Source organism: Bacillus fungorum, assembly GCF_002746455.1.
GTDB classification, from domain to species: domain Bacteria; phylum Bacillota; class Bacilli; order Bacillales; family Bacillaceae_G; genus Bacillus_A; species Bacillus_A fungorum.
In genome coordinates, this window is record NZ_NWUW01000010.1 from 1 (window position 1) to 114,192 (window position 114,192).

The window sequence follows — 114,192 nt, forward strand, 5'->3', positions numbered from 1 at the left end:
ATCAGCTTTAGGGATTGCCCGCAGTTAACCCTCACTACTAGCCAATCACTTGACTAGCAGGGCTTACTGATATATTTAATTAACTTTCGTTATAATTGGTTAAATAAATCGTAACAGTTAGTTACCCCTTCTTTTTTTCTAAATTTTAACTATATTGTTTATAAAACACAATATAGATTTTAAGAAAAAAGGTGACATCCTTATGAATATGAACGATTTTCTACATATATCTATCACAACTCACAATATATCAAAGATTCAATAGAAAAGAGAAGCTGCCCAAAAGGACAGCCTCTCTTTTCTTATATCAATTAAAATTTGAACTCTTGTCCAACTTCAAAGCTATCTTCTAATACAAGAATACCTTTTTCTTGTGGAGCATCTGGAAGCTCTAATTCACGTGCTGAGCAAATCATTCCAGCAGAAGGAACTCCGCGAAGCTCAGCTGGTTTAATTAACATACCGCTTGGCATTACAGCGCCGATTTTTGCAACGACAACTTTTTGTCCTGCATCAACATTCGGTGCGCCACATACAATTTGTAATGTTTCTGTACCGATTTCTACTTTACAAATGTTTAACTTATCAGCATTTGGATGTTTCTCTTTTTCAGCTACATAGCCTACAACAAATTTCGGAGAAAGATCTGCTTCTACTGTTTCTTCAAAGCCGTTCTTCGCTAAAATTTCGTTGATTTTTTCTACAAGTTCTTTCGTTAATGTAAGGTTACCTGTTTCTTTTACTTCTAAGTAAGAAGATGCATTAAAGATGTTGAATCCTGCCGTCACGTTGCTTTCGCGATCATATACGCGTGCAACATCTCCTTTGCGATCAAAAGTACGGTTCTCTAAAGTAATATCTTGTAAGGCAACAATTAGAGTGTCACCAATTCCTTCAAGGTTGTAAAAAACGTTCACTTCGTTCATCCTTTCTCTTTTCCATCTGTCTTCTTCCGATTTTTCGCCAAAATAAAGATTGGTTCAAAGTCCCCATCTTCATATACGAATGAAAGTGATGTAATCGGAACATGCCCTTCGGCAAAAAATTTCATTGTCATTTGTGCAATAATATCATAACCGATTTCGTTGACGATATCAGCAATAATTAATACATCTTGGTGAGGAACAGCAACAACCATGTCACCAGAAATCTTTTCACGCATCGATTGTAATAATGATTCGTTTAAAATACGCGTCGCATCATACCCATCGTTTGTGTTTAAAAAGTAGAATGTATTACCTGCTACTGTGTCTTGTTTAAATTCATAACCTAATGAACGAGCGTTGAATAATGCCATTTCACGCACTTGTTGCTCTGTAAGCTCTAACTTTTGTAATAAACGCTCATCAATGAGTCGATACGTTTTATTCGAATCTAACGCGTAGTAAATACGTGTTTCCGCCGTATGATCCGTCATAATAAACGGATTTCCTTCTTCTGCTTGTTTCGGGAAAGAAGTAGAGCGAATAACAGGTAAAATTTTCGCCGCGCTATTTTCTTCTTTATGCATCGCAATTAACGCTTCTTGTACGTAATAGGCAACCTCTTCAACTGCTTTTTCTTTATTCACTTCCCATTTTGCCACAACACCTGGAAGCGATACGTTAATACCTTTTTTCGAGTCTTTCTGTTCTATACGTAGAACTTCTTTCTCACTATCATACTGAAAGTCCCATTCCGGGCGAGATAATTTCTTCATTAACTCATCTTTCATCTTTTTACTTGTCATCTTCATCTCTTTTTCCTCCCTTCCAAAAAAATAACCTCCCCCGCGAAGGTAGAGGTTGTTTTACAATTCAATTGGCAAATTGCCTTATTTTAAACCTTCAATGAACTCTTCGATTTGTTCTTGTGTTTTACGATCTTTGTTTACATAGCGACCTGTTTCTTCACCTTTATTGTACGCTACAAAGCTCGGAATGCCAAATACGTCTAATTTTACGCATAGATCAATAAACTCATCACGATCTACATAGTAAAATGAGAAATCACTATATTTCTCTTCTACTTCTGGCATAAATGGATCTACAAAGCGGCAGTCTGGGCACCATTCTGCTGAGAACATAAAGACTACATTCTCTTCATTTTTTAATTGTTGGAATTGCTCCATGCTTTCTAATGATTTCATCTATATTTCCTCCTCTAACGAGTGCATTTTTTCATGTTATAATCTTTCTTTTATACTACCATACATCGCGCACGGTGCAAGGTTTATGCTTGCTTTTCGTCATACTTATATTGCCCAACAAGTAACTTAACAACGTGTACAAATAATTCCGTACGGTCGACATAATCATCCGTAAAAATACCGATTGCACCTTCGTGACTACGAATATCTTTTCTTTGTACAAACTCTTCCATCACTTCACTTAGCTCCTTGCCATCTTCAAGAGGTGCTAAAAAATCATCTGGTAACGTAATACGTGCTCCGCCGGCAACGAATGTTTTACCATCACTTGTTGCTAACGCGCCCCAGTTACACATAAATAAACCATGCTCCGTTTTCATTACGCCGCCTTCTAATCCAATACCAATTTGAGCTTCTCCTTCTTGCAGCGCTCGCTTCGCTCTATTGATCGCTCCTTGCATCGTCTCTTCATCTGAAAACGGCTGGTTTGCTACCCCTGAAGGAACAGAAAGAGACGTAATTTCAGCATCGCTCCAAACCTTCTCCACAGCTCCGACTTTCGTTTTATTCTTCGATCCAACTACTACTTTCATTTCATTCACCTCTATATACATTCATCATTTCGCCCTACTTAAATTAAGCACCAATCACTACCACACACCACCGAGGAATCCCTTCTACCTATAAAAGAAGGTGGTTTTCCACAATATTACTGATCCTAAACACAAAAACAGGCTTCTTCTTTCTTCCTACCCGCAGTCTTGATACATCATTCGAGCATCCATTAAGCACTACCGCCACCACACACCGCTGGGTTATCTATTCAATCTAAAAAAGAAAGGTTTTTCTTTCAACATTGCCTACCTCGACTCAAAAAGAGCCTTCCTCTCACTTCCTACTCGCGGTCTTCATACACCATTCGAACATCAATTAAGCACTGACCGCCACCACACACCGCTGGGTCATCTATTCTACCTAAAAAAAGAAGGGTTTTTGGCCCTTCTTCTCTACGCGTTATTCTTAATTGTTTCTAACGTCGTTTTATCCGTTGCTCTGACAAGCTTCGTAATTAGCTCTTTTGCTGCTGCATAGTCATCAACATGTAAAATAGAAGCATGTGTATGAATGTAGCGTGCACAAACACCAATTACTGCTGATGGGATACCTGAGTTACTTGTATGTACACGGCCCGCATCTGTACCACCTTGTGAAATAAAGTATTGGTACGGAATGTTGTGTGTTTCTGCTGTATCTAAAATAAATTCGCGCATTCCTCTATGTGTTACCATCGTACGGTCGTAAATACGAAGGAGAGCACCTTTTCCTAATTGACCGAACTGTGTTTTATCACCAGATGCATCGTTGGCTGGACTTGCATCAAGCGCATAGAAAATGTCTGGTTGAATCATATTTGCAGCAGTTTGCGCACCGCGAAGACCAACTTCTTCTTGTACAGTCGCGCCAGAGTATAATGTGTTTGGTAAAGTTTCGTCTTTTAATTCTTTTAGTAATTCGATTGCAAGGCCACATCCGTAACGGTTGTCCCAAGCTTTCGCCATAATTTTCTTCTCATTTGCCATCGGCGTGAACGGGCAAATTGGCACGATTTGTTGTCCTGGTTTTACACCAATTTCAATCGCATCTTCATAGCTATCTGCACCTATATCAATTAACATATTTTTTATATCCATCGGTTTTGCACGTTGCGCGTCACTTAGTAAGTGAGGAGGAATAGAACCAACAACCCCAATAACAGGACCATTCTTCGTCATAACTTGTACACGTTGCGCTAATAGTACTTGACTCCACCAGCCGCCTAACGTTTGAAAACGAAGCATTCCGTTTTTCGTAATTTGCGTAACCATGAAACCTACTTCATCCATATGACCTGCTACAAGAACACGTGGGCCAGTTTCGTCCCCTTTTTTCAGACCAAATACGCTACCTAAACCGTCTTGCACAATTTCATCCGCATATTTACTTAATTCTTGCTTCATAAAACGGCGTACATCATGTTCGAAACCTGATGCACCTTGTAATTCTGTTAACGTACGAAATAATTGTAATGTCTCTTTATTCACGAAGTCCCCTTCTTTCAAACCTTAGTAGAATACCTCTTTTATTGTAACGAAATTTTCGAAATGTTTCTAGTTTCTTCTTTTTTAGCTGTATTTGCTTTATAATTATTATCGGTACACTATTTTTATTTTATAGAATTGAGGTGAATATATGAGCTGGAAAGGTTTAGTAGCAGGTCTTGGCGTTGGGTTCGCAGCTGGTTATTTCGTTGCAAACAAAGTACAAGAACAATCCCATATTTCTTCAGAAAAAGCATTGAAAATGGTGAAACAAGCATTAAGTCATAAAGGTGAAATTACTGGCTCTTGGGTACATATGGTTCCAGAGACATTTGAAAAATATGATGTCGCATATGAAGTTTATCGCGGCGGTCTTACAACGATGTTAGATGATATACAAGAACGATTTGAATTTTTAGTTGATGCTAAAACAGGTACTGTTTTAGAGGTTATAGCAGCATAAAAAGGAGGGTTCCCATTAGGTGAACCTCTTATTTTTTTGAAATTGTGGGTATTGATTAAAATTATATGGGCGATTTTTCGAATATATCGAATTACCGGCAAAAGCCGACAATAATAAAGAGGCCGCTCCAACAAATATTCTGGAACAACCTCCTCTTTTTATGCTTCTATACTCGTTTTTCTCTCTACCTTTTCTACAATATACCCTTCCTCATTCCACTTTACTGCACGATAATACGCGTCATGATAAAACGTAAACCAAGCATCGTTTTCCGCGCCATACTTCATCCACTTTTGCTTATTTTCAATCGATGTCATCGGATAATCATCATAAGCCATTACCCATAATACATTTTGATGCGCGTGCGTCGGCAATAGATCTGCTAAATGAAGCATCGTTTCACCTTGGCTTTCCAAAGCAATAACTGCATGTCCGTCACTATGGCCGCCTGTATGCGCCATTTTTATTTCATCTGTAATTTCTATTTCCTGCTGAAACGTAATAACTTGGTCTACAATCGGCTCCCAATTTTCCTTCCAATATGTATTACGGGATCTAATATTTGGGTTCCTCATTTCATCCCACTCTGTTTCACTTACATAAACTTTCGCATTCGGAAACGCCGATATAAGTTGACCCTCTTCCCATTTCGTTAAACCAGATGCATGATCAAAATGAAGATGTGTCATTAAAACGTAGCGAATATCTTCAGGCTTTAATCCTAGTTTTTCTAATGATTCATACACCGATGATTCTTCTGTTACACCTTGATTTCGCTTCATCTTCTCATTCAATTTACCGTTTCCTATTCCGGAATCAATCAGCATATTACCGTCTTTTGTTTGCAAAAGTAACGGATCTGTTCGTAAATAAATATGATTTGTATCGTTATGTTTATATTTACGTGACCAAAGTACTTTCGGTACAACACCAAACATTGCTCCTCCATCTAAATGTGTATTCCCGCCCTTTAGCCACGTCACCTTTATATCTCCAATTTGTAACTGTTCCATTTTTCATCCCCCTTTTCTTTCAATACTAACATAAAATTCTGATTATTTTAGTTACAAAAAACCTATGCATTACTGCATAGGCTCTGTGCGATATTTTGCTTCCACACGGTAAATACGATGACCTTTACTAGAGAATTTCTCTTCGTATTCAGTCATGATGTTACCTTCAAAGTCGCTGTTATGAAGATCTAAGCTTAAGTAAGTTAGTAACATACCGTACTCAGCCATACTCATAATAGAATATTCAAATAAACCTTGGTTATCTGTTTTGAAATGAATTTCTCCACCTTCTACTAACACTTCTTCATAATTGCGTAAAAACGTTTTATACGTTAAACGACGCTTCGTATGACGTTTCTTTGGCCATGGATCTGAGAAATTTAAATAAACGCGATCAATTTCACCTTTTGCAAAGAAAACTGTTAAATCTTCAGCATCTTTATTAATTAACTTTAAGTTCGGTAATTCTTCTTCAATTAATTTATCCAGTGCATCTACAACAACACTTGTGAATTTTTCAATTCCAATATAATTAATATGTGGATTCGCTTTTGCCATATCATACATAAAGCGGCCACGACCTGTACCTACTTCAATGTGAATTGGTTGCTCATTTCCAAATACTTCTTTCCAGTTACCAGCGCGCTCTTCTGGGTTTCCGATTACGATATGTGAATACTCATTAATTCGATCCATTGCATATGGTTTATGTCTTAAACGCATAGATGTCTCCCTCTCTTTACAAAACTATTTTAAAGGAATAATTCCTTCTTTCTGTTTTAATCAATCTATCAAACAAAAAACCAAGTACGTACGAGCACTCGGTCCGTTTCTTTCAAGTATAAGATGTACCATTTTGATAAAAACTACATACAGCATTAAACATTCCATGACGAAGCAGCTTTTTCTCTTACATTCCGAGAAGAGAAAAACAATCGAAAGGATGATCCGTTCATGCCAATTAGTCAACAACATCAATTAGAAGTGCTGAAAGATATTTTAGTCAATCACCAAAGTGATTGTTGCGGGACAGTTTCTGAATGCGAGCAATTAGAGCGTCTCATTCAATCGTTACTCGCAAACGATAATATAAGTAGTGACGCTAAAGCAATGCTAAACGATGTATATTCTTATAGTCAATCGGGTAAATCTTCCTCTAATTTGGACAACCACATTTCCAATAATCAAGAACAACTTACTCAGTGGATTGCTGGAATGGACAATTTTTCTTAAGTATTACTCTGAAGCAAGTAGTTGCTGTAAATATTGATGCCAATATTCAGCTTCTGCTTGCTGCTTTTTTGTTGTATGCCATTGAATAGACAAAATCGTTTGTGCTATCACATACCATCTCATACGTCTAAGCAGCGATTCATCCATTTCAATATCATAATAACCGAGCCACTCACTCCATTCGTGGCGCGGAATGTACCAATATAATAACATACCAAGGTCTAGAGCTGGGTCAGCAATTACAGCTCCATCCCAATCAATTAAAAACAACTCATCTTCATCCGACAATAGCCAATTGTTATGGTTTACATCACAATGGCATACAACGAATTCATTGTATTCAATATCTTTTAATGAAGCCATTAAATATTGAAGGCCTTGCTGAATTGTTTTATCATCCCTTATATCTCCTCTTAAAACGAGTTGCAGTTGCTGTAATAATTCTTGTGCGTGAAGCGGCTGCTTCCCAAGTCTTTGAATCATCTGTACAAGTGCTTTAGATGAGTGTATTTTCTTCAAAAGTTTCGCAACACGTTCTAGTTTCATATCCTCTGGCTCTAGCTTCTGTCCCGGAAGCCATTTTTGAGCAGAAATTACATCACCGTTCGTTACCCTTCTTGTCCAAAGTAATTTTGGAACAATTCCTTCTGCTGACAATACCGCTAAAAAGGGCGATGTATTCCGCTTTAAAAATAACTTCTGTTGTCCATTTTGCGCAATATATGCATCGCCCGTTACTCCACCAGCCGGTACAAGACTCCACTCTTTTCCTAATAATTGTTCCAACCATTCCATATTCATTACCCGTTAACAAATCCTTATCTTTTATAGTTATGAAAAGAAAAACCGCAACATTTCTACACATGTTGTGGATTCATATATATTTTACTGTAAATGAAAAGAAAATTTGGCATAAGCCAAAAACTCTCTATTTTATTTTACAAAACCAGCCATAGAATGACAACTTATCAAAATCGTCACCTTTGTCAATTCTACATTTATTACATTCTCATCGTCAAGTAGCGATTTGTCACATTATCGTCAATATATACGTGCTAATTGGAGCGAGCCTAAGTTCCTTTCCTCTAAATGAAGAAATTGGCTCTATTTTCGCTTGCTTTTCGTTAACTAACACATGCCACGTTTCTTCTTTCGGAAGTTGCACCGTTTTAGCTTCTAAACCGCTATTAAATAAAACAACAATCTCTTTCCACGGTCCAAACGATTCTACATTTTGCAGGTGATATGCAAGTACTTCTGGAGATGTTTGCAAAAAAATCATATGCTTTTTTATAAGGTCTGCGTTTTGCAATCGGAATGCTCCGTGCTCTTTACGAATCGCAATTAAACCTTTTATATAGTTAACGGTCTCTATCTCTTTCTCTTTTTGATCCCAATCTAATTGATTAATTTCATCATTTGCATTATAACTATTTTCATTTCCTTGCTTCGTACGATAAAACTCTTGCCCAGCATGTAAAAAAGGGATACCTTGCGACAGAATCACCATTGCAGTTGCTAGAAGGTGACGTTTTTTCAAAATCTCTTCTGACTCTTCATTACTGCGCATTATTTTATCCCACATCGTCATATTGTCATGACATTCTACATAGTTAATGCTTTGCACAGGCTCTAGAAACAAACCTGTTTCTTTCATACTCAAAAGGCTTCCTGATGCTATATACTGCAAATGATTACAGTCTACATGCCCACCAAATGCAAAACCACGTTTATTTATATGAAAGGTACTCCCTTTTATCCCATCACGAAATTGATCATTAAATTGCGCAATATGCGGCATTTTCTTTGCATTATTTAACGTTGCTTTTTCCTCTAGAGGAAGTGGTGTTTGCAGATCCCATCCTTCTCCTAATAGCAATGCATCTCGCTTTATGTTTCGCACTTCTTTTTCTATTATATTTATTGTATCAACATCTAAAATCCCCATTAAGTCGAATCGGAATCCATCAACATTGTATTCCGTAAGCCAATATAGAATAGACTCTACAATGAATTTCCTCATCATTTTCCGTTCAGATGCTATATCATTTCCGACTCCCGTCCCATTAGAAGGCATACCATTTTCACCATGACGAAAATAATATCCTGGAACAAGCTTTTCAAATGACGATAGCTCTCTTTCATAGACATGATTATATACAACATCTATAATCACCCTAATGCCGTGCTCATGAAATGTTTCAATCAGCTGTTTACACTCTACGATCCTGTTATACGGGTCAGAGGGATTTGTAGCATAAAATCCCGTTGGTGCATTGTAATATAATGGATTGTAACCCCAATTATACGCAAAGGAAGGGTTCGCCTCATCTACACCACCGAAACAATATAAAGGTAATAGTTCAACATGTGTAACACCTAAATCTTTTATATGAGACAAACCTGTTAACGTCCCATTTTGTCCTGTTGTTCCTTCTTCCATTAACCCCTTATATGTTCCTTTTTTACTCACTCCACTGCCCTGATGAATAGTAGCATCACGAATATGCAGTTCATACAATATGGCATCTGTCATTGCTTGTAATGGTGGTAATTGCCCTCGCTTTGTTACATTTGTCTTTTCCAAATCAATAACAACGCCGTACTTCCCATTTACAGTCACTGATTTTGCGTAAGGATCCACAGCTTCGTTCCATATTAAATTAATACAAACAAGAAATGTATACTTTTCCCCGGCTAAATCACCTTGCAATGTGTGAACCCAAGCTCCATTTTCTTCTCTGTACATTTCGTGATCCGTATATTCTTTATCACTTTTATAAATTCTTACTTTCGCAAGCCTCGCAGTTGGAGCCCATACTTTAAATGTAGTTGCTTCTTTTTGATACACAGCCCCTAAATCTGTACCTTCGTAATAATACTTTTCATCGAAAATCGCTGTTCTTATGACAGCACCTATTTGTAAATCTGTTTCTTCATTCCGTTCATCTCGTACTGTATAATACTTCCCCACATCTAGCGGCTCTTCTATAAAGCACTCATACTTCGTTGCATCCGGAAGCGCAATTGTATGAGCAATCGGTAAATCTTTCACGTTACTTCCTTCTTGCAAACGAAATGTCCGACTTGTTCCATACGCATGTGGGAGCAAAATTGTAATTTTATTCATTTCATCTAAATAGGCATCAAATGGACGTTTTACTTTCAACATAAAAAAATCACCATCATTCTTAAAGTTAAAATGAAACGAGCTGCAAATGATAAGGCTTTTCTTATCAGCGAAGCCCTATACAGTAACACATTATTCTTTATAGTATATTCACCTGTATAAAAAACGTTTTCATACATTCTATTTTTGTAATTTTATTTCAGCAATCGCTTTATACTTCGGTGTCTCCTTCACGTGAGATTCGTATAAAGTAATCGTATCCGCTTGAAATAATATTTCAGGCACTTCCTTTATATGTTCTAAATCAAACTTTTCTTCTCCTACCCATTTACGGGCAACAGTAATATGCGGATGATACGGGCGCGTTTCTAAAGAAAATCCATTCCCTTCACAAATAGCATGTACTTGCTTTTGTAACTCGAACAAATCGTGATTCTCACTTACCTTCGCCCAAAAAATACGTGGCCTATCTTCCATACCGAACGTTGAAAATCCTTTTAATATAAACGATAGTTCCTTTGTTTCTGTGAGTGTTTGTAATCCATTCTTTATTCCTTTTAACTGTTCCTCTGTCGCACTCCCTAAAAATGAAAGGGTAATATGATAGTCTTCTTTATGTACCCATGAACGAAATGGTAAGTCCTCTTTCATTTCCTCTTTATAGTTAGACAGCACTTCTTTTATATGATTTGGTAACGTGATTGCGACAAAATAATGCGGCTCCATGTACATCTTCTCCTTCTTTCTATTGTTGCTTTTCTTTCTTATCTCATTCAGATAAAAAGAAGCCGCCCTCCAAAATAGAGAGCGGTCATTATTTATATATCCATTATTTCGCTAATTCATGAATCGCTTGTGCGTAAATTGCTGTCGCTTTTAATAAGTCTTCAATTTCAATATACTCATCTTTTTGATGCGCAAGTTCTTCTTTTCCAGGGAACAATGGGCCAAATGCAACACCAGCTCTTAATGAACGAGCGTAAGTACCACCGCCGATTGCTAATAGTTCTGCTTTTTCACCTGTTTGTTCTTCGTATACACGCTGCAACGTACGAATTAATACGTGGTCTTTATCAACGTGATGCGGGCGAGAGTTCGAATAGTCTGCTACTGCAAATCCATGAGTACCAACGTATTCTTTTAACTTTCCAATCATTTCTTCAAAGTTAGTCGTAACCGGATAACGTACATTTAATCCTAAATTACCACCATCCTCTTTCGTATAAGAAAGGCGACCAACATTCACTGTTAACGGTCCACTAACTTCATCTTTATAAGCGATAGTAGCCTTTTCGCCAAAAATATCACCAGTAAATGTTTCTGTTGCAAACGTTGCAAATGCATTCGCTTTTCCATCAAGAGCAACTGTAGTTAAGAAGTTTGCCAGTAATAAACCTGCATTTTCTCCTTTTTCAGGAGTAGATCCGTGAGCTGAAATCCCTTTAATTTGCAATGTCACCGTATTACCTTCTACAATTGCTTCACCTATTTTTTTAGCAGTTTGTAAATACTCTTCATATGCTACTGTAAGTGCATTTACATCTTCTCCTGTAATAATCGCTTCTGCAAAATCAGGAACCATATTTAAACGACGACCTGATTCAAATGAAACAAGTTCATATGTACCTTTCTTCTCTTCACTACCATTTTGCACAACTTGTATATCAGAAATTCCTTTTTCTGCATTAATAATCGGAAAGTCCGCGTCTGGCGCAAAACCGATTGTTGGCATTTCTTCGTTTTTAAAGTAGTGATCTACACATTTCCAATTGCTTTCCTCATCTGTTCCTAAAATCATACGAACGCGTTTTGAAAGAGGTAAACCTAATTCTTTCACAATTTTCATTGCATAATAAGCTGCCATCGTTGGGCCTTTATCGTCAATTGCACCACGTGCAAAAATCTTCCCATCACGAATATCTGCACTATATGCAGGAGTCGTCCAGCCATCTCCTTCTGGTACAACATCAACGTGACAAAGAATACCTACTAATTCTTCTCCTTGTCCCATTTCAAGATGACCCGCATACCCTTCTAAATTTTTAGAAGTAAAGCCTTCCGTTTCTCCTTTATGTAACATGAAAGATAAAGCTTTTTCTACACCTTCACCGAATGGTGCGCCCTCTTTCGCCGATTCTTCTTCCCATACACTTTTAATTTGTAAAAATTGTTGTGTATCACGAATTAAATCATCTTTTCTTTTTGCAACTTCTTCTGTCCAATTAATTGCTGACATCACGCATCCATCCTTCACTATATTGTTTCTTTCATCATAACAAACCGAAATCTCTTATGCCATACACGAAAACTAAATACCGAACAATTGTAATGTTTCAGATATTTCCCATTAGTTTTTCTTTTATTTTTTCAAAAAAATTTGCAGGAATTTGACGTTTTACGTAGAATTTTATGTGTTAGTTGACTGACCATATATACAATGTCAACTACCAATATTTTTCTATATGAATATTTGTTAAATTTCTGTAAAATTTAAGTAGATTAAAGCATGAATTTTATCATGTAGAGTACAATGGTAGTAACGACCTTCTTTCCTGAATGGGGTCAAAAAAACTAGTAGAGGAGTGGTTTTCTCTTGAAACCTACAACTACTCGTATGCTAACACGCATTAAATCAATTTATATGTACATCAATGAAAACGGAACGGTAACGACGAAAGACCTTGTAGATGAGTTCGGGATCACACCGCGAACGATACAACGTGATCTAAATGTGTTGCAGTTTAATGAACTCGTGTATAGCCCTTGCCGCGGTAAGTGGACAACAACAGGAAAGAAAGTGAGAATGACCTCATAACGAAAAATAATTGTATGTAAATAAATACATACCCCTTTCTAACTCATTAGAAAGGGGTCTTTTCTGCGCCTAAAAATAGCACTATTTCTCAGTATCTACTTGATATGTTTTTAACATCTCTACTTCTTCATCTGTTAGCTCTCGGTATTGTCCAAGTTCTAGCTCTTCATCTAATACTAACGGTCCCATTTCTGTTCTCTTTAGGTAGACTACTTTTTTCCCTACCGCTTCAAACATACGCTTTACTTGATGGAACTTTCCTTCTGTAATAACAAGCTCGATTTCAGAGATTTCATCGCTTTTTAATACTGTAAGTGCACCTGGCTTTGTTTCATAGCCATCATCTAAAATAACACCTTTAGCAAACTCTTTTACATCCTCTTCTGTTACTACTCCTGCAACGTGTGCATAATATTTTTTCGGCACATGCTTTTTTGGAGATAACAATTGATGTGATAACTTCCCGTCATTTGTTATCAATAAGAAACCTTCCGTATCAATATCAAGTCGTCCAACTGGGAACGGATCAAAGATTGCATCTTCTAACTCTAATAAATCTATTACCGTTTCATGGTTATCATCTTCTGTCGCTGAAATAACGCCTTGTGGTTTATGCATCATTAAGTAAACAAACTCTTTATATTCCACAACTTCTCCGTGAATCATAACTTCTTGTTCTTCTACATTTACATGAACCTTTGCATCTTTCACTGGCGTTCCATCAATTTTCACAACGCCGTCTTTCAATAATTTCTTTACTTCTTTTCTACTTCCATATCCCATATTTGCTAATAATTTATCTAATCTCACGTTTTTCACCTTCTTTGTTTATCATAGAAAAGGGGACGTAATTACGCCCCTTTTGATTTCAACTTTATTTTGAATCTATTACCAAGTTTACGTTGGATTTTCTCTAGCGCTTCTCCGCCAAATACTCTTTCAAGTACTCCTGTGCGAACCGCTAACAATCCATAAACAAGACCACCAATACCTGCACAAATCACAACTGTAATAAGAGCACCAATTCGGTCATCTGGCGAAATCATGAAGGATAGAATCCATTGCGATAATTTTACAGTAACAACCATTACAAGTGTTAGTACGGCAATTTGGAATGTTCTCTTATACACAACACCGAATGAATAGTTTGCGTATTTTTTAATTTGTTGATTTGTGTACCAAACAGAAGCTAAGAAACCAACTGCTGTTGCTAGAATTGCCCCTACTGTACCGAAATAACGAATAAAGATTACGTTACATACAAATTTCAAAATAACACCCATGATAAGCGCGATAATCGCATGCTTTTGTTGGTTAATGCCTTGCAGAATTGCCGCTGTTACTGTAAATAAAGCAAATAACAACGCAACCGGTGCATACCACATTAATACTTGTCCACCTAATGGATCTGAGTCGTAAAACGCAGTATAAATTGGATATGCAAGTGATGAAATACCGACAACTGCTGGCAATGTTAAGAACATATTTGCCTGGAATGTTTGTGTAATTTGTAACTTTAAATAACGGTATTGTTTTTCAGTAAATGACTTTGTAATCGCTGGTACAAGCGTTAAACTAAACGCTGTCGCAAGTGATACAGGAATCATAATTAATTTATGTGTCCACATTGTGAAAATACCGAGAGCTCGCTCTGCAATATCTCCTTGACCAATCGCTTGCATAATTGAGTTAAATGTCAATGTATCAATTTGTTGATATAAAGGAATTGTTAACCCAATTACAACGTAAGGAATCGCATATGCAAATAATTCTTTAAATAATTGAACGGTACTCACTGTCGATTCTGGTGCGGTTTGTTCAATTAAATATTGATCCAAATGTTTTTTACGTTTTAACCAGTACCAAATTAATACACCGAGCGCTCCAACTGCTGAAACGAACGCAGCAAATGTCGCTACCCCAACTGCTGTCGCAACTGTACCGCCAAGTACTTTAATAACGATAAAACTACCCGCTAATAAAAAGACGATACGAATAATTTGTTCAATAATTTGCGAAACAGTAGTCGGTCCCATCGATTGGTGACCTTGGAAATAACCACGAATTAAACTCGCTGCCGGTACAACAATAAGCGCAAAACTTACAAGACGAATAATCGTCGTAACTTCTCCTATATTACTGTGTACACTTTGTTTACCAAGCATTGCTTCTGCAAACAATGGCGCCGTCATGTACAGTACTAGGAACGAAAGAACTCCTGTTACTATCATCATAACCATTCCCGAGCGGAACATTCTCCGGCTCGTTTTATAATCACCAAGCGCATTATATTTGGAAACAAATTTCGAAACAGCAAGCGGCACCCCTGCCGTTGCAATACTTAAAAAGATCGTATATGGAATATATCCATATGTATAGAGCGTTCCGCCTTCTGTACCTACTAATGCATGAAACGGAAAGACGTAAATCATGCCTAAGAACTTTACTAAAAATGTCCCTAACGTAACAATAAGCGTTCCGCGCAGAAATTTCGAATCGGACATACAAAAATCCTCCTACATCTACATAAAGTGAAACTTTAATCAGTGGGGTGTTCTTCCCCCTGATTATTAGTTGAACCAATCGGGCATTTACGGGCAGTTAATCTCCCGCTGAACTTTAAGGTGAGAGTCTTACTGTCCGTTAATGCGGGGTAAAGTGAAACTATAATTAGCGGGGAGGGTGTTCATTCCCTACTCCTTATTAGTTGAACTATTCGAGTATTTACGGACTGCCAAACTCCCTTTTTATTTCTCTTACATCTTAAGGTTTTAGTTTTATTGCCCACAAATAGCAGGATAGTGCTGAACTCTAACTTTTGTATTGTACCACAATTCTCCCTTTAAGCAGTACTTCACTCTATTTTTCTTTTAAGGGAAAACATGCTATTCTTTTAGGCAGGAAATGTAGAAAATGAGGTCGATATATTATGCATTATGATGTTATTGTCATCGGCGGCGGGCCTTCTGGGCTAATGGCTGCAATCGGTGCTGCAGAAGAAGGCGCAAATGTCTTACTTCTTGATAAAGGAAACAAACTAGGGCGTAAACTTGCGATTTCTGGTGGCGGTCGCTGTAACGTAACGAACCGTCTACCACTTGATGAGATCGTTAAACATATACCAGGAAATGGCCGCTTTTTATACAGCGCTTTTTCTATTTTCAATAATGAAGATATTATTACATTCTTCGAAAATCTCGGTGTAAAACTGAAAGAAGAAGACCATGGCCGTATGTTCCCTGTATCAAATAAAGCACAATCGGTAGTAGACGCACTTTTAACACGATTAAAAGACTTAGGTGTAAAAATTCGTACGAATACACCTGTTGAAACGATTGAATATGAGAACGGTCAAACGAAAGCAGTTGTACTACAAACAGGCGAAGTATTAGAAACAAATCACGTCGTTATAGCTGTTGGCGGAAAATCTGTTCCTCAAACTGGTTCTACTGGAGACGGATATGCTTGGGCTGAAAAAGCTGGTCATACAATTACTGAGTTATTCCCAACAGAAGTACCAATCCTTTCAAACGAACCATTTATTCGTGACCGCTCCTTACAAGGTCTTGCTTTACGAGACGTAAACTTAAGTGTATTAAACCCGAAAGGAAAAGCTATCATTTCTCACAAAATGGACATGCTCTTCACTCATTTCGGCTTATCTGGTCCTGCTGCCCTTCGCTGTAGTCAATTCGTTGTGAAAGCATTGAAAAAGTTCAAAACGAATACAGTGCAAATGAGCATCGATGCATTGCCAGAAGAAAATAGTGAACAACTATTCCAGCGTATGCTAAAACAAATGAAGGAAGATCCGAAAAAAGGAATTAAAAACGTGTTAAAAGGTTATGTTCCTGAGCGTTACTTCCTATTCTTATTAGAAAAAAATGAAATTGACGGTAGTGAACAAGCTGGCCAAGTTTCTCATGAGAAGATTCGTGCACTTGTGAAAGACTTTAAAGAATTTACTGTGAATGTAAATGGTACGCAGTCAATTGAAAAAGCATTCGTTACTGGCGGCGGTGTATCTGTTAAAGAAATTAATCCGAAAGAAATGTCTTCTAAATTCACGAACGGCGTATATTTCTGCGGAGAAGTTCTTGATATTCACGGTTATACTGGCGGCTATAACATTACATCTGCCCTTGTTACTGGTAGAATTGCCGGAACAACAGCTGGAGAAAATGCAAAAATGCAGTATTAAAGAAGAAACAGGACTTCCTGTTTCTTTTTTTATAGGTACATGAAATTATATCGACGATTCCCCAAATATATCAGCGATTCTATAGGATATATCGCCTTACCAACGAAGAACACCAAATCCCCTCATGCTTTTTTGTTGCTTTATATACCTTAGTACCTTTATATTTTATATTGTTGAATAATTGAAAAAGGGTAAGGGGAAAACAAATGAGAAAAAAAGTCATGATGTCTTTAATGCTAATGACGTTTCTTTCTGCGGTAGAAGGAACGATTGTTAGTACAGCGATCCCTCGTATAACGAGTGATTTGTCAGGTGTCGAACTTGTTAGTTGGGTATATGCAATTTATATGCTTGCAACAGCTGTTTCGACTCCAATATACGGAAAATTGGCTGATTTATTCGGCCGTAAAAAAGTTTTGCTCATTGGAGCAGCAATCTTCTTAATCGGTTCTGCACTTTGCGGAGTCGTTACATCAATGGAACAATTAATCTTCTTCCGTGCTCTTCAAGGTATAGGCGCTGGTGCTGTTATGCCGATCACAATGACGATTATTGGAGACCTATATAGCGAAGCGAAAGACCGCGCGAAAGCACAAGGCTGGATGAGTGCCGTTTGGGGTGTATCTGGTGTTATCGGGCCGTTAGTAGGTGGATTTTTAGTTGATTCCCTATCTTGGCGTTATATTTTCTTCTTAAACGTTCCATTTGGAATTATCGCTTGCTTAATGATTGCCATTTACTACAAAGAATCTATTAAGCCTGCTAAGCACCATATCGACTATCTTGGTGCAACAGTATTCTCACTAAGTACAATCGCTCTACTATATGCATTATTAACAGGTAGCAGTAAGCAAAACTGGGGAGATATAACAATTATCGGTCTCTTAATCTTCGCTGTTATTTCATTCATTATCTTCTTATTCATCGAGAAAAAATCTCCGGAACCATTAATTCCGCTAGCGCTTTTCTCTAATCGTACATTATCTACAATAAACATATTAACGCTTATTGCTGGCGCAATGATCATTAGTATTACAATGTACCTTCCAATTTGGAGCCAAGGTGTATTAGGAAAAAATGCGACAGAAGCCGGACTTATTTTAATGCCAATTCCTGTTATGTGGACATTTGGCGCTATTTTCTCTGGTAACTTAGTAGGAAAATTAAAAACGAAACAAATTATTTTACTTGGAGCTAGCATTTTATCAGTCGCTACGTTCTTATTATTTACATTATCAACACATTCACCATCGTTCCTTATTTATGTAGCAGTCGGATTATTCGGTTTAGGAATGGGGCTTGTGACACCGATTTACATGGTAACAATTCAAGCAGCCGTACCAGCACATACACGCGGAACAGCCGTAGGTTTAAACACATTTATTAATACATTTAGTCAAACGTTAGGTGCTGCAATATTCGGTACAATTTTCAATACGATGATTCACGCACGCGGCATTAAAAACCTTGACCTTGTATCTAGCGGACACGGCGGAACTACAACAAATGTAGCAACCGAATCGCAATCCGCATTAGCAGCAAGTGTACACGTCATTTATATGAGTACTTTCGTATTAGCAGTATTTACATTAATTATCGCTTGGATTTTATTAAAGCCAGCTACACAAACAAGTGAGCAATAGTAAAGAGGATGACCATTTCGGTCATCCTCTTTTTACTCCTCATTCTCCACAATATGTTTCAGCATGGACAATTTATTATCCCAAAAACGTTCATAATACGAGAGCCACTGTTGTAATTCCTCTAATGGTTCTGGATGCAAACGATATATCTTCTCTCTTCCGCTTTTTCTTCCGCTTACTAAATTCGCTTCCGAAAGAATATGAAGATGCTTTACAACCGCAGTACGACTCATCGGAAAATGATCCGTTATTTTGGAAATCGGTAACTCTTTGTCACTTAATAACCGTATTACTTCTCGGCGGGTTGGATCAGCAATTGCTTGAAATACATCATATTTCGCTGCTGATGAGGACACTTAGCCTTCGACAACCTTTTTCAGTTTTTCATTTACAATCGCTACCCATCCACCGCTCATTCTATCGCGAATAATAGAGCTCTTCGCATTCGCTTTCGGAAGAATTTCATCAGGATGTTTCCAGCCGCCGTGAATTAACGTAAATTCTGTTTTATTATCTCCTAGGTCTTTCAGATTAAATGAAACAATCCAGCCATCTGTATCCCATGAAAAAGATAGATGGTTTGGTTCATCAATTTCTAACACTTTACATGGTGATGGACCAAATGGTGACTGTACATGAAATTCATGTCCTACCTCTAATACAAAATCATTTGGCATAAACCATGACGAAATCCCTTCTGCAGTTGATACTACATTCCATACTTTTTGAATAGACGCGTTAAAAACGATCGTTTGTTTAATATCATCTAATGTATTTTGTTGTTCCATTTTCATTCTCCTTTATTCGGCACTCAAATATAACACCTTTTGGTTGTATTTAGATGATATAACACCTTTTAGTTTCATGTCAATGCTGATTCTTTTTCACTGTTGAGAAATTCTCAACATTTTTTCAACAGGACAAACACCCTCGTAGCATTCCCTCATAATATACTCACAAAGGCAACAAAAAATAAAAACTTCTCTCAACATGAAACTCCATCATTCATCTTGAAAGAAGTGCCTTATTTATATCATGCGTATTTCGTCTCTCCTCCTTCCCTCAAGGGACACTACGCGGGATATGAAATATCAGAAGGAATATGCCCACCATTTGAGTAGGTAGTTATTTCTCTTCTCCTCAACATTTCCTTAGGACCGAAATGACTACCGACTCACTTTTTTCAAACAAAAATAAAAAGGGGATGAAAGCTATGTTCTATTGCATTAACTGTTCTGACATTCACCATGAAAAACATCCGAATGATAAAGTATTCAAAAACGGTTTTTATATCGATCCATTTTTAGGTGATCGTTATCACCTTGGTATGTGTACAGATGCCCAAAACCATGAAACAGGGGAGCCTCTTTTAACGACAAAGAAATTAGGTACACCCCAATCTATTATGAACGTATTACCGACACATGTTGTCCCAACATAAAGCATAAAAAAGAGCTGGCTCACCCAGCTCTTTTTTATGCTTTATAAACGATCATTGCTGAAAAACAATAAATTTGGTTTTCGTCATCGTTAATGGAAACACCAACTTGGTACTTAATATCTACAAAGTTACTATCATCAATCTTTTTCAAAAAAACATTTACAGCGTCTTCTAAGTCTTTTTCATGACTTTCATCAAACACTTTTACACGAATCATGTTAACACCATCCTAGATCGCAGCCCTCCGCCGCTTGATTATTGCCACGGTGCGTATCTATGATGCGATAAAATTTTCCGTTTTCATATATATACCCGTCTTCTAACACATATTGTTTACCTTCAGTATAGACATAAAACTTACCTATCATAAATTTACTCGTATATAATTCCAAATAATCTGATCTAAATTTAGCTACCACTTTATTTGTAATATCAATTTTTATTGTGCGCCCCACCTTCTCTCCCTCCTTTGCAAAGAACGGATTTAGGTATATTGTATTAGCGATTTTACATTTTATGCTTAAAAATAAGTGGATATGCCTTCTGTCCTCACCTGTACTATTTTTCTAAAAAATCATCAATAAGTAAGAGCAAAAAAATATATAAAAAAGAGTTTTTACTTATTGACTATAATATTAAAATTATGGTATTATATAAAATTTTACATTTTTATATATTTGTGCTATCATTAAAGGTGGTTACCACATATGGAGGTGGATGATTTGTTTCAAATTGGTGATAAAATCGTTTATCCAATGAACGGCGCAGGGGTCATCGAAGCCATTGAAGAGAAAGAAATATTAGGAACAACACGTCAATATTGTGTGATACGTATCATTAGTAAAGATATGCAAGTAATGCTTCCGATGGATCAATTACAAAAATCAGGTATTCGTTATATCGTAGATAAAGGTACGTTAGATGATATACTTCTTGAATTTCAAAACGGGGAATCAGATACATCACTTTCCTGGAAACAAAGATATACAATGAATATGGAAAAAATGAAAAACGGCAATCTGCAAGATAGTGCAGAAGTTGTTCGTGATTTACTTCGCCGTAATAAAGAAAGAGCATTAAATGCGAGCGAAAAACAAATGCTAGATAATGCCCGAAAAATGATGATTAGCGAAGTTGCACTCGTACAAAATGTTTCTGAGCATCAAGCAACAGAACTTCTTCAAGATACAATTAATCACTAAATTTAAAATAGCTGGTCGCTATTTTTTTGTAAAAAAGGACGAAGAGTTTTATCTCTTCGTCCTTTTATATTACCCACGCCCAGCTTGGAACGATGGATATAAAGTCATTCCACCATCTGCAAATAGCGTAATTCCAGTTACGTAACTTGCCTCTGCTGAAGCAAGCCACGTTGCGACTGCTGCAATTTCTTCCGATTTTCCAATATAGCCCATCGGTATCATACTTTCTACGTCCGCACGTTTTTTAGGATCAGCAAGCTTTTCGGCATTAATTGGCGTATTTATTGCACCTGGCCCAATATTATTTACTCGAATACCTTTCGGTGCATATTCTAACGCTAACGTCTCTGTCATAAGTTTAATACCGCCTTTACTTGCTGCATAGTGCACAAATAATGGCCACGGAATTTTCTCATGAACACTCGACATATTAATGACAGACCCTTTAATATCGTGTTCTACAAAATATTTAATCGCTTCACGGCTTCCTAAAAAAGCACCTGTTAAATTTGTATTGATTACTTTATTCCAATCTTCAAGCGGCATTTCATGCGATGGTACCGCATTCTCTATTCCTGCATTATTAATCATAACGTCGAGCGTACCAAATTCTTTCACAGCAGATTGAATGAGGTTCACAACATCAGACTCAACCGTCACATCACCTTTTACAGCAATCGCTTCTCCGCCTACTTTTTTAATTTCTTCTAATACATCATACGCTTCTGATTCTCGTGAGCGATAGTTAATAACCACTTTTGCTTTCTCTTTAGCAAACCTTACTCCCATCGCTCTTCCAAGACCAGTGGCCGATCCTGTAATAACGACAACTTTCCCTTCTAAATCGCTATACATTTCAATACCTCCTTTAACTTTTTGCAACACCTAACATAATTCCGGCTGCAATAATAAAAACGATACCGACAATAATTCCTGTTAATTGACGTTTCGTTTTCCTTTCACCTAATATAAGAATCCCGCCAAGCGTTGAAATAATAATTCCCATTTGTGATAGCGAGAAACTTGTTGCCACTCCAACACGCGGCTGCGAAATGAATAAAAACATATTTCCAGCTGCCCAAATTAATCCTGGAATAATATTTCGAATTGCATATTTATTAAATGGATGATGTTTAAAAGTAAGCAAGATTCCTCCTAACACCATACCAACTGCTTGTGGTAATAAAGCTGACCAACCATCTACATGAAATAGTCTAATCACTACTACGTAAACTAAATAACCGACTGTTGAAATCAATAAAATGATAATACCCCTTTTAAAATTCCCCGCTTGCTCTGCACTCTTTTCTTCTTTACTTTGAAGTGATGTTAAAATAACACCGATAATAATACAAACGAGTGCCAATACGCCAAGGACAACTGATATTGTCGTGGACCACTCATGAAATACGATGACTCCGAATAAAGTCGTCGCAACTAATTGAAGTCCTGTTGAAATGGGCATCGTTCTCGAAACGCCCATTAAATCAATACTTTTTAATTGATTCGCCTGACCAAGCGCCCAAAATAAACCTGACACAATTCCAACTCCAATAACAGTAGGAGTTAATACTGGCTTCATAAAAATATAAACAACAATCGAGAAAATAAGTGCACCAAACGTTGTACCGAGCGTTTGACTATACGGTCCCCCGCCAAGTTTCACGTTAAATAGCACAATACTTCCCCAAAATATAGCCGGTAAAATCGCTAACAGTATGTCCATCGCTCATTACCTTTCTTCACTAAATGTCATAGGTTATCACTCTGAATCATTAGAGTGCGCTTTTATTTTTTCTTTTTCCCGTTCACAAATCTTTTCTGCAATAGCACCAGAAACATTCTTTTCTCGCTCCACCTTCTTTATCTTTACGTGATCTAAATGATCTTCCAAAGTAAGTGTAACTTTATCATTCGGCGGATTATGTGCACCTTGGAACGTAAGAAATTGTAATGTAATTTCAAATCTAGGAACGAACTCATCTTTCTTGCCGAGACGCTTTATATTTATAACGGAGGCACATTCATATTGATCTTCTGTCACTTGTCTAATAACTGAATAGTACCTATTCGATAATGCACTCTCTAAAAGTTGTTCCCTTGATTCTTTCGCGAAAGAATCGCTTGGAGAAGAGAAAAAGGCCGAACATATCATTGTAATAACTATACATATTTTTTTCATAATACCCTCCTTGTTCTATACGTTAGTGTTCGCAAAACTTCCATAAAAAAACGACTTCCCCTATGTAGGAAAGTCGTTTTAATGAATCCAATATTAACCACCGCTCACCGGTGGGATTAGTGCAACAACATCACCAGATTGGATTTTGTCATCTTCATTTGCGTATTCTTCATTAATCGCAACCATAATTGGCGCTGTCACTGGTACATTATACTCTTTAACAACAACATCCTTTAACTCTGCAACCGTAATATTTTCTTTCTCTATTTGTAATTCACTTGTTCCTGCTTCTTCTTGCAAGTGCGCAAATAACAATACTCGAATCATACTTATAGCTCCTTCCCAGGCTCTCCCGCCGGATATGGCGTTTTTTCTAATTGATCACCAATCCAAGAATCTCCATCTTCCCAAAACTCTTTTTTCCAAATCGGAACAATTTGTTTTATGCGTTCCATAATATATTCGTTCGCTTCATAGGCTGCTTTACGATGCGGTGTTGAAACAGCAACCACAACCGCGATATCAGAAATTTGCAGTGTTCCGGTGCGATGTGTAATCGCAACGTGTGTACCTGGCCATTTCTCTTTCACTTCTGATCCGATTTTCTCTAGCATCTTTTCTGCCATCGTCTTATAAGCAACATATTCTAAGTATAGTGTACGACGCCCTTTCGTAAACTCTCTAACCGTTCCAATAAATGTTGTAACAGCACCACATTCGCGGCGAATAACCTTCTTCGCTACCTCTTCAATTGAAATTTCTGTATCAATTACTTCATAATACGTATTTGTCATTTCGTACCCCTTACCGTTTGTAAAAACCAGTCTATATACAACTCGTCTTCTGTTATATGAAATACTTTATATTCTTCTCGTAAGTTTGCGGAAGCATGATGCCACGTAATAACCGCTATTACATTTTCTACTTTATGTAAAAGTTCAGCGTCTTCTTCAGAACGAAGTAACACTACTTTCGGATAGCTCTCATTTTTATAGCCCTCAATTACAATTGTATCCACTTCAAAAAACTCATATAAGCGAATAATTTCTTGCAAGGACCATTCCTCTCTTAATGACGACAGTGAAAGTAATCCAGCGCCTTCTACGCTACTGACAACAGCACCGGCCTTTCGGTGCCTTTCACTATCTTTTTGCGCTACTTCTGGAAAACCTCCGTGCCCGTGATGTTTAATGGTAGCAACTTTCATTTTTCGTTCAGCTAATGTACACACAAATTTCTCGACAAATGTTGTTTTCCCGCTATTTTGATATCCTACTATTTGTAAGATTGAAGGGGCTTTGCCCATGGCCAATCACATCCCTCGGCGTGCTCTAACAATAATACAGACACTTTCATCCCTGCCTCAAACCCTCTCGTTCCTCCAGGCAACACAATAAAAGCATTCGCATCAGCGAGTGAAGATACCGCACTCGATTTATCTAAACCGACCGGCACCGCTTGTAATGCCCCGTCCACGATTGTCACCTTTGCTCTTACAAAACGAGTAAACGGATTTGGCTTCGGAAAATCTTTTTGTAAAATAGCATCTGCTCTATATACATGAGGCTCCTTCGCATACAAATATGTTTTTATAACCGGATGCACAAATAGCTCAAAACCTACGTAACAAGCTGACGGATTCCCTGATAAACCGAAAAGTAACTTTCCATCAACTTCAGCTACTGTCGTTACACTTCCTGGTCTCATTGCTATTTTATTAAAGAGTACATTTGCTTGTAATCTTTCATAAATAGCCGGCAAGTAGTCATAATCTCCTACCGACACACCGCCTGTCGTAATTAAAATATCAACCTCATTCATCGCTGATTGAACAGCTGTAAAACATGCATCTAACTCGTCCGCAAGTTGGCCATAATAACGGACTTTCCCCCCGGCTTTCATAATTTGAGCCGCAATCATATAAGAGTTGCTATTTCTGATTTTCCCCGGCTCTAACGACTCGTGTACTTCTAATAATTCACTTCCTGTCGTCACAATCCCAACAACAGGCTGTTTTACCACTTTCACAGTACTATATCCAAACGTCGCTAATAAGGCCGCAACACCTGGATTGATCGCAACACCTTTCTTAACGAGAACTTGATTTTCTTTTATATCTTCTCCTTTAAATGAAACATTGTCACCACTATTAAAAGGACGCTTTAACTTCATATATGTTTTTCCGTTCTTCTCAAAACCTTCCGTCAGCTCTAACATTACGACTGCATTACAATCCTCTGGAATAGCTGCTCCCGTCATAATACGAACCGCTTTAAAAGGCCCTACTTCATCTAAAAAAACAGAGCCCGCTCCAATTTCTCCTATTACTTCAAATTCAACTGAATTCTCTTGATTTGCTTCTTTCGTATCTTCTGCTCGAATTGCGAAACCATCGTAAGGAGAACGATCAAAATGAGGAACGTCATGATCAGAGACAACATCCTCTCCAAGAATTCTCCCGTAACTTTCCGCAATAGAAACTTCTTCTACTTCACCATTCTTCGCATATTCCATTACCCTCTCTACTGCCTCAGCAACTTGAATCGGAATTCGTTTTTCTACCATCATTTCTCACCTCATATTTGCAATTTTTTTTATCTCGATTAAACTTTATATATTAAATAGAAATTACTTCAAGGAGGAATTCCATGTCTTCATTCACACACTTTAATGACCAAGGACGCGCGAAGATGGTTGATATAAGCGAAAAAAAAGCAACCGTTCGAACAGCAATTGCGTGCTCTAGCATTGTCGTTACAAAAGAAATTTACGATAAAATCTCTCACCATGAAATCGGGAAAGGCGACGTATTAGCAGTTGCACAAATCGCAGGTATTATGGCTGCGAAACGCACTTCTGATATTATCCCAATGTGCCATCCTTTATTATTAAAAGGTGTTGACGTTTCTTTCGATTGGAAACAATCCGAAGAACAATATCGATTACTTATTGAAGTAAAAGTTAAAACAGAAGGTGGCACCGGTGTTGAAATGGAAGCTTTAACAGCTGCTTCCGCTACCGCTCTTACTGTGTACGATATGTGTAAAGCTGTTGATAAAGGTATGATTATTGGCGAAACATACTTACTTGAAAAAACAGGTGGAAAAAGTGGAGATTATACGAGAAAGTCTTAATCTTCTCCCTGTTGAACCTAAAGGGTTTCTCTTTAGGTTCAACCTATATATCTTGCATATAAACGTTTTGCTGCATTTATATCATTCGTCCCATGAATAAACGCCCTGCCATCTGTAAATAAAACAAAACGAAATTCCTCTACCGGAAATGATAATAAATACGGAGTAGCTTTTACATCCACACTTCTTTGTAAGCGCTTTTTAATTTCTTCTAAATTAAATTCATTCCGCACACCGGGACGGATTTGCACTGTATTTCGGCCACATAACACTTCTGTTTTCGTTTGTGCTTCAAATGTTAAACTCGGATATGTACGTAATCTTCCGCAAGATAAACACGTGTCTTTTTTCTGCCTATTCACTTTAAATGCCATCTGTTGATTATTCCAAAGATCAAACGATAACATCGTTTCGCGAAGCGCACCATAGTCTTCTACTAATATTTTCAGCGCTTCCGTTATTTGATGCGCAACTACTAATTGTACTGCCGGCTGTATAACACCAGCAGTATCACATGTTGCTCCGCTCGCCGGATGCTCCATTAAACAACGGAAACACGGTGTTTTTCCTGGTAAAATTGTATACGTTACTCCGTAGCTTCCGACACAACCACCATATATCCACGGAATATTATACTTTTGTGAAATATCATTAATAAGGAGACGCGTTTCAAAATTATCTGTTGCATCTAATATTAAATCTACATCCTTCACTAACTCTTCCATTTCTTGCACTGTTACATCAATCACAACCGGATTTATTTCCACCTCAGAATTAATCGCTTTTAAATGCTCTGCTGCCGCTACCGCCTTCGGTTTATACTGCTTTGCATCTTCTTCTGTATATAATTGTTGCCTTTGTAAATTACTCCATTCTACATAATCACGATCCACAATTGTTATTTTTCCAACACCTGCTCTAACAATCGCTTCTGCATTCGCTGCACCGAGAGCACCAGCACCGATAATGAGCACATGCTTCTCCCTAATTTTTCTCTGTCCTTCTTCTCCAACACCAGAAAATAATATTTGTCTTGAATATCGCTCCTGCATACGATAGCCCATTTCTTATCCTCCTATATAAGACATTTCAATTTTCGGACGATTTTTTGCACTTTCTTCTGTCCGTTCATCCGAATACCGATCTTTTCTATTCATCCATACATCTTGTATAACACTTAACAACTCATCATCCGAAAGATTTCCTCTAAGAAGTTCCCTTACATCCAATCCTTCTGTCGCAAATAAACAGGTATAAAACTTTCCATCTGCCGAAATTCTTGCTCTCGTACAAGAGGAACAAAATGACTCAGAAACAGAAGTAATAAAACCAACTTCGACATTTGTTCCAACGTAACGATATCTCTTCGCAACTTCACCAAAATAATGTGCTTCAGCTGGCTCAAGCGGATACACGCTATGAATCATCTCAATTAACTCTCGCTTTGTAACGACTTGATCAAAGTTCCATCCATTTGTACTACCAACATCCATAAACTCAATAAACCTAAGCGTGATTCCTTGCTCTTTAAAATACGCAGCCATCGGAAGTACTTGATGGTCGTTCATCCCTTTTTTCACAACCATGTTTACCTTTACATCAAGCCCGACCTCTTTTGCAGCCATAATTCCCTTTATAACAGGTTTCGTATTAATATTCCGGCCATTAATGCCCTTAAATACATCGTCATCTATTGCATCCAGACTAACATTTACTCTATGTAATCCAGCTTCTTTTAATGCTTTTGCTTGTTTCGTTAAATGAATCGCATTTGTCGTTAACCCTATATCTACTAACCCGTCAATTTTCACGAGACGTGCAATCAGTTTTGTTACATCTTTACGAAGCAGTGGTTCGCCGCCAGTAATTCTAATTTTTCGTACACCGATGCTAACAAATAATTTTGCCAAACGCTCAATTTCATCAAACGTTAGTAAAAACTCATCTTTCAAAAAAGCATAATCTGGCCCAAATACTTCCGCTGGCATACAATATGTACATCTAAAATTGCAACGATCAATGACAGATATGCGTAAATCTTGAAGTGGGCGTCCAAAAAAATCTGTAACCATCTCCTGCATCGCCACCCTCCCTTTCTGCCAAATTTCTCTCTGTTCATTCTATTATAATATATTTTCTAACTGCGATGTTTTTGCTCACGTGAATAAAGGGAAACTTTAAACAATAGGAGGATATCTATTCTCCTATTGTTAGCAAGTATACCTCTCAAATATGGGGATAAAAAAACCTTGAAACATAAAAGTTCCAAGGTTCTCTGCTTATTAACTTAATCTAATAATAGTTAGAGTAGCTCCTGGCGTTGTTGTAGATAATGTAACCCCAAGTAATCCGGATAATTGCAAGCTAACAGCAGCTCCAGCAGGTAAACTAGTAATAATTGTCGCATTCAATGAACTCACACCGACTAAAGAAGAATTTATCGTTCCAGCGAGCGGGCTTCCATTTACAGTTATACGAGAACCAACAGCTACAGCAGCTGTTAAATTGATTGTATAGGCTATATAATAATTCCCTGCATTCGCAACTGTAAATATAGTATTTGTACCATCAACTGTTATTCCTGGACCTATATTTTGGTTATTCGGTAAATTAACATTTGCACCAGCTCCTATACTACTTCCTGACGTATTATTCGCAAATGCATACGTTGCGGTTATACTTACTCCAGTGACTCCGGTCGATCCCGTACTTCCTGTTACTCCCGTGCTTCCCGTTGCTCCCGTGCTTCCTGTTGGACCGGTACTTCCTGTTGCTCCCGTGCTTCCCGTTGCTCCCGTACTTCCTGTCGATCCCGTATTTCCTGTTGGACCGGTACTTCCCGTCGTTCCGGTGTTCCCTGTTGGACCCGTGCTTCCCTTTGCTCCCGTACTTCCTGTTGCTCCCGTGCTTCCCGTTGCTCCCGTACTTCCTGTTGCTCCCGTGCTTCCTGTTGGACCCGTACTTCCCGTCGTTCCGGTGTTCCCTGTTGGACCCGTACTTCCCGTTGGACCCGTACTTCCTGTTGCTCCCGTGCTTCCCGTTGCTCCCGTACTTCCTGTTGCTCCCGTGCTTCCCGTTGCTCCCGTACTTCCTGTCGATCCCGTATTTCCTGTTGGACCAGTGTTTCCTGTCGCTCCCGTTTCTCCTGTTGGACCCGTACTTCCCGTTGCTCCCGTACTTCCTGTCGCTCCCGTGTTTCCTGTTACTCCGGTGCCTCCTGTCGCTCCCGTTTCTCCTGTCGGACCGGTACTTCCCGTTGCTCCTGTTTCTCCTGTCACTCCCGTACTCCCCGTTGGACCGGTACTTCCTGTTGCTCCCGTGCTTCCCGTTGCTCCCGTACTTCCCGTTGATCCCGTTTCTCCTGTCGCTCCCGTATTTCCTGTTGGACCGGTACTTCCCGTCGTTCCGGTGTTCCCTGTTGGACCCGTACTTCCTGTTGCTCCCGTTTCTCCTGTCGGACCCGTACTCCCCGTTGGACCCGTACTTCCCGTTGCTCCCGTGCTTCCCGTTGGACCCGTGTTTCCTGTTACTCCGGTGCTTCCTGTTGGACCCGTGTTTCCTGTTACTCCGGTGCTTCCTGTCGATCCCGTATCTCCTGTCGGACCGGTACTTCCCGTTGATCCTGTTGAACCAGTTACTCCCGTACTTCCCGTTGGACCCGTACTTCCTGTCGCTCCCGTATTTCCTGTTGGACCGGTTTCTCCTGTCACTCCCGTACTTCCCGTCGTTCCGGTGTTCCCTGTTGCTCCCGTACTTCCCGTTGGACCCGTATTTCCTGTTGCTCCCGTACTTCCCGTTGCTCCCGTACTTCCTGTCGCTCCCGTACTTCCTGTTGGACCCGTACTTCCCGTTGGACCCGTACTTCCTGTCGCTCCCGTATTTCCTGTTGGACCGGTTTCTCCTGTTACTCCGGTACTTCCCGTCGCTCCCGTGTTTCCTGTCGCTCCCGTTTCTCCTGTCGGACCCGTACTTCCCGTTGCTCCCGTACTTCCTGTCGCTCCCGTATTTCCTGTTGGACCGGTTTCTCCTGTCACTCCCGTACTCCCCGTTGGACCCGTACTTCCCGTCGCCCCCGTTTCTCCTGTTGGACCTGTACTTCCCGTTGGACCCATACTTCCTGTTGCTCCCGTGCTTCCCGTTGGACCTGTTTCTCCTGTCACTCCCGTACTCCCCGTCACTCCCGTTTCTCCTGTCGGACCGGTATTTCCCGTTGGACCGGTATTTCCCGTTGGACCGGCACTTCCCGTTGGACCCGTGTTTCCTGTTACTCCGGTGCTTCCCGTCACTCCCGTTTCTCCTATCGGACCGGTATTTCCCGTTGGACCCGTACTTCCCGTTGGACCCGTGTTTCCTGTCGCTCCCGTTTCTCCTGTCGCTCCCGTTTCTCCTGTCGGACCGGTACTTCCCGTCGCTCCCGTTTCTCCTGTTGGACCCGTGTTTCCTGTTACTCCGATGCTTCCCGTCGCTCCCGTTTCTCCTGTTGGACCCGTGTTTCCTGTTACTCCGGTGCTTCCCGTCGCCCCCGTTTCTCCTATCGGACCGGTATTTCCCGTTGGACCCGTACTTCCCGTTGGACCCGTGTTTCCTGTCGCTCCCGTTTCTCCTGTCGGACCGGTACTTCCCGTCGATCCCGTACTTCCCGTTGGACCCGTACTTCCTGTTGCTCCCGTGTTTCCTGTTGGACCGGTACTTCCTGTTGCTCCCATGTTTCCTGTTGGACCGGTACTTCCTGTTGCTCCCGTATTTCCTGTTGGACCGGTACTTCCTGTTGCTCCCGTGTTTCCTGTTGGACCTGTTTCTCCTGTCACTCCCGTACTCCCCGTTGGACCCGTGTTTCCTGTTACTCCGGTGCTTCCCGTCACTCCCGTTTCTCCTATCGGACCGGTATTTCCCGTTGGACCCGTGTTTCCTGTCGCTCCCGTTTCTCCTGTCGGACCGGTACTTCCCGTCGATCCCGTACTTCCTGTTGCTCCCGTGTTTCCTGTTGGACCGGTACTTCCTGTTGCTCCCGTGTTTCCTGTTGAACCGGTACTTCCCGTCGTTCCCGTATCTCCTGTTGGACCGGTACCTCCCGTTGCTCCTGTACTTCCTGTTGGACCAGTATTTCCCGTCGGGCCAGTTGTTCCCGTCGCTCCCGTACTTCCCGTTATCCCTGTCATTCCAGTTGGAACTGGAGGAAAAGTAGGGCCAACTAGATCTGACGATAGCTTAAAATTGGCATTTAATGAACTTTTTATTTTGGATTTACCACCATTTCCTTCCACTACTTTCACCACCTTTAAAGGAAAAGTACAACTATAAAATATATGTCATATGAAAATCCATCTTCTACTTGAATTGTATTTTCTAACAACGTCACCTATACTACTTTTAAACCGATTACTCCTGTTTTTATGTAGCATAATCTCTTCTTCCAAATAAAGACTCCCCTAATTTCTTAAGGGAGTCCAGCAACTGAATCCATATTATCTGTATTCGGGACAGATTGTGCTATACCCGATACATTTACACTTTGCCCCATATTTGTTCCTGTTACAGTACCCGCAGGAGTACCTCGTGTATAGGTTGTCGTCACAGAATCTCCTGGTTGTAAACAAAGCTTCGTCTCTGTCCCTATTACTGTAACAACATCAATCCAAGTGCACCCCATTGAACCACTATACGATTTCGTAGCAGTAAATGAAGTATCACTCAGATTATCACCAGTAAATATATTCCCAGTGTTATTCACAATAACAAACTCTTTTATATGAGCAGGCATAATCACACCCTACCTTTCCTCTATGAACCTAACGTACGTGTACTCGTTGCTAATGGCGGTAGAAAGACTGATGTTCGAATCACCACTTCTGGCTGCCGTTTCCCATTTAAAAAAACAGCCGCACTCGATCCTCCAGCACCCGCATAAGCCTTCGATACAGCAAAAGGTGCGATATTATAACAGTCGCCAACATTAACAGCTCCTGTATTGTTAATAATTTTTACTTTACGCATGTTAATCCCCATTTACCTATCCCCCTTTTTTATACTGTATGCAAAAGAAAAAAACTTGAAACAGACTCGTTTCAAGTTTTTAACTATTAACTATTTCGTTTCACCTTCATATTGAAGCATACCGCCAACCATGTTCATTGTTTTAAATCCTTGCTCATTTAAATAATGGCATACATTTTCACTGCGCATTCCCGAGCGACAAATAAAGATATATTCATTCTCTTTATCAAAGAAATCTACTTTATTTGGGATATCACCCATTTTAATATGTACAGCTTCTGGAATCTTCCCTGCTGCTACTTCTTCATCTTCCCTTACGTCTACTAAAAATAACGTTTCTCCACTTTCTAAACGCTCTTGCACTTCTTCTGTAGTAATTGTTTTCACTTCTGTCATATGTCGTTCCTCCTTATATACGATAAAACCTTTAGTTTCTTCTTTAAACAACCATTTCTAATCAATTTTAGCATGCGAAAGAAAGAACGCAAAGAATGCAAAATTTATTTCTCAAATTTCTCGCAAAACTTATTCTTTACAAACATAACTCGTGCATTGTATCCTCAATATACTTGTTTTATGAAAGGAGCCAATGAAAATGACACTTTTTCTTTTCATTACGGGCATCATTTTCTTAATCGCTGCAATTATTGCACTTAGTATGAAAAATAATAAAAAGATAAAATCACCACAAGAAATATCATTCTTATTTCTATTACTTAGTATAGCTTTCTTCGGTATAGCAATTGCCACATATATTTTCCGTCTACAAATCATGTAAAAAAAGGTGCCTATTACATACATTGCACCTTTTTCACATCATTTATTTTCTACACAAAACTAGATACTTTCCGATTCAAAAATTCATAAACTTTCTTTTCAAATAAATGAATATCAAATGCTCCTGCCATATGCCCATTTATACTTTCTATTTCATACACTTCCGCATATTTCCCTTGTTTTTGCAAAATGTCTACCATTTTATAATTATAACGTGACGGCTGAAGCAAATCTTGTTTACAAGGAATCATAAGTACATTTGCTTCTATGTTAGATAGGGCCTCTTCTAAAGATGAAAATCCATGCGCAATATCATGTAATAAAACTGCTTTCGCAGTGTACATCCATGAATTTGCATCTACTAACTCTATACTTCTATATGTCATTTTGTTTATCTCTTTCTCAAATGATGTTAATGCAGAAAATGTTTCATAAGATTCTACCTCTATACTATTACGAGGAAATGTCGTTTCATAAAAATGCTCATCAAATGCGTTCATAAACATCATTCTATTTGCTAAATGGAGCCCCTTCGTTGGCTGCTCTTCTCCGTATTTTCCACCCTTCCAACTTGGATCCAGTTGAATGGCCTCAATTGCATTTTGCGCTATATTTACCGACGTAATAATTGGATTTTGCGGGTTCGTAATAACACCAATCATCCGCTCTACCATATGAGGATAGCGAACAGCCCATTGCTGCGCAATCATCCCACCAGCCGACGGTCCTATTACAGCATGTAACCTTGAAATTCCCATATCTTTTATTAACTCATATTGCATACGAGCTACATCAAGAAATGTAAAAACCGGGAAATCCATCGCATATTCATCGCCAGTTTTCGGATTAATCGATTTCGGTCCCGTTGTAATCACATAAGGGTTCTTCACTTGCACATTACAAAGATTATCGGTGCATATAACGAAGTATTTATTTGTATCAATTGCTTTTCCCGGTCCAATTAAACCATCCCACCAACCAGACTCCTCATCATGCGCTGTATATTTTCCTGCCGCATGACTAGTTGCACTAAAATAATGACAAACCAAAATCACATTTGACCTTTCTCTATTTAAAGTACCATACGTCTCATAACCCATTTGAACAGGAATTTCCCTACCATTTTCAAACGTAAACTCTTTTAAAACAAACTTCTCTTTTTTTACAATTTGCACATACTCTCCCTCTCCCCGTTATAGTATGAACTGCTTACTACATGTTTTTTTCTATACAAACCAATCTCCTTCTTCTTTTCATAAATAAATGAATAATATACAAAATTAGCCACAAAATAGCACTATATTACACAATTAAAGAGGGCATACATATGATTTGGAATTGGCTACGTAAGAAGAAAAAATCAAATGCAACAGAAACAAAAGAAGCAGACAACCCGAAGCTGCAGCCTAGTAATCAAGATGATGAGAGCAAAGAACAGACTAGAAGTATGAAACATAATAAAGATAAAAATTGCGAGAAAAAAAAATCTGAACAAGACGACTCTTCTCAGGAGAAACTGCAAAGCTCTAGGCAGGACAACTCGTCCCAGGATAAACAGCAAAGTGCTAAACAAGATGACTCGTCTCAGGATAAACAACAAAGCTCTAAGCAAAATAACTCGTCTCAAGATAAACAACAAAGTGCTAAACAAGATGACTCTCCCCAAGACAAGCAGCAACAATCTAAACAAGACGATTCTTCTCAAGAGAAACAGCAACAATCTAAACAAGACAATTCTTCTCAAAACAAGCAACAACAATCTAAACAAGACAATTCTTCTCAAAACAAGCAACAACAATCTAAACAAGACAACACTTCTCAAAACAAGCAGCAAAGCTCTGGAAATAATAGTATTTATGATTTTACAAAACCAGAAACAGATCGTATTCATTCTCTACAAAATTTAATAGAGAAGCTGAAAAAGTCTAGTGATTTTGTTAATTACCATACATCTGACGATGAAACGATGCCTTACTGGATTTCTTACTATCGCCCTTCACTTGATGGTGAGAAATTGCAAAAGTACTTAATGCCTACTCTTTTGGAACGACCTAACGCTTCATTAGAAGAACTGAAAGAACATATTCCAATGAGCGGCATTACAATTACGAACGATTTACAAAAAATTGAGGACATGGTTTTAAAGGGGCATGCGATTGTTCAAGTAAATCAGCAAGATCAAAAGTGTATGCTTGCAAATATTGCAATTGATACTTACCGGGCACCAAGCCCTCCATTAAATGAATCAACAGTTATCGGTCCACAAGAAGGCTTTGTAGAAGCTATTGATACGAATATTAATTTAGTACGAAAACGTCTTCCTGTTTTAGATTTACAAACAAAAGAGATGATCATCGGCGAGTTTTCAAAAACAAAAGTTGTCATGATGTATTTAGACAACCTCGCTGAAAAAGATAATGTAGATTTTCTAGAGGAATCATTACGCGCTCTTGAATATGATCAAATTAATGATAGTGCTTATATACAAGAATTGATGGGGGAAAAATCGATTTTCCCTCTCTATATCAATACAGAACGCACTGATAGAGTTACAAAAGCTTTAATTGATGGAAAAATCGCTATTTTTGTTGATGGTTCTCCAAGTGTTTTACTAACACCCGTATCATATTTCGATTTTTTCATTTCACCAGAAGACTATAACGTCTCTTGGCTATACGCTACATTTTCAAGAATTTTACGCCTTATCGCCGTTCTATTTTCAATCTGTGCTACACCGTTATACGTTGCAGTTTTAAATTATCACTACGAGCTCATTCCAAGTGATTTACTTGAAACTTTGATTTTATCAAGGGCACAAGTACCGTTCCCACCTTTAATTGAAGCACTCTTTTTAGAACTTGCAATCGACTTATTGAGAGAAGCTGGCGCGAGGTTACCGATGAAAGTTGGTCAAACGCTCGGTATTGTAGGTGGTATCGTAATCGGGCAAGCATCTGTACAAGCTGGTTTAACGAGTAACATTTTATTAATTATCGTTGCCTTATCAGCACTTGCTTCCTTTATTACACCTATTTATAAAATGGGTAATGCTGTTCGATTACTACGCTTCCCGTTTCTCATATTTGCAGAAATAGGAGGACTTTTCGGGATATCTCTTGGATTTATCTTTTTATTTACTCATCTATTTAGACTTACTTCTTTACGCAAGCCGTATGCTTTGTTTTATCCGACAAGGCAACAATCCGTTAAAGATTCTTGGATTCGTTTTCCTTTAACAATGATTGATACAAGGGATGTACAAGCTAGACCACAACATGTAAAAAAAGCCGCAAAAGGGATTTCAACAAAACATAGATCGGACTTTGATGATTAAGAAATGAGGTGCATTGATGAGTAAAGTTCAAGAAAAATATCAAATATCTCCTGTCTTTGTTTTCTTCTTAATTCACGGTGCACAGTTTGGAGCTGGCGTTCTTGGCTTCGCTCGAATCATCGCAAAGGCCGCTGGATACGACGGCTGGATGGGTGTTGTAATCACAGGAGTCTGCATCCATATCCTTATATGGATGATGTATTTTTTATTAAAAGAAACAAACGGGAATTTAATTGACTTACATCGGCAAACATTTGGGAAATGGCTAGGAAATACGATAAATCTCATTTTTATGACTTATTTCTTAGCCGTCAGCATTTCCGTCATTCGAACATACGTTGAAATTATTCAAGTATGGATGTTCCCTACCGCTTCCACCTTTATGTTAACACTCTTTTTATGCTTAGTTAGCTATTACATCATTTCTTCTGGATTTCGTGTCATTACTGGTATTTGCGTCATCTCTGTTGGCGGTACATTAGGATATTTATTTCTTAGCCTATTCGTTTTGAAATACTCACATTGGGATAATTTACTCCCTATATTCACACATTCTTTTTCAGATATTTTAAAAGCAGCCCAGCTGTCAATCTACAGTATGACAGGGTTTGAAGTGTATCTCATGATTTATCCATTTGTGAAAAATCCGAAGCAATCTCATAAATTCGCTCAATATGGGGCACTATTTTCAAATCTTCTATATTTATTTAGTACAATTTTAGCCTTTTCATTTTTTAGTGAAAAACAATTATTAAAAATAATATGGTCACAACTTTCTATGACCCAAGTTATTCAATTACCATTCATAGAAAGGCTCGAATATATTGCAATTTCAGCTTATGCACTCGTTATTGTTACAAGTTTTATCATTCCTTTATGGGCGGCAACGAGAGGCACTCACGAAATATTTCGTGTAAAACAAAGAGGTATTCTAATCACTTTTATCTTTATCACTCTTATTGTTTCACAACTTTTAACAAACAGGCACGATATTAACAATTTTATTAGTAATGCATCAAAAGTTAGTTTTTGGCTCATTTATGTATACATGCCAATTTTATTTATCATTGTGTGGGTGAAAAGAAAATGGAAAAAATCAAAAGCACAAGCAAATTAGTACTTATTTCTTGTATAACGCTCTTCAGTCTAACTGGATGTTTACAAAAAAACATTATTGATGATGTACAGCTTATTCAAGGAACTGTATTTGACGTAGCAAAGGATAATAAAGTAAAAGTAACATTCGTTTGTCCAATTCAGAAAAAAGGTAATAAAGTTCAAGTTTTTGAAGGTAGCGCCAATGCGGTAAAACAAGTAAAAGCAGACACATCTTTAGAGTCTTCCCAACCATTTGCTAGCGGACAAATGCGTGTTGCTTTATTTACCACCAGAATTGCTAAGAAAGGAATGGTTGCTTCCTTCGATACATTAATTCGCGATGTAAACATTGGAAATGCCTTATATGTTGCTTTACTTGAAGGTAATGGTACTGAACTTTTAAAAGGAAAATACACGACTTCATCCAACGTTGCAATTTATATAAAAAAAATGCTAGAACATAATATGGAAACTGGTCCTCTACCAAAAGATAACCTGCATGTAGGAGCATTCCGTTATTATCAAGAAGGACAAGACTACCATATTCCAATTTTAAAGAAACATGGGGATAAAATAAAAATTACCGGAATTGGTCTTTTTAAAAAAGATAAATATGTTGGTAAAATTGATGAAAAAGATATGTTTATATTCAAAGGACTTTTAGAGAAACATAAGTTGGACTCACATGAATTTAAAGCAAACCCTGGGTACGTAATGATTAATAATATTCGTTCTGTTCCAACATACGATATAAAAATAAAAAATGGAAAGCCCTCTTTTTCCATTCACGTTACGCTTGATGCTCGTATTCAAGAAGTATCGAAACAAATTAACTTAGATAATGCTAAGAACACAAAAAAGATTGAAAAGACCGTCCAAAAACAATTGGATATACAAGGTAACAAATTAATTAAGCAATTCAAATCCTTAGGTGTCGATCCTCTCGGGCTAGGAGCTAAATATAAGCAACATTATCGCCCATTCAAATTAGAAGAGTGGAAACAGATGTACAAAGATGTCCCCGTTACTGTAAAATACACCGTGAATATTACAAATTCTGGTGTGATTGAATGAGAAATGATTGAACTCCTCTCTCCAGCATGATACAACGGAAAGAGGAGTTTTTATTTTAGATAGAGAGAGAAGATATTTATGGGGGAGCTTATGTCTAAAAAATTAGTAAAGCCTATTTTAAATGGTATTTTATTTCTCGGCGTCTTTTTATTTGCTCATACATATTTAAAAAATGTTTCCTTCACACGTTATTTACTTGTCGTTATCCCAATGTTACTCGTTGGTATGTTTGGCATCGATCTTATTTTATCCATTTTAATTAAGAAAGAAGAATAGTCTATAGTCATCTATGTTACAATAAACTTCGGCATAACGTAAGAAAGGATGAATCAACATGACAAACGAAAAAGGTTTAGATAAAGGATACGAACTTGTTGCAAAAATGCATGAAGTATTCGGGCATCCTGTAACAAATACACCAACAAAACTAGCAGAAGAGCGCGCAAAAATTCGTGCAAGTTTTATGCAAGAAGAGCTAGAAGAGTTTCTAGAAGCAACAACTGTTGAAGATCAATATGATGCACTGATTGACCTTATTTACTTTGCATTCGGAACGTTTGCCGAAATGGGCGTACGACCTGATAAAGGATTCGAAATTGTAAACAACGCAAACATGGCAAAACTATTCCCTGATGGAAAACCTCGTTTCCGTGAAGGGGACGGCAAAATTCTAAAACCAGAAGGCTGGCAAGCACCTGAGCCACAACTTCGTGCTGAGATTGAACGTCAGCGCCAAGAAGCTGAAAAAAACTGCTAGGATTTCCTAGCAGTTTTTTATTATGTCTTTTTTTCTGCAGTTCATTAATGACCCACGTGTCCCGCGTGTCCTGCTGCTCCACCAATGCTAGCCGCTCCTGCCGCTGCCCCTGCTCCTCCTGCGCCCATTCCACCTGTCCAAGGCGAAGATTGCTGTTGTTGATACTGTTGATGTTGTTGACCTTGATGGCTCTGTTGACCATGATGTCCTTGGTGTCCTTGATGGTGATGATGACCATGGTGACCGTGCTGTCCTTGATGCGTTTGATAAAGAACAGCTTGCGGATGAATGTGGTGTTGACCGTGGTGATGTACTTGTTGTTGATGATGACCATGGTGGCCGTGCTGTCCTTGATGCTGATGATGACCATGGTGGCCGTGCTGTCCTTGATGCTGATGATGACCATGGTGGCCGTGCTGTCCTTGATGCTGATGGTGTCCTTGGTGGCCGTGCTGTCCTTGATGCTGATGGTGTCCTTGGTGACCGTGCTGTCCTTGATGCGTTTGATAAAGAACAGCTTGCGGATGAATGTGGTGTTGACCGTGGTGATGTACTTGTTGTTGATGTCCATGATGGTGATGTTGCCCATGATGGCCGTGCTGTCCTTGGTGATGATGGTGTCCTTGGTGGTGATGGTGTCCTTGGTGGTGATGGTGTCCTTGGTGGTGATGGTGTCCTTGGTGGTGATGGTGTCCTTGGTGGTGATGGTGTCCTTGGTGATGATGTACATGATGACCGTGAACACCTTGCGGATAACCACCTACTCCGCCTGCCACAACCCCTACTCCCGATACAGGGAATCCTGTCTGCACTCCTCCAACAAAAGAAGGAAATGCAGTTGGTCCCCCTACTGGAATTCCTGTCTGTACGCCAGCTACTGATGTTGGAAAGCCTCCTGTTACTGTAGGCATGCCCGCCACTGTTGTCGAATATCCTCCCATTACTGTAGGTATTCCAGTTTGCATGCCAGCTACCGATGTTGGAAAGCCTCCTGCTGCTCCACCCATCCAGCTTGGAATACCACCGTATCCTTGCTGGCCAGATCCTCCCATTAACATCATTTGCGCATAACTATCCGATTGGCCTCCGAAGAAGCCATGTGGTGCATTATTGTCCATCCCTTTCATTCCTTTCACCTCTTCTACTCAATTTAGCCTACCTTTTTTATCATATTTTCTATAGAAGAATAGGTGTTTGTCTGTATTGGAATTCCGCTCCTTTTTCTTCATTCATGATAAAAGTATGCAAAACATTTTTAGTACGAATGGATTTGTACGTAGCGGAATAATTGAAAACTTAGATGAAGACGACTCAAAAATTATTTTCTACATAAAAAAGCTCAGAGCGTAAACACTCTGAGCTTTTCTTTCATTCATTAGTTTGCAACAACGTTAACAAGCTTTCCAGGAACTACAATTACTTTACGAACTGTTTTCCCTTCAATTTGGTCTTGAATTGCTTCAAGTGCAAGTTGTTCCATTTCTTCTTTTGATGCATCTTTACTCATTGTTAGTTTTGCGCGAACTTTACCCATAACTTGAACAACGATTTCAACTTCATCTTCTACAAGTTTAGACTCATCAAATGTTGGCCAGCTTGCATATGTGATTGTTTCATTGTATCCAAGTTTGTTCCATAGTTCTTCTCCGATGTGAGGTGCAACTGGTGCAATCATTTTTACGAAACCTTCTACATATTCTTTCGGAAGTGTTTCAGCTTTGTATGCATCGTTGATGAATACCATCATTTGAGAAATCGCTGTGTTGAAGCGAAGCTCTGCATAGTCTTCTGTTACTTTCTTCACTGTTTGGTGGTAAGCTTTTTCAAGCTCTTTATTTGATGCATCAGTAATTTTCTCACTTAATTCACCGTTATCTTGCACGAATAGACGCCATACGCGGTCTAGGAAACGACGAGCTCCGTCAAGACCATTTTCAGACCAAGCGATTGAAGCATCTAATGGGCCCATGAACATTTCATATAGACGAAGTGTATCTGCACCGTGGCTTGCTACGATATCATCTGGGTTTACAACGTTACCTTTTGATTTACTCATTTTCTCGTTGTTTTCACCTAGAATCATACCTTGGTTGAATAATTGTTGGAACGGTTCTTTCGTTGGAACTACACCGATATCGTATAATACTTTATGCCAGAAACGAGCATATAGTAAGTGAAGTACAGCATGTTCTGCACCACCGATATAAATATCAACTGGAAGCCATTGTTTTACTTTTTCAGGATCTACAAGTGCTTCGCTATTGTTTGGATCGATGTAACGTAGGTAATACCAGCAGCTACCAGCCCATTGTGGCATTGTGTTCGTTTCACGACGACCTTTTTTACCAGTTTCAGGATCAACAACATTTACCCACTCATCAATGTTAGCAAGTGGTGATTCACCTGTACCCGAAGGACGGATATTTTCTGTTTTCGGAAGAACTAATGGTAATTCTTCTTCTTTCACAGCTGTCATTGTGCCGTCTTCCCAGTGAATTACTGGAATTGGCTCACCCCAGTAACGTTGACGGCTGAATAACCAGTCACGTAGACGGTACGTTACTTTTTGATTTCCTGCGCTCGTTACTTCAAGCCATTCAATCATTTTTGCGATTGCTTCTTCTTTATTTAAGCCATCAAGGAATGCTGAGTTTACGTGTGCACCATCACCTGTGTATGCTTCTTTCGTAATGTCTCCGCCTTTTACAACTTCCTTCATCGGAAGATTGAACGTTGATGCGAATTCATAGTCACGCTCATCATGAGCTGGAACTGCCATTACAGCACCTGTTCCGTAAGTTGCAAGAACGTAATCAGCGATCCAAATTGGTAATTTCTCACCATTTACTGGGTTAACTGCGTAAGCACCAGTGAATACACCAGTTTTCTCTTTCGCAAGTTCTGTACGCTCTAAATCACTCTTCATTTTTACTGAATTAATGTAAGCTTCTACAGCTTCTTTTTGCTCAGCAGTTGTAATGTCAGCAACAAGTGCATGTTCTGGAGCAAGTACACAGTAGCTTGCACCGAATAATGTATCAGGACGCGTTGTGAAAACTGTGAACTTCTCGTCTGTACCGTCGATGTTAAAGTGTACTTCTGCACCTTCAGAACGACCGATCCAGTTACGTTGCATATCTTTTAAGCTTTCTGGCCAATCAAGCTCATCTAGATCTTCTAATAGACGATCTCCGTAAGCTGTAATTTTTAACATCCACTGTCTCATCGGACGACGCTCAACTGGATGTCCACCACGCTCACTCTTACCGTCAATGATTTCTTCGTTTGCAAGTACTGTACCAAGTGCTGGGCACCAGTTTACAGGTACTTCATCAACGTAAGCTAAGCCTTTTTCAAATAGTTTTAGGAAGATCCATTGTGTCCACTTGTAGTAGTTTGGATCTGTTGTATTTACTTCACGGTCCCAATCGTAAGAGAAACCTAATGATTTAATTTGGTTACGGAATGTATTAATATTATGCTCTGTAAATTCAGCTGGGCTGTTTCCAGTATCAAGTGCATATTGCTCTGCTGGAAGACCGAATGCATCCCATCCCATTGGATGAAGAACGTTATACCCTTGCATGCGCTTCATACGAGATAAAATATCTGTCGCTGTATAACCTTCTGGATGTCCTACGTGTAGGCCTGCACCTGATGGATATGGGAACATATCTAGTGCATAAAATTTTGGTTTTTCTGTCTCATCTGGCGTACGGAATGTTTTATTCTCTTCCCAGTACCCTTGCCACTTCTTCTCAATTTCTTGATGATTAAAGCTCATGAGATACCCTCCTTGAATTTCTATTTATTTTCACCGCCCAAAATACAAAAAACCTCTCATCCCTAGAAAGGGACGAGAGGTTATAGATTCCCGCGGTACCACCCTAAATTAATGTACAAATATACATTCGCTTAGATCCGTAACGTGGATTAACGGCAATTGCTACTATTAGTTTCACAACTGCAACTCAAAGGCGAGTTCATAACGAAACGTGGATTGACTTGCACCGACCGTCAACTCTCTAAACCAGCTTCTATTACTACTACTCCTTCTCACTGTTATTACAAATATGAGTTAAGTGAACTACCCTCCGCCTCGTATCTCTTAAGAGCTTTAAAGCGGGGCTTCTCGGTTAATCGTTACTCTGAATAACTAACGAATTCGTCTTAAGACAGCCGAGCTATCTCCCTTGTTCGAAAGGTTGTTTTATTTAAATATATTCTAAAACATGTTAACATGTTCCGTCAAACTAAACTGCAATTTTTTCTTCAACTGTTTCTTCTACTTTTACTCGTTTATCATAAATGCTCGTTGCAATAAGCGCTACTACAAGCATTACCATGATTGCTATAAACAATACTTCCATATTGTATAAATCAACAATCGCTCCGCCAACGACCGGTCCGAACATTTTCCCTACAGTCGCCGCACTATTTACAACGCCTTGATAAAACCCTAACTTATCTTTTGGCGCAAGTATATTTGCAATCGTTGGAACTGCTGGCCAAACGAATAACTCACCAATTGTTAATGTTACCATCGCAACGAGGAACATCGTAAATTGCTGCGCTTGACTTAATACAATGAATGACGCCGCAAAAATGATAATTCCAATCATAATTTGTTGTTTTAAAGAACGCTTCATCCAGCGAATTAGCATGCTAACTAGCGGCTGCGCACAAACAATCATCGCTCCGTTTATCGTCCATAATAAACTATAGTGACGAAGGCTAATGTTTAGCTCTTGCATATGTGTTGCAATCGCCCCTTGCCACTGTACGTATGTAACCCAGCATAAAGCATATGCTACACATACGATAAGAAGTGCTTTGAATCCAGGTGTAAGCGACCAACCTTTTTTCGTTTCAATTTCTTTTTGCACTCCTGGCTCTTTCTTGTCTTCCATACCACGGAATCCAATAAAAGCAATTAAGAAGAAAACAAAGTATAAAATAAAGTTCGCTAAGAAAATATAATCAAAACGATACGATGCAACTAATCCACCACATGCTGTTCCGATTGCAATACCAACGTTTTGTCCAACATACATCGCATTAAATGCTCGTCTTCCGCCCTCTGGCCAAACCGTACCAACCATCGCATACATCGATGGGAAGACCATTCCAGAACCAAAGCCGATTAACGCTAGCCACACAACGTATAAAGGCCAACCGTGGAAAAACACAAGACCTAAAATCGATACGAGTGTAATCACAATCCCTACTAAAGTTGATTTATAACCGCCCCATTTATCGAATAAAACACCGCCGAGCAAGTTTCCAATTACACCAGTAAGCGAGTTGATCATTAATACCATTCCGGCCACAGATAAAGATTTTCCTAGGTGATCATGCAAATAAATTGTATTAAAAGGCCATAAAAAAGAAGCACCCGTGACATTAATAATCATCCCAGCTACTAATAGCCATACTTTCCTTGGCATAGTCTCCCCTCCTATTCTATTTTTTTCGTTCATCTATATAACAGTAAAATTGTAGTCGTTTTTAAATGGGAAGGCAACTGATTAATAGTTAATGAAATTCAGATAATGGCACAAAGGCGACTAGAATTTCTTCTAATCGCCTTTGCAATATTTCGATCTATATATAATGAAATCGTTCCCTGATGAATTTACCCAATTTCCTTATTTTGTTTTTCACTTTCTTTAGCACTCCATTTAAAAATGTTATCTAGTAGAGAGTATATTCTCCCAGACTCTTTCGTTAATAACGGTCCTAACGATGTTAATATTGTTACGGCTCTTCCCTCTTTTACAAATCTACATCAATCTCCGTTTTAAACTTCTCATCTTTAGAAATCCCTAAATACTTGAGTGTTTCTGAAGGTGTCGCGTGATGGAAATGCTTTTGCAATAGTGCGATCGCTATTCCTCTTTTGTACGCGTGAAAACCAAATGTTTTTCGCATTGAGTTCGTTCCAATCTTTCCAACAATCCCAACCGCTTCAGCTGCATTATGGATTACGCGATACGCTTGTTGGCGTGAGATTGAGTTTGTCGTTTTATTGGATTGAAATACATAGTTTTCTCTTTGAGCATCAATAGATTGTACGTACTCTAAAAGGGCTTCTTTTACTTTTGTATTTAAATAAATATCTTGTTTAAATTTTTCATCTTTCACAGGAAGAGAATAAAACTCTTTAACAGTTCCATCTTCATTTAATACCTCTTCAAATTTCATACTAAGTAGCTCAGTAATTTTTAATCCAGTGTTAATTCCAATAACAAATAAAAGATAATCTCGCTGGGAATGCTCTTTTAAATATTTTTTCATAGCCTCAATTTGGCTTATATCTTTTAATGCCTCTACAACTTCCATACATGTATCTCCTCATCTTATGAACGGTAATTTCTCATTGTCCTGTTCATTTTACCTTATTACGCTCTGAGATTTCCATGTATTATCCATTATTTTCACAATATAAGACTTAGTTCCAGGTAATTTTTCGTTTGGAAATTTATGGTTGTACAAATGCGATGTGGGTAGAAAAAATAGGGGGATACAAGTTCAGCTTCTTTCTACAGATCGGATTCCTCCTTTCATTTTCCGGTTGCTGAAACTCACATATTATGTTACTTACTTGCATTATATTATGCATTTTAGTCACATCAAATCGTTTTTTTCTGAAAATATAAAAAACCGAGTGCTTTCACTCGGCTTTTTACCTATTAATCTTCTTTCGGAAGTACAATTCCTTTATACAATTGAACTGTAATGAAGTAATAAATCGCATAAATAACTACGAAAATTACGATTGGTAACCAAATACGGAAGTACGGATCAACTAAAATAAATCCGAAAATATTCATACCGACTAATACGTGAGCGATACCTACAATTGCCGGGAATAAGAATACTAAGAATAACTCTTTATAAATTGATTTTGTTAATAATTCACGGCGCACACCAATTTTACGAAGCATTTGATAACGCGTAATATCTTTTGATGCACCAGAAAGAATTTTAAACATGAGACAGCTTGCCATCATTGCTAAGAATGCAATTCCAAGGAAGAAGCCCATAAATACAGTTCCGCTCGCAACACCGTAGAACATGTCATATATTTGATATTTACTATTCATTTGCTCAGCTTTTACATTTTTATATTTAACTAGCTGCAACTCGTCAATTTTTTTCCATTCTTTTGTGTATGCTACGAAATCGTCTGTTTTTCCAGTAAATACGATTCCTTCTTTACCATTTACAGTATCGTACATTTTTTGATCTACAATTTTAATGGCACGATCTTGGTATATATAATATGGTTGGATTGTTCTAAATACCTCATCCCATTCTTCAGGCATTGCTTTTTCATTTTGATTTTGCTCTGATTTCACTCCTGCTACTGTCCCTACTGGAGCCTCTCCTGAAATTTCTTTATATTTACCGAAATTCTCTTTACCTACACCATCTCGAATCAGTGGCTTTTGTTTCTCTAAATCTTCTTTTACATAATAAATATATTTATCGTCTACTTTATAACGATACTCGGCTTTATTTTTAAATGATATGCCATCTAAAATTTTCTTTTCTTCAGCTGTTGGATTATGAATAATTGAATCATAAATTTCAAATCCATCAACCGTTTTTATAACGTTATTTTGAAACGCCATACCTCCTGAAATTGCACCCGCTCCAAGCGCAACTAACATCGCTACTGTCGCAAGTACTTTCGTTAAACTATTAATACGGAAGTTTAATTGTGCAAATGTAAAAGCGTTAAGTCCTTTTTCACTGCGCTTTTTATTACTTTTTAACCTTTTAATAATGACTGGAAGAAGTGATCCAAATAGCATGTAAGTACCAGCTGTTGTGGTAACTAATGCAATAAGGATTCCCATCTCTCTTAACGTTTCCATATTCACCATAGCTGCATATCCAATTCCTAATAAAATAACCGCAAGGAATGCAACTACACCTGTCATTTTTCCTTTTACTGCAACTCGCTCTGTTTGTGCATCTGCATGTACAAGTTGCAGTACAGAAATACGTGATAACTTAATACTATTCATAATTGCTGATAATACAAATAGTGCAAAGAAGAAAATGCAAGTAACAGTCATAGATGGAAGATAAAATGCTTTATAACCTTCACCAGCAAATTCGAGTTGATTCATTAATAACTGACCGATACCTTCTGCAAGTCCTACACCAACTGCAATTCCAATTGCAAGAGACGCCGCGCCTAATACAATTGTCTCAATAAACATAAGTAATGTAACTTTATGCTTTTTTGCTCCTAACATCATATACATACCAAACTCTTTTTGACGAAGAGATAATAAGAATGAGTTCGCATATAAAATATAGAAGAACGTTATAATAGCTAATAAAAATGAACCTGCTTGGAATACAAATCCAATAGACTTAATCACTGAATTAGATTCGAGAAATGCTTCATTTAGTGCTAATGTTTGAAACATATAAAAAATTGAGATAGACATGACAAGACCAACAAGTAAGACGACGTAATCTTTCAGCTTACTTTTTAGCCCCGACATGGAAAGTTTGAATAACATGCTTATACCTCCTTCCTTACGCTTTTTGTGTACCTAAATCTGCAAGTACATCTAAAATTTCTTTATAGAATTCTTCACGCGTACCACCGCGGTGAATTTCTTTATATAGCTCACCATCCTGAATGAATAAAATACGCTGACAGTAACTTGCACTGTAAGGATCATGTGTAACCATCATAATAGATACGCCTTGATCTTTATTTAAGTTTGTCATCGCATCAAGTAAACTCGTCGCATTTTTAGAATCAAGCGCTCCTGTTGGCTCGTCCCCTAAAATAATTGCTGGTTCATGTACCAACGCACGTGCTGCTGCTGAACGTTGCTTTTGTCCACCAGATACTTCAGATGGGTACTTTTGAAGTATTGCTGAAATCCCTAACATATCTGCTACTTTTTCTACTTTCGGTCCAATACTTCGTGATGGGACACCTTGAAGAGATAGTGGAAGTGCGATGTTTTCGTAAATAGATAAGTTCTCTAATAAGTTAAAGTCTTGGAAAATGAATCCTAATTTTTGTGAACGGAAATCAGAAAGCTCGCCTTGCTTCATTTTCGTAATATCCGTACCCGCAATTTCAACAACGCCGCCCGTTGCTTTATCAAGCGTTGAAATTACATTTAACAATGTCGTTTTACCAGAACCAGATGGTCCCATAATCCCTACAAACTCACCCTCTTGAATTGAGAATGAAACACCTTTTAACGCATGTGATTGGTTCTCACCTTTTTTACCGTACACTTTTTGGACGTTTTTCACGTCTACAACTGGTTTCGTCATATATATCCTCCTACGCTTGTTTTTCCATTACCTATTTTGCGCCTTTTGGAGATGAACTGCTATTTGTTAACATTACATTTACCTTACACTTTTGTAATAAAATAAAACCAGGTCATATTGCGACCTGGTTTACTCTGATTGCTTCGATTTTTGAGGTTGTCCCTTTTTACTGTTGCGCTGTTTCACTTGAACAACTGGATCAAGTTCATTTGAAAACTCAGCGTTATGCCCATTTTGCGTTTTTTGCTCTGGGTTATTTTGATCTGAACGTTTCGCCATGGTATTCACTCCTTATTAGTGCGGTGTAATAATCATTTGATGTTGCAATTGGCGAATTGCCATACGTGCTCTATTTAACTGCTCACGTTGCTCATCATTCGCATGTTGTTGCATCGTTTGTAAATCGTTATATGCTTGTTCTAATTGTAACTGCGCATCCGAATACTCCATCGTATTGTAATGCTCTTGTCTCATGCCTTGGTCTAATTGTTCTTTCGCATATTCCACTGCTTGTTCCGCTTGTGTAATATACGATTCAAGTGATTGACGCTCTGCCATAATTGTCCCTCCTTGCTTCAATTCCCCTTTAGTGTGTCCCTTCCATCTCTACCTTATGAGTATGTTATAATGGATTTTGTTTCATTTTGACTCGTCTTAGGAGGGAAAGCAATGAAGGTTCAAAACCCTTTTCCATATACAAACGACAATAAACGTTATCACACATGGAATTACCATTTACGAAATGAATTTGGTGAAAAAATTTTTAAAGTTTCATTAGATGCTGGCTTCGATTGCCCGAACCGTGACGGTACAGCTGCTTACGGCGGCTGTACATTTTGCAGTGCTGCCGGATCTGGTGACTTCGCTGGCAATCGCCGCGATGATGTTATAACGCAATATCATGAAATGAAAGAAAAAATGCGCTCAAAGTGGAAAGACGGAAAATGTATCGCTTATTTCCAAGCATACACAAATACACATGCACCACTTGAAGTGTTAAAAGAAAAATTCGAACCGCTTCTAGCAGAAAAAGACGTTGTCGGTCTTTCTATCGCAACTCGTCCAGATTGCTTACCAGACGATGTCGTTGCATATTTAGCGGACTTAAATAAACGCACATACCTTTGGGTTGAACTCGGACTACAAACTGTTCATGAACGTACTGCAAATCTTATTAATCGCGCTCACGATTATCCTTCTTATGTGGAAGGCGTAAATAAATTACGCAAACACGGCATTAGAGTTTGCTCTCATATTATTAACGGTCTTCCACTTGAAGATTACGACATGATGATGGAAACAGCTCGTGAAGTGGCTAAGCTTGACGTACAAGGAATTAAAATTCATTTACTTCATTTATTAAAAGGAACGCCAATGGTGAAGCAATATGAAAAAGGACAACTAGAGTTCCTTTCTCTTGAAGATTACGTAAGTCTTGTTGTTGACCAACTTGAAATTATTCCAGAAGACGTAATTGTGCACCGCATCACAGGTGACGGTCCACCTGATTTAATGATTGGTCCAATGTGGAGCTTAAATAAATGGGAAGTATTAAATTCCATCGATGCAGAATTTGTACGCCGCGGGAGCTGGCAAGGAAAATATGCAAATGAGGAGAAACAAAAATGAAATTAGAACGTGTATTACCGTTTGCTCGCTCGCTTCTGCAAACGGCAGTAAAAGAAGGCGATTACGCTGTAGATGCAACTCTAGGAAATGGTCATGACACTTGCTTCCTAGCTGAAATCGTTGGAGAAAACGGAAAAGTATTTGGATTTGATATTCAAAAAGAAGCAATTGAAAGTTCTACTATCCGTCTAAAAGAAAAAGAACTTTTCAAACGTACTGTTTTAGTTCACGATAGTCACGATACGCTGCTATCCGTATTACCAGAAGAAGCAAAAGGAAAAGTGACAGGCGCAATCTTCAACTTAGGTTACCTTCCAGGCGGTGATAAGCATATCGTCACAAAACCGAACTCAACAATCTCAGCAATCGAACAATTACTAGAAGTAATGGCACCTGAAGGTATCATCGTCCTTGTTATTTACCACGGACACCCAGAAGGACAAGTAGAACGCGACGCTGTTCTCAAATTTGCAGAAGAACTAGATCAAAAACAAGCTCACGTACTGCAATACGGCTTCATTAACCAGCAAAATAACCCGCCATTTATTGTGGCGATTGAGAAGCGATAATTATATCTATCATAACTCCAGATATATCAACGATTTTTTCGATATATCGACGATTCGACACAACTTATCGACTTATCGACAAAACATAACAAAAAAAGACGTGCACTCACTGCACGTCTTTTTGTTATTCTCCTATATAATGGATATATACACTATTTAAAGAAAGAAGGATAGAGCTTTGCTAGTAGAACTAAGGGGAATTCAAAAGAAGTATGGCAAATCACTTATACTAGATAACATCAATTTATCCATTCCAGAAGGAGAAGCACTCGCTATTATTGGTGGGAACGGGACTGGAAAAAGTACTTTACTCAAAATAATTGCAGGCTTTATTTCACCTACAGCAGGAACAATTCAAAGAAAAGAACATATACAAATCGGCTATGTACCTGAATATTTTCCTGAAGGGATTCGTTTTACATTAGAGGATTATTTATATCATCTCGGCTGCATTCACGGCTTATCAACAACATATGTAAGAAATAAAATCCCGATGCTCCTTGAATCTTTTCATTTACTTCATGCAAGGCATTCCGTTGTACGAAACTTTTCAAAAGGCATGAAACAAAAAACAGGCATTATGCAAGCATTACTTACAGACGTCCATTTATTAATTTTAGACGAACCGCTTTCTGGGCTCGATCCTAACTCTCAGCAAGAATTAGAACATATTTTACTCTCATTAAAACAACAAGGCATATCTATACTCTTCACATGTCACGAAAAACAACTATTAGAAAACTTCGCTGATAGAATTGTGATATTAGCAAATCATACAATCACAGCAGATACCTTTGTACAAAAAGGGGCAGAACTAGTCTATATTGAAGCAATCGTTCACGAAACATTTTCAGCGATAGAACTACGGAAACAATTAGGTTTTATACACGTTATACACAATTCAAATCAAAACCTTATTCAATTACAAATCGAAAAAGAATATACAAACGAAATGCTTCAATTTTTATTACATAAAAAAGCATCTATCACACTGCTACAACCTAATTTTTAAATCGAAAGAAGGTTCATTATGTTTGCGCTTATTCGTTACCATTTTCTCGACTATACAAAATCGTATAAGTACGTCCCTCCTATTGCGATGTACTTTGTGAGCTTACTTTTTGTATATACATATAAACCAACTCCTATTGTACCGACATACTTAGAAACAGCACTCGCACTTTATTTATTATCTGCCTGGATTACAGTCACAATTTTTCATACTGAAGACCCTGTACAAGAACAAATTACTATTTCTCACACAAATAATATTTCCGCACTATATGTTGGTAAATATATTACGGCTCTTCTCATTTGTACTGTGTTATCTTTTATATCCGTAATCTATCCCATTATTTTGCAAATGTTTAATGAAAAAATGACAGTTTCTTTATTTCTAGTCGGATTTCTCGCTCACATATCTTTCTCTATACTAGGAATTTCAATCGCAACATTATTTACTAGAAATATGATTCAAAAAGCAAGCACTGCTTGGCTTAGCCTTACATTCATATTGCTTATAACGATCGCATCTATCCGGTTTAAAAAAGAGTTACTATGGTTTTTACCACCTGTCGAAAGCTTTCTAATGCTTGGACAATACAAATATAATATACTTACTCACACACTATGGCTCACAGCTTGGGCTATCGTATATTCATTTTTATTATTTACCTTATTTCTTTTTATCGTTCGCAAAAAACGTTTTTGATTACATATTAAAGGAGACGAAACAATGATCGGAATACTAGCAGGAATGGGACCAAAATCAACTGGACCATTCGTCGATACAGTTATAGCAAGGTGCCAAACAATATACGGAGCAAAGCATGATATGGACTTTCCTCATATGATGATCTATTCGTGCCCAACACCGTTTTACATGGATCGCCCTATTGATCACGAGGCGATGAAAAAAGCGATTATTGAAGGAGCACAAAAACTCGAAAGTACTGGCGTAGACTTTATTGCTATGCCATGCAATACGGCGCATCTTTATTTCGAGGAATTACAGCATTCTCTTTCCATTCCGATTTTAAATATAGTCGACGAAACGTTACAAGCAATTCCTGAAAATACAAAAAGAGTCGCTCTTCTCGCAACAGAAGCGACAGTTCAAGCTCGTATTTACCAAGATGGGATTGTAAAACGTAATATAGAGTACATTCATTACGAACAATGGCAGGAAAGGATTAATCAAATTATTACTTATATTAAAAGCGGAGAGGTTGAAGAAGCTCGCAAATTATGGAGTGCGCTTGTTTTACAATTGAGAGATGAAGTTGATACCGCCATTATCGCATGTACCGATTTGAATGTTGTGGCGAATGAAGATTTTGTCGATTCCGCTCAATGTCTTGCTGAGGCGGTTGTTAGGATGTATCTATCAAATACATAGAGATCTTCATAAACAGAGAAAACATCCTTTTGAAATGTGTTTTTTGTTTGATAAAAATCCCCAAAACTTTTAACTTTCTTCACAATTCTTTCAAAGTAATCACACTTAATCTCGCTATATTAAATAAGTAGTTTATTCATATAGGGAAGGTTAGGGGAACTGAAAGTATGAAAGTAAATCGTTCGCTTCATTACATTTTTTGGCGTTGGCATTTTTATGCTGGGCTTTTTATTACGCCGCTTCTTATTACTTTGTCACTGAGTGGAATTGGGTATTTATTTCGGGAAGAGGTTGAAGATTTCATCTATAAAGATTTATATTTTTGGAAGAGCGCTCAAACAGAATCTATTTCGCTGACTGATTCTATTTCCTTAACAGAGAAAAAATATCCACATTATAGCGTGGCAAAAATTAGTGAGTTTAATGGGGATTATAATACGCGACTTACGATTGCAAATGAGTATACTGGGCAACAAAAATATGTGTATTTAGATAGTAATAATCAAATTGTTGGGGATCAAAACGCAAGTGAAACGTTTGCCAATATCATGCGGGAATTACATAGTTCTCTTTTAGTTGGTGGCACTGTCGTCAACTATACTGTAGAGCTCGCGGCATGCTGGACAATCTTTTTAATCATAACCGGATTGTACATGAGTATACGCCAGTTCAAAAACACACCGGCATCCAATAAGCGAGAAAAAGCAAAACGACGTCATTCTATTATCGGTATTATATTTACAATTCCTCTCGTTTTGTTAGTCGCATCTGGATTGCCATGGTCAGGTTTTATGGGTAACCAAATTTATAAAATCGCATCATCGAATGAATCGCTCGGATATCCCAAATTGTATATGGCCCCGCCTGAATCAAAGGTAAAAGAATTGCCATGGGCAACTAGAAAAGAAGCTCCTCCTGAATCGAGTTCAAATGAACCGAAAGCAATTTCTGTCGATGAATTACAAAAAGGAATTGAAATAAAGAAACCGTATGTTATTTCACTACCAGCTGATCCAAAAGGTGTGTTCACTGTTTCGAAATCAAGCGGTTCCGGTATTACAGGTATGCATGTTGCACCAAATGAAGAAATAACAGCTTACTTTGATCAATATAGCGGAGAACTCATTTCCAAAACGGACTATCGTGATTATGGATTACTTGCACAATGGTTCACTTACGGTATCCCGCTTCACGAAGGACATTTATTCGGATGGCCAAATAAAATATTATGCTTACTAACGACATTATCTTTATTACTTCTCATTTATTACGGAATAAAAATGTGGTTAGCAAGAAAGCCGAAAGGAAAATTAGCAGCACCGCCAAAGCAAAGAGATAAGAAAAGTATATTTGTTTTCTTTATCATGATGGTTATACTAGGCGCTGTCATGCCTTTATTCGGACTATCTGTTTTAGTTATTTTTGCGATTGAACTTCTTATATATGTATTTTCAAAAATACGATCCTAATAAAAAGCATTTGTACTACCGTGTACAAATGCTTTTTATTTACTATTTTCTTTTTTTCTACCACTTATTAAAAAGACAATATCTACTATAATAATTAATGCGATAATAACTTGCGCTACATAATCCATCGTTGTAGGACCACCAGTTTTATTCATCATCATATACATTCCAGTTACAAATGAAATGGAAAGTAGCACGAGTAATGTTACTTCAATATTGTCATATAACTTTTGAAACAATCGCTTCATTTCTGCCACCACCTTTACCATATTATAACAGAAAACCACTCTATATGAGTGGTTTTCTTCATCACTGCGCCATTTTCTTTCGGTACATCTTTCCGTTCCAGTAGAAGAATCGTGAAGTGAGGCCTCCGTATTTTACAATGCGCCGTGCCATTTTGTGCATATTCTTTTGTGCTGATACTTTTTGGTCTGATAAATAAATACCAAGTAATCCTCGGCTTATGAGACGATGAAACTTCGCATGAGGCAAATCACCAATGCTCTTCTCTGCTTCTTCTACAAAATGTTTCATACGATCTAATATAGCTTGCTCATTTTCATAATAACTACAGAAATTCAAATCCCCGCCTATACGGTCTTCCTCTTGATCAATGAAATAATCAAGTAAAATGTGAAGTCCTTGTACGTAAGGGAAATATCCTTGTCTAATTTTCGCAATATCTTCATCATGTAATTCATCATGAAAAGCATATGCTACAAGACAGAAAATTCCAAGCGTAGAACCGGCACATGCTGAAAATTCAAACCAACTCATCTCAGGTAAGTTTTCTTTATGTGCTTCAAACCATGTTTGTAAACGTGGTTCTCTTTCTTCTAACTTCACGTGTTTATGAATTTGCAAATCACAATAATAACAGGCAAGTTCATGAAGAACAGGAGCAATTTTGTCATAGTGCTTCGTTTTCTTTAAAACATCTTGGCATGTTTCAACAAGTTCATCTAAATAACCACCATCATCTTGATCATCACGGTAACGATAATAATTACCGCCTCCTTCTACTTCAGGTGATAATGCCATTAACATGGCCTCATGAAGTGCGGCAAAATCATTTGGATCAAGTGATGTACTGCGATCACATAAATTATCTAAATAGTCGCTGATCGTTTGATACGCTACGATAAAACGAATACATTCCTCTCGGTGTTCATTTGCTAATAGCGCTAAAATGCCACCGCCCTCGCAATGAAACGTTTTATGCTCAATACTTGCGATTGCCTGACTATGAAGCTCATCATTCGGAATATGGTAGGCACGCTCTTTCCACATCGCTAGCTCATGGTGTACAACCGGAAACACATCACGGTATACTTTCGCCATGAGCGTTATGGGATTACTCGGTACGTTCACTTCTTCCTTCATCTCCTCTATTAAATGTACAAATAATAATTTATTTATTTGTTTTTACTATATTATTGACATGCATTTCAGTAAATGACTGAATATAATTCAAAATTTCATCACGCTCATACTCGTTTAATAACTCGTGATAACAATTCGGCCATTCTTTAAAAGCCTTATCACTTATTTTAACATTATCAAACCAAGTGCGGACACGTATTTTATCTACAAGTTTATCCTCACATGCCTGCATTAGCAAGAGCGGAACATCTGGAAAATCATCTATTTTCTTATGAGCAATTTCGATAGACTTAATCAATTCACTATACCAACGTACTGATACTTTGCGCAAGAACAATGAATCATTCTCCATTGCATCTCTCACTTCATGATTACGCGTTGACATTTCCACTGTTAGATTCGTTGCAAATTGTAATTTTGGAGCAATAATATTTAATATTTTTGAGGCAGCTTGAAGCGGCGCAGAAGGTCCAGCTAATACACCTAAACATGGCGAACTTAAAATAATGCCGTCTACATCTTCTCTCTTCGTTTCTTGCATCATACGAATGACAATAAGACCACCCATACTATGACCAAATAGAAAAATAGGCAACCTATACTTTCTTGCATCTTTCACCCATAATTTAACTTCCTCTATGTATTCATCAAACGAATCAATATGTCCTCTATTTCTTGAAGTCGTTCCATGCGACGGAAGGTCCCCCATCACAACGTGGTAGCCAATATGATTCCACATTTCCGCAACGGCTTCATAACGTCCGTGATATTCCATTGCGCCGTGCACGATAACGATTACAGCCTTTGCTTCCTCCGCTTCATAATTCCACATACGGACCTCCTCCATTTCACTCTTTTTCATAATTTGATACACTTAAGCTAGTCTCTAGGAAAGGAAGGCTTTACATGATATATCCTTACAAAGAAAAAAATCCGCAAATTGCGAGTAGTGCTTTTATCGCTGATTATGTTACCATTACAGGCGATGTTTCCATTGGTGAGGAAGCAAGTATTTGGTTTAATACAGTCATACGCGGTGATGTTTCACCAACAATCATTGGAGATCGAGTAAATGTGCAAGACCAATGTACGCTCCACCAAAGCCCACAGTATCCTCTTATTTTAGAAGATGACGTTACAGTTGGGCATCAAGTTATTTTACATAGCTGTCATATTAAAAAAAACGCTTTAATTGGAATGGGCTCTATTATATTAGATGGTGCGGAAATTGGCGAAGGAGCCTTTATCGGTGCTGGAAGCCTTGTTTCACAAGGAAAGAAAATCCCGCCGAACACATTGGCTTTCGGTCGTCCAGCGAAAGTCGTTCGTGAATTAACAGAAGAAGACCGTAAAGACATGGAGCGAATTCGCATACAATATGTTGAAAAAGGTCAATATTATAAATCATTACAAAAATGATTTTACCGCTGCCATAATACTGGCAGCTTTTTTTATAAAATCTAACTTTTTCTTTACAAAACATTATTACTCCCTCAATAAAATCTTATTAAAATAAAAGCTAATATCTCCATATATATGTAAACGAGGGAGGAGAATTTTCATGAAGGTCAGTGGACTGTATAAAATAGAATGTTACATCTTTAAAGGAATTAACCGATACTTTGATCAAAAAACATTAAATATCTTTTTCAGCAATATTACTCATATCGGTGGTGCTACTTTCTCAATCACACTCACACTGTTCTTTTTAATTTTTGCAAAAGGTACTTTGCATCAAGCTGCAATCGCAACTGCTATTTCTTTAGCAATTAGCCATATTCCTGTGCAAATATTAAAAAGATGGTATCCACGAAAACGTCCTTATTTAACAATTCAGGATGCGAAATATCCAGTCCACCCATTAAAAGACCACTCTTTCCCGTCTGGTCATACAACAGCCGTTTTCTCTGTCTTCATTCCATTTATTTGCTATAATCCAAACTTACTTGTTTTTCTATTACCGTTAGCATTATGCGTTGGTATTTCTCGCATTTATTTAGGGCTTCACTATCCGTCTGATGTATTCGTCGGTATGTGCCTCGGCACTTGCTCTGGCACCATCTCTTTTTATCAATTCATCCCACTTTTCACATAAAGGAGTGATATGATGAGAGTCGCCATTTTTACCGATACTTTTACACCACAAGTCAACGGGGTTACGAAAACATTAGAACGATTAACACGTTACTTTCACAAAGAAAAGATCGCCTATTCTGTTTTCGCCCCTCAACATACAGCTGAAGATAATTTCGTGGCTAATGTGAACAAGATGAGAAGCATTCCGTTAACAATATTATATCCAGAATGTCGCTTTTCTTTTCCTACTCCGCGCATTAAACGGGAACTTCTTTCTTTTAAACCTGATATGATTCACATTGCCACACCTTTCAACATGGGACTTTGTGGACTGTATTATGCAAAAAAGTTAAACATCCCAGTTGTCGGTTCTTATCATACTGATTTCGATGCTTATTTACGTTATTACAAAATCGAATTTCTCTCTAATATGCTTTGGAATTATTTAAAGTGGTTTCATAGTCATATGCAAAAAAATTTTGTCCCCTCGCCTGAAACATTACATCAATTAAAAAATAAAGGCTTTCAAGCTCTCTCTATTTGGGGACGGGGGGTAGATTGCACACTCTTTCATCCATCTTACAATACAGACCTATTCCGAAAAAAATATAATATTACAGCAAAGTATGTCCTTTCCTATGTTGGACGAATTGCCCCTGAAAAAGATATTGATACGTTGCAAAATCTTATCGTTAAATCAGCGCATACTCGAAACGATATTCATTGGCTTATAGCAGGAGACGGTCCTCTAGCAACAAGTCTTCGTGAAGCTGTTCCAAAAACAAATGTCACGTTTACTGGCTATTTACAAGGTGCAGATTTAGCTGAAGCATATGCTTGTTCTAACATCATGGTATTTCCATCCGCTACTGAAACATTTGGAAATGTTGTACTTGAATCACTTGCATGCGGTACACCTGTCATTGGTGCAAATAGTGGCGGGGTTAAAAATATTATTACAGATGGAAAAACTGGAGTTCTTTGCCCGCCAAAAAATACGGATTCATTTCTATCATCCATCTATTCTTTATTGCAAAATGAAGAACAACTTATCCAAATGAGCATAGCAGCTTCGTCTTATGCCCAATCAAAAAGCTGGGATGAAATCTTTCGTGGCTTACTTGACCAATATGAAGAAGTCCTTCAGCACACCGCATCAGAATTACTCGCTTAAACAGAAAAACTCCCTTCCAAAAAGGAAGGGAGTTTATTACACAGTTATAAATTTTAGTTTAATAAATGATACATAAGGTGAATTATCGCCTTATTTCCGTATTCATTATAACAAAAAGATACATAACTAAATAGACTTGTAATAAAAAACCATAAAAATTAATATATGGTTATACAATATTTTTACTGTATGGTGATTTTAAGAAATTCCCCCTAAAATCAACTTACTCACATACCTTTATACAGTAATTGTTCCCCAATTGCTGTATATCAAAAAACCTTTCATTCATTTGAAAGGTTTTTTTGAGCTTGTACATATTCTTCTTTCGTATTCACATTTATAAACCAATCTGCATTCGCCTGTACATCTTCACCAGCAATATATTTCACATTACATTGTGATAAAAGCTGGCCCATACTTCTTTTTTCTTCCTGAAGCAAAGCATAAATCTTTTCTTTCACGCGGTTATGATACGCCGCAAGTAACGGTTGTTTCCTTCCATTAATAATAGGTACAACCGCATCGTATTCCTTGCTCGTTTGCTCGAGCAAAATGGTAAACCATTCTTGCGAAACATTTGGCGCATCGCAAGGCATAATAGCGTACCAATCTGCTTCTATATATTCCATTCCTGATACAATTCCAGCAAGTGGCCCGTCCCCTTTATAATGCGGAATATCTTCGATAACAGGAACTTGTACGAATTGCTCTACTCGCTCTTTTATATCAGAATGACTAATGACTACAACTTCTTGGAGCACACTTGTCATCACTTTCAAAATATGCTCAATAAAAGTACTCCCTTGCCAGCTCGCTAACACTTTTGGCTCACCGAATCTACTCGACATACCACCTGCCAATACAATTCCAGCATACTTACTCATTGGCGATGCAGCTCAAATGTAATATGACCTAATTCCGGTAAAATTAATTTATTCATCGCAAGACGAACTGCTCCGCTAGACCCTGGCATGGAAAAGACAACTTTGCGACCAATTGTACCGCCAATCGCTCTACTTAACATTGCGCTGCTTCCGATATCTTCTAAATAACTAATCATGCGGAACAACTCACCAAACCCGACAATTTCTTTATCTAATAACGCTGATACTGCTTCAATCGTTACATCACGTTTCGTAATACCAGTACCACCATTTGTTAACACGACATCAACATCTTCCTTATGATAACCAGCTAACACTGCTTGCTGAATACTTTCTTTATCATCTTTCACAATTTCATAAGAGGTCACTGTATGCCCTGCCTCTTTTAACAACTCATGTAATAGTTGTCCGCTCTTATCTGTCTCTTCCGTACGCGTATCAGAAATCGTCACGATCTTGCAGCGCACTTCTTTTGGAGCTTGTTTTTTATGTTCCTTGACACTCATTTTTCATCTTTCCTTTCTAGTATACCTATTTCAAATCTATCATTTGATTGATTTAAATATGCCATACTAATTTTTTATCTTTTAAAATGAGATTATACTACAAAACTATATTTATCTGTTTAGTTAAAGACATGGCAGTTAACTATTTTATTTCCCACTGCAACATTTATAACAAAGCCTCCTCATCTGCTTTTTTTACAGCTTCGCTTCTTCCAGAAACTTTAAGCTTCGTATATATAGAAGAAACATAATTTCTTACAGTCCCTTCGGATAAGAACAACTTTTTTGCAATTTCTTTATATCGAAGGCCCTCTTTAAGAGCACCTAAAACCTCAACTTCACGTTGTGTCAATTCATAAGGGTATTTTTTCGGTAAGGAACTATATTCGTTAAACAAGCGATTTGCAATACCTTGAGACAACATAGTCCCTCCTGAATTCACCAATCTAATTGCGGCTACTAATTCTTTGGGTGGAGCAGATTTAAGTACATATCCTTCAGCTCCTGCTTTAAGTGCTTCAGAGACACTAGAAGCTTCTTCAAAAGTCGTCACCATAATTACCTTAGTATCCGGCCATTTTTTTTTAATTTGCTCTGTTGCTATAATTCCATTCATTTCAGGCATTTGTACATCCATAAGAACAATATTTGGTTGCTTTACTTCACATTGTTCTAAAGCCTGTCGTCCGCTATTCGCGACTGCAATATTAAAACCAGTATATTCAGTCAATAACAGTTTTAAACTATCTAAAACCATAGATTGGTCATCTACTATTAGTATATTTATTTCATCTTGATTAGGCACTTGCTCTATATTTAGGGTTGGAATTAAACAAGTTAGAATGGTTCCAGCATTCTCTTTAGAATCTATGTACAAGCTTCCTTGATATTCATTTAAACGATTTCTCATTCCAGATAAGCCAAATCCCTCTTGAATATATTCTATTCCTTTACCATTATCTTGTACCTGAAGCATGACATGACTCTTATGATATTGTAAAAGAACTTGTATTGATTCTGCTTCTCCGTGCCTCGTTGCATTTGTCATTGCCTCTTGTAAACAACGACAAAAAGTCATTTTCACTTTTTTCGCTATGGTGTACTGCTCTCCAATTGTTCGAAAAACCACATCAACGTATGTATTACTTTTAAATTCTTCTATAATGTTAAGTAAAGATACGTCTAAATTTAGCTCTTCTTCTAATGGATCCATTTCATGAATTTGCATTCGAACACTCTCTAAACCAGATCGTGACATATCTAGTATATCCTGTAATTTTCTTTTTCCTTCTTGAGTAGTTAAATGAGGCTTTAAAGTTTCCATACTCAATATAACCGACGTAAATTTATACCCAACGGTATCATGTAATTCTCTCGCCATTCTACACCTTTCCTCGAGTAAGGTCATTCTTTCAACTTGTGAAGAATATTGTTCTAAAATTGCATTCTTTTCTTTAATTAATTCGAGTTTTTGTTTAATCGAATCCATAGAAAAAACAATTCTCTGTAACACATGTCCAACACTATAAATGAAAAGAACGTCAAACATACTTAGAAGCAAATGATTTAATTTATAATCAAAATTCAAGAAAACTCCGAATATATAGACAATAATTGTTAATGGCAATGTATAGAAGTTGGCTTTTCCACGACAAAAAAATGCCAATGTTAAAATTGCAGGAGAAAAAAACTGTGCTAAGTGGTAATTGTAAGCAACATAAAGCGAAAGCCCTCCCACTAACATTATCTCTGCCAATAAATATAATTCATATCGAAATTTATATAATATTACGGGTATGACATACAGTATTAAGGTCATGCCAAAAACACGCCCAAAAGGAAACGTCGGATTATCTTGGTACGTTAAGGTTGTAACTGCAGCAATCCAAAAGATACGAATTAGTATGATTAGCCAATGCTGCCAAAGTAATTTATTTTGTATGTCAGTCAACTCTATAAGCACCTCCCACTAAAAATCCCCTGGTTTTTGTATATATTTTACATCATTATATTTTTATCATAGCAAGGTTATTATATTTTGTCACTGTACTTTATTACATTAATTTTGATACGTTGATAACTAAGAACACAACTTTGTAAGGTTGCATTGAAAATTAAGATTAATAAGGAGATGAAAAAATGTGTGTCCTAAAAGTGACTAACTTAACCAAAAGAATCAGAAAAAAAACACTTGTCAATCAATTGTCATTTAACGTAGAAAAAGGAGAAATACTTGGACTTCTTGGTCCAAACGGTGCTGGAAAAACCACTACAATTAGAATGATAGTTGGACTAATCTCAAAATATAGTGGAACAGTTGAAATTAATGGAATAAATGTAGATAAAAATTTTAAAGGAGCTATGAGACATGTAGGAGTAATTGTTGAAAATCCAGACTTGTACAAATTTTTATCTGGTTATGATAATCTTCTTCATTTCTCTCGAATGACACCAAATGTTTCTAGCGAACGATTAAACGAGGTTGTCTCTTTAGTTGGATTGGAGAAAAGTATTCATAATAAAGTTTCGACTTATTCTTTAGGAATGAAGCAACGGCTCGCTCTTGCAATTGTTTTAGTACACAAGCCTTCACTTCTACTATTAGATGAGCCTACAAATGGGCTTGACCCTAAAGGTATTCGTGATTTAAGACTGCATCTAAAGAAACTAGCCAAAGTTGAAAATGTAGCAATTGTTGTATCAAGTCACCAAATGGCTGAAATGGAAATGATGTGTGACCGCATAGCAATTATTGATAAAGGCAATATGGTGGGTTTACATGATATTAAAGATATCACAAAAGAACAGGTAAGTTGTGTTCAATTTGAAGTAGATCGGACAGATTTAGCTATCCCAGTACTTCAAAAGTTATTAGTAGGAGAAGAAATTATAACAAACCAAAATATGATCAACATTAAAATTAGTAAGGAACGTATACCAGAAATTAGTGATACGTTAGCACGAAGTGGAGTAAATGTTTATGGTGTTCAAACAGTTAAAACCACTCTAGAAGACAGATTTATCGAAATGACAGGAGATGAACTACGTAATGCTTAATCTAATAAAGAATGAAAACATGAAAACTTTTAAGCGTAAAAGAACTTGGGTTATGATGGGCGTTATGGCTCTATTTATTCTAGTTCAATTTCTAAATGTAAAATTTTCTCACCAAGTTAACTATGGAGATGATTGGAAAACCTCCCTTATAGAAGAAAATTCATTACTTAAAATTGAAAAAGGAACTAAAACGTTACCTCTCGAAATACTCGAAAATGAAAAAAAGTTTTTACTAAATAATTATTACATTGAAAATAATATAAAGCCAGAAAACAATGCATGGTTCTTTACAATTGGACAAAGTACAAATTTTTTAGTAGCAATCTCCATTCTCACCTTAATAATAGCTGGTGAAATTGTGGCAAGTGAATTTCAGTCCGGAACGATTAAATTTCTATTAACTCGAACTGCTACTCGTACACAAATATATTTTTCTAAATATATTTCGACTTTATTATTTGGACTTTTTCTAGTCGGAATTACATTTATTCTTTCAATTATATTTAGTGGTATTCTTTTAGGATTTGATGGCATAACTGGTGACTACTTGTTTGTTAAAGATCAAGTCGTCCAAAAAACAAGTGTCCTTCAAGCACTAATTGGTAGCTTACTCTTTAAAATTCCTTTCTTAATTGTTGTTGCGACTTTAGCATTTATGATCTCAGCTGCGTTTAAAAGCTCAACATTCTCTATCGTTTTTTCCCTTTTAATAACAATTGCAGGTTTTGTTATGAGCATTTCATTAAAAGGTTTCAGTTGGACACAATATTTTATCTTCTCTAATACTGATCTATCGAATTTTATATACGAGAGTCCACCTGTAGAAGGAATGACCTTAGGTTTTTCTCTAATATTAATCTTAATTCATATATGTATCATGCATATAGTTGCTTATCCGATTTTTGTAAAAAGGGATGTTGTTTAATTTTTTTCATTACAGACTGGAGGGAAAAAAATAAAAAAAAAATTAACTATTTTTTGTATATGGATCACTTTAGTTCTTACTGGCTGTTCAGGTTCTGAAAGCGAAACAAAAGAACAAACATTAGAACTACCTGCTACTAATGTAAAAAAAATAACATTAGATAATCGTAATGGGAATATTGATATCTCAACAAACGCTACCTCAGATAAAATAGAAGCTTCTATCAATGCTAAAGCAAAAGGAATTAGCATTGACAAATTAAAACTAGATCTTTCAGAAAAAAACGGAGTTGCAAACTTAAATACTTCTTTTGACGGGCAATTCTTTAGTAATAGTGAAACTTGGGTTGATGTTAAACTCTCAGTACCTAAAAATATAAAAGTAGAATTTAAAGAAAATCATAGAGACGGAGATATTAAAGTTTCTAAACTAGATTCAGATATAAACATTCTTAATGTGAATGGGAATATAGACATTTCCAACGTTAAAGGAACTGTAAGTGTAACAAATAGGGATGGAAAAGTTAATATTTCCAGCGTGGCATCTGACATTAATGTTGACAATAATAATGGAGCTGTTGTTATTAAAGATATTGACGGATCCGTACGCGCTAAGATCGGCGATGGTTCTGCCGATATCAAGAGCATTGAAAAAAACGTTACGATTTTAGGTGCTAAAAACGATAAGATAAAAGTGGATGGTGTTAAAGGGAAAGTAACATTCAATAAATAACTTTTGACTTATTGCTATGAAAATTAATTAAATCAACCACACTTTTAATAAAATGTGGTTGATTTAATACATTATTAACTTTACACTATAATATCTTAATGTGAAGTTATCTTTTCGTGTTTTAATCCTATATCCTGTTCTAGCGTTTCCTTACTAAAGTAGCTTTTTACTTCTGCATTTCTATTTGCAAAAAATCCAACTATTAAAACAATGGCCCAGATGCGATTGGAATATAAAACCAATTGACATCCTCTAACAATATTCCATATAGCCACATGCCTATTGTTGTACAAATACTTGTAATAGAACTAACTACTCCCAAAAAACTAGCTCTAATATTTTCAGGTGTGTGAATTTGTATATGTGAAGTCATTGGTATATTCGCTAAAGCACTAAATGTCCCTGTTATAGAAATGATAACGCAATAAATTATAATAATAAATAACGTTATGTTTAAAAAATCTTGCGAAAAGAAGTTTGGAAAACACCACGTCATAAATAGTAGTGCTTGTATTTGAAACAAAATAAATATTTTATTAACCTTAGCCATAAGTAACGTCGCCTTTAGCGAATGAACACCAAGATCAAAAAAATCATCCTGTATACTTATCGATTCTGCTCCCAAGACTTCTTCCCAAATATGAACTAATTTATTCTCAGTGTTAGAGTTTAGACCAACATAATTAAGTTGTTGTAAATGATAACTTGGTTCAGGTAATGCTTTTCTATTTATTTTCCCATTTGATAGTAAAGGAAGTTCATCCAGAATAACAAAGAACATAGGCACCATATAATCTCTGTTCGATTTTCAAGGCTCAATTCAAAATAAAAAAAGCTTTGCGCTCACCGCGCAAAGCTTTTTTTCATATATTATAGACCAGCTTGCTCTTTTAAAGCTGCAGCTTTGTCTGTACGTTCCCATGATAGATCTACATCAGTACGTCCGAAGTGGCCGTAAGCTGCTGTTTGTTTGTAAATTGGGCGACGTAAGTCTAGCATTTTAATAATACCAGCTGGGCGAAGATCGAAGTTGTTACGAACTAGTTCTACTAATACGTCTTCAGATACTTTACCAGTGCCGAATGTATCAACTGAAATTGATACTGGTTGTGCTACACCGATTGCGTATGCAAGTTGTACTTCTGCTTTTTCAGCAAGACCAGCTGCTACGATGTTTTTCGCAACATAACGAGCTGCATATGCTGCAGAACGGTCAACTTTCGTTGCATCTTTACCAGAGAATGCACCGCCACCGTGACGAGCGTATCCACCATAAGTATCAACGATGATTTTACGTCCTGTTAAACCAGCATCACCTTGTGGTCCACCAATTACGAAGCGGCCAGTTGGGTTAATGAAGAATTTCGTTTCTCCATCCATTAATTCTGCTGGAACTACAGCTTTAATTACATGCTCTTTTAAATCGCGATCGATTTCTTCCCATGTAACATCTGGATGATGCTGTGTAGAAATTACGATTGTATCTACACGTACAGGTTTACCATTTTCATCATACTCAACTGTAACTTGCGTTTTTCCATCCGGACGTAAGTATGATAATGTATCATCTTTACGTACTTCAGTTAAACGGCGAGCTAATTTGTGAGCAAGCGAGATTGGAAGTGGCATTAATTCTTGTGTTTCATTACATGCGAAACCAAACATTAAACCTTGGTCTCCTGCACCAATTGCCTCAATCTCAGCGTCAGTCATTTGACCTTCGCGTGCTTCTAGCGCTTGGTCAACACCCATAGCGATGTCAGCAGATTGCTCATCGATAGATGTTAAAACTGCACAAGTTTCTGCATCGAATCCGTATTTTGCGCGTGTGTAACCAATGCCTTGAATTGTTTCACGAACGATTTTTGGAATATCTACATAAGTAGAAGTCGTAATTTCCCCCGCTACCAATACTAAACCAGTTGTTACAGTTGTTTCACAAGCTACACGTGCATTTGCGTCTTTTGATAAGATCGCATCTAAAATTGAATCAGAAATTTGGTCACAAATTTTATCTGGATGTCCTTCAGTTACAGACTCAGATGTGAACAGATGACGTTTTTTTGTCATGTGGTAAACCTCCCTACAGTAATTGTATATATTGTACGGAACTCATCCTTAATTTGCCACAAACTGCGACATACATTTATTCTCCCACACAAGCATACAGAAAAACCTTTCCTACTTTACATAGAGGAAAGGTTTAATTTGCTACTTGCATACTGCTTTTTGCCCTTCGCTCTTATCGTTCGAGACCTGTAGCCTCGCACAGGTTTTAGCACCTATTCACCTGTATTTACCACTACAAGTGAGGTTGCTGGGCTTCATCGGGCCTGTCCCTCCGCCAGCTCGGGATAAGAGAGTATCCGTCCCAACCTATACTAAAGAAATGATATTCATTTGTCAATTAATATTCACATTTTCCTGAAAGTTTTTCTCAATACGCCTAAAATGAAAAATTAATAAGGAAATAATGTATTCACACAAACAAAAAGAAAGAAATAGTATACATTATTTATATAATTGTGTTATACTCTTGTTGGGGATTACGAGAAATATTTCATTAAATGAAAAGGATGGTATATAAATATGAGTACTGTGAATGTCCAAATTGGTTTACACGAATTATTGAACGGAAGCAATGCACAGATTCAACTAAGTGTTCCGCAATTAGTGGAAAAAGTATTAATGCGAAATGAAGGGAAATTAACTTCGACTGGTGCCGTTTCTGCTTCAACAGGAAAATATACAGGACGTTCTCCTAAAGATAAATTTATTGTGAAAGAAGCATCGGTTGCTGACAAAATTGCTTGGGGAGCTGTGAATCAACCGATTTCTGAAGAACATTTTAATAAATTATATACTAAAGTTTTAGAATACTTAAAAGAAAAAGAAGAATTATTCGTCTTCAAAGGATTTGCGGGCGCTGACCACAATTACCGCCTACCAATTCAAGTTATTAACGAATATGCATGGCACAATTTATTTGTACATCAATTATTCATTCGTCCAACTGAAGAAGAATTAACAACTCATGAATCAGGGTTCACAATTGTTTCTGCACCGAATTTCAAAGCTGATCCAGCTATTGACGGTACAAACTCTGAAGCATTCATTATGATTTCATTCGAAAAACGTATCGTATTAATTGGTGGTACAGAATACGCTGGAGAAATGAAAAAATCAATCTTCTCTATTATGAACTTCTTATTACCTGAACAAGATATCCTTTCTATGCATTGCTCTGCAAACGTAGGTGAAGAAGGCGACGTAGCACTATTCTTCGGTTTATCTGGAACAGGTAAAACAACATTATCTGCTGATCCAAACCGTAAATTAATCGGTGATGATGAGCATGGTTGGTCTGATAACGGTGTATTCAATATTGAAGGCGGTTGCTACGCAAAATGTGTAAACCTTTCTCACGAGAAAGAACCACAAATTTTCGATGCAATAAAATTTGGATCTGTTTTAGAAAACGTTATCATTAATGACCAAACGCGTATCGCAGACTACAACGATACTACTTTAACAGAAAATACTCGTGCTGCATACCCTATGCATGCGATCGACAATATCGTACTGCCAAGTGTTGCTGGACACCCAAATACAATCATTTTCTTAACTGCTGATGCATCTGGCGTATTGCCTCCAATCAGTAAGTTATCAAAAGAACAAGCTATGTATCATTTCTTAAGTGGTTACACTAGTAAACTAGCAGGAACAGAGCGCGGCGTTACATCTCCGCAAGCAACATTCTCGACTTGCTTCGGTTCACCATTCTTACCACTTGATGCATCTCGCTATGCTGAAATGCTTGGTGAAAAAATCGAGAAACACGATGCGAAAGTATTCTTAGTAAACACTGGCTGGACTGGTGGCGAATACGGCGTTGGTAAACGTATGAACTTAGGTTACACTCGTGCAATGATTCAAGCAGCATTAAGCGGCGAACTTGCAAAAACTGAAACAGCTAAACATGACATCTTCGGTCTTGAAGTTCCACTTCACGTACCAGGTGTACCTGACGAAGTGTTAATGCCTGAACAAACTTGGGCTGATAAAGCTGCTTACAAAGTAAAAGCAATCGAGCTTGCAAATGAATTCAAAGCTAACTTCAAAAAGTTCGAAAGCGTTTCTGAAGATATTATTAACTTAGGCGGTCCAATCGCTTAAATTAAAACTTTCTGTTGGAATAACCCTTTTACTCATATGAATAAGTGTCGTGTAACCGTAAAGTTCCGCGTACTCACCGACAAAACCCAATGCGGCTTAACGGTTACACACACTTACATAAAAAAGAAGCTTACGTTTTTTACGTAAGCTTCTTTCTATATCTTATATAAAGTGAAACGTTAATCTCTTCATCTGTGACTTAGCTCATAAAATCACTTACCGTCGCCTATAAATTTACAGAAAATTCACTTTACAATCATTCGTTTTTAGTTTTTCATGCTATAATTTACATATACAGGAAAGGGTGAGGCCTATGAAAAATTTTTCTCGTACAAGAAAAATTTTATTAAGTTATGGAGCGATTCAAATGTTTTGGGGACTTGTGATGCTTAACGTTAATTTATTTGAGCATACAAGTGAAATGATAAAATACATTATTCTAATTACTGGACTAGTTTGTTGTATTATATCCAACTTTTTTAAAGAACCTAAGAGTCATACTAATAAGTGATTTCATGTTAACTTATTGGAAGCAAAAACCTGCATTTTATGCAAAGTTTCGCTTCCTGTTGTACTATCCATCGCCGGATCCCTAATTCCAGAGTAAACCTATTTTCATACAGACAAATCATGGCTTCGAACATTTAAATTACATCCCTACTCACTACATTCCTCTGGTTCCACATCGCATGGGGCGAAAAAAGGCTCTGACCGCTTCTATCCCTCGCTGGATCATCTATTCCATCCAAAAGAGGCTTTCTATCTTTTTATCTTTTTAGCTCTTCGTTAATTCTTTCTCATCTTTCATACTATAGTATCCTAAATTAACAACAATTAAGAAATAACCGCCCATAATCCCTACTGCAAACGCCCACATAACCATATGGTGCTCAATTTCGTACATAATAATAGCACCCAAAATAGCAGCTGCAAAACGATTAAACATACCGAGCGTCGGTGCTTTCGTTTTCTTTACGATACTATCTCCAAGCTTCTCAATTCGTCTCCCTAACAACCAAACACAATACATACTTACAATAAGTCCAATTCCAGCACCTAAAAAGTGGGCTGAAAACGGTGTTAACATCCAGCCTAGCAAAAGAATACCTAGTAGATAATACGATTGAATTTTGAACGATCTTAATGACATACTAATCATGCTGTTCTCCTCTTCATTAATTTTTATCTATCCAACAAAAAATTTATTTCAAGTTTATACTGCTTAAATCTATTTCGCTCAAATTAAAAACAACATAAACAGTATGTTTATGTTGTTTAAATGTTTTTAGAAAATAATATTATACAAGATTCCAAACATCATATTCTCATAATTTGTGACGTTTTTCCAAACATTTTTCGTCCATTTATGAAAAAATTGATATCAATCTATGAACATACGGATATGATGTAATAAGCACACAAATAAAGGGGGCGTCTAATGATTTATTTTTTAATGGCTCTCATTCACCTTATTATCCCTGCACTTATTGGACTTTCATTGTATTGGTACACGAAAAATCATAGTATTTTCTATGCTGTCCTCGGTGTCCTTCTTCCAGGTATTATTCTTATCACACTCTTCCGTATTCCATTTTTAAACTTAATTCCACTTATTACTGCTATCTTATTTCTCGTCTTCTTACCAAAAATAAAAAAATAGGAAAGCAGATCATAGGTGATCTGTTTTCCTATTTTGATACAGGTTCCCCCGCAGTAGAATGCACTTTTACTTTCTCCAATTTCACAAACCATAGGCCGAAAAAAATGATAATTCCACCGATTATTTGTTGAAACGATACATATTCATTTGCCCATACAGCTGCAAATAAAACAGCTACAAGTGGCGTTATATACATATATACCATCGTATGTGACGCGCCAATTTTTTGAACACCAACATACCACATCACTAAACCAAATACTGTTACAAAGAAAATCGAATATAGTAAAGCAAATAGTGTCATTCCATGTGTAATATGAAATGGCATAATAAATACATGTGGTCCACTTAACAATAAAAGCGGAATCGCGCCAACTAATGCTGACCATGCAGTAACACGTAGTGCTGAATATTTTTTAATTAATGGACCTGCTAAAATAGGATAAAGCCCCCAGCATATTGATGTAATGAGCCCAACTCCATTTCCATAAAAAGAACTAGCAAGTGACTGCCCTGCTACTAAAACTAACGCTGCACCACCAAAGGCAATGATAGAACCAATGAGCTTTCGAGAAGAAAACTTTTCTTGTTTCAAAAAAATCGCAAATACAGTTGTAAAAATAGGTGAAATAGAAATGATTAAAGAGGCATTTGTAGCGGATGTATATTTGACAGTTTCCATAAATAATGTTTGATACAGTACAATACCTACAACGCTAACGATGATTAATCTAGGTATATCCTTTCGCTCCATATAAACCGACTTTTCAATAAAAAATGTAAGAAGTAACATAAGCGGTGCCGCCGATATCATTCGAAGTGCAGTAAACTCAATTGCTGTAAATTCTAAAAGTCCATATCTCGCAATCGTATAGTTAATCCCCCAAATGATAACGACTGCTAAAATTAATAACTCAATCCCCCATCTTCTCATGCGTATCCCCTCCGCAAATAAAATTATACAGAAAATTCAATTACATGTACATTTCATTATGTGAAAAAATTTTCGCATTTGTATGGAGAGTTTTGTTTTGGTGCATGAAATTATATCGGTGATTTTTTAAATATATCGACTTATCAACAAAAAACAACAATAATGGAAAATCCAATCAGCCCTCACAAATTGAGTGTTTACAAACAGTTAATGCGGAATAAAAAAGGTGGTTCCAAAACACATTTTGGAACCACCTTTTCTTTCTTACACTCGAACGTGTAACTTCATATTTGGATTATAAAATTGGCTCGGGCTCTTTAGCTGAAAAGTTCCTCCACCTTCATGCCAATCAACTGTTAACTTATCATCCATAAATACAAGCTTTGTGCGATCTGCGATAAAATTCATTGCGCTAGATTCGATATCCACATCACGCTCATCTTTTTCTGCTACAGCTACTAAATCGATAATTCCGCTCATTACACAACCGCAACCTTCATTATCATAAAATAACTTTATATATTTTGCTTCATTTGGAATCGTATCCATAATCTTTTTATATGCTGCTTCTGTTACAGTAACGTACATATGTTAATCTTCATCCTCTCTCGTCTCATTCATATATTGTACCACTATTTTTCTAAAACATTGTATACTGAAGATTAAGACTAATATAGAATATGTACTGTACCAATAGTGTAAACACTATCAAATTTTTATTCAAAAAAAGGAAATCCCTCTCAAATAAGTGATCTCCCTTTTAAAAATAATTTTTTATGATATCGGCAATATAACCTTCACCGTCGTTCCAACCCCAACTTCACTTTCAAAACTCATTTTACCGTTGTGGTCTTTAATAATTTTTTCTGTCACTACTAAACCTAAACCTGTTCCCGTTTCTTTCGTTGTGTAAAAAGCTTCATTTAGCTTCGGAATTTTGTCTTTTGGAATGCCGCAACCTTCATCCTTAACTTGAACAATGATTGCATCTTCTACAGTCACTTTAATCGTAATCGTTCCGCCAACTGACATTGCTTCAATCGCATTTTTAATTAAATTAAAAAATACTTGTTTTAATCGTTTTTCATCACATGTAATTGGTGGTATGTCTTTACTATAAATACCTTGTATGTGCACTCCCTGCTTAAAAGCAGGCTTCCCCATAACTCGAATAACATAAGCGATAATTTCTTCTATATTATGAATTTCTGATTCTGGTGATTTAGATTTCTCAAATCCACTAAGTTCTGTAGCAATTGTATGAATTCGTTCTACTTCTTGTTTCATAATATCACTATATATTTTATCCTCTGGATATTTATTCGCTTGCTTATTCACAAATTTATTTAAATTCGCTAGCGGTCCTCTAATTTTGTCACCAATAACTGTTGCCATTTTCCCAACAGTTGCTAGTTTTTCTGTTTGTTTTATTTCTTTATCCATCATCTCAAGCGTACGAACGTAAGACTGAAATCTCAAAAACATAATCCAACATATGATAGTAAATACACTATATAATGCCATTGGAATTAAAACGAGTGACGATTGAATAATGATTCCTATAAGAGCGTACTTTCCAACAAGTATCCCCGTAACTAACCAAAAATACCTTTTGTTCACAAAGATTGGTGCAAATAAAATAAAAAATACTTCTACTATATTCCCACCATCAAACTCAGCATCAATACCGTAGTAAATCATAAAATTATGGATAAAATCTAATAGATTATATCCAATTAGAATAATATACTTTACTGCAAATGGATTTTTCCATTTCATAAAGTATATTCCAATGCAAAATAAGATCACCATCAGAAAATAGAGCCATAAACCTAAACCATCTTCAAATTCTCCTACTCCTTCTTGCTCTCCTCCTATTAAAGGTACAATAAATTCGTAGGCAAGATCATATACAAAAAATATAATAAAAAATAAACTTAAAAATATTTTCAGCGCCTTTATTTCTTCATTTTTAAATATATCGTCTTTATTCATATGGTAACTCCTAGCTTTTCTCCCACTTGGATTTCATTATTTCCACACTGCTTTGGGAGAATGATGTCTATTCTAGTTCCAATATCTCTTTCACTTGAAATATGTAATTCACCAAGATGCTGCTCGGTAACAATTCGATTCGCTACCGTAAGTCCCAGGCCAATTTTATCTTGTTTCGTTGTATAAAAGGCCTCTTTAACACGGGCCAAATTTTCCTTCTTAATACCGTAACCATTATCGATTACACTTAGCATTACATAATCTTGTCCTTTATTTTCTAATCGTAAATCTAATGTGCCACCTTGCTCCATTGCCTCCAGAGCATTTTTTATGACATATAGCAAGACCCCTCTTATTTTCCGCTCATCACATTCAACTTCTATCGCCTTTTCTTCTACACTAGAAATAAGCTGAACGTTGGATTCATTCATTTTTTCGCGAAGAATTGTTATTGCTTGTAATGCAATTTCTCCTATATTATGTTTCTTATAAATAGGGGGTTTACATGTAGCAACTTCCATCAATTCACTTATCATACTATTCATATTTTCTATTTCAAAAATCATCTGTTTGTAAATAGGGTCCTCTCCATGCTTCTCCCGTTGTAATTGCGTAAATCCTTTTAATGAAGCAAGTGGATTTTTAATTTCATGTCCTACTGTCGCTGCCATTTTTCCGATTACTGCTAATTTTTGTGATTCACTAGCAATCTTAATACTTTCCTTTACCGCTAAAAGGTATTGTATAAATCGATTTAAAATGATGTATGCTGCTATTAATACAAGTGTATACATAATGAGGAACATAAACGCTTTTACTTCCTCTAATACAAATAAATAAATCACATATTTCCCTACAATGGTCGAAAGTACAAATACAAAATACTTTTTATTTAAAAATATAGGTACAAAGAAAATGAAAATGATTTCTATTATATTTACCGCATCAAATAACGCCTTATTATAGAGAATATACGAAATTATATTAACGATTTCTATCCCTATGTATACGAATATATATGTATATTTAACAAGGTTTGCTTTCTCTCTTTTTACTAAGTATATATTCGCGCATAGTATTGCTATTCCACATAAAACTTGCCACATTCCTCTATGCCAGTTTTCTATTAATGCTTTATTTTCTAATACGATTGCATAAGAAACTTGGTATACACCAACAGCGACATACAACACCCATAAAAAAATTTTTGCATTCCTTTCTTCTTCTTTATATGATAGAAAACTTTCTTTCACTTCAACACCCCTTCAAAATAATGTCTCGAAGAATACCATTTATTATAATAAATGATTTTCATAGACAAACAAAGATAAATCGAACATTTGAGGAAAATCATCCCAATAGAGCAAAGTATCTTCAGACTATATAAGCATAAAAGCTATAAACAATAATACGTATATTATGGGCGCAAAAAAATAAAAAAGCATAACGACGCTTTTTGGATAGAGCATATAAATAGGATAGGGGGATAATTTATGTTTGTTACCGTTGAGAAAGATGTTCATATTTTTGTGCAAGACGTCAATCCCGGCCCCGGTAGTAAAACTGTTTTCTTCGTCCATGGCTGGCCTTTAAATCATCAAATGTACCAATATCAACTTAATGTATTACCACAGCACGGTTTCCGCTGCATCGCTATGGATATACGCGGAAACGGGCAATCTGATAAACCATGGACTGGTTACACATACGATCGTTTAGCAGACGATATTGCCATCGTTCTAGAAGCACTTCAAGTAGAAAATGCTACATTAGTCGGTTTCTCAGTAGGTGGTGCTCTTTCTATTCGGTATATGTCCCGCTATAATGGTCATCGTATTTCTAAACTTGTATTAGTTGATGCTGTTTCCCCCTCTTTCGTTAAAAATCAGGAATCTCCCTATGGTGTCCCAAAAGAACAAGCAGATACCCTCATTAATCAAATGTATGCCAATCTACCAAAATTTTTAAATGATGTATCTTTATCATTTTTCAATAGAAATTTAGGGTCTGCTACGTTAGAATGGTTTTCTTATCTCGGTATGCAGTCTGCTTCCTACGCTCTCATCAAAATATTGCAAGCAGCCGCAAATGAAGATGTAACGAAAGATTTAAGTAAAATTAACGTCCCAACAAAAATATTCCACGGTGTTCACGATCAACTTATCCCTTACAAAAGTGCTGAACTCACGCAAAAACGGATTAAAAATTCTCAGTTACATCCTCTTACAAATAGCGGTCACGGCTCTCCAATCGATCAAGCGGATGAATTAAATGAGGAACTTATAAAGTTTTTGCATTCATAAAAACTTATGCCAAATCGTGTCGATATGAACGCAGTTTTTGAAAAGATTAAAATTCACACATTTCTCACAAATCAATCAATAAAACGATTACATTTTTATTTATACTAAATGTACAGGTAATACTCCCTAAACCCAGCTTGTCTGGTTACCCCGTTAAATACTATAAAAAAGAACTTGTATCGTTATACAAGTTCTTTTTGTTTTTCTATTTAAAAAGTATATCTTTACTATACTGCTTTCCAGCAAGTAAATCATATTGAATCATTTTATATTGCTCTAACATTTCTTTTTGTTCTTTTGTTAAATCGGTTATCTCTTCTCCATCTTTATTAACCTTTAACTCATCTCTAAGAACCGGTATTTCTTTATGCATTTTCGATAAAAATTGATAAAATGGTGATTGATTTAATCCTGCATAATCAAACACAAGACTAGAGAAATAAATTGGGCTTACTAAACCTAAATTATCATTTGGTAAATCGAAATTCGCATACATTAACAAAGGTGTTTCTGACATAATTAATCTTTCTCTTACCGTCTCTTCATTTTCTATATATCCTGCTTCTTTATAAATGGATTTATTAGTACCTAACATAGGTAAATGGTCTCCAAAGAAGACTAATAAAGTAGGTCTGTCTAAATCGTTAAGCTGCTCAATTAAATATTGCAACGCTTCATCCGACAGTCTTACCCCTTCTGTATATGATTCTAATTCTGCCTTCGATTCCTCTTCTGTTAATCCACTAATTTCTACTTTATTTTCTCCAAACATATTTGGCGTATATGGAAAATGATTTTGCATCGTCACCGCATGAATAAACGTAGGTTGTTTTCTCTTTTTTAATTCATCTATTATTTCTTTACTCATAGATAAATCACCAATATTATCTCCAACCGCTTCTTTATTTTTCATCGTGTCTTCTGCATTAAAATTATCGAATCCCAATGTTTTATATACATCTTCTCGTTTATAAAACGATCGGTTAAAAGCATGAATTGCACTTGCATAATATCCTTGTTTTTTTAATTCACTTGCAATGGATGGAATCTCTTTTTGACTTGGAACGGCTTGTTGATATGGTATAGAACCAGGCATTAAGAGACTCATTGAGTAACTCGTTAATGCTTCAAATTCTGTATTCGCTGTATTCCCTCCAAATGTAGGAGCTATCGTTTGTCCGCCTGGGAAATTCTCTGTATAATGATGTAAATTCGGCACTGGATCTTCGCTAAATGAAAGATCCGTTAATTTTGTCGGATCCCAAAATGCCTCACTCATAATATATATAATGTTCGGCTTCTCTGCCTTTTTTTGCACTTTTACTTTTCCGCCATATTGCTTTTCTATATCCTTCGCAATTTGCTGCATATTTTCTTTTGAATATTCCTCTGGCTCTTTAATGACTGTCGTATCTAAGTTACTTAAAAATCCAATAACAAAACCATTCACCTTATAATTTGCAGCTTGATTCCACGGACGGATGTCTACCCCAGCTTTTGTAAATATATTATTCATAAAGGTAATAGGGTAGTTACTATATGCATACAACATAAACGCAGAGCCACATATTAAAAGAATCCTCATAATAATATGTGATTTTATAACTGGAATATACTTTCGTATATATATAACTACACACACAATCAAAATAATAGCTACTACTGCCAGGAACATATTCCAAAAACTAAAATAATCCATGACCATCGGTATAACGGAATCCATATGACCAATCTGTGTGAAATCAGACGGGTAGAATGGCTCTCCTCTAAAAATGAGCTTAAAATGGTTCACCATCACAAAAATAATCAAAACTAAGCTAGTTATCGTTGTACTTAAGAAAACTCTGCCAAGCAAATTATATGCAAAAACGTATACCATATAAATAAATAACAGGCTCAATATATACTGTCCATATTGTAAATACACCCATGTATTTACTACTATAAGATTCATATCCTCCTGTATCAGGATATACATCCAATTCATTGTATGAGCAATTAAAAATAATACGACATAAACTCGAATAGCCGGCCTAAGCTTATGACTGATACCTTTATTTAAATGAATGATGTATAGTAGTACACTCCACAAAACAATAATGAGTATACTTAGCTGGATTTTCCCATTAAAAAATTCTTTCGTTCTCTCGAATTCGAAAGACCTTAACATAACAAAAAACAGCGTTTCTAAACAAATCGCCCACATTCCACTAAGAATGATAGAAATTAATAGGTTCTTCCTCGGCTCCTGAGGAGAAAAACTAAGATAAAATTCATCTCTTCTTCGTTGTTGTGTTAAAACATTAAAAAGCAATTTATTCCCTCTTTCCTTTACCCTTCGTCTCGCATCAACAAACATATTGTCCTATACAAAATACCATATTTGTATGCAGTTAGTCTCCCTATGTGTTTGTATTATACACGTGTATCCTTAATTTCCCCTTAAAAAATACAACTTCTTCATCTCTATATTCTAGTAGTATAAATGAACTACGCTTCACTAAATTATTACCATAAGAAAAAGAACCTACCAACACGGATAGGTTCTCCTTCATTCTAACAGACATGAGCATATGTATTATATAAGAGAATACATCCATACTTTCCATATAATACATACAAGTACGATAACTACAAAATCAAAAAGATCTAATCTCGGACCCTTTTTCATATTCATCTCTAGCCACATATGAACCCATTTCACTTTTGTATATTTTTGAATGTTTTTCTTTGCAAATCGGTAAATGAGCAGTTGCATAATAAAAAATCCGACTACGAAAATAAACAATAGAATGAGAAAATCGACCACTACATTCCTCCCTATTTTTGCAGCGATTTTTCTACTAGCTGATTTCTCAAAACCCACTCTTCAAATTGAGCACTTCCAAATTCCCAACTAAGATCACGAGCATGTACAGAAAAAACGTAATAACCAGCATATTCGTCCATAAATCTACCTGTCTCGATTTCATCTTTCTGAAGACCATATGCTCCAAAATTAAAATACACATCCCACACGTCTTCATTCTTCCGCTTATAAGCAATCGATTCCATATCACATTCTGTTCCGAAATAATCAAGATGTAAATGTACGCTATCATCATATTCGTACTCCATTTTATCACCCCTTATATTTGTACTTCTTTATCACCAAAAAAATTCCTGCTATCTACACTCACATATGGGCACTTACCTACATATCATGCTTGTAGAGTAACTTCTAGGAGGTGTTATATAGTGAAAAAATTAATAGCTATTTTTTGCATCATGCTACTAGCTGTTTTCACATTTGCTGCTTGCAGTAGTAAAAAAGAAAGTACGAAAGAACAAACTCAAAATGTTCGCGTCGGTGAAGTTACCCATTCTCTCTTCTATGCCCCCTTATATGTCGGGATTGAAAAAGGATTTTTTAAAGATGAAAGATTAAATGTTGACCTCCAAACAACAGCTGGCGGAGATAAAACGATGACCGCCCTATTATCTGGCGGAATTGATATTGCTCTCGTCGGTTCTGAAACGTCCATTTACGTTCATCAACAAGGTGCAAAAGACCCTGTCATTAACTTCGCGCAACTTACACAAACAGATGGAACATTTTTAGTTTCGCGTAAAAAATTAGACTCTTTTAATTGGAATGACGTAAAAGGTGTTACGTTTTTAGGACAGCGTAAAGGCGGCATGCCGCAAATGGTTGGAGAATACGTTTTAAAGAAAAATGGCATTGATCCTCACAAAGATACAAACTTAATTCAAAACATCGAATTTGCTAACATTGCAAGTGCCTTTGCATCTGGTACTGGAGAATTTGTACAGCTCTTTGAACCGACTGCAAGTATATTCGAAAAAGAAGGAAAAGGTTATATCGTCGCCTCGTTCGGAGCTGAATCTGGTACTGTTCCTTATACAACGTTCATGGCAAAGGAAAGTTTCTTAAAAAAGGATAAAGCTGCTGCTGAAAAATTCACACGTGCGCTCTATAAAGCACAACAATGGGTTGATACACATAGCCCAGAAGAGATTGCTGATGCCGTTTCTCCGTTATTTAAAGACACTTCAAAAGACATTACAGTAAAAGTAATTGAACGGTATAAAAAGCAACATTCTTATGCGACAAATCCGCTATTAGATGCTGAAGAATGGAAACAGCTCCAAACGATTATGAAAGAAGCTGGCGAATTACAAAAAGAAGTTCCACATGAAGCGCTCGTCAATACAAAAATTGCCGAAAGCGTTATTAAGAAATAGAGGCGAAGTGTATGAGCTTTTTACAAATACGTAACGTTTCTCACTGCTTTTTCGCAAAAGAGAATGCCAAATTGATTCTCGAAGATATGAGCTTACAAGTGGAAGAAGGCGAATTTATTTCTATACTCGGTCCAAGTGGTTGCGGCAAAACGACACTCCTCTCCATTATTGCCGGGCTGCTCGATCCAATTGAAGGTATCGTCTTTTTAGATGGTGAGCCCATTACAACGAAAACTCCATCTATGGGGTATATGTTGCAGCAAGATTACTTGTTCCCATGGAAGACAATTGAAGAAAATATAATGCTTGGACTTCACACCCGAAAAATGTACGATGAACAAACGAAAAAACATACTTTACAGCTTTTAAAGCAAGTCGGTCTACATGGTGTAGAAGAACAATACCCTCGTGAACTATCCGGCGGTATGCGTCAACGTGCCGCTCTCGTTCGAACGTTAGCGACCGATCCGAAAATTTTATTGCTAGATGAGCCATTCTCTGCGCTCGATTATCAAACGAAATTGAAACTAGAAGATCTCGTTTTCAACTTACTACGCAAATATAAGAAAACTTCACTACTCGTGACACATGATATTGAAGAAGCAATTGCGATGAGTGATCGTATTTATTTACTACAAGCGAACCCTGGAAAAATTGCCAAAATATTTATCGTCCCAGAAAGTATCCGTTCCTTATCACCGTTAGAATCACGCCACCACCACGACTTCCCATCCCTCTTCCAAGATATATGGAAGGAGCTGGAGCGCCTTGGATAATATAAAGCAACTACATGAACAGTTTCGGAAGAAAGAACGCAGGAGCGCATGGTTAGCCAGGTCTTTACAACTTTTACTACTCATTCTTTTCTTTGCACTATGGGAAATAGCTAGCAAAAAAGAGTGGATTGATCCTTTACTCTTTAGCTCGCCTTCAAGCATTTGGAATCTCTTCCTTAGTAAATGGATTGACGGTTCGCTTTGGGTTCACATATGGACGACATTACTTGAAACGGGAGTAGGCTTCATTCTTGGAACAGTGCTCGGTGCTATTATCGCGACTTTCCTTTGGTGGATACCGCTTCTCGCCCGCGTACTTGATCCATATCTTGTCGTCCTAAACGCCATGCCAAAAGTGGCACTTGGTCCTATTATCATTGTCATCTTCGGTGCAAATATTTCTTCTTCGATTGCAATGGGGGTAATCATTTCCATCATCATTACCATTCTCGTTATTTACAGTGCATTTCAAGAAGTCGATTCTAACTATATAAAAGTGATGGACACATTTGGCGCAAATAAATGGCAATGTTATAAGCAAGTTATTCTTCCTGCATCCTTCCCAGCCATTATTTCAACGTTAAAAGTAAACGTCGGCTTATCATGGGTCGGTGTTATATTCGGCGAGCTTCTCGTCTCTAAACAAGGTCTTGGCTACTTAATTAGCTACGGGTTCCAAGTATTTAATTTCACTCTCGTCTTACTGAGCGTACTACTCACCTGTGTCCTCGCAACACTGATGTATGTGTTTGTCGAGGCATTTGAAAAACTTCTAATTGGAAAACGAAAAAAAAGCTGACTTAGAGCAATAGACTATAGTCAGCTTCTTTCTTTACCTTTTATCACACATCTTTGTTTCATTTGTAACGCTGCCATTCGCAACTGTAACTGTATGGAAACAATCTTTCACACGTACTGTAACGACATTTTCTTTTCGATCTATTACATGATAATCATCATACTTTTTATTTAATGCACTACGAATTTGCTCCCCTTCAAAAATCGGAAAACCATGAGACATTACCCAAATGAGACCAGCAACAGCAAGAATCGTTTTCATACGTTTCATTACCTCCTCGAGAGTAAACTTATAGTCCCTACAATATGCGCATTATAATTGTGTCTATTTTGTGACATTTTTATACTAATTCTATTTTATAGTGATAGTTCCTTCTTCTTTTTAATAAAAAAGACAGAATTTTCTATTTTATCGACATAAAAAGACTCAAAGAACTAGAATTCTTTACGTTTTCTTGGCTAACATATATGAAACATATAACTCACATTAGTGTCCACTATTATTCATATACTGTAAACTGCGGTTTACTCGGATGATCTTTAACTAGCGCATCTTCTGGAAACTTTGAAACCTTTCGATATAGAGCAATATCACCGATACAACCTGCTGTTAGTAGAATTCCTAAAAATGAAAGTGGCTCCAGATTCATAGCTAATCCCAACACAATTGGCAAAATTCCAGTCGGTAAAAACGGCAACATTAACACTTTCTTCATTTGCTTTACTGTAATTTCTTTTTTAGAATGAGCGTATGCAACACCTAACTTCCAATTGACGCCCCATTTTAGTTCACTCCACGGAACACCTCCGATATAGTGAAATCCTATTAAATGTATCGCTTCATGAATACAAACGAGAACAATCATTGCGATAATAAAAAGAAACATGGTTAATAGCGTAATTTCAAGTTGAAATCCGCCTAAAAGAAATATATGCAAATAACTAATTCCAATCGCCAAAGCAATTGTTATAAAAAATAAATAAAAGTTTAATTTAACCATCGAAATAGTAACAGTCGTTTCTTTTCCTTTATCCACCCTCTCCCTCCTAATATATAAATATACATATAAAAAAATTATAATATAGCCAAAATTATGTAAAGATATATTTACATTTGATCTTACACACAAAAAAAGAAACCGGCCACTTTACTTCGTAAAACAGCCGATTTCTTCTATATGTTTCATCGTACGCGCTAATACATCGTCGCGCATTATAAAGCTAAATTTTCTATCCGTTTTAATGTTGTCAGGAATGTGTTTTAATAAAACAGACCCCTTCGTTTCTTCGTAATGCGTATGTTCTTCTACTGCACTAATCGTTGCAAAATAAATGTTTTTAATAATTATTTTGTCTTTTCCAGATACTTTATATTGTCCTAAGTAAGTTAAATCAGAAACTATGCCGCCGGTTTCTTCATGAACCTCTCGAACTGCCGCTTCTTCCGGTGTTTCCCCTAATTCTACTTTACCACCTGGAAATTCAAGACCGCGACGTAAATGATGCGTTAATAACCATTGATCCCCGTACCGGCATACAACCCAAACATGCTTTGGCTCAGGAGAAAATGGATAACGTTCAAACGATAATTGTACAGTATTGTGGTAATAATCTTTAAATTTGTACATGCCATTACTCCCCTATTGATGGTTACAAGTTTTTCCTACCACAAATTGTAGCATATTCTCGCTTTTCTGCATAATATTATCCAATTATAATCCATTGATTATTCCCATTTGCGCGACTAATTCTTTCGTCTCATGATTTCCTAAATCATAAATCATTTTATATGCTTTTTGTAGTTGTTCATCATATCGGTCATTATTAGAATCGTGATGATACTCAACAAATGGAACGTGAGAACGTACAAATGAACCTAAATCCTCTACATATGCTTGATCGAAGTACTCTCTCAGCTCCGTAATTTCCTCATCACTTGCGGAAATCTCAAAATTATACGTATCCGCCGTCTTCACTTGTGAAATTTGACCGTTTCCTATTGATATATAATATGTTTTTTTCTGCTCCATGTAACACCCTTCTTTCATCCTTTTAATTTCTATTGTTTTCATCAATTACAAAATTATGTAAAATAAAGAAAAGGAGGGATTTTATGCTCAAAATATTAATTATCGGCATTATCATCGTCCTAGTCATACTAGTACTCTCCGTCATGACGATTAATAAAGGCTACGCTTATAAACATTCTATTGATAAACTAGAAGATAACCCTTATACAAAAAATAATAAGGAGGATTTATAATATACTTCGCGTACTTCGCATCGTAATCGCGCTCACTGTGATTATTATGTCGGCAATCGGATTATATACAGGTCAAAATAATTTTTTACCTCTTTCCCAGTTTCTATTAGGAGCTTTAATGTTCCTCATTGCAATAGAACAAATAAAAAAGAAGGATGCAGGAACAGGGTTTATTTGCATTATTACCGGTGCTTTCCTTTGGATTGTTCTCATCATTATCTATATAAAATAAAAGGAGGTACATGCATGCTAAAAGGATTACGGATTGCTTTTTCACTTATTGCGTTATCTATAGCAATCTATAGCTTTTTTACTGGTAATAGAGAAATGATGCCTTATATGTTCATCTTCTTAGGAGCTATGGCCCTCACCATAAGTTTAGAGGAAATATTAAAACAGCAAACAGGAGGTAGTGTGCTTGCTCTACTAGCTGGAGCCGCTGCTTTATTTATTGGTTTCACAGAAATATTCCGGTAAATAGTCTAAAGGAGGCTATACAATGCTAACTCTAACTAAATTACGGATTTTTTTAGCACTTTTCACGCTTCTCATACTCTCTCTTTGCACTTATATCCAGATTACCGATCATTTCTCACTTCTCCCATACGTACAATTTATTCTCAGTTGTTCCTTTATTCTTCTAGGAATGAATGAACTGAAATCTGGAAGAAAATCAATGAGTATTCCGTATTTTTTCGTTTCTAGCCTTATATTCTTCGTTTTAATATCGAACTACTTTTGCTATATGTAGAATGAAACTTTGAGCAATTTAGCATATGTTTAAGCATGTTTATACTTACTTTTGTTATTCCATCTATTCTTTTAAAGGGGGATTCCATGTTAAAAAACATTCAAATTATAATCGCCACTATCGCTCTTATTCTCGCCTTATTTAGCCTCTTTGCAAACTTCACTATTCTTTTACCTTACGTGTTTATCCTTTTAAGCATTATGTTTATCCTTTTCGGAATTGATGAAATAAAACAACAACAAAAAGCAAAAGCATTTGTTTATTTTCTTGGTTCTGCCTTTGTTTTATATGTTGGTATATCTAGTTTATTTTCATAAAAAGAAGAAGATGGTCACTCTTAATAAAATAAAAAAACTGCCCTTTCACAGGCAGTTTTTCCTTCTTATCCCGATTGGTTCAACTAATAATCAGTGGGTGATAGGGCCCATCCCCCATCACCCACTGATTAAAGTTTCACTTTATCCAAACACTTTCTCAAGTTCATTTTTATCTTGGCTTAACCAGAAGTTCATTAAGCGTTGTGCTCCTTCTAAGTCGTGAAGCTTCGCTTGGCCACATTGTGTTTCATTTGCAGCTGGAATTTCTGTAATTTGAACCGCATCTTTTAATGTTAATTCTAATAAATCAATAATTTCTCGAACTGTTGGTGTTCCGCTTACTACAAGATAGTATCCTGTTTGGCAGCCCATCGGTGAAATATCGATAATATCAAAATGCGGATAACGATCAATATATTTACGTAGATTAAATGCTAATAAATGTTCTAACGTATGAATAACATCTGGTTTCATTGCTTGTTTATTCGGTTGGCAGAAACGAATATCAAATTTATTTACAATACCGTCACTACCTACATTGTGAACTCCACAATGTCTTACATAAGGCGCCTTTACAATCGTATGATCTAATTCAAAGCTTTCTACTGATGGCATACAACATCTCTCCCGCTTTTAATTTAATTCCGTTATATCCAATATGATATAACGGAAATGCACATTAGTAAAGTATTATGTACAGTCGTGCTATAATACTTTAAGAATATGCTGAAAAGGAGACCGTTATGAAACAGATTTTTATTGGGATTATACGCTTTTATCAAAAATTTATTTCTCCGATGACACCACCAACGTGTCGCTTTTATCCGACTTGTTCTCATTACGGATTAGAGGCATTTCAAAAACATGGTGCACTCAAAGGCTTTTGGCTTACTTGTACGCGTATATTAAAATGTCACCCTTTCCACCCGGGAGGATTTGATCCTGTCCCAGATAAAAAGGATGACAAAGTAAATTCTTAATTGTCGTAACCATTCACAACTAAATCTAATTTTCCTGTATCAGGATCGATAACAAGACCGTGAACAGGCACTTCTTCTGGAAGTAATGGATGGTTGCGAAGTATTGATACGCTATGTTCTACACTTTCTTCTACACTAGAGAACCCTTGTAGGAATCTTTCTAAATCGATTCCAGAATAACGAAGTGTATCTAATTTCTCATTTGTTATACCGCGCTCTTTCATCTTCTCAATTGTACTGCTTGCTTGAATTTTTGCCATACCACAATCGTGGTGACCAACTACACAAACTTCATCAGCACCAAGTTCATATACAGCAACTAAAATACTACGCATAATACTTCCGAAAGGATGTGAAATAACAGCGCCTGCTACTTTAATAATTTTCACATCACCGTTACGCATATTCATCGCTTTTGGTAATAATTCAACAAGACGAGTATCCATACAAGAGATAATTACCATTTTTTTATTCGGGAATTTTCCTGTTTCATACTCTTCGTATCTTTTCTCTTCAACGAATTTTTCATTGTATTGTAAAATCTCTTCTAATGACTTCATAATAAAAAACCCTCTTTTCTCTCATTTACATTACTTATATAGTGTACCAAAATTAAAAAAACTCAAAAAGTATATTGCATTATAGTAAAAATAGGATGTTTTCAGATAATCGACATAATTCTTTCAAAATATACACACACCTTTGTAACAAGTCCCCTCTATTTTAAACGTATTTTCACTATAAACTGATTGTAGATAATGTAAAAAAGGAGTGAATATTCATTATGTCCGACGTTCTGTTACTGAGTCGTTTTCAATTTGCAATTACTATTTTTTATCACTTTTTATTTGTACCTTTGACAATCGGACTTGTCATTTTAGTAGCATGTATGGAAACTCAATACGCCCGCACATTGAATCCAACATACCGTAAACTGGCAAATTTCTGGGGTAAATTATTTACAATTAACTTCGTAATGGGGATTATAACCGGGATTACGATGGAATTCCAATTTGGAACAAACTGGTCTGAGTACTCCAAATATATGGGAGACATTTTTGGATCACCTCTTGCAATTGAAGCACTCGTTGCCTTCTTCTTAGAATCTACTTTCATGGGAATATGGTTATTCGGTAAAGACAAAATTTCACCAAAGTTCCGTGCCTTCTGTATGTGGATGGTTGCACTTGGAACAAATATTTCCGCACTTTGGATTATTACAGCAAATGGTTTTATGCAAAACCCTGTTGGCTATGTAGTACGTAATGGCCGCGCTGAATTAAATGATTTCTGGGCACTCGTTACAAATCCATATGCTTGGAACATGTTCTTCCATACTGTCATTGGTTGTTATATCGTAGGTGCTTTCTTCGTTATGGCAATTAGTGCCTATCACTTATTGCGTAAAAATGAAGTGGAATTCTTCAAAAAATCATTTAAGTTTGGTTTAATGTTAGGCTTATTCGCCGCAACAATTACACCGTTTATGGGACATCAATCTGGTGTATCAGCAGCTAAATATCAACCTGCAAAAGGAGCTGCGATGGAAGCAGTTTGGGAAACTGGAAAAGGACAAGGCTTCTCAATTGTTCAAATTCCTGATGTGAAAAATGAGAAAAACTTTGAATTCCTTACGATTCCAAAACTCGGAAGCTTCTTCTATACAAACTCATTTGATGGCGAAATTGTTGGTTTAAAAGATATTCCGAAAGATGAACGTCCAAATGTTAACCTCGTGTATTATAGCTTCCGCTTAATGGTTGCACTTGGTATGTTCTTTATGGCATTAACTTGGTATGGCTTCTATTTAAACCGAAAAGGAAAACTAGAAAACTCAAAACGTTATTTAAAAATTACAATATGGTCTGTCTTACTGCCATACATTGCGATTAATGCTGGCTGGATTGTCGCTGAAGTAGGTCGTCAACCTTGGACAGTATATAAACTAATGCGTACAGCAGAATCTGTATCGCCTATATCTGTCCCGCAAATTTGGTTCTCATTAATTAGTTTAATTTTGTTCTACACTTTACTTTTAATCGCAGACGTATACTTAATGCTGAAGTTCGCGAAAAAAGGACCTGCAGCATTAGAAGAACATGCTACTGAGGGAGGCGTGGCTCATGTCTCATGATATGCTTGCAATCATTTGGTTTGGTTTATGGGGCGTGATTTGGACAGTTTACTTCATTCTTGACGGGTATGCACTTGGTAACGGAATGATTTTTCCTTTCGTTACGAAAGATCGACAAGAACGAAATCAATTACAAGAAGCAATTGGCCCATTCTGGGGCGGTAATGAAGTATGGTTAATTACAGCTGGTGGTGCAACATTTGCTGCCTTCCCAGTCACATATGCCAATATGTTTAGTTATCTCTATACACCGTTATTCTTAGTATTACTTGCACTGTTTGCTCGTGCCGCTGGACTGGAATTCATGCATAAAGATGATTCACCAATTTGGCAAAAAACTTGTAAATGGGCATTTACAATTGGGAGTTTCTTAATCGCCTTTTTATTCGGTGTTACATTTGCTAACTTGTATTACGGACTACAAATCGGAAAAAATGGCTATGAAGGAAATTTACTTAGCTTACTAAACCATTACGGTATTTTAGGAGGGTTGTTCTTCACTGCTATATTCGTTGTCTCTGGTGCCCTTTGGGTCATGATTAAAACGACTGGTGAAGTATCCGACCGTGCTTATAAAATTGCAAGACCGTTTTCAATGGCAGCAGCTATTATTTTAGCTATCTTCTATGTAGCAACTGCTAATCGGACAAACTTATTCCAAAACTTTACGGAATATCCGGTACTATTCATTCTTCCAGTACTTGCAATGCTAATGAGTGTACTCGCACTTATTATGGTGTACAAACATAAAATTGGCCTTGCATTCACATTCGTTTGCTTAACAATCGCAATGTTTATGACAACTGGCTTTGCAGGTATGTTCCCAAGAATGTTACCATCTCGTATTAATGACGCTTATAGTACAACGCTATATAACGCAGCTGGTAGTCAATTAAACTTAAAAATTATGTTCTTCGTTGCAATGGTTATGGTACCAATTGTTATTGGATATCAACTTTGGAGCTACAGTATCTTTAAAAATAAGATCCATAAAGACTCTGCTAAAGGGTATCACTAAAATGAAAAGAGACACTTCGTTTTTGAAGTGTCTTTTTTTACGTATGATTTTTGATAAGATGTTATATTTCCAATCTAACAACTATAATACAGAAGAATCATTAACAACTCACAGTTAAATTGTATCACACAACAAACATATTACTTTATGCAACTTTGCATATAAAAATTATAACGTAGATTGGATTACTTGATCATACACATCGTTATCCCCTACATCCGCTGTACTAATACCACTAAACGTCCTCACATTAAATCCTGTATTCGATGATCCCGACCCATTATACGCTTTCGTCTTTTCAATAGGCTGTACGTTATATTTATCACCTAAATTAATCGTTCCATTGCAGTTTTCAATAATAACACCTTCCACAACTGACGGCATTTTGTCACCTACTTTCATTTCCTTACTTTCATTTTATGAAAAGCGCCTAAAAAAATAGCATGTTTCAATAAGAAAAAGCACTCAGAGTGAGTGCTTTTTCTTATTTACCTTTTTTCTTTCTCTCACAAGCGATTCCATCGCCATCACGATCTAAATGCTTACCGTAATAAGGACTATCTCTTGTAATATCATAATATCCCGCATCGTTTGCTTCTTTACAGTTAGCAAAGCGTTTCGGATCCGGCTTTACTTCTGGTTTCACTTCCGGTTTTACTTCTGGTTTCGGTTGTGGTTGTTTTGCTCCTGGTCTTTCTTCAAGTGGTAACGTTGCATTATATAAGAACTGAACGTATTGCTCACGACTTACATGCATTCTAGGTGCGAATGTGCCATCACCAGTTCCAGCTGTAATATAATTTGATTTAATTGCAGTAATCGCAGGATTCGCCCATCCATTTCTATCTACATCCGGGAAATTATGATCCCCTCTTATTTGCAATTGGAATCCCTTTGTTAAAATTTGTGCCATTTCATCACGAGTAAGTGAATCTTTCGGTCTAAATTTTCCTGTGCCATCACCAGCGAATACACCCATCTCTGTTAAAGCAAGAATCTCTTTTTTAAACCTAGTCGAACGATCCGTAACATCTTTATATGGATTATTATACTGTTCTTTTACGACTGGCTTTAATTGACGGAACATAAGAGCTGCAACTTGCTCACGCGTTACATCATCACCAAATCCAAAAATCCCATTTCCGTATCCAGCAACAACGTTTTTATTTGCTAAATCCATAATTGCCTTATAAGACCAATGATTGTTTGGAACATCTTTAAACTCTACACTTGCCTGTGCTGTTCCAATTGAAGTAAATGCTGTAGTTGCAACAATTGCACCTGTTAAAATTAATTTTTTAAATCCCATGCTTAAGTCTCCTTCTCTTTCCTATAATAACCACTTAACAATATAACAAATTATTCTAATATAATTTGTCGCATTATGTCGAAAACAAAAAAGAATCCAGCAGGATTCTTTTTTGCTAAGCACGAATAGCAAGTTTGGAGACAGTTGACTTCTTCAAAATTTTATTAGGGGTAATATTTTGAAAAAGAAAGCCTTTCATATGTAGGTTAACACTACTGGAATATATAGTAAATTGATAATGTTTATACGGAAGATTACCAATATTTAGTATAGATAGTTTCCACTATGAAAACAGTGAAAACCATCTATACTAAACAATAAAAGGTGCCTTCAAAGAAGACACCTTTTGCGCTTTTCATAAACAGACACTATAAAACAGAATTATTTATTGTTATACGATTGTTAGATACAAAAAGTAGAGGGAAATGTTTGTATTAAATTCTGCTTTATAAAGTCTGTCTACAGCTTATATTTTAATCCTCTTCCCTTGAAAATAAATACAATATGCATAATTGCATACCTAAAAAAAAGGCACTCTACTGAGTACCCCTTCAACCATTTTACTTTTAATATATCGCTTTGAATATATTGTAACATACGTATTCAAATATTTTATTGAGAAAATTCAAAATCCTTTTTTTTTCATTTTCAATTATAAAATCATGTAATATAGAAGGTATGTCAAATTCTTATATAAATTGAGGTGTACTATATTTATGTATTTTGGAATTATTCCTCTTATATTGCTTATTATTTTTCTTATCTCATATTTAAAAGATCCACGAAAAATAATAAATGGTTTTTTATTTAATACCTTTTTCTGTTTTTTCCTTCTTTTTTGTGTAATTGTATCTTTGAACTCAGATAGTGATGTCCTACGCTACATTATATTTTTACCTTTTTTAGCACTTATCATTATACTTCCTTTTGGTATTATTGCCTTAATGGTTGGGCTATTTCTGAATGCTAGAATTTTAATGAAGCGAGAAGGACGACGTTTCACTAACTGTTTAACACTCATTGCTGCTTTGGGGATGTTATTCTTTATGTTACTCCCTATTATAAATCCAGCAAGTTTGTTCTCATCACATTTCCAACCTATTTTTGCTGGTATTTCTCTTATAAGCGTATATTTCTTCATACACTTATCTAACTTCTTAAGCGCTTATTTTCTATATCAATTCAACAGACCAAGGCGTAATCAAGATTTCATCATCGTTCTTGGTAGCGGCTTAATTAATGATAAAGTACCACCTTTACTTGCAAGTCGTATTAATAAAGCGATCGACTTTTACTGGAAACAAGCAGCTGTGAATACACCACCAACAATCATTTTCTCTGGTGGACAAGGTCCAGATGAAGGTCTTCCAGAAGCCGAAGCGATGCAAAAGTACGCTGTTGAAAAAGGGATTCCTCTTGAACATACAGTGCAAGAAAATCGTTCTGTAAACACATATCAAAATATGTCGTTCTCTAAAGAAATTATGGATTCTTTAAAACCTGAAGGTAAGTATAGAAGTATTTTCACAACGAATAATTTCCATCTTTTCCGCGCTGGGATATATGCAAGACAAGCTGGTCTTAATAGCCAAGGAATCGGATCAAAAACTGCATTTTATTACTGGCCTAATGCAATGATTCGCGAATATGTCGCAATTGTCGTCATGGGACGTAAGCGCCATATGAAAGTATGTGGAACGATTTTAGGCTTCGCTTTATTCCTAACAGTCCTTAGTTTTATTGTTTCTTAACATTCTCCCATCCTTTCATAAGGATGGGATTTCCTATACCCATTTCAAAAATATTTTAAAGATAATATGGTGATAATATTCCCTGCATACATCCATTAAAGGAGAATTTTTTCATATTAAATGTTAAAATAAGATTTAGGTGTAAATTACGTAACAAATAAGAAACTAGTTTGAAACGAGGAAATTATATGGAGAAAATTATCACAAACAAGCGCAATAAGCTAAAAATTGCTTCAAAAGCTTTGATGATTATTATCGGGGCATTTATCACAGCGTACGGATTAGAAGCAGTATTAATTCCAAATAACGTATCAGACGGTGGTGTGACTGGTTTAAGTATTGTTAGTTCAAGATTATTTGGATTGCCATTAGGAGCTCTAATCGCAGTTATTAACATTCCTTTCGTTTGGTTAGGATATAAGCAAATCGGTAAAAGCTTTGCGATTTATTCTATTATCGGAATTGCTTCATTAGCGATAGGTACCGTTGTCATGCACGGAATACCAGCCATTATTGAAGGCGATACATTATTAGTTACAGTTGTTGGTGGTATTATCATCGGTTTTGGTATGGGACTCGCATTACGTAACGGCGGGGCATTAGATGGAATCGATATGCTAGCTGTATTGCTTTCTCGTAAATTACCATTTGGAACGAGTGACCTTATCTTATTCTTAAACATGTTCGTATTTATTTTCGTATCAACAGTATTCGGCCTTCAAGGAGCTATCCTTTCGGCCATTGCTTACTTTATCGCTTCGAAAGTGATTCATATCGTTGAAGTTGGTTTAAGTGGTTCAAAAGCATTTAAAATTATCACAAAAGAGCCTGAATTAATGGTAGAAACCATTCGCGATCGTTTAGGCCGAAGCGCGACGTATAACGAAGTGTACGGTGGTTATTCAAGAGAGAAATTCAAAGAAATTTCTTGTGTAATTAACCGTTTAGAAGAAAGTAAAATGAAAGAACTTATTAATGAAATCGATCCAAATGCCTTTATTACAGTTTATGACGTAGCAGAAGTAAAAGGCGGTAACTTTAAGAAACGTGATATTCATTAATCATTATGAATAAAGAGGGTGTGCCAACAATTTGGCACACCCTCTTCTTATTATAAAGTTTTTGTCGGTAAGTCAATATATTTTAATAATCGCTGATATATTTTTTACTCGCCCCATCTTCCCCCGCTTTTAATCCATGCTACGTATTTTTGAAAGGAGGGGCAGTGGAGCGGAGTATATAGAAATAGAGTACATGTACATAGTATCCATAGAATACCTACTACAAAGTGAAATTTCATCGTTGTGCTAATAAACAAACTGAGGAATAAGACGAGGAACAGAATCAAACTAAACTTTATATATATTCATAATAATCTCCTCCTTATAACTTAATTGCACCAGCTACAAGGAATTAAGTTCCATAATAAAAAAAGACCAAAAAGCAAATTCCACTCTTCGGTCTCTCTACTATCTTCTCTTCGTAATGTTTCCCGAACCACCGACCCTCGTTTTTGGGGGAGATGTATTCTTTGGCGGAGTTTTAATAGATGATTTCGGCTTCACATCTGATCCGCTCGAACCACCTGGATTTTTCGTTATTTTCCCTTTGCTTCCAGTAGAAGGCGGAGGGGTACTACTTCCTTTTTTCGTAATACTTCCTGTATCTCCTACAGAAGATTTCGAATCTACATTATCGCCACGCTTAATAATAGATCCTTTTCCTTCCTTCGTAATTGGAGGCGGGGTTTTCTTTTCTTCTTTCGTAGGTGGTCTCTCTGGAATAACCGGTTTATAATTTTGTCTGTCATTATATCCGCGATAATCACCTGGTGATGATTTTCGTGAACCGAATATATCGTTTATTATACTCCCCATAATATATCCTTGTAAGAAGGATGGTTGGTAATTTTGACGAACAAATTCTTCATTACTTACTTCAATTAACGTATCAGATGGTTTCTCTTTATCCTTTTGAAGACTATATATTTCACCCGAATAAACGAGAAACATTTGATTTTCGTCTTCTTTAGATGCTTGCTTCGGTTTCCTTTCAGCTATAAGTTCCTTCGCTACGTCAGGAACAGACCGATTGGCGGCCCTATACACGTAAGATTCTTGTTTACCTTCCTTTTTGACAGACTCAAGTGGATAACGGTCTTGAATTGACTTTGTCTGTCCGCCTTGATAATCTGATAAGGCATAACCAACAACAACAAGTAATGTAACAATAACAAGTATAGAGATCACAAGCGATTTAATCATGGTAAACAATCGTTTTGACATGATTACGCCCCCTTACGTTGCTCTTATGATTTGTACATCAGCAGGAATAATTGCTTCTCCCTCATACATCATTGTGCGACCATTTTGCCATTCAATACGTAATAATTTCCGGTTATCTGATTGGAATTCCCATACATACTGTTCCTCTGAAGCAGAGAATGGTGTTTTCCCCATCACAACAACACGTCCGTTATATTGCTCTTCCATATGGTACTCGGTATCATCCATTTCAATTGTCGTCGGAATTTCATCAATTGAATCTAAACGACCATCAATTGGTGTATATAATTTGTAATACGTATTTTCACGGTCTTCAATTTTTAAATAACGAATGTCTTTTCCGTCTTGCAGCGTCAAAACAATTTCCTTGCGCGAATGCATACTCGTTTTCCCAATTAATTCATACATGACTAATGAAACTTCAATCATATCGCCAGGAGCTAACGTTAAAAGACTTTTTTCTGGCTTCGGCTGCTCTGGGCTTTTCATTATATTTTTAATTCGTTTAAATAAACTCATGATCTACCCCTCCTTTTCTCTTTATAAACAAGCACCTAAAATAAGTGCACCAACAATATGTAATGATCCAGCTAACATGGCATGCGCAACGCTGCCTTCTTTCGTTCCTTCTTCTAAATCTAAACCAGACATTTTCTTTAATACGAATTCGATAAACATTTCTACAACTAATAAAATAACGAAAGAAACTGCGGAAGCAAGAAGCGCCTGCCATAAGTCATTTGCTTTCGTTATTGATTGGGATAAAATGTACCCTTGCGCAAATAATTTCATAACGAAACGAGTGGTTACAGCTGTATTCCCATTTTTTATTTCTTTTAAATCATTGTATTTTGTAAAAATTGAATCAACCCACATAATTGCAAATAAAAGTACTGCACTCGCTCCAGTCCATACAAGCATGGCTAATACATTTGTCCATGTCATTGCAAAACCTCCTCTAAAAAGTAATAGAAAACCGACATGAATTTATTTAGACATGTCGGTTCATTTGTCTCTATTTTATATTATTTCTCATACTGCTTCATAATACGAGCTAATTCATCGTCAACAGCAGAATTTTTATTTAAGCTTGCGAATTCATCATCTAATGATTTTTCTTTCTTATAAACTTCGCCGCTTGCTTCTGCTTCAGCCTCTAATTGAAGAGCTTTCTCTTCCATACGGCTTAAACCAGCTTTCGCTGAATTTGAATCAAATCCAGACATCGCCTGATTAATATTCTTTTGTGCTTTTGCTGCATTTACACGTGCTACAAGTGTTTCACGTTTATTTTTCAGCTCTGTTAATTGCTTACGCATTTCTTCTAACTTCGCACGAAGATTATCAGCAGCAGCTTTGTTTTGCTCGTAGCTTGCTTTATACTCATTCATCTTTTGCTCTGCATTTTGTTTTTCCTCTAAGGCACGGCGCGCAAGATCTAAATTACTAGCTTGAACAGCCATATGAGCTTGCTCTTCACGTTTTTTCACAAGTGCTTCTTGCTCTTCAAATAATAATTTAAATTTCTTCTCAAGTGCGATTTGAGCTGCTACACTTTTCTCAGCTTCTTGTACATCCGCTTGCATATCGCGTAAATATTGATCTGTCATCTTAACTGGATCTTCCGCTTTTTCAATTAATGAATACACATTTGACATTGTTAAATCTCGTAATCGTTTAAATACAGACATCCGAATTCCTCCTATGATATACCTCATATTTCAAATTCACTACTTGGAAAACTTAAAAATCTCCCTTTACAGTAAAGAATATTCATTTTTACAGCCTATGTGTTTATTATAACAAAACTAAGATGTCCTTACATGTTATTTCCAAAACACATCCAATATAATATGACATTCCAGTTAAAATATTACATTCATAATATATTATTATATTCAATTAATTACATATTATCAATAACTCTTTCTAAAATCAACTTACTTTGGTGCACTTTCACTACATTACATAAGTGTAATGGTACTGTAAGCTAACTCGATAGTTACGTTTCGATATTTCTTATACACTAATACCAGAAGCAACAAACACGCTTCCCATAATGTAAAGCCTAATACAAAAACTGTATTTACTATAAAACATATAAAAAGGAGAAATCATCATGAAAAAATTAGTAGGAATCGGATTAGCAGCAGCAATTTCACTTGGAGCCCTATCAGGTTGTTCTTTATTAGGAGATAAAGCGAACGGTTTTGTACTGTACGGATCAGAAGAGCAAGTTCAGCAAATTACAGATAAAAACAAAAAAGAAGTGAAAGAAAAAGACTTCTACAAAATGAAAATGACCACATTAGAGGGTAAAAAAGTTCTTGTCATGGATAAGAAAACTGGTGAAGAACTCGTAAAAAAAGAGTTACTTAGCAAAGTTGATAAAAACGATGATACAAAACCGCTTGATAAATTACCAGCTGTAACAACAGAACAAGGGGTATTATTCGCCAAAGAAAAAGTAGAAAATGCTACACTTGATGGGGCTAAATTAAAATACGAAGGCAACACAATTATCGGAAGTGGCCGTGCATATGCCGACATGTTCGCGATTGTAGATGATGCAACTTACGGAAATGTAAAAGGCGATGAAAAATCTGTTGGGATATTAAAATTCGATAAAGACCCTAGTAAAGAATTCCCTGGTTATAACGGCGTAGAAGCTTCTCAACTTGTAAAAATTAAAAAATAAAACAAAAAAGCTTTGCGAAATTCGCAAAGCTTTTTTCTATTTATGAGCAACTTGCTCCATATCTGGACTACAAGTTTTCGATTGACATGACTTATTTAAAGAACATGCTGCGCATTTTCCCTTTTTACTTCTCTTTACAAAATTAACTAACGTATATATTGCATAACCAAAAATGATAGCTCCAATTATAATATTGACCATCATTATACATCTCCTTCTAGAATCCGAGTAAAGATCCAACTTGGTATATAATAAGCGTTAATATATAAGCAACTACGAGCGGATAAACGACTGAGAAAATCGTCCACTTCGCTGACCCTGTTTCACGTTTAATAACGGCTACTGTCGCTAAGCACGGAACGTATAATAAAATAAAGAACATAAATGCATATGCTGATAGCGCCGTATAATGTGCTCCCATTACATTCCCTAGCACATCTTCTTTAACCGCATAAATAATTGCCATTGTAGAAACGACAACTTCTTTCGCTAAAAATCCTGTTAAAAGGGAGGCTGCAGCTTGCCACGTTCCAAAGCCGAGCGGTGCAAATAGTGGTGCGATAAATCCACCAATCATTGCTAAGAAACTGTCTCCCATATCAACACCAAATCCTGATGGACCTGCATAATTTAATAACCAAATAACAACAGAACCACCGAATATGAATGTACCTGCTTTACGAACAAATCCCTTACCTTTCTCCCACGTGCTTAGCCATAATGTTTTTGCTTGTGGCACACGGTAAGGCGGTAGTTCAATGACAAAAATAGATTTTTCCGCTTTTAAAATAGTAAGCGACATAATTTTGGTAACGAGTAATGCAAGAATAATACCTGCAACATATAAAGAAAACACAACAGTCGCCTGACTATGAGGGAAGAATACTCCCGCAAATAGTGCATATACAGGTAAACGTGCCGAACAAGACATAAACGGTGTTACAAGAACTGTAAGTAAACGTTCTTTTTCTTGTTCAATTGTTCTCGCTGCCATAATACCTGGAACATTACATCCAAAACCGATAATCATTGGAATGAACGCTTTTCCGTTTAAACCGAAGAATTCCATGATTCTATCCATAACAACTGCAATTCGCGCCATATACCCTGAGTCTTCTAATAATGAAATGAAAAAGAATAGTGCAAAGATTTGTGGCACAAATACTAATACAGCGCCAACACCGGCGATAATCCCTTCCGTAACAAGCGCTTGAATAAAATCAGAAGCACCAATACTTGTGAGTCCAGCTGTCACCCAATCCGTAAGCTGTCCACCAAAAAACTCATCTAACATATCCGATAAAGGTGTCCCAATCCACGTAAACGTAACCTGAAAAATAAAAAACATAACTGCTAAAAAGATTGGAAGTCCTAAAACTTTATGTGTAATTAACCTATCAATTTTTTCTGAAAAAGGAATTTTTCCTTCTTTCTCATGCTGTATAACATTTGTTTTTAACTTTTCAATATACGCTTCACGAGTTTTGTAAATATGCTCCTCCAACGTACAATCAAGTTTGCCTTCTAAGCGAGATCGAATGGCTATTAGTTCCTTATAAATTGGCAATACTTTCATTTCTTTTTCTACTACTTCGTTATTACTTAAAAATTGAAGAGCTAACCATCTTGGATGCTCGTAATTCACTTTTTCTAAAAGAGAAATTGTCTCCTCGATTCCTTCATCCATTTGTACACCATATGAAATAACGAATGGCTTTTTCTCTTTTTTGTCATTTTCTTTAAGCGTAGCAAGTAGTTCTTCACAGCCTTTTCCACTTCTTGCAACGACAGGAACGACTGTTACACCTAATAGTTCTGATAATCGTTTTACATCAATTACAATGCCTCGTTGCTTTGCCACATCGACCATATTTAATCCAATTGAAACCGGCTTTCCAAATTCAAGTAATTGCAACGTTAAATGCATATTTCTCTCGAATTGCGAAGAATCCACTATATTTAACATATGATGAAATTCGTCTGTTAGTAGAAAATTCGTAACAACACCTTCATCACGTGAAACTGGATTTAAATCATAAACGCCTGGTAAATCAATTAATGTTCCTTGTCTATCTTTTAATTTACCAACCTTTTTTTCTACTGTTACACCGCTCCAGTTTCCTACATATTCATAAGAACCAGTAAGTGCATTAAATAATGATGTCTTCCCTGTATTTGGATTCCCTAGCAAAGCTACCTTATTCACGCTAATTCCACCTTTATCATTTTCGCGTCACAATGACGAATACTAATTAACTGTCCACGACACTCTAATGTACAGGGACCTTTGAACATCGCTTTCTGCTTCATACGAAGTTCGCTTCCTTCAGAAAGACCGAAAGCAGCCAATCTTCTCTTTAATAAATGATCTAAAGACTGAACACTTTTCACTAACACTTTCTCACCAATTTTAATATCTACTAAACTCATAACCTTCCCCCTCAGAAGAGAATGATAATTATTTTCAAAAAAATTATAGCACACTCTATTTCTCTTGTACTATACCCTTTTGCTTCATATTTATTAACATTTCGCTACAATTCTATTTCAACCATTGTCATAACAGATTCATTTGCCATTCTCATCCATTTCGCTTACAATAAACAATAGCAAATAAAGAATCTCGTTATCACAGGGGGAGCCATGCCGCTGAGAGGGAACACTTCGTTCCGACCCTTCGAACCTGTTAGTTAATGCTAACGCAGGGATTGTGCAAACGTCCGAAATACATACCTCTTTTTTATTTACGTATTTCGTATCCTCCTATGATATCTATTCTTTTTTGTATAACTTGGATTTAGGGGGAGACAACATGCGTAACACCAATTTACAAGCGATGATCGAATCTGCAATTCTTGCAGCCTTCGCCCTGGTCATCGACATTTTACCATTATCAATCAAACTTCCAACAGGCGGTTCCATTTCATTTGCTATGATTCCTATTTTTATTATCGCATACCGCTGGGGCTTCAAAATGGCTTTCTTAGGGGGCTTAATTTGGGGATTATTACAAATTGTCGTAGGCGATGCCATTATATTAACACCAATTCAAGTACTCATTGAATACTTCGTTGCTTTTGCATTCATTGGATTTGCTGGACTCTTTTATAAAAAAATTCAACAAACTCTAATCAACGGTGAAGGAAAGAAAACCATTTTCTATATTATTCTTGCTACATTCGTTGGTAGCTTTGCTCGCTACTTCTGTCACTTTATTGCCGGTATTATTTTTTGGGGACAATATGCACCGAAAGGTCAATCAGCTGTGCTATATTCATTAATCGTAAATGGTAGTACAATGATTGGTTCCTATATTCTATGTACCATTTTACTTATATTTTTATTTATTACTTCACCACGTTTATTCAAAAGCATCAATGCTTATCAACTGAGTTCGAACAAAAAGAGCGCTTAATGTGGTATTATCCCCTACAGGTAGACAGTAAAAAAAAGAGTCCATCTGGTATGATGAACTCAATACAGTTTTATCTATAGGGGATTTTTTATGGCAAGAAAGGGACAAGCATTTCAAAAATATACAGAAGAACTAAAGCGAGAAGCAGTTCGTCTTCGAGTAGAAGAAGGAAAATCATTACGAGAAATTCGTGAACACCTTGGTATAAAGAGTGATGCACAAATTATAGAATGGGTAAAACGCCTCAACAAGGGCAGGCATTTGATGATCAACGTGGTGTTTGGAACCGTAAGAATTTTAATAGTCCTGAAGAAGAAAATGCCTATTTGATGATAACAATCCTTATTGAGAGACTCGTATAAAAAAACAATTTGTTCATTTGTGCTTTTTATAATATAACCTCCTGGAATACTAGAGGTCACCGTACATGCCCATCAAGTTAAGATTTTAAAGTACCCCCTAAATAGAAATTTTGTATTTTTATAGTACCGAAGTTTATTTTTATCGTTTTGGGGAACAACAGATTTTTTAATTTGATAGCAATTGGTGCTACCCCATCGCTATCAAGCTAAAATTTTGAAGTACCCTCAAAATGAAAATTTTCTTTCTCTACTGTAAATGATTATTCTTAAATGCACAGTTTCGCTTGTGTAAAGATGTACAGAAATGCTTTATATATCAACAGAAATTATTTGTTTCTAGATCCGTACTACCGCCTTTCGCTAACGCTTCAGTTGTTGACATGAATGCAGTTGAAGCGTTTTTGTTACACAAATCCCATTCAACTACATTCATGAAAAAGTAAAAAAACAATGTACAACAGACATCCCTGTACATATATTTTTAGTTAAAATGGCTTAATATCAATAGTTTCCTTAGACTTCCCCAATCATTTTTAAACGTTTTTATTCAATCAAAAATGTACATTTGGACCTATATTTTTATGAACACGAAGTTCTTTTTTCTCTATTTCTACAGAAAGGTGTTCACATATATCTTCAATTACTGTATCAATATAAAATAAATCCTTTTTCATTTTATATGTACCTGACTCAAATTTAGCTAACTCAAGCATATCAAAAATTAACGTATCCATTTTATCTACTTCTCGTTCCATCGCTTGAAAATAGTACTCTTTTTTATACTCAGCTACCCCGTCTTTTAAAATAGAAATACAGCTTTTCATAATACTCAGTGGTGTTTTTAATTCATGTGAAACACCAGAAATAAATTCTTTTCGCGTCTTTTCTAATTTTCTTTCCTTTTCAATATCTTGTTCTAGCTGTCCAATGTGCGAATGGAGCTTATTGGATAATACATTAATATTTTTCGATAAATCCCCTCCTGCTTTCAAAAACTACCACTTCATTTTGAATAACTAGCAGTTAACTTCGCCTCGATAATATATCTATCTGGCGCATCCCCTATATAATCAAATGGATAGCAAGTCGTCAGTGTTAGTATCGGCTCTTCTTTTTTTATAATAACAGTACGATCATCCGCATGAGTAATCCATATTTTTTGAATTTCATATGTGTAAGTTTTATTATCATACTCTAAAATAAGAGTGTCTTTTTCTTTTAACTCTCCTAAATCTGTAAAGACAGTATCCCTATGCCCACTTAGTACAGTATGTCCCCCTCCAGATGGCGTTGTCGTTACATCACTAACGAACATTCCAACCCCTTTTTTCAACGTTGCATCATTCGCTCCCCAATATATAGAAAACTTCTTTTTTATTTTCGGTATATTTAACATTGCTACCTTTTCTCCTTCTTTATGCTCTGTTTGAGAAGAAGGCACTTGAGAAGTTACGGGTGTTTCACGTGAAAGTTGAGCATGTTGTATATTGTTAAGGCTCTTTATTTCTTCTTTCGTTAGTTGTTGAGCAGAGCTTTTTCCTTTATACCACTCCATAGCATAATATGATCCCATAAATAGTCCTATAGCCATCAATATGATACCAATATAATTGAGTAACTTCATGTTTCATCCCTCCATGCCAAAAATGGTAGGAATAGCCTACCATTTTTAATATATGAAATTATCCCATTCTTTATAGGACAATATTTTATTTACGCCTTAACTTTATTGCGACGTTTCAAACCAAATAATGTCCCTATCCCTACAAGGCATGCACTTAGTGCCCTCATTGCTCCATTGTTTGATGCTGTATTTGGTAATTTTTCACCTTGTACAACTGGCTTTTCTACTTCTTTTTTTGCTTTATCTTGCTGCAGTTGCGTTGCTTCTTCCTTCGTTACTGTTCCAGTATCCGCGCTTGCTACTGAAGAATATCCTACTGTTAAAAGTGCCATTGCACAGATTGGTAATAGTTTCTTTTCATTTCTCTCCTTTTATACGTTTTACATCACTTCGCATCGGATGTATCACTAGAATAAACAAGAGATATAAATATAAGATGCAGATGAAATATATTTCATTTAAAGATTTCATTGTAGAAAAATAAAAAAACATCGCAATATATACGATGTTTTTTCGGGTGTGTGTCTCAATATTTACATGTTACTTTCGCGTGATTTAGAAGTAGAACGGGCCGGAGCGATAACTAATTGTCTCGGCTCAGTTTTCTTTAAGTGATTTTTGACGTTACACTTACGACGTTGAACAACCCACGCTTTAATAGGGTTTGTCAAAATAATCTTTTGCTCTTCGTTAGGGGCCTCTTCTTCAAACCTACAACTTTCGCTCCATTTATTCCATTTCATTGTAAAATTAGAAGAAGAATGATCGTCTTCTCGATCAAACAAGTGCAAAAAATCCATTTCGCCAGCTAGCATTACGGTGTTGCTAGTTGCTAAAAAAGAAAAGGTCGTCCAACGTTTCTCCATGCCCTCCTACTCCTTTTTCACATATAGAGTGCCTAAAACTTAATTTACCTAAAATATGCTTGCCTTTTACCTTACACCCATAGTTTATCCAAAACACTACTATGCAACTATCGATTTGCCTTACAACTACCTTACATTTTTGTAAGAAACGAAAAAACCTTCACTCTCTATACATGAAGGTTTCTCATTTTTCATCTATATGATCTTTCATACGATCGACCCCAGCTTCTTGTAGCTGTGACATCATACCGTGAGAAATTGCGCCTAATACTAAAGTCATTCCAATTAGTGAAATCCGAATCGCTGGTACATCAATTATGTAAGCCAACAGGCCAAGAACAATCGTTAAAAGTAATGCTTTTATAAATGTTGCACTTGTATACTCTTTCTTTTTCATCATAATCACCCTTTATGGAAGCGTTTTCTTAATGTAATCAGTATATCATATCATCCGACTATTTTGTGGGGATTTTTGTAAAAAACTTATATCTTCTTTGACTTTTTCCTTTCTATCCTTTACAGTCGAAATGTTCGTAAGTTTTACACTGTAGGAGGACTCCAATGAATATTGAAATAAAAGACACTTTAATTTCTGAAGAACAATTGCAAGAAAAAGTAAAAGAACTAGCGCTTCAAATCGAACGTGACTTTGAAGGAGAAGAAATCGTAGTAATCGCTGTACTAAAAGGATCTTTCGTATTCGCTGCTGATTTAATTCGTCACATTAAAAACGATGTAACAATTGACTTTATCTCTGCATCTAGCTACGGAAATCAAACAGAAACAACTGGAAAAGTAAAACTACTAAAAGATATAGATGTAAACATTACTGGAAAAAACGTAATTGTCGTAGAAGATATTATCGATTCTGGTTTAACGCTTCACTTCTTAAGAGATCACTTCTTTATGCATAAACCAAAGGCACTCAAGTTCTGTACGTTACTTGATAAGCCAGAGCGCCGTAAAGTGGACTTAAAAGCTGAATATGTTGGCTTCCAAATTCCAGATGAATTTATCGTTGGCTACGGTATCGACTGCGCAGAAAAATATCGTAACTTACCATTTATCGCTTCAGTTGTAACGAAATAATATAATAGAATAAACTTCCATCAATAGTTGATGGAAGTTTATTTTCTATCACGATTCGGAAAAAACAAAGGGAGAGAATAAAAATGACAAAGACAAAATTCGAAAAAGTACTCCTCATCGTAAATCCGAAAGCTGGACAAGGCGATTTACATACGAACTTAACGAAAATCGTACCACCTCTTGCGACAGCTTTTCCTGACTTACATATCCTTCATACGAAAAAACAAGGTGATGCAACAAAATATTGTCAGGAGTTTGCTAGTAAAGTAGATTTAATTATCGTCTTTGGTGGTGATGGAACAGTATTTGAATGCACAAATGGCTTAGCACCTCTTGAAACTAGACCTACACTTGCAATCATCCCAGGCGGAACTTGCAACGACTTCTCTCGCACACTCGGCGTTCCGCAAAACATCACAGAAGCAGCAAAACTTATTACAAAAGGGCATGTAAAACCAGTTGACGTCGCAAAAGCAAACGAGCAACATTTCTTAAACTTCTGGGGCATCGGACTTGTCTCTGAAGTATCAAACAATATTGATGCAGAAGAAAAAGCAAAGCTTGGTAAAATCGGTTACTACTTAAGCACCATTCGAACTGTCAAAAATGCTGAAACATTCCCAGTAAAAATTACGTACGACGGACAAGTATATGAAGACGAAGCTGTCCTTGTTATGGTTGGAAACGGTGAATATCTTGGCGGTATCCCGTCCTTTATTCCGAACGTAAAATGTGACGATGGAACACTTGATATTTTCGTCGTCAAATCAACAGGAATTCAAGCGTTTAAAGATTACATTGGAAAGAAATTATTTGAAGACTCAAATGAAAATGATATCTTCCACGTAAAGGCGAAATCTATTCATATTGAAACGGAAGAAGAAAAAGAAGTGGATACAGATGGAGAAAGCTCGCTTCATACACCTTGTCATATTGAACTATTACAAGGACACTTTACGATGATTTATAATCCTGCGGTTGTATAATCAATACTTCATTATACTTTAATAATTACTAAACTTCGCATTTTTACGAAAAATACAGTATAATTAATAAGCAAAAGGTTGTTAACAAAAAACGTTAACAACCTTTTTATTTTTTCAAAAAAACTTTTCACTTTAGAGGAGCGATCACATGTATTGGAGAAAAAATGATAAGCCTGTAGAAGATCCCGAAGCGATAGCTGTATGGGAATGCACGGCAGAAGACTGCCGTGGATGGATGCGTAAAAATTTTTCACTAGAAGAAGAACCAAAATGTCCATTATGCAAAAATGATATGAATAGTAGTGAGCGTTTATTACAAAAGCTCTAACTCCTGCTTTTCTCCACTTTAAATATTAAAATAAAGGATTATCTTTCTCCTTATCTACAAGATGCATTTCCTATATGTGAATCGAAAGAAAATAGATAATAGCGTAGAACATTGAAACAGAAAAGAGATGGTTTTGCCATCTCTTTTCTGTTTCAAATTCTCCTTATCAAACCCTAGTTATGCACACCGCATTTTAGCTAATAAAAAACGAAAGACTTTATCACAATCTGCATGTGCCTCTGTTAATTGTTTAAAGTAAATGATCGAACCTGTTGCAAGTAAAAATACTAATCCTAAGAAAATACCACTAAACATGATTAACCCAAACATTTCAATACCATCTCGGAAAATAGTAAAGAAAAATCCAAAACCATACAAAGTGGTTTTGGATTTAATATAGTTAAAATGTTACATTGCATTTCGAACAAAAAGGAGCAGCATTCCCTCTTCTAATTTTCTTATTACATTTTGGACAATATACATATCTCTCTTCTATCTTTTCCCGTTCTATCATATGTAAAGACACTACTCTCATACTACACATAATCCCAATTAAAATAAGGCTAACAATGAGTAACATACCTCTCACTCCTCCCCCTCTATTTTACCATAAAATAACAAACCCGATTCTTCCATCAAGAATCGGGTTTATACTTACAATCCTAACTTTACCTTTGCACCGTCAGGAATTATTTCTTCTTCTATTTGTACTTTATCGTGCACAGACTTTCCTCTCGTAATGACATGCCAGTACGAACCTTTTGGTAATGTATCCACTCCACCAATCGTTATCTCTTTTTCGTTCCCATCCTTATCATACGTGTTCACTGTATATGCTCGGCCTTTATTTCCACCTAAATCTTTTCCATCGTTATCAATTACCGCATAACGATATTCTAGTTTCAGAAACGGGTTCATGGAATCTACTTTAGCACTCCCATTTAATAAATATGCTGCTCCTGCTATGATGACGACTAATGATCCAAAAATGATTCTTTTCATCTATGTTCTACCTTTCATTATATTTTTCAATAAGACTTTTCTAAGTATAGAGAGCATTCCTTAATAAATACTCGTATGGTTTCTTAACTTTTTCTTAATGTTGAGTAATGTGGCATCACGATATATGAAATTATATCGACTGACCGTAGAAACAATAGAGGAGGCTGTCCAAAATGTATTTTGGAACAGCCTCCTCTATTTACTAACTACTGCACTTCTTTTTACATAAAACAAACTGACAACCAAAACGACAATCCCGCCAAAATACACACCATACTCTATTGCGATCGCTACAATCCTGTTAATGTGTTGTCCAAATAAAGAACCGAGCACAAAGTAAACGAGTGTCCAAACAAATCCCGTCGTATAGGAATACAAAGCATACATCCGAAATGACATGTTATTCATTCCAACTAAATACGGTACAATATGTCTTACAACTGGTATGAAGTAACTTGTGACTAAGGCATAATGACCATACTTCTCTACCATTTGTTGAGATTTCAAAAGATATTTCGCCTTTTTCTTTTTCATTAACTTACCAAGTACTTTTGTACCAAATATTTTCCCTAGTATATAACCTAAAGAAAGCCCGGATACAACGCCTAAATATGTTAACAAAAAAGCAGGAATGACACTTAATATCCCTAGTGAGGAGATAAAGCCACCACTCATTACAATCATTTCATCTGGAATTGGCATACCGATAATACCTAGCCATAAACAGAAAAATAACGCCCAATAACCGTATTGTTCAATATAAGATAATAATTCATGCAATTCCATTATGCATATGCTCTCCTTAGCTCTTTTTTACAACTAAAGACGTATGCTGGCGGGAAATTGAGCCATACTTTTTCGAGCGTAATTTCGGGAAAGAAATGCTGTATAAATCCTTTTTTCACAAGTGAATATTGAAATGTAATAAATTCACCTTTCTCATGTATTGCTTCCATTACATTGTTTAAAATGCACTTTGAAACTTCTTCTGGTAAAGATGTAAAAGGCAAGCCCGATAAGATGTAATCAACGCATTCTATATGGAACGCTTCCATATACTTTTTTATATTTTCAGCTGAACCGTGTACAACAATGACGTTCTGCTCATCTTTAAACTTTCTCTTTAACTCTTTGCAAAACACTTCATTAATTTCAATAAGAAGAAATGTTGTCTCCTTCTTCTTTCTCTTCATAATTTCTTTCGTAAAAACCCCTGTACCAGGCCCTAACTCTACGATGCACTTCGCTTTATCAAAATCAATTACATTTACCATTTTCTTTGCTAATATTTTTGAACTTGGCGCAATTGCACCAGTATGTTTCGGATGTTTAATAAATTCATGTAAGAATGTTATGAGCTGCATATAAACCTCTCCCTCTCTCCATTCGTTCAATAGTTTTTAACTTGTTTCTAAGTATAACTATCGTTTCTTAACAAAAATTGAGGAGATTTCTTAAGATTTTATGAAGAATAAAAAACAGCTACCGCTTATAGCGATAGCTGCTCCTTTATTACTTCGCACTCACAATCTTATAATAAGAACGAACTGTTAAGAAATAATATCCAATATAAATGACACCGTATACTCCAATACTAATGAGAAGCGGAATCATAATTTCAAATGGTAATATATTAGCTAAACCTTTTAGTGCAAATAAGCTGTGCAAAATACCGATTACTAATGGAATAGCGAAGATAAAGCTCACTTGTTTGGCGATAGCTTTCTTCATCTCTTGCTTCGTTACACCGACTTTATGAAGGACAATGTAACGATCACGGTCAGCACTTGCTTCTGTAAGCTGCTTAAAGTAAATGATTGAGCCTGTTGCTAATAGGAAAACTAATCCTAAAAACAGTCCGATGAACATCATTAAGCCTGTCGTTTCAAGCCCCATTTGGAATCCTGTATAGAAATCATTAAATGGTTTTAAAACTTCTGATTCACTAGCTGGCATAACGCTTGCTAATTTCGCTGTTAACTCTTTACTATTTCGCTCACCTTTTACATCAATATTTTTTACAATGCGCGTTTCGTTTACTTGTTTCGCTTTCTCATATGTTTGATCCGGAACGATTACAAATAGTTCATTTAAGTTTGTAACACTTCTACTATTTACACCTTTAATTATTAACTCTTTCGATTCATTTCCAACAGGGAATACAGCTGTATTTCCTGTGTAAAGAGGACCAAAATCAAGCTTTTCAATATATAAGCTATCGTATACAAAAGCTTCATTCGCACTTAAATTTACAGGTTCTACATCTAAATGTTTCGCAAGTGCATTAAAGTTTGATTGAGAAATAAGCTCGTACTGCTTCGTAACATTATAGTGTGTATTCAGAACTTGATCCGCTCTTTCACCTTTAAATGTTCCTTTCACAGGAATCATTTCAACTTCTGCTTCATATGTCACTGGATGATTCTTCTTCTCTCCAGCAAGTATTTCATTTACTTTTTTATCTAATGCTTCATCTTTTTTCTCATAAGAATAACTATACGGCGCAGCCACTTTTGATTGTGTGAATGTATTGTAATACATCGTAACTGACGTACCAACCGCCGTTAATGTTACTGCACTTAAAATAGCAATTGTCGCAAGTGATTTCGCGTTTCCTTTAATACGATATAGTAACTGTGATGTCGTTACCATATTCATACCGTTATAAAACGCTGCCTTATTATTTCTTGCACGTTTCAATACAAATACCGTGAAGAACATGAACAATAAATACGTTCCTGCTACTGTCGCTAATAAAATGTATAATGCAACGACCATAAAGTCTGCATACATAACTGCTTTCATGTACATTAACGCTAAGAAATAACCTGAACCGATTAAGAACACTGAAATTAATGCCATAATAACAGAACCTTTTGGCATTGCTTCTCCTTCACGTTCTGCACGGAAAAGTTCAATTAACTTAAAGCGATAAATTAAGCGATACCCTTGAAGTGATGTATATAAAATAATCACAAAGAAAATAATTGCTGTATCAATTATTGCAGCCATCGGTACTTCAAAATGAACATTTAAGTTTAATCCCATCATGCTTACTAGCAGTTCAAGGAATAGTTTTGAAAGGACGCTACCAATCGCAATCCCGATAATTAAAGACATTAATCCCATTAACATATTTTCATAAAAGAGCATTTTACCGATTTGTCTTTTTCGAATACCTAATAAGGAATATAGTCCAACCTCTTTTTTACGTTTACGTGTAAAGAATCCGTTCGAATATATAATGAACACTGCCACGAAAATAATTAGCATGACACTTGAAACTTGGAATGCTCCACTAATTTTTTTAGAAGCTTCCGCTGCTTTTTCCATTTGTGAATTATATTGCAGTGCTTTAAATGTAAAATAAATAACAATACTAAAAATCATAGATGCAAAATATACAAAGTAGTCTTTAAAGTTCCGCTGTATATTGCGGAGGGCAATACTAGATAAGGTCATCAGCCATACCTCCGGAAATAGAAGACATTACGTCAACGACTTGTTGGAAGAATTGTTTACGCGTTAATTCGCCGCGGTGTAATTCTTTATATAACTCACCATCTTTAATGAAAATAACTCGTTTACAGTAACTTGCCGCAAACGCATCGTGCGTTACCATTAAAATTGTAGAGTTATCATATTCATTTAATGACTTCATACTTTCAAGTAAATCTGTTGCAGATTTAGAATCAAGCGCTCCAGTTGGCTCGTCCCCGAAAATCATACTTGGATTCGTAACGATTGCACGTGATGCTGCGCAGCGCTGTTTCTGTCCGCCCGACACTTGATATGGGAACTGACTTAAAATATGATCAATACCGAACTTTTTCGAGATTTCAAGAACACGTCGATCAATCTCACTCGCTTTCACCTTTGATAACGCCAGAGGTAACGCAATATTCTCTTTCACCGTTAACGTATCTAATAAATTATAATCTTGGAAAATGAAACCTAAATGATCGCGGCGGAATAACGCTAACTTATCATCATTCATTTTCACGATATCTTTTCCATCAATTAAAATCTCACCGTTCGTCGCATTATCAATTGTAGAAAGAACGTTTAGTAAAGTCGTCTTACCCGAACCAGACGGTCCCATAATTCCAACAAACTCACCTTCTTTTACTTGTAAGTTAATACCTTTTAACGCCTCAAATTTATTTCCACCCGTGTCATATACTTTTTTAATATTTTTTGCTTCTAACACTGTTTTCATCTCGACATCCCTCATTTCTTCTATTCTCTATTTTCACTATATACATTCTCTACTCTTGCCACTATCGATGTTTCTTACACAAACATGACAGTTATGTAAGGCACATAAGTAAAGACCTCAAAAAGTTAACGTAATGAATTAAAGTACTTTGTTACTATAACATTGGGATATCATACCATCCATTCATTCTCCTTACAGGAACATTACAATTTTGTAAGGTTAAAAATGTATCCTACAAAGTTGTGCATGAAATGTCGGATGAGGCTATTTTTTCCTGCTATTCTATGTACAGAGGAGGTCATAATATGGATTCACTTAAAAATATGAATGCTGCAATGCAGTATATTGAAGATAACCTTACGAATGAAATTGATTTTAAAGAAGTTGCGAGGCTAGCCCTCTGTTCTGAGTATCATTTCAAAAGAATGTTTTCGTTTTTAGCAGGTATATCACTATCAGAATATATTCGCTGTAGACGTCTTACTCTCGCTGCTTTTGAAGAAGTGATAAAAAAACAAAGCTGCTTTTCCTTAAAAGGAAAAGCAGCTTTATTTACATTTTCAACTCTTCTTTATAAATGCTATATGACTTTATTGTTGATACGATAATGCATATTAATATGGTTCCAATCCCCATAAAAATATTAAATGGATCTGGAAGCAAAGCCCCGGCATATATACAAAGTGAACCTATTACAAATACCCTCGAAGCAAATCTATGTGTTTTTCTCCAAACTACAGGATTTTCTAATGTCCAGTCCACTCGAATGCCTACTAACCCGTTCGGCTTCGTTTGTTGCATGTAATTACCTAGTACAAGAAATAATGTTCCCAGTCCGAAATTAAATGCAATGGAGCCCGATGCAATATAATTAGACGCTGCTAATAACGCAAATAAGTTACAACCGAATCCTATCAAAAGAATTGCATAATGGATTGCAGAAAGGACTTTAGCATGCTGTTTATACTTATCTTTCGTTACGTCAATATATCCCATAGCTAGCCATATCAAATACAGCAACACCATACTACCTATTGAAAATGAACTTGCTTCTACTTTAGAAAAATAGCCATCTACTATTCCTGCCGCATTATAATGGCGTGGAATTTGTTCCGGTAAATATGGCCATACAATATACCATCCAATTGCAATCCCAATAATTAAACCCCATGGTAATACGTGTCTTTTCATCCTCTCTCCCCCATAATTTTTTATTAGGCCCCTATTTCTTTTTTATAAGCAATATATGAATATCCCATCGTTAGTCCTACTGCCCCAATAATAATTCCAACCATTACGAAAGATTTCCATGCTACAGGTACGAAAACGCTTAAAATCATAATAACTCCTAATACAACAAACACTTTTCCGCTAAAGCGGTGCGTCTTTCTCCACACTTCTTCGTTACTTAATGTCCACGGTGTTCTTATGCCTATAAAGTAATTTGGTTTACACTGTGGTAAGTAATTTCCGATGACTATAAATAAAACACCAACTAATAATTCTGGAACTCGATTAATAAATACGTTATATCCTAATCCACTTGTAATAATATCTATATTCCCTACAAATAGTAGCAGGAGTATCCCGTTATTCATTATCATAAAAGCTTTAGAAAATTTCTCGTAATTTGCTTTCTTTGGATCAATCTTTGGTATCACATTTAGAAATATATATAATGCAATCATAATTCCAACCATAGAAATCATTCCATGAAGTTTAGAAGAATAGCCATCTACCTTACCGCCACTCCAATGTGTCGCGATTGTATCTGGCAAATGTGGCCAAGCAAAGGCCCATGCCAAACAAGTTATAACAATTAATAAGATTGCAAAAAGATGTTTTTTCATTTCCCCTCGTCCCCCTTATTCGTAAACGTAAACACCCAAGTCAACAAATCTTGAAAGACCGTTGTGTTTAAAGAGTATACAACGAATTGCCCTTTCTTTTCATCTTGAATAAGTTCAGCATTTTTAAGTGCGCTTAAGTGGTGTGAAATACTTGGTTTTGTCATATTGAAATGTTCAGCAATTTCACCAGCGGTTAAATCGCCTTCTTTTAATAAGTCTAAAATTTTTCGCCTTG

General features: G+C 36.5%; 131 protein-coding genes, 4 pseudogenes, 2 riboswitches and 1 other annotated feature (1 of these 138 only partly in view). Of the genes and pseudogenes, 49 read left to right on the forward strand and 86 right to left on the reverse strand.

What is annotated here, in order from left to right; all coding sequences use genetic code 11:
• Positions 1-311: 311 nt before the first annotated feature.
• The 5 genes from ytpR to CO726_RS15535 form a co-directional block, all read right to left on the reverse strand.
• Positions 312-926, reverse strand: coding sequence for a YtpR family tRNA-binding protein (ytpR, locus tag CO726_RS15515; RefSeq protein ID WP_001006769.1), 615 nt, complete (start codon positions 924-926; stop codon positions 312-314).
• The gene (locus tag CO726_RS15520) at positions 923-1,735 is read right to left on the reverse strand and encodes a DUF1444 domain-containing protein (protein ID WP_099684864.1); all 813 of its coding nucleotides are present in this window, start codon (positions 1,733-1,735) and stop codon (positions 923-925) included. The genes ytpR and CO726_RS15520 overlap by 4 nt, the downstream gene beginning before the upstream one ends.
• A gap of 78 nt (positions 1,736-1,813) precedes the next feature.
• Positions 1,814-2,128 carry a thioredoxin family protein gene (locus CO726_RS15525; protein ID WP_000838193.1) on the reverse strand — a complete coding sequence of 105 codons (315 nt, stop codon included), beginning with the start codon at positions 2,126-2,128 and terminating at the stop codon, positions 1,814-1,816.
• Positions 2,129-2,211: 83 nt separating this feature from the next.
• Entirely contained in the window at positions 2,212-2,721 is a 510-nt protein-coding gene (locus CO726_RS15530) for a DUF84 family protein (RefSeq protein ID WP_099684865.1), read from the reverse strand.
• A 414-nt stretch (positions 2,722-3,135) separates the two neighbouring features.
• Positions 3,136-4,209 carry a M42 family metallopeptidase gene (locus tag CO726_RS15535; protein ID WP_001031515.1) on the reverse strand — a complete coding sequence of 358 codons (1,074 nt, stop codon included), beginning with the start codon at positions 4,207-4,209 and terminating at the stop codon, positions 3,136-3,138.
• 148 nt (positions 4,210-4,357) lie between these two features.
• Between CO726_RS15535 and CO726_RS15540 the strand changes: the two genes are divergently transcribed.
• A complete protein-coding gene (locus tag CO726_RS15540) occupies positions 4,358-4,669 on the forward strand; it encodes a PepSY domain-containing protein (RefSeq protein ID WP_000118537.1) in 312 nt (103 codons plus the stop codon).
• 158 nt (positions 4,670-4,827) lie between these two features.
• Here CO726_RS15540 and CO726_RS15545 read toward each other — a convergent pair whose 3' ends face one another.
• Together CO726_RS15545 and trmB are read right to left on the reverse strand one after the other, a co-directional pair.
• Positions 4,828-5,682 carry a YtnP family quorum-quenching lactonase gene (locus CO726_RS15545; protein ID WP_099684866.1) on the reverse strand — a complete coding sequence of 285 codons (855 nt, stop codon included), beginning with the start codon at positions 5,680-5,682 and terminating at the stop codon, positions 4,828-4,830.
• Between the two features lie 69 nt (positions 5,683-5,751).
• A complete protein-coding gene (gene trmB, locus CO726_RS15550; protein WP_099684867.1) occupies positions 5,752-6,405 on the reverse strand; it encodes a tRNA (guanosine(46)-N7)-methyltransferase TrmB in 654 nt (217 codons plus the stop codon).
• Between the two features lie 231 nt (positions 6,406-6,636).
• On the opposite strand from trmB, the gene CO726_RS15555 reads away from it, so the two are divergent.
• Complete coding sequence (locus tag CO726_RS15555) at positions 6,637-6,915, forward strand: YtzH-like family protein (protein ID WP_060632585.1); 279 nt, start codon at positions 6,637-6,639, stop codon at positions 6,913-6,915.
• 3 nt (positions 6,916-6,918) lie between these two features.
• On the opposite strand, the gene CO726_RS15560 is transcribed toward CO726_RS15555, so the two are convergent.
• From CO726_RS15560 to pepV, 4 genes are all read right to left on the reverse strand, one after another.
• The gene (locus tag CO726_RS15560; protein ID WP_099684868.1) at positions 6,919-7,716 is read right to left on the reverse strand and encodes a phosphotransferase family protein; all 798 of its coding nucleotides are present in this window, start codon (positions 7,714-7,716) and stop codon (positions 6,919-6,921) included.
• A gap of 229 nt (positions 7,717-7,945) precedes the next feature.
• Complete coding sequence (gene pulA, locus CO726_RS15565; RefSeq protein ID WP_099684869.1) at positions 7,946-10,087, reverse strand: type I pullulanase; 2,142 nt, start codon at positions 10,085-10,087, stop codon at positions 7,946-7,948.
• A gap of 138 nt (positions 10,088-10,225) precedes the next feature.
• A complete protein-coding gene (gene thpR / locus CO726_RS15575; RefSeq protein ID WP_099684870.1) occupies positions 10,226-10,771 on the reverse strand; it encodes an RNA 2',3'-cyclic phosphodiesterase in 546 nt (181 codons plus the stop codon).
• Between the two features lie 103 nt (positions 10,772-10,874).
• Positions 10,875-12,281, reverse strand: a complete 1,407-nt coding sequence (gene pepV, locus CO726_RS15580; RefSeq protein WP_099684871.1) for a dipeptidase PepV — start codon at positions 12,279-12,281, stop codon at positions 10,875-10,877.
• A 357-nt stretch (positions 12,282-12,638) separates the two neighbouring features.
• Between pepV and CO726_RS15585 the strand changes: the two genes are divergently transcribed.
• On the forward strand, positions 12,639-12,860 hold the full coding sequence (locus CO726_RS15585) for a DeoR family transcriptional regulator (protein ID WP_000805512.1): 222 nt from the start codon (positions 12,639-12,641) through the stop codon (positions 12,858-12,860).
• Positions 12,861-12,941: 81 nt separating this feature from the next.
• Here the strand turns inward: CO726_RS15585 and CO726_RS15590 are convergent, their stop codons facing one another.
• Positions 12,942-13,670 (reverse strand): pseudouridine synthase, encoded by a 729-nt coding sequence (locus CO726_RS15590; protein WP_099684872.1) that lies wholly within the window; start codon positions 13,668-13,670, stop codon positions 12,942-12,944.
• A gap of 41 nt (positions 13,671-13,711) precedes the next feature.
• Positions 13,712-15,364 (reverse strand): putative polysaccharide biosynthesis protein, encoded by a 1,653-nt coding sequence (locus tag CO726_RS15595; protein ID WP_099684873.1) that lies wholly within the window; start codon positions 15,362-15,364, stop codon positions 13,712-13,714.
• Positions 15,365-15,789: 425 nt separating this feature from the next.
• On the opposite strand from CO726_RS15595, the gene CO726_RS15600 reads away from it, so the two are divergent.
• Together CO726_RS15600 and CO726_RS15610 are read left to right on the forward strand one after the other, a co-directional pair.
• Entirely contained in the window at positions 15,790-17,061 is a 1,272-nt protein-coding gene (locus CO726_RS15600; protein WP_098760216.1) for a BaiN/RdsA family NAD(P)/FAD-dependent oxidoreductase, read from the forward strand.
• A 206-nt stretch (positions 17,062-17,267) separates the two neighbouring features.
• The gene (locus CO726_RS15610; RefSeq protein ID WP_098760217.1) at positions 17,268-18,704 is read left to right on the forward strand and encodes an MDR family MFS transporter; all 1,437 of its coding nucleotides are present in this window, start codon (positions 17,268-17,270) and stop codon (positions 18,702-18,704) included.
• A gap of 32 nt (positions 18,705-18,736) precedes the next feature.
• Here the strand turns inward: CO726_RS15610 and CO726_RS15615 are convergent, their stop codons facing one another.
• Positions 18,737-19,060, reverse strand: a complete 324-nt coding sequence (locus tag CO726_RS15615) for an ArsR/SmtB family transcription factor (RefSeq protein WP_000098837.1) — start codon at positions 19,058-19,060, stop codon at positions 18,737-18,739.
• Complete coding sequence (locus tag CO726_RS15620) at positions 19,061-19,492, reverse strand: SRPBCC family protein (protein ID WP_098760219.1); 432 nt, start codon at positions 19,490-19,492, stop codon at positions 19,061-19,063.
• Between the two features lie 425 nt (positions 19,493-19,917).
• Between CO726_RS15620 and CO726_RS15630 the strand changes: the two genes are divergently transcribed.
• Positions 19,918-20,145 (forward strand): DUF3973 domain-containing protein, encoded by a 228-nt coding sequence (locus CO726_RS15630; RefSeq protein ID WP_033659785.1) that lies wholly within the window; start codon positions 19,918-19,920, stop codon positions 20,143-20,145.
• A 34-nt stretch (positions 20,146-20,179) separates the two neighbouring features.
• On the opposite strand, the gene CO726_RS15635 is transcribed toward CO726_RS15630, so the two are convergent.
• Positions 20,180-20,362, reverse strand: coding sequence for a sporulation protein Cse60 (locus tag CO726_RS15635; RefSeq protein WP_000621751.1), 183 nt, complete (start codon positions 20,360-20,362; stop codon positions 20,180-20,182).
• Between the two features lies 1 nt (position 20,363).
• Positions 20,364-20,600 (reverse strand): DUF2553 family protein, encoded by a 237-nt coding sequence (locus CO726_RS15640; RefSeq protein ID WP_098760220.1) that lies wholly within the window; start codon positions 20,598-20,600, stop codon positions 20,364-20,366.
• Positions 20,601-20,852: 252 nt separating this feature from the next.
• Here CO726_RS15640 and CO726_RS15645 point away from each other — a divergent pair, with 252 nt between their 5' ends.
• Positions 20,853-21,347, forward strand: coding sequence for a CarD family transcriptional regulator (locus CO726_RS15645; protein ID WP_099684874.1), 495 nt, complete (start codon positions 20,853-20,855; stop codon positions 21,345-21,347).
• A gap of 69 nt (positions 21,348-21,416) precedes the next feature.
• On the opposite strand, the gene CO726_RS15650 is transcribed toward CO726_RS15645, so the two are convergent.
• The 7 genes from CO726_RS15650 to moeA form a co-directional block, all read right to left on the reverse strand.
• Positions 21,417-22,202, reverse strand: coding sequence for a glucose 1-dehydrogenase (locus CO726_RS15650; protein WP_099684875.1), 786 nt, complete (start codon positions 22,200-22,202; stop codon positions 21,417-21,419).
• A gap of 13 nt (positions 22,203-22,215) precedes the next feature.
• Positions 22,216-23,073, reverse strand: a complete 858-nt coding sequence (gene glcU / locus CO726_RS15655; protein ID WP_099684876.1) for a glucose uptake protein GlcU — start codon at positions 23,071-23,073, stop codon at positions 22,216-22,218.
• A 36-nt stretch (positions 23,074-23,109) separates the two neighbouring features.
• On the reverse strand, positions 23,110-23,529 hold the full coding sequence (locus CO726_RS15660; RefSeq protein ID WP_099684877.1) for a DUF3888 domain-containing protein: 420 nt from the start codon (positions 23,527-23,529) through the stop codon (positions 23,110-23,112).
• A 93-nt stretch (positions 23,530-23,622) separates the two neighbouring features.
• A complete protein-coding gene (gene moaD / locus CO726_RS15665) occupies positions 23,623-23,856 on the reverse strand; it encodes a molybdopterin converting factor subunit 1 (protein WP_098760225.1) in 234 nt (77 codons plus the stop codon).
• Positions 23,857-23,858: 2 nt separating this feature from the next.
• A complete protein-coding gene (gene moaE / locus CO726_RS15670) occupies positions 23,859-24,323 on the reverse strand; it encodes a molybdopterin synthase catalytic subunit MoaE (RefSeq protein WP_099684878.1) in 465 nt (154 codons plus the stop codon).
• Complete coding sequence (gene mobB, locus CO726_RS15675; RefSeq protein WP_136699663.1) at positions 24,320-24,841, reverse strand: molybdopterin-guanine dinucleotide biosynthesis protein B; 522 nt, start codon at positions 24,839-24,841, stop codon at positions 24,320-24,322. Before mobB ends, moaE begins: the two co-directional genes overlap by 4 nt.
• The gene (gene moeA, locus CO726_RS15680; protein ID WP_099684880.1) at positions 24,805-26,094 is read right to left on the reverse strand and encodes a molybdopterin molybdotransferase MoeA; all 1,290 of its coding nucleotides are present in this window, start codon (positions 26,092-26,094) and stop codon (positions 24,805-24,807) included. The genes mobB and moeA overlap by 37 nt, the downstream gene beginning before the upstream one ends.
• A gap of 83 nt (positions 26,095-26,177) precedes the next feature.
• On the opposite strand from moeA, the gene moaC reads away from it, so the two are divergent.
• Positions 26,178-26,663, forward strand: a complete 486-nt coding sequence (gene moaC / locus CO726_RS15685; protein WP_099684881.1) for a cyclic pyranopterin monophosphate synthase MoaC — start codon at positions 26,178-26,180, stop codon at positions 26,661-26,663.
• 38 nt (positions 26,664-26,701) lie between these two features.
• Here moaC and CO726_RS15690 read toward each other — a convergent pair whose 3' ends face one another.
• The 6 genes from CO726_RS15690 to CO726_RS15715 all read right to left on the reverse strand — a co-directional run bounded on the left by CO726_RS15690 (position 26,702) and on the right by CO726_RS15715 (position 33,053).
• A complete protein-coding gene (locus CO726_RS15690) occupies positions 26,702-27,715 on the reverse strand; it encodes a molybdopterin-synthase adenylyltransferase MoeB (RefSeq protein WP_099684974.1) in 1,014 nt (337 codons plus the stop codon).
• Between the two features lie 15 nt (positions 27,716-27,730).
• Positions 27,731-28,744: a GTP 3',8-cyclase MoaA gene (gene moaA / locus CO726_RS15695; RefSeq protein WP_099684882.1), complete on the reverse strand. Its 1,014-nt coding sequence runs from the start codon at positions 28,742-28,744 to the stop codon at positions 27,731-27,733.
• A gap of 201 nt (positions 28,745-28,945) precedes the next feature.
• Positions 28,946-31,927, reverse strand: coding sequence for a beta strand repeat-containing protein (locus CO726_RS15700; protein ID WP_136699665.1), 2,982 nt, complete (start codon positions 31,925-31,927; stop codon positions 28,946-28,948).
• 173 nt (positions 31,928-32,100) lie between these two features.
• A complete protein-coding gene (locus CO726_RS15705; protein ID WP_099684884.1) occupies positions 32,101-32,424 on the reverse strand; it encodes a hypothetical protein in 324 nt (107 codons plus the stop codon).
• Between the two features lie 20 nt (positions 32,425-32,444).
• Complete coding sequence (locus CO726_RS15710; protein ID WP_088098062.1) at positions 32,445-32,669, reverse strand: spore germination protein; 225 nt, start codon at positions 32,667-32,669, stop codon at positions 32,445-32,447.
• Positions 32,670-32,747: 78 nt separating this feature from the next.
• Positions 32,748-33,053: a rhodanese-like domain-containing protein gene (locus CO726_RS15715; protein WP_099684885.1), complete on the reverse strand. Its 306-nt coding sequence runs from the start codon at positions 33,051-33,053 to the stop codon at positions 32,748-32,750.
• Between the two features lie 199 nt (positions 33,054-33,252).
• On the opposite strand from CO726_RS15715, the gene CO726_RS15720 reads away from it, so the two are divergent.
• A complete protein-coding gene (locus tag CO726_RS15720) occupies positions 33,253-33,435 on the forward strand; it encodes a hypothetical protein (RefSeq protein WP_016085879.1) in 183 nt (60 codons plus the stop codon).
• A 49-nt stretch (positions 33,436-33,484) separates the two neighbouring features.
• Here CO726_RS15720 and CO726_RS15725 read toward each other — a convergent pair whose 3' ends face one another.
• The gene (locus CO726_RS15725; protein ID WP_099684886.1) at positions 33,485-34,609 is read right to left on the reverse strand and encodes a homoserine O-acetyltransferase family protein; all 1,125 of its coding nucleotides are present in this window, start codon (positions 34,607-34,609) and stop codon (positions 33,485-33,487) included.
• 152 nt (positions 34,610-34,761) lie between these two features.
• Between CO726_RS15725 and CO726_RS15730 the strand changes: the two genes are divergently transcribed.
• The 5 genes from CO726_RS15730 to CO726_RS15750 all read left to right on the forward strand — a co-directional run bounded on the left by CO726_RS15730 (position 34,762) and on the right by CO726_RS15750 (position 39,697).
• Entirely contained in the window at positions 34,762-36,768 is a 2,007-nt protein-coding gene (locus CO726_RS15730) for a spore germination protein (RefSeq protein ID WP_099684887.1), read from the forward strand.
• Positions 36,769-36,784: 16 nt separating this feature from the next.
• Positions 36,785-37,885: a spore germination protein gene (locus tag CO726_RS15735; protein WP_099684888.1), complete on the forward strand. Its 1,101-nt coding sequence runs from the start codon at positions 36,785-36,787 to the stop codon at positions 37,883-37,885.
• Positions 37,855-38,940 (forward strand): Ger(x)C family spore germination protein, encoded by a 1,086-nt coding sequence (locus CO726_RS15740; protein WP_099684889.1) that lies wholly within the window; start codon positions 37,855-37,857, stop codon positions 38,938-38,940. The genes CO726_RS15735 and CO726_RS15740 overlap by 31 nt, the downstream gene beginning before the upstream one ends.
• Before the next feature lie 90 nt (positions 38,941-39,030).
• Positions 39,031-39,216: a hypothetical protein gene (locus CO726_RS15745; protein WP_000038783.1), complete on the forward strand. Its 186-nt coding sequence runs from the start codon at positions 39,031-39,033 to the stop codon at positions 39,214-39,216.
• Between the two features lie 58 nt (positions 39,217-39,274).
• On the forward strand, positions 39,275-39,697 hold the full coding sequence (locus CO726_RS15750) for a pyrophosphohydrolase domain-containing protein (protein WP_000180552.1): 423 nt from the start codon (positions 39,275-39,277) through the stop codon (positions 39,695-39,697).
• A gap of 44 nt (positions 39,698-39,741) precedes the next feature.
• On the opposite strand, the gene CO726_RS15755 is transcribed toward CO726_RS15750, so the two are convergent.
• From CO726_RS15755 to CO726_RS15805, 9 genes and pseudogenes are all read right to left on the reverse strand, one after another.
• Positions 39,742-40,824: a hypothetical protein gene (locus tag CO726_RS15755; protein ID WP_099684890.1), complete on the reverse strand. Its 1,083-nt coding sequence runs from the start codon at positions 40,822-40,824 to the stop codon at positions 39,742-39,744.
• Between the two features lie 248 nt (positions 40,825-41,072).
• Positions 41,073-43,481 carry a leucine--tRNA ligase gene (leuS, locus tag CO726_RS15765; RefSeq protein ID WP_099684891.1) on the reverse strand — a complete coding sequence of 803 codons (2,409 nt, stop codon included), beginning with the start codon at positions 43,479-43,481 and terminating at the stop codon, positions 41,073-41,075.
• Positions 43,482-43,546: 65 nt separating this feature from the next.
• Positions 43,547-43,766, reverse strand: a binding site (T-box leader).
• A gap of 184 nt (positions 43,767-43,950) precedes the next feature.
• Positions 43,951-45,144 carry an MDR family MFS transporter gene (locus CO726_RS15770; protein ID WP_099684892.1) on the reverse strand — a complete coding sequence of 398 codons (1,194 nt, stop codon included), beginning with the start codon at positions 45,142-45,144 and terminating at the stop codon, positions 43,951-43,953.
• Positions 45,145-45,332: 188 nt separating this feature from the next.
• A pseudogene (locus CO726_RS15775) lies at positions 45,333-45,458 on the reverse strand (cation/H(+) antiporter); the annotation flags it as partial.
• A gap of 14 nt (positions 45,459-45,472) precedes the next feature.
• Entirely contained in the window at positions 45,473-46,039 is a 567-nt protein-coding gene (locus CO726_RS15780) for a tyrosine-type recombinase/integrase (RefSeq protein WP_099684893.1), read from the reverse strand.
• Positions 46,040-46,389: 350 nt separating this feature from the next.
• Positions 46,390-48,240, reverse strand: coding sequence for an FtsX-like permease family protein (locus tag CO726_RS15790; RefSeq protein WP_099684894.1), 1,851 nt, complete (start codon positions 48,238-48,240; stop codon positions 46,390-46,392).
• 16 nt (positions 48,241-48,256) lie between these two features.
• Entirely contained in the window at positions 48,257-49,018 is a 762-nt protein-coding gene (locus tag CO726_RS15795; RefSeq protein WP_098761017.1) for an ABC transporter ATP-binding protein, read from the reverse strand.
• Positions 49,019-49,147: 129 nt separating this feature from the next.
• Positions 49,148-49,297: a hypothetical protein gene (locus tag CO726_RS15800; RefSeq protein ID WP_001129344.1), complete on the reverse strand. Its 150-nt coding sequence runs from the start codon at positions 49,295-49,297 to the stop codon at positions 49,148-49,150.
• A 15-nt stretch (positions 49,298-49,312) separates the two neighbouring features.
• Entirely contained in the window at positions 49,313-49,576 is a 264-nt protein-coding gene (locus CO726_RS15805) for a YtzC family protein (RefSeq protein ID WP_000840869.1), read from the reverse strand.
• 111 nt (positions 49,577-49,687) lie between these two features.
• Between CO726_RS15805 and mnmL the strand changes: the two genes are divergently transcribed.
• From mnmL to CO726_RS15840, 6 genes are all read left to right on the forward strand, one after another.
• Positions 49,688-50,647, forward strand: coding sequence for a tRNA modification radical SAM protein MnmL/YtqA (mnmL, locus tag CO726_RS15810; RefSeq protein ID WP_099684895.1), 960 nt, complete (start codon positions 49,688-49,690; stop codon positions 50,645-50,647).
• Complete coding sequence (gene mnmM / locus CO726_RS15815) at positions 50,644-51,216, forward strand: tRNA 5-(aminomethyl)-2-thiouridylate-methyltransferase MnmM (protein WP_099684896.1); 573 nt, start codon at positions 50,644-50,646, stop codon at positions 51,214-51,216. Before mnmL ends, mnmM begins: the two co-directional genes overlap by 4 nt.
• Positions 51,217-51,394: 178 nt before the next feature.
• On the forward strand, positions 51,395-52,228 hold the full coding sequence (locus CO726_RS15820; RefSeq protein ID WP_099684897.1) for an ABC transporter ATP-binding protein: 834 nt from the start codon (positions 51,395-51,397) through the stop codon (positions 52,226-52,228).
• An 18-nt stretch (positions 52,229-52,246) separates the two neighbouring features.
• Positions 52,247-52,927, forward strand: a complete 681-nt coding sequence (locus tag CO726_RS15825; protein WP_099684898.1) for an ABC transporter permease — start codon at positions 52,247-52,249, stop codon at positions 52,925-52,927.
• Positions 52,928-52,951: 24 nt separating this feature from the next.
• Positions 52,952-53,614 (forward strand): aspartate/glutamate racemase family protein, encoded by a 663-nt coding sequence (locus CO726_RS15830; RefSeq protein ID WP_099684899.1) that lies wholly within the window; start codon positions 52,952-52,954, stop codon positions 53,612-53,614.
• Positions 53,615-53,781: 167 nt separating this feature from the next.
• Positions 53,782-55,083 (forward strand): PepSY-associated TM helix domain-containing protein, encoded by a 1,302-nt coding sequence (locus CO726_RS15840; protein WP_099684900.1) that lies wholly within the window; start codon positions 53,782-53,784, stop codon positions 55,081-55,083.
• 35 nt (positions 55,084-55,118) lie between these two features.
• Here CO726_RS15840 and CO726_RS15845 read toward each other — a convergent pair whose 3' ends face one another.
• From CO726_RS15845 to CO726_RS15855, 3 genes are read right to left on the reverse strand one after another with little or no spacing between them, the layout of a single operon-like run.
• Complete coding sequence (locus CO726_RS15845; protein ID WP_136699667.1) at positions 55,119-55,352, reverse strand: hypothetical protein; 234 nt, start codon at positions 55,350-55,352, stop codon at positions 55,119-55,121.
• Between the two features lie 40 nt (positions 55,353-55,392).
• Positions 55,393-56,457: a tetraprenyl-beta-curcumene synthase family protein gene (locus CO726_RS15850; protein ID WP_136699669.1), complete on the reverse strand. Its 1,065-nt coding sequence runs from the start codon at positions 56,455-56,457 to the stop codon at positions 55,393-55,395.
• Between the two features lie 40 nt (positions 56,458-56,497).
• Complete coding sequence (locus CO726_RS15855) at positions 56,498-57,301, reverse strand: alpha/beta hydrolase (protein WP_099684903.1); 804 nt, start codon at positions 57,299-57,301, stop codon at positions 56,498-56,500.
• Positions 57,302-57,375: 74 nt separating this feature from the next.
• Here CO726_RS15855 and CO726_RS15860 point away from each other — a divergent pair, with 74 nt between their 5' ends.
• The 3 genes from CO726_RS15860 to CO726_RS15870 all read left to right on the forward strand — a co-directional run bounded on the left by CO726_RS15860 (position 57,376) and on the right by CO726_RS15870 (position 59,719).
• Complete coding sequence (locus tag CO726_RS15860) at positions 57,376-57,888, forward strand: gamma carbonic anhydrase (protein WP_099684904.1); 513 nt, start codon at positions 57,376-57,378, stop codon at positions 57,886-57,888.
• A gap of 142 nt (positions 57,889-58,030) precedes the next feature.
• On the forward strand, positions 58,031-58,564 hold the full coding sequence (locus CO726_RS15865; RefSeq protein ID WP_099684905.1) for a phosphatase PAP2 family protein: 534 nt from the start codon (positions 58,031-58,033) through the stop codon (positions 58,562-58,564).
• A 12-nt stretch (positions 58,565-58,576) separates the two neighbouring features.
• The gene (locus CO726_RS15870; RefSeq protein ID WP_099684906.1) at positions 58,577-59,719 is read left to right on the forward strand and encodes a glycosyltransferase family 4 protein; all 1,143 of its coding nucleotides are present in this window, start codon (positions 58,577-58,579) and stop codon (positions 59,717-59,719) included.
• A gap of 281 nt (positions 59,720-60,000) precedes the next feature.
• Here the strand turns inward: CO726_RS15870 and CO726_RS15875 are convergent, their stop codons facing one another.
• The 3 genes from CO726_RS15875 to CO726_RS15885 form a co-directional block, all read right to left on the reverse strand.
• Entirely contained in the window at positions 60,001-60,603 is a 603-nt protein-coding gene (locus CO726_RS15875; RefSeq protein ID WP_099684907.1) for a molybdenum cofactor guanylyltransferase, read from the reverse strand.
• The gene (locus CO726_RS15880; protein ID WP_099684908.1) at positions 60,600-61,109 is read right to left on the reverse strand and encodes a MogA/MoaB family molybdenum cofactor biosynthesis protein; all 510 of its coding nucleotides are present in this window, start codon (positions 61,107-61,109) and stop codon (positions 60,600-60,602) included. Before CO726_RS15880 ends, CO726_RS15875 begins: the two co-directional genes overlap by 4 nt.
• 166 nt (positions 61,110-61,275) lie before the next feature.
• Positions 61,276-63,060, reverse strand: a complete 1,785-nt coding sequence (locus tag CO726_RS15885) for a helix-turn-helix transcriptional regulator (RefSeq protein ID WP_099684909.1) — start codon at positions 63,058-63,060, stop codon at positions 61,276-61,278.
• Between the two features lie 188 nt (positions 63,061-63,248).
• Between CO726_RS15885 and CO726_RS15890 the strand changes: the two genes are divergently transcribed.
• The 3 genes from CO726_RS15890 (at position 63,249) to CO726_RS33320 (ending at position 65,823) form a co-directional block, all read left to right on the forward strand.
• Positions 63,249-64,166 (forward strand): ABC transporter ATP-binding protein, encoded by a 918-nt coding sequence (locus tag CO726_RS15890; RefSeq protein ID WP_099684910.1) that lies wholly within the window; start codon positions 63,249-63,251, stop codon positions 64,164-64,166.
• Positions 64,159-65,091, forward strand: coding sequence for an ABC transporter permease (locus CO726_RS15895; RefSeq protein ID WP_099684911.1), 933 nt, complete (start codon positions 64,159-64,161; stop codon positions 65,089-65,091). The genes CO726_RS15890 and CO726_RS15895 overlap by 8 nt, the downstream gene beginning before the upstream one ends.
• A 249-nt stretch (positions 65,092-65,340) precedes the next feature.
• Positions 65,341-65,823, forward strand: coding sequence for a DUF4097 family beta strand repeat-containing protein (locus CO726_RS33320; RefSeq protein ID WP_342750621.1), 483 nt, complete (start codon positions 65,341-65,343; stop codon positions 65,821-65,823).
• 202 nt (positions 65,824-66,025) lie between these two features.
• On the opposite strand, the gene CO726_RS15905 is transcribed toward CO726_RS33320, so the two are convergent.
• Both CO726_RS15905 and metK read right to left on the reverse strand, forming a co-directional pair.
• Positions 66,026-66,604 (reverse strand): phosphopantetheine-binding protein, encoded by a 579-nt coding sequence (locus CO726_RS15905; protein WP_245916663.1) that lies wholly within the window; start codon positions 66,602-66,604, stop codon positions 66,026-66,028.
• A gap of 89 nt (positions 66,605-66,693) precedes the next feature.
• Entirely contained in the window at positions 66,694-67,893 is a 1,200-nt protein-coding gene (gene metK / locus CO726_RS15910) for a methionine adenosyltransferase (protein WP_000163123.1), read from the reverse strand.
• Positions 67,894-68,062: 169 nt separating this feature from the next.
• Positions 68,063-68,184, reverse strand: a riboswitch (SAM riboswitch).
• Positions 68,185-68,412: 228 nt separating this feature from the next.
• Here metK and pckA point away from each other — a divergent pair.
• Both pckA and CO726_RS15925 read left to right on the forward strand, forming a co-directional pair.
• Positions 68,413-69,999: a phosphoenolpyruvate carboxykinase (ATP) gene (pckA, locus tag CO726_RS15920; protein WP_099684914.1), complete on the forward strand. Its 1,587-nt coding sequence runs from the start codon at positions 68,413-68,415 to the stop codon at positions 69,997-69,999.
• A gap of 313 nt (positions 70,000-70,312) precedes the next feature.
• A complete protein-coding gene (locus CO726_RS15925; protein ID WP_099684915.1) occupies positions 70,313-70,510 on the forward strand; it encodes a hypothetical protein in 198 nt (65 codons plus the stop codon).
• A 264-nt stretch (positions 70,511-70,774) separates the two neighbouring features.
• Here the strand turns inward: CO726_RS15925 and CO726_RS15930 are convergent, their stop codons facing one another.
• On the reverse strand, positions 70,775-71,158 hold the full coding sequence (locus CO726_RS15930) for an ATP synthase subunit I (protein WP_098759981.1): 384 nt from the start codon (positions 71,156-71,158) through the stop codon (positions 70,775-70,777).
• Between the two features lie 279 nt (positions 71,159-71,437).
• Here CO726_RS15930 and CO726_RS15935 point away from each other — a divergent pair, with 279 nt between their 5' ends.
• Positions 71,438-71,659, forward strand: coding sequence for a hypothetical protein (locus CO726_RS15935; protein ID WP_000639043.1), 222 nt, complete (start codon positions 71,438-71,440; stop codon positions 71,657-71,659).
• Positions 71,660-71,687: 28 nt separating this feature from the next.
• Here CO726_RS15935 and CO726_RS15940 read toward each other — a convergent pair whose 3' ends face one another.
• From CO726_RS15940 to CO726_RS15955, 4 genes are all read right to left on the reverse strand, one after another.
• The gene (locus CO726_RS15940; protein ID WP_099684916.1) at positions 71,688-72,593 is read right to left on the reverse strand and encodes a DMT family transporter; all 906 of its coding nucleotides are present in this window, start codon (positions 72,591-72,593) and stop codon (positions 71,688-71,690) included.
• A 264-nt stretch (positions 72,594-72,857) separates the two neighbouring features.
• The gene (locus tag CO726_RS15945) at positions 72,858-73,181 is read right to left on the reverse strand and encodes an iron-sulfur cluster biosynthesis family protein (RefSeq protein ID WP_000289561.1); all 324 of its coding nucleotides are present in this window, start codon (positions 73,179-73,181) and stop codon (positions 72,858-72,860) included.
• 186 nt (positions 73,182-73,367) lie between these two features.
• Positions 73,368-74,588, reverse strand: coding sequence for an ATP-binding protein (locus CO726_RS15950; protein WP_099684917.1), 1,221 nt, complete (start codon positions 74,586-74,588; stop codon positions 73,368-73,370).
• On the reverse strand, positions 74,585-75,841 hold the full coding sequence (locus CO726_RS15955) for an ATP-binding protein (RefSeq protein WP_099684918.1): 1,257 nt from the start codon (positions 75,839-75,841) through the stop codon (positions 74,585-74,587). Before CO726_RS15955 ends, CO726_RS15950 begins: the two co-directional genes overlap by 4 nt.
• A 240-nt stretch (positions 75,842-76,081) precedes the next feature.
• Here CO726_RS15955 and CO726_RS15960 point away from each other — a divergent pair, with 240 nt between their 5' ends.
• The gene (locus CO726_RS15960; RefSeq protein WP_099684919.1) at positions 76,082-76,891 is read left to right on the forward strand and encodes an alpha/beta fold hydrolase; all 810 of its coding nucleotides are present in this window, start codon (positions 76,082-76,084) and stop codon (positions 76,889-76,891) included.
• Between the two features lie 205 nt (positions 76,892-77,096).
• Here the strand turns inward: CO726_RS15960 and CO726_RS15965 are convergent, their stop codons facing one another.
• The 3 genes from CO726_RS15965 to CO726_RS15980 form a co-directional block, all read right to left on the reverse strand.
• On the reverse strand, positions 77,097-79,205 hold the full coding sequence (locus CO726_RS15965) for an LTA synthase family protein (protein ID WP_136699672.1): 2,109 nt from the start codon (positions 79,203-79,205) through the stop codon (positions 77,097-77,099).
• Between the two features lie 264 nt (positions 79,206-79,469).
• Entirely contained in the window at positions 79,470-79,700 is a 231-nt protein-coding gene (locus CO726_RS15975; protein WP_098759807.1) for a hypothetical protein, read from the reverse strand.
• Between the two features lie 11 nt (positions 79,701-79,711).
• Positions 79,712-80,008 carry a DUF3986 family protein gene (locus CO726_RS15980; RefSeq protein WP_099684921.1) on the reverse strand — a complete coding sequence of 99 codons (297 nt, stop codon included), beginning with the start codon at positions 80,006-80,008 and terminating at the stop codon, positions 79,712-79,714.
• A gap of 120 nt (positions 80,009-80,128) precedes the next feature.
• Between CO726_RS15980 and CO726_RS15985 the strand changes: the two genes are divergently transcribed.
• From CO726_RS15985 to CO726_RS15995, 3 genes are read left to right on the forward strand one after another with little or no spacing between them, the layout of a single operon-like run.
• The gene (locus CO726_RS15985) at positions 80,129-81,136 is read left to right on the forward strand and encodes an ABC transporter substrate-binding protein (RefSeq protein ID WP_136699674.1); all 1,008 of its coding nucleotides are present in this window, start codon (positions 80,129-80,131) and stop codon (positions 81,134-81,136) included.
• A gap of 11 nt (positions 81,137-81,147) precedes the next feature.
• Positions 81,148-81,912: an ABC transporter ATP-binding protein gene (locus CO726_RS15990; protein WP_099684922.1), complete on the forward strand. Its 765-nt coding sequence runs from the start codon at positions 81,148-81,150 to the stop codon at positions 81,910-81,912.
• Positions 81,905-82,711: an ABC transporter permease gene (locus tag CO726_RS15995; protein ID WP_099684923.1), complete on the forward strand. Its 807-nt coding sequence runs from the start codon at positions 81,905-81,907 to the stop codon at positions 82,709-82,711. The genes CO726_RS15990 and CO726_RS15995 overlap by 8 nt, the downstream gene beginning before the upstream one ends.
• Before the next feature lie 33 nt (positions 82,712-82,744).
• On the opposite strand, the gene CO726_RS16000 is transcribed toward CO726_RS15995, so the two are convergent.
• The 4 genes from CO726_RS16000 to CO726_RS16015 form a co-directional block, all read right to left on the reverse strand.
• Positions 82,745-82,972, reverse strand: coding sequence for a hypothetical protein (locus CO726_RS16000; RefSeq protein WP_099684924.1), 228 nt, complete (start codon positions 82,970-82,972; stop codon positions 82,745-82,747).
• Positions 82,973-83,210: 238 nt separating this feature from the next.
• The gene (locus CO726_RS16005; protein ID WP_099684925.1) at positions 83,211-83,747 is read right to left on the reverse strand and encodes a DUF3267 domain-containing protein; all 537 of its coding nucleotides are present in this window, start codon (positions 83,745-83,747) and stop codon (positions 83,211-83,213) included.
• Positions 83,748-83,858: 111 nt separating this feature from the next.
• Entirely contained in the window at positions 83,859-84,338 is a 480-nt protein-coding gene (gene mutTA / locus CO726_RS16010) for an antimutator 8-oxo-(dGTP/GTP)ase (RefSeq protein ID WP_099684926.1), read from the reverse strand.
• Between the two features lie 84 nt (positions 84,339-84,422).
• A complete protein-coding gene (locus CO726_RS16015; RefSeq protein WP_000435821.1) occupies positions 84,423-84,740 on the reverse strand; it encodes a hypothetical protein in 318 nt (105 codons plus the stop codon).
• 83 nt (positions 84,741-84,823) lie between these two features.
• Here CO726_RS16015 and ytzI point away from each other — a divergent pair, with 83 nt between their 5' ends.
• From ytzI to CO726_RS16035, 4 genes are all read left to right on the forward strand, one after another.
• Entirely contained in the window at positions 84,824-84,973 is a 150-nt protein-coding gene (ytzI, locus tag CO726_RS16020) for a YtzI protein (protein WP_136699676.1), read from the forward strand.
• Position 84,974: 1 nt separating this feature from the next.
• Positions 84,975-85,205 carry a DUF3953 domain-containing protein gene (locus tag CO726_RS16025; protein WP_099684928.1) on the forward strand — a complete coding sequence of 77 codons (231 nt, stop codon included), beginning with the start codon at positions 84,975-84,977 and terminating at the stop codon, positions 85,203-85,205.
• A 14-nt stretch (positions 85,206-85,219) separates the two neighbouring features.
• Positions 85,220-85,450 (forward strand): DUF3953 domain-containing protein, encoded by a 231-nt coding sequence (locus CO726_RS16030; protein WP_099684929.1) that lies wholly within the window; start codon positions 85,220-85,222, stop codon positions 85,448-85,450.
• A gap of 360 nt (positions 85,451-85,810) precedes the next feature.
• Entirely contained in the window at positions 85,811-86,041 is a 231-nt protein-coding gene (locus tag CO726_RS16035) for a YczI family protein (protein ID WP_099684930.1), read from the forward strand.
• A 141-nt stretch (positions 86,042-86,182) separates the two neighbouring features.
• Here the strand turns inward: CO726_RS16035 and luxS are convergent, their stop codons facing one another.
• Complete coding sequence (gene luxS / locus CO726_RS16040) at positions 86,183-86,656, reverse strand: S-ribosylhomocysteine lyase LuxS (RefSeq protein WP_016102897.1); 474 nt, start codon at positions 86,654-86,656, stop codon at positions 86,183-86,185.
• Between the two features lie 128 nt (positions 86,657-86,784).
• Between luxS and yidD the strand changes: the two genes are divergently transcribed.
• Positions 86,785-87,021, forward strand: coding sequence for a membrane protein insertion efficiency factor YidD (gene yidD / locus CO726_RS16045; RefSeq protein ID WP_099684931.1), 237 nt, complete (start codon positions 86,785-86,787; stop codon positions 87,019-87,021).
• Here yidD and CO726_RS16050 read toward each other — a convergent pair.
• Positions 87,018-87,581, reverse strand: coding sequence for a beta-class carbonic anhydrase (locus CO726_RS16050; RefSeq protein ID WP_000838173.1), 564 nt, complete (start codon positions 87,579-87,581; stop codon positions 87,018-87,020). The two genes, yidD and CO726_RS16050, sit on opposite strands and share 4 nt — an antisense overlap.
• 224 nt (positions 87,582-87,805) lie before the next feature.
• Between CO726_RS16050 and cydA the strand changes: the two genes are divergently transcribed.
• Positions 87,806-89,155, forward strand: a complete 1,350-nt coding sequence (gene cydA, locus CO726_RS16055) for a cytochrome ubiquinol oxidase subunit I (protein WP_099684932.1) — start codon at positions 87,806-87,808, stop codon at positions 89,153-89,155.
• A complete protein-coding gene (gene cydB / locus CO726_RS16060; RefSeq protein WP_043935220.1) occupies positions 89,145-90,173 on the forward strand; it encodes a cytochrome d ubiquinol oxidase subunit II in 1,029 nt (342 codons plus the stop codon). The genes cydA and cydB overlap by 11 nt, the downstream gene beginning before the upstream one ends.
• A 168-nt stretch (positions 90,174-90,341) precedes the next feature.
• On the opposite strand, the gene CO726_RS16065 is transcribed toward cydB, so the two are convergent.
• Together CO726_RS16065 and CO726_RS16075 are read right to left on the reverse strand one after the other, a co-directional pair.
• On the reverse strand, positions 90,342-90,575 hold the full coding sequence (locus CO726_RS16065) for a spore germination protein (RefSeq protein WP_098759823.1): 234 nt from the start codon (positions 90,573-90,575) through the stop codon (positions 90,342-90,344).
• Positions 90,576-90,657: 82 nt separating this feature from the next.
• Positions 90,658-91,482 (reverse strand): S-layer homology domain-containing protein, encoded by an 825-nt coding sequence (locus tag CO726_RS16075; RefSeq protein WP_099684933.1) that lies wholly within the window; start codon positions 91,480-91,482, stop codon positions 90,658-90,660.
• Positions 91,483-92,198: 716 nt separating this feature from the next.
• On the opposite strand from CO726_RS16075, the gene CO726_RS16080 reads away from it, so the two are divergent.
• Both CO726_RS16080 and CO726_RS16085 read left to right on the forward strand, forming a co-directional pair.
• Entirely contained in the window at positions 92,199-93,233 is a 1,035-nt protein-coding gene (locus tag CO726_RS16080; protein ID WP_099684934.1) for a YdcF family protein, read from the forward strand.
• A gap of 188 nt (positions 93,234-93,421) precedes the next feature.
• Positions 93,422-94,294 carry a YitT family protein gene (locus tag CO726_RS16085; protein ID WP_099684935.1) on the forward strand — a complete coding sequence of 291 codons (873 nt, stop codon included), beginning with the start codon at positions 93,422-93,424 and terminating at the stop codon, positions 94,292-94,294.
• 408 nt (positions 94,295-94,702) lie between these two features.
• Here the strand turns inward: CO726_RS16085 and CO726_RS16095 are convergent, their stop codons facing one another.
• From CO726_RS16095 to CO726_RS16110, 4 genes are all read right to left on the reverse strand, one after another.
• Positions 94,703-95,518 (reverse strand): DUF4247 domain-containing protein, encoded by an 816-nt coding sequence (locus CO726_RS16095; protein WP_098759828.1) that lies wholly within the window; start codon positions 95,516-95,518, stop codon positions 94,703-94,705.
• A 12-nt stretch (positions 95,519-95,530) separates the two neighbouring features.
• The gene (locus CO726_RS16100) at positions 95,531-96,037 is read right to left on the reverse strand and encodes a DUF4178 domain-containing protein (RefSeq protein WP_098759829.1); all 507 of its coding nucleotides are present in this window, start codon (positions 96,035-96,037) and stop codon (positions 95,531-95,533) included.
• A 21-nt stretch (positions 96,038-96,058) separates the two neighbouring features.
• Positions 96,059-96,463, reverse strand: coding sequence for a DUF350 domain-containing protein (locus tag CO726_RS16105; RefSeq protein WP_000220323.1), 405 nt, complete (start codon positions 96,461-96,463; stop codon positions 96,059-96,061).
• Between the two features lie 80 nt (positions 96,464-96,543).
• Entirely contained in the window at positions 96,544-97,209 is a 666-nt protein-coding gene (locus tag CO726_RS16110; protein ID WP_071710946.1) for a PspA/IM30 family protein, read from the reverse strand.
• Positions 97,210-97,637: 428 nt separating this feature from the next.
• Between CO726_RS16110 and CO726_RS16115 the strand changes: the two genes are divergently transcribed.
• Entirely contained in the window at positions 97,638-98,216 is a 579-nt protein-coding gene (locus CO726_RS16115) for a lipoprotein BA_5634 family protein (protein ID WP_099684936.1), read from the forward strand.
• Between the two features lie 36 nt (positions 98,217-98,252).
• On the opposite strand, the gene CO726_RS16120 is transcribed toward CO726_RS16115, so the two are convergent.
• From CO726_RS16120 to CO726_RS16130, 3 genes are read right to left on the reverse strand one after another with little or no spacing between them, the layout of a single operon-like run.
• Positions 98,253-98,420, reverse strand: coding sequence for a FeoB-associated Cys-rich membrane protein (locus CO726_RS16120; RefSeq protein ID WP_099684937.1), 168 nt, complete (start codon positions 98,418-98,420; stop codon positions 98,253-98,255).
• A gap of 13 nt (positions 98,421-98,433) precedes the next feature.
• Positions 98,434-100,422: a ferrous iron transport protein B gene (gene feoB, locus CO726_RS16125; protein ID WP_099684938.1), complete on the reverse strand. Its 1,989-nt coding sequence runs from the start codon at positions 100,420-100,422 to the stop codon at positions 98,434-98,436.
• A complete protein-coding gene (locus tag CO726_RS16130; RefSeq protein WP_000060518.1) occupies positions 100,419-100,646 on the reverse strand; it encodes a FeoA family protein in 228 nt (75 codons plus the stop codon). Before CO726_RS16130 ends, feoB begins: the two co-directional genes overlap by 4 nt.
• A 194-nt stretch (positions 100,647-100,840) precedes the next feature.
• A riboswitch (TPP riboswitch) is annotated at positions 100,841-100,942 on the forward strand.
• Between the two features lie 65 nt (positions 100,943-101,007).
• On the opposite strand from CO726_RS16130, the gene thiT reads away from it, so the two are divergent.
• Together thiT and CO726_RS16140 are read left to right on the forward strand one after the other, a co-directional pair.
• Positions 101,008-101,631 carry an energy-coupled thiamine transporter ThiT gene (thiT, locus tag CO726_RS16135; RefSeq protein ID WP_136699678.1) on the forward strand — a complete coding sequence of 208 codons (624 nt, stop codon included), beginning with the start codon at positions 101,008-101,010 and terminating at the stop codon, positions 101,629-101,631.
• A 90-nt stretch (positions 101,632-101,721) separates the two neighbouring features.
• Positions 101,722-101,960, forward strand: a pseudogene (locus CO726_RS16140) (transposase); the annotation flags it as partial.
• 599 nt (positions 101,961-102,559) lie between these two features.
• On the opposite strand, the pseudogene CO726_RS16145 reads toward CO726_RS16140, so the two are convergent.
• From CO726_RS16145 to CO726_RS16165, 5 genes and pseudogenes are all read right to left on the reverse strand, one after another.
• Positions 102,560-102,973 (reverse strand): annotated as a pseudogene (locus CO726_RS16145) (sensor histidine kinase); the annotation flags it as partial.
• A 23-nt stretch (positions 102,974-102,996) separates the two neighbouring features.
• Entirely contained in the window at positions 102,997-103,617 is a 621-nt protein-coding gene (locus tag CO726_RS16150) for a class D sortase (RefSeq protein WP_099684940.1), read from the reverse strand.
• Positions 103,618-103,706: 89 nt separating this feature from the next.
• The gene (locus tag CO726_RS16155) at positions 103,707-103,949 is read right to left on the reverse strand and encodes an LPXTG cell wall anchor domain-containing protein (protein ID WP_099684941.1); all 243 of its coding nucleotides are present in this window, start codon (positions 103,947-103,949) and stop codon (positions 103,707-103,709) included.
• A 201-nt stretch (positions 103,950-104,150) separates the two neighbouring features.
• On the reverse strand, positions 104,151-104,483 hold the full coding sequence (locus tag CO726_RS16160) for a hypothetical protein (protein ID WP_097808223.1): 333 nt from the start codon (positions 104,481-104,483) through the stop codon (positions 104,151-104,153).
• Between the two features lie 184 nt (positions 104,484-104,667).
• On the reverse strand, positions 104,668-104,883 hold the full coding sequence (locus tag CO726_RS16165; protein WP_098759836.1) for a hypothetical protein: 216 nt from the start codon (positions 104,881-104,883) through the stop codon (positions 104,668-104,670).
• Between the two features lie 161 nt (positions 104,884-105,044).
• Here CO726_RS16165 and hpt point away from each other — a divergent pair, with 161 nt between their 5' ends.
• From hpt to CO726_RS16180, 3 genes are all read left to right on the forward strand, one after another.
• Positions 105,045-105,572 (forward strand): hypoxanthine phosphoribosyltransferase, encoded by a 528-nt coding sequence (hpt, locus tag CO726_RS16170; RefSeq protein WP_099684943.1) that lies wholly within the window; start codon positions 105,045-105,047, stop codon positions 105,570-105,572.
• Between the two features lie 83 nt (positions 105,573-105,655).
• A complete protein-coding gene (locus CO726_RS16175) occupies positions 105,656-106,558 on the forward strand; it encodes a diacylglycerol/lipid kinase family protein (RefSeq protein ID WP_099684944.1) in 903 nt (300 codons plus the stop codon).
• Positions 106,559-106,706: 148 nt separating this feature from the next.
• A complete protein-coding gene (locus CO726_RS16180) occupies positions 106,707-106,886 on the forward strand; it encodes a cold-inducible protein YdjO-related protein (protein WP_076541021.1) in 180 nt (59 codons plus the stop codon).
• Between the two features lie 177 nt (positions 106,887-107,063).
• On the opposite strand, the gene CO726_RS33175 is transcribed toward CO726_RS16180, so the two are convergent.
• The 7 genes from CO726_RS33175 to CO726_RS16215 form a co-directional block, all read right to left on the reverse strand.
• Positions 107,064-107,216 carry a hypothetical protein gene (locus CO726_RS33175; RefSeq protein WP_169513041.1) on the reverse strand — a complete coding sequence of 51 codons (153 nt, stop codon included), beginning with the start codon at positions 107,214-107,216 and terminating at the stop codon, positions 107,064-107,066.
• A gap of 70 nt (positions 107,217-107,286) precedes the next feature.
• On the reverse strand, positions 107,287-107,466 hold the full coding sequence (locus CO726_RS16190) for a hypothetical protein (RefSeq protein ID WP_098759839.1): 180 nt from the start codon (positions 107,464-107,466) through the stop codon (positions 107,287-107,289).
• 74 nt (positions 107,467-107,540) lie between these two features.
• Positions 107,541-107,888: a YxeA family protein gene (locus CO726_RS16195; protein ID WP_098759840.1), complete on the reverse strand. Its 348-nt coding sequence runs from the start codon at positions 107,886-107,888 to the stop codon at positions 107,541-107,543.
• A gap of 195 nt (positions 107,889-108,083) precedes the next feature.
• Complete coding sequence (locus tag CO726_RS16200; RefSeq protein WP_099684946.1) at positions 108,084-108,674, reverse strand: DedA family protein; 591 nt, start codon at positions 108,672-108,674, stop codon at positions 108,084-108,086.
• Positions 108,674-109,252 carry a class I SAM-dependent methyltransferase gene (locus tag CO726_RS16205; RefSeq protein WP_098759842.1) on the reverse strand — a complete coding sequence of 193 codons (579 nt, stop codon included), beginning with the start codon at positions 109,250-109,252 and terminating at the stop codon, positions 108,674-108,676. Before CO726_RS16205 ends, CO726_RS16200 begins: the two co-directional genes overlap by 1 nt.
• Positions 109,253-109,400: 148 nt before the next feature.
• The gene (locus CO726_RS16210; RefSeq protein WP_099684947.1) at positions 109,401-111,350 is read right to left on the reverse strand and encodes an ABC transporter permease; all 1,950 of its coding nucleotides are present in this window, start codon (positions 111,348-111,350) and stop codon (positions 109,401-109,403) included.
• A complete protein-coding gene (locus CO726_RS16215; RefSeq protein ID WP_098759844.1) occupies positions 111,337-112,107 on the reverse strand; it encodes an ABC transporter ATP-binding protein in 771 nt (256 codons plus the stop codon). The genes CO726_RS16210 and CO726_RS16215 overlap by 14 nt, the downstream gene beginning before the upstream one ends.
• Positions 112,108-112,412: 305 nt before the next feature.
• Here CO726_RS16215 and CO726_RS16220 point away from each other — a divergent pair.
• Positions 112,413-112,607 (forward strand): annotated as a pseudogene (locus CO726_RS16220) (AraC family transcriptional regulator); the annotation flags it as partial.
• Between the two features lie 52 nt (positions 112,608-112,659).
• Here the strand turns inward: CO726_RS16220 and CO726_RS16225 are convergent.
• The 3 genes in view from CO726_RS16225 to CO726_RS16235 are tightly spaced (at most 23 nt apart) and all read right to left on the reverse strand, a layout consistent with a single transcriptional unit that may run on beyond the window.
• A complete protein-coding gene (locus CO726_RS16225) occupies positions 112,660-113,298 on the reverse strand; it encodes an SdpI family protein (RefSeq protein WP_099684948.1) in 639 nt (212 codons plus the stop codon).
• Between the two features lie 23 nt (positions 113,299-113,321).
• Positions 113,322-113,957 carry an SdpI family protein gene (locus CO726_RS16230; RefSeq protein WP_099684949.1) on the reverse strand — a complete coding sequence of 212 codons (636 nt, stop codon included), beginning with the start codon at positions 113,955-113,957 and terminating at the stop codon, positions 113,322-113,324.
• Positions 113,954-114,192, reverse strand: partial view of an autorepressor SdpR family transcription factor gene (locus tag CO726_RS16235; RefSeq protein WP_098759848.1) — the 3' portion only. Its footprint extends 34 nt past the window's final position; 239 of the gene's 273 nt are visible here — the last part of the coding sequence; its start codon lies off the right edge, out of view — the gene reads right to left on this strand; it ends in the stop codon at positions 113,954-113,956. The genes CO726_RS16230 and CO726_RS16235 overlap by 4 nt, the downstream gene beginning before the upstream one ends.

Excerpts from the sequence above, each read along its gene's own strand:
- ytpR (WP_001006769.1), bottom strand. The coding sequence starts at position 926 with ATGAACGAAGTGAACGTTTTTTACAACCTTGAAGGAATTGGTGACACT.
- CO726_RS15520 (WP_099684864.1), bottom strand. The coding sequence starts at position 1,735 with ATGAAGATGACAAGTAAAAAGATGAAAGATGAGTTAATGAAGAAATTA.
- CO726_RS15525 (WP_000838193.1), bottom strand. The coding sequence starts at position 2,128 with ATGAAATCATTAGAAAGCATGGAGCAATTCCAACAATTAAAAAATGAA.
- CO726_RS15530 (WP_099684865.1), bottom strand. The coding sequence starts at position 2,721 with ATGAAAGTAGTAGTTGGATCGAAGAATAAAACGAAAGTCGGAGCTGTG.
- CO726_RS15540 (WP_000118537.1), top strand. The coding sequence starts at position 4,358 with ATGAGCTGGAAAGGTTTAGTAGCAGGTCTTGGCGTTGGGTTCGCAGCT.
- CO726_RS15545 (WP_099684866.1), bottom strand. The coding sequence starts at position 5,682 with ATGGAACAGTTACAAATTGGAGATATAAAGGTGACGTGGCTAAAGGGC.
- trmB (WP_099684867.1), bottom strand. The coding sequence starts at position 6,405 with ATGCGTTTAAGACATAAACCATATGCAATGGATCGAATTAATGAGTAT.
- CO726_RS15555 (WP_060632585.1), top strand. The coding sequence starts at position 6,637 with ATGCCAATTAGTCAACAACATCAATTAGAAGTGCTGAAAGATATTTTA.
- CO726_RS15560 (WP_099684868.1), bottom strand. The coding sequence starts at position 7,716 with ATGAATATGGAATGGTTGGAACAATTATTAGGAAAAGAGTGGAGTCTT.
- pulA (WP_099684869.1), bottom strand. The coding sequence starts at position 10,087 with ATGTTGAAAGTAAAACGTCCATTTGATGCCTATTTAGATGAAATGAAT.
- thpR (WP_099684870.1), bottom strand. The coding sequence starts at position 10,771 with ATGGAGCCGCATTATTTTGTCGCAATCACGTTACCAAATCATATAAAA.
- pepV (WP_099684871.1), bottom strand. The coding sequence starts at position 12,281 with ATGTCAGCAATTAATTGGACAGAAGAAGTTGCAAAAAGAAAAGATGAT.
- CO726_RS15595 (WP_099684873.1), bottom strand. The coding sequence starts at position 15,364 with ATGTCCGATTCGAAATTTCTGCGCGGAACGCTTATTGTTACGTTAGGG.
- CO726_RS15600 (WP_098760216.1), top strand. The coding sequence starts at position 15,790 with ATGCATTATGATGTTATTGTCATCGGCGGCGGGCCTTCTGGGCTAATG.
- CO726_RS15610 (WP_098760217.1), top strand. The coding sequence starts at position 17,268 with ATGAGAAAAAAAGTCATGATGTCTTTAATGCTAATGACGTTTCTTTCT.
- CO726_RS15620 (WP_098760219.1), bottom strand. The coding sequence starts at position 19,492 with ATGGAACAACAAAATACATTAGATGATATTAAACAAACGATCGTTTTT.
- CO726_RS15630 (WP_033659785.1), top strand. The coding sequence starts at position 19,918 with ATGTTCTATTGCATTAACTGTTCTGACATTCACCATGAAAAACATCCG.
- CO726_RS15635 (WP_000621751.1), bottom strand. The coding sequence starts at position 20,362 with ATGATTCGTGTAAAAGTGTTTGATGAAAGTCATGAAAAAGACTTAGAA.
- CO726_RS15645 (WP_099684874.1), top strand. The coding sequence starts at position 20,853 with ATGGAGGTGGATGATTTGTTTCAAATTGGTGATAAAATCGTTTATCCA.
- CO726_RS15650 (WP_099684875.1), bottom strand. The coding sequence starts at position 22,202 with ATGTATAGCGATTTAGAAGGGAAAGTTGTCGTTATTACAGGATCGGCC.
- glcU (WP_099684876.1), bottom strand. The coding sequence starts at position 23,073 with ATGGACATACTGTTAGCGATTTTACCGGCTATATTTTGGGGAAGTATT.
- CO726_RS15660 (WP_099684877.1), bottom strand. The coding sequence starts at position 23,529 with ATGAAAAAAATATGTATAGTTATTACAATGATATGTTCGGCCTTTTTC.
- moaD (WP_098760225.1), bottom strand. The coding sequence starts at position 23,856 with ATGATTCGAGTATTGTTATTTGCGCACTTGCAAGAAGAAGCAGGAACA.
- moaE (WP_099684878.1), bottom strand. The coding sequence starts at position 24,323 with ATGACAAATACGTATTATGAAGTAATTGATACAGAAATTTCAATTGAA.
- moeA (WP_099684880.1), bottom strand. The coding sequence starts at position 26,094 with ATGGTAGAAAAACGAATTCCGATTCAAGTTGCTGAGGCAGTAGAGAGG.
- moaC (WP_099684881.1), top strand. The coding sequence starts at position 26,178 with ATGTCTTCATTCACACACTTTAATGACCAAGGACGCGCGAAGATGGTT.
- CO726_RS15690 (WP_099684974.1), bottom strand. The coding sequence starts at position 27,715 with ATGCAGGAGCGATATTCAAGACAAATATTATTTTCTGGTGTTGGAGAA.
- moaA (WP_099684882.1), bottom strand. The coding sequence starts at position 28,744 with ATGCAGGAGATGGTTACAGATTTTTTTGGACGCCCACTTCAAGATTTA.
- CO726_RS15705 (WP_099684884.1), bottom strand. The coding sequence starts at position 32,424 with ATGCCTGCTCATATAAAAGAGTTTGTTATTGTGAATAACACTGGGAAT.
- CO726_RS15710 (WP_088098062.1), bottom strand. The coding sequence starts at position 32,669 with ATGGGGATTAACATGCGTAAAGTAAAAATTATTAACAATACAGGAGCT.
- CO726_RS15715 (WP_099684885.1), bottom strand. The coding sequence starts at position 33,053 with ATGACAGAAGTGAAAACAATTACTACAGAAGAAGTGCAAGAGCGTTTA.
- CO726_RS15720 (WP_016085879.1), top strand. The coding sequence starts at position 33,253 with ATGACACTTTTTCTTTTCATTACGGGCATCATTTTCTTAATCGCTGCA.
- CO726_RS15730 (WP_099684887.1), top strand. The coding sequence starts at position 34,762 with ATGATTTGGAATTGGCTACGTAAGAAGAAAAAATCAAATGCAACAGAA.
- CO726_RS15735 (WP_099684888.1), top strand. The coding sequence starts at position 36,785 with ATGAGTAAAGTTCAAGAAAAATATCAAATATCTCCTGTCTTTGTTTTC.
- CO726_RS15740 (WP_099684889.1), top strand. The coding sequence starts at position 37,855 with ATGGAAAAAATCAAAAGCACAAGCAAATTAGTACTTATTTCTTGTATA.
- CO726_RS15745 (WP_000038783.1), top strand. The coding sequence starts at position 39,031 with ATGTCTAAAAAATTAGTAAAGCCTATTTTAAATGGTATTTTATTTCTC.
- CO726_RS15750 (WP_000180552.1), top strand. The coding sequence starts at position 39,275 with ATGACAAACGAAAAAGGTTTAGATAAAGGATACGAACTTGTTGCAAAA.
- CO726_RS15755 (WP_099684890.1), bottom strand. The coding sequence starts at position 40,824 with ATGAAAGGGATGGACAATAATGCACCACATGGCTTCTTCGGAGGCCAA.
- leuS (WP_099684891.1), bottom strand. The coding sequence starts at position 43,481 with ATGAGCTTTAATCATCAAGAAATTGAGAAGAAGTGGCAAGGGTACTGG.
- CO726_RS15770 (WP_099684892.1), bottom strand. The coding sequence starts at position 45,144 with ATGCCAAGGAAAGTATGGCTATTAGTAGCTGGGATGATTATTAATGTC.
- CO726_RS15780 (WP_099684893.1), bottom strand. The coding sequence starts at position 46,039 with ATGGAAGTTGTAGAGGCATTAAAAGATATAAGCCAAATTGAGGCTATG.
- CO726_RS15790 (WP_099684894.1), bottom strand. The coding sequence starts at position 48,240 with ATGTTATTCAAACTTTCCATGTCGGGGCTAAAAAGTAAGCTGAAAGAT.
- CO726_RS15795 (WP_098761017.1), bottom strand. The coding sequence starts at position 49,018 with ATGACGAAACCAGTTGTAGACGTGAAAAACGTCCAAAAAGTGTACGGT.
- CO726_RS15800 (WP_001129344.1), bottom strand. The coding sequence starts at position 49,297 with ATGGCGAAACGTTCAGATCAAAATAACCCAGAGCAAAAAACGCAAAAT.
- CO726_RS15805 (WP_000840869.1), bottom strand. The coding sequence starts at position 49,576 with ATGGCAGAGCGTCAATCACTTGAATCGTATATTACACAAGCGGAACAA.
- mnmL (WP_099684895.1), top strand. The coding sequence starts at position 49,688 with ATGAAGGTTCAAAACCCTTTTCCATATACAAACGACAATAAACGTTAT.
- mnmM (WP_099684896.1), top strand. The coding sequence starts at position 50,644 with ATGAAATTAGAACGTGTATTACCGTTTGCTCGCTCGCTTCTGCAAACG.
- CO726_RS15825 (WP_099684898.1), top strand. The coding sequence starts at position 52,247 with ATGTTTGCGCTTATTCGTTACCATTTTCTCGACTATACAAAATCGTAT.
- CO726_RS15830 (WP_099684899.1), top strand. The coding sequence starts at position 52,952 with ATGATCGGAATACTAGCAGGAATGGGACCAAAATCAACTGGACCATTC.
- CO726_RS15840 (WP_099684900.1), top strand. The coding sequence starts at position 53,782 with ATGAAAGTAAATCGTTCGCTTCATTACATTTTTTGGCGTTGGCATTTT.
- CO726_RS15845 (WP_136699667.1), bottom strand. The coding sequence starts at position 55,352 with ATGGTAAAGGTGGTGGCAGAAATGAAGCGATTGTTTCAAAAGTTATAT.
- CO726_RS15855 (WP_099684903.1), bottom strand. The coding sequence starts at position 57,301 with ATGTGGAATTATGAAGCGGAGGAAGCAAAGGCTGTAATCGTTATCGTG.
- CO726_RS15860 (WP_099684904.1), top strand. The coding sequence starts at position 57,376 with ATGATATATCCTTACAAAGAAAAAAATCCGCAAATTGCGAGTAGTGCT.
- CO726_RS15865 (WP_099684905.1), top strand. The coding sequence starts at position 58,031 with ATGAAGGTCAGTGGACTGTATAAAATAGAATGTTACATCTTTAAAGGA.
- CO726_RS15870 (WP_099684906.1), top strand. The coding sequence starts at position 58,577 with ATGAGAGTCGCCATTTTTACCGATACTTTTACACCACAAGTCAACGGG.
- CO726_RS15875 (WP_099684907.1), bottom strand. The coding sequence starts at position 60,603 with ATGAGTAAGTATGCTGGAATTGTATTGGCAGGTGGTATGTCGAGTAGA.
- CO726_RS15880 (WP_099684908.1), bottom strand. The coding sequence starts at position 61,109 with ATGAGTGTCAAGGAACATAAAAAACAAGCTCCAAAAGAAGTGCGCTGC.
- CO726_RS15890 (WP_099684910.1), top strand. The coding sequence starts at position 63,249 with ATGTGTGTCCTAAAAGTGACTAACTTAACCAAAAGAATCAGAAAAAAA.
- CO726_RS15895 (WP_099684911.1), top strand. The coding sequence starts at position 64,159 with ATGCTTAATCTAATAAAGAATGAAAACATGAAAACTTTTAAGCGTAAA.
- CO726_RS15905 (WP_245916663.1), bottom strand. The coding sequence starts at position 66,604 with ATGTTCTTTGTTATTCTGGATGAACTTCCTTTACTATCAAATGGGAAA.
- metK (WP_000163123.1), bottom strand. The coding sequence starts at position 67,893 with ATGACAAAAAAACGTCATCTGTTCACATCTGAGTCTGTAACTGAAGGA.
- pckA (WP_099684914.1), top strand. The coding sequence starts at position 68,413 with ATGAGTACTGTGAATGTCCAAATTGGTTTACACGAATTATTGAACGGA.
- CO726_RS15925 (WP_099684915.1), top strand. The coding sequence starts at position 70,313 with ATGAAAAATTTTTCTCGTACAAGAAAAATTTTATTAAGTTATGGAGCG.
- CO726_RS15930 (WP_098759981.1), bottom strand. The coding sequence starts at position 71,158 with ATGATTAGTATGTCATTAAGATCGTTCAAAATTCAATCGTATTATCTA.
- CO726_RS15935 (WP_000639043.1), top strand. The coding sequence starts at position 71,438 with ATGATTTATTTTTTAATGGCTCTCATTCACCTTATTATCCCTGCACTT.
- CO726_RS15940 (WP_099684916.1), bottom strand. The coding sequence starts at position 72,593 with ATGAGAAGATGGGGGATTGAGTTATTAATTTTAGCAGTCGTTATCATT.
- CO726_RS15945 (WP_000289561.1), bottom strand. The coding sequence starts at position 73,181 with ATGTACGTTACTGTAACAGAAGCAGCATATAAAAAGATTATGGATACG.
- CO726_RS15950 (WP_099684917.1), bottom strand. The coding sequence starts at position 74,588 with ATGAATAAAGACGATATATTTAAAAATGAAGAAATAAAGGCGCTGAAA.
- CO726_RS15960 (WP_099684919.1), top strand. The coding sequence starts at position 76,082 with ATGTTTGTTACCGTTGAGAAAGATGTTCATATTTTTGTGCAAGACGTC.
- CO726_RS15980 (WP_099684921.1), bottom strand. The coding sequence starts at position 80,008 with ATGGAGTACGAATATGATGATAGCGTACATTTACATCTTGATTATTTC.
- CO726_RS15990 (WP_099684922.1), top strand. The coding sequence starts at position 81,148 with ATGAGCTTTTTACAAATACGTAACGTTTCTCACTGCTTTTTCGCAAAA.
- CO726_RS16000 (WP_099684924.1), bottom strand. The coding sequence starts at position 82,972 with ATGAAAACGATTCTTGCTGTTGCTGGTCTCATTTGGGTAATGTCTCAT.
- mutTA (WP_099684926.1), bottom strand. The coding sequence starts at position 84,338 with ATGTACAAATTTAAAGATTATTACCACAATACTGTACAATTATCGTTT.
- CO726_RS16015 (WP_000435821.1), bottom strand. The coding sequence starts at position 84,740 with ATGGAGCAGAAAAAAACATATTATATATCAATAGGAAACGGTCAAATT.
- ytzI (WP_136699676.1), top strand. The coding sequence starts at position 84,824 with ATGCTCAAAATATTAATTATCGGCATTATCATCGTCCTAGTCATACTA.
- CO726_RS16030 (WP_099684929.1), top strand. The coding sequence starts at position 85,220 with ATGCTAAAAGGATTACGGATTGCTTTTTCACTTATTGCGTTATCTATA.
- CO726_RS16035 (WP_099684930.1), top strand. The coding sequence starts at position 85,811 with ATGTTAAAAAACATTCAAATTATAATCGCCACTATCGCTCTTATTCTC.
- luxS (WP_016102897.1), bottom strand. The coding sequence starts at position 86,656 with ATGCCATCAGTAGAAAGCTTTGAATTAGATCATACGATTGTAAAGGCG.
- yidD (WP_099684931.1), top strand. The coding sequence starts at position 86,785 with ATGAAACAGATTTTTATTGGGATTATACGCTTTTATCAAAAATTTATT.
- CO726_RS16050 (WP_000838173.1), bottom strand. The coding sequence starts at position 87,581 with ATGAAGTCATTAGAAGAGATTTTACAATACAATGAAAAATTCGTTGAA.
- cydA (WP_099684932.1), top strand. The coding sequence starts at position 87,806 with ATGTCCGACGTTCTGTTACTGAGTCGTTTTCAATTTGCAATTACTATT.
- cydB (WP_043935220.1), top strand. The coding sequence starts at position 89,145 with ATGTCTCATGATATGCTTGCAATCATTTGGTTTGGTTTATGGGGCGTG.
- CO726_RS16065 (WP_098759823.1), bottom strand. The coding sequence starts at position 90,575 with ATGAAAGTAGGTGACAAAATGCCGTCAGTTGTGGAAGGTGTTATTATT.
- CO726_RS16075 (WP_099684933.1), bottom strand. The coding sequence starts at position 91,482 with ATGGGATTTAAAAAATTAATTTTAACAGGTGCAATTGTTGCAACTACA.
- CO726_RS16080 (WP_099684934.1), top strand. The coding sequence starts at position 92,199 with ATGTATTTTGGAATTATTCCTCTTATATTGCTTATTATTTTTCTTATC.
- CO726_RS16085 (WP_099684935.1), top strand. The coding sequence starts at position 93,422 with ATGGAGAAAATTATCACAAACAAGCGCAATAAGCTAAAAATTGCTTCA.
- CO726_RS16095 (WP_098759828.1), bottom strand. The coding sequence starts at position 95,518 with ATGTCAAAACGATTGTTTACCATGATTAAATCGCTTGTGATCTCTATA.
- CO726_RS16100 (WP_098759829.1), bottom strand. The coding sequence starts at position 96,037 with ATGAGTTTATTTAAACGAATTAAAAATATAATGAAAAGCCCAGAGCAG.
- CO726_RS16105 (WP_000220323.1), bottom strand. The coding sequence starts at position 96,463 with ATGACATGGACAAATGTATTAGCCATGCTTGTATGGACTGGAGCGAGT.
- CO726_RS16110 (WP_071710946.1), bottom strand. The coding sequence starts at position 97,209 with ATGTCTGTATTTAAACGATTACGAGATTTAACAATGTCAAATGTGTAT.
- CO726_RS16115 (WP_099684936.1), top strand. The coding sequence starts at position 97,638 with ATGAAAAAATTAGTAGGAATCGGATTAGCAGCAGCAATTTCACTTGGA.
- CO726_RS16120 (WP_099684937.1), bottom strand. The coding sequence starts at position 98,420 with ATGATGGTCAATATTATAATTGGAGCTATCATTTTTGGTTATGCAATA.
- CO726_RS16130 (WP_000060518.1), bottom strand. The coding sequence starts at position 100,646 with ATGAGTTTAGTAGATATTAAAATTGGTGAGAAAGTGTTAGTGAAAAGT.
- CO726_RS16150 (WP_099684940.1), bottom strand. The coding sequence starts at position 103,617 with ATGAAGTTACTCAATTATATTGGTATCATATTGATGGCTATAGGACTA.
- CO726_RS16155 (WP_099684941.1), bottom strand. The coding sequence starts at position 103,949 with ATGGCACTTTTAACAGTAGGATATTCTTCAGTAGCAAGCGCGGATACT.
- CO726_RS16160 (WP_097808223.1), bottom strand. The coding sequence starts at position 104,483 with ATGGAGAAACGTTGGACGACCTTTTCTTTTTTAGCAACTAGCAACACC.
- CO726_RS16165 (WP_098759836.1), bottom strand. The coding sequence starts at position 104,883 with ATGATGAAAAAGAAAGAGTATACAAGTGCAACATTTATAAAAGCATTA.
- hpt (WP_099684943.1), top strand. The coding sequence starts at position 105,045 with ATGAATATTGAAATAAAAGACACTTTAATTTCTGAAGAACAATTGCAA.
- CO726_RS16175 (WP_099684944.1), top strand. The coding sequence starts at position 105,656 with ATGACAAAGACAAAATTCGAAAAAGTACTCCTCATCGTAAATCCGAAA.
- CO726_RS16180 (WP_076541021.1), top strand. The coding sequence starts at position 106,707 with ATGTATTGGAGAAAAAATGATAAGCCTGTAGAAGATCCCGAAGCGATA.
- CO726_RS33175 (WP_169513041.1), bottom strand. The coding sequence starts at position 107,216 with ATGTTTGGGTTAATCATGTTTAGTGGTATTTTCTTAGGATTAGTATTT.
- CO726_RS16190 (WP_098759839.1), bottom strand. The coding sequence starts at position 107,466 with ATGTTACTCATTGTTAGCCTTATTTTAATTGGGATTATGTGTAGTATG.
- CO726_RS16195 (WP_098759840.1), bottom strand. The coding sequence starts at position 107,888 with ATGAAAAGAATCATTTTTGGATCATTAGTCGTCATCATAGCAGGAGCA.
- CO726_RS16200 (WP_099684946.1), bottom strand. The coding sequence starts at position 108,674 with ATGGAATTGCATGAATTATTATCTTATATTGAACAATACGGTTATTGG.
- CO726_RS16205 (WP_098759842.1), bottom strand. The coding sequence starts at position 109,252 with ATGCAGCTCATAACATTCTTACATGAATTTATTAAACATCCGAAACAT.
- CO726_RS16210 (WP_099684947.1), bottom strand. The coding sequence starts at position 111,350 with ATGACCTTATCTAGTATTGCCCTCCGCAATATACAGCGGAACTTTAAA.
- CO726_RS16215 (WP_098759844.1), bottom strand. The coding sequence starts at position 112,107 with ATGAAAACAGTGTTAGAAGCAAAAAATATTAAAAAAGTATATGACACG.
- CO726_RS16225 (WP_099684948.1), bottom strand. The coding sequence starts at position 113,298 with ATGAAAAGACACGTATTACCATGGGGTTTAATTATTGGGATTGCAATT.
- CO726_RS16230 (WP_099684949.1), bottom strand. The coding sequence starts at position 113,957 with ATGAAAAAACATCTTTTTGCAATCTTATTAATTGTTATAACTTGTTTG.